We start from the raw sequence: 102,581 nt of genomic DNA on the forward strand, positions 1-102,581 counted from the left end.
AGCCATTACCTCACCAACTAGCTAATGCGCCGCGGGCCCATCCTATAGCGACAGCCGAAACCGTCTTTTAATAGTTCGCCATGAGGTGAACTAGATTATTCGGTATTAGCCCCGGTTTCCCGGAGTTATCCCAAACTATAGGGTAGGTTGCCCACGTGTTACTCACCCGTCCGCCGCTAACGTCAAAGGAGCAAGCTCCTTCTCTGTTCGCTCGACTTGCATGTATTAGGCACGCCGCCAGCGTTCGTCCTGAGCCAGGATCAAACTCTCCATAAAAGAAATTTGATTAGCTCAAATTGTTTTGCTGGCATCAATTTTGATGTCCAAAATTTTTGTTTTGTTCACCAGCAGAAGCTAGCTACTAAAAACTTGATTGATTACGTTTTGCTTGTTCAGTTTTCAAGGTTCATTTACTTCAATTTCAGTGTCACCTTTTGGCGACTCACTAATAATATCAATATTCTATAACTATGTCAACACTTTCTCAAAAAAATATATAGTTTTTTATAATTAACTATTTCATTCCTATATCTACTTAGTAATTAAAAGATACTTACATACTATACTATATTATTTATTGATTATATAATTTTACACAGATACATCCTTCCATTGAACAGACTTAATCCTGCCAATGTTAAAAACTTAGAAAGACTTTATCAGTAGTCAATTTTAGTGCTTAGTGTCTTAATATTGTTTAACCATATATATATTAAGAAGAACTATAGTTAAGGTAATATGCATCCATTCAAAAATAAGTTATGTATATACTAAAAAAGGAAGATAACTAGATTGTCCCAAAAGCATAATTGTTTACATCCAGTAAAAACACATTGAAATATTTACATTTTTACTTACATATCTATTTTGATTTCGAACTTTACACGCTACTAGCCCCTTATCTAAGAGTTATTTGTAGATATTGAATATGAAAATATCTTAATCAATGAAAGAGCGTTTTCTGCAACTAATGGACCACACACATTGTTCTTGCATTTGCGCTTTTTTATGGATGTCTCAATCTTAACATCACTTTGCAAAGAACATATTTATAGATTTCAAGGTACAATCTCTTTCTTTCTAGGTTTAAAGAAAGCGCATTTCCTTTAATGAATATTTACATTCATCTACATCAGCCTTATGATTCCCCTCTTGTTCTCCTCTTATATAATATTTTATAAGCTTACATATTGTAATCAGATTCTCCCCTTTTCGCTCATAGAAAATCCCCTCCAAGCAATTGTTTCGACTATTACTATAGCCATTTTTCAACACTTACTTAGAAGGGATAATTTATCATCGATTGTCATTCATTTAATATTAATTCGTTATAATACGTGAAATATAAAATGTCCGATTTTTTCCTAAATCAAAAATCTCACCTGAAAGGCATAATTTAATAAGTGGCCGTGTTGGTGCAAATTTATTTACAAACATTACTTCCCCACGTTCCAAATTAGACAGTTCTACGATTGTACCTATTGGTAAGTCAGCAACAATATCAATAAGTGCTCGAACTACTTTAATATCAAATTTTCCAAATTCGGATTCATTAATCATTTCAATTACTTTAAAGGACGATTGCTTAGCTCTATATACACGTTCACACGTCATTGCATGAAAAACATCTGCAACTGCTATAATTTGAGCAAACATAGAAATGTTAGCTATTTTCTCAGCCTTTGGATAACCGCTCCCATTTAAACGCTCATGGTGTTGAAAAATTGCTTCCTTCATTGTTTCTTTTAAGATTGTTAAATCCTTGACCATATTATAGCTATACGTCGGATGCTTATAAATTTCATCAAATTCCTTTTCTGTTAAGGTTGTTTTCTTATCGCGAATCCGAGGATGAATTTTTGCCATTCCACAATCCGCTAACAGTCCTCCAATGGCAACTTGAATCGTCGTTCCTCTATCATGACCTAATTTTTGTGCTATCACCGATGAAATCAATGCAGTTGCGACACAATGATGATATAAATAATCTTTAGGGTTTGAATACTCATTTAAATCAAAGATGATTGTACGATCTTCTAACACCATTTCCACTAATGGCAAAATAATTGAACGTGCTTTGGCAATATCAACTTTTGCACCAGCTTCCCAATTTTTAAATTCTTTTTTAAATTGCTCGACAGAATTATCATAGACTCTCTTAAAAGTTGGAACAGCCTCAGGTGGTACGACTAAATCCGTTTCACTTACTTCAGATTGTTGGTCCGTACCATCCTTGTAAACAGAAACTCTTGAAATATTAAAAGCAAAAAAGACTTGTAAATGCTCATGAGAAATGATTGTGTTTTTAAATATTATAGGATATTGTGTATTTGCAAAAATATCCTCAGAAATTACTTTACCTACACGCAACTCCGATATTGGGACATGTATAGTTTCCATGCAATTAACACCTCTTCACTATTTCGCTTTCTTTACAGTTAATTTCATTTTATCATGGAATTCAAAATAATTACTTATTTTTCATGATTTATGCTAAAAAACCGACGACTGCAATTTTCACTGCCGTCATCGGTCCCTTTATTATTCTTCTATTTCATCATTTTCTTCATTAGTTTCATCTTCTTTTTCAACCTTTGCTACAGTTGCCACAAGCTCGTCATCCCCTAAACGAATTAAACGAACTCCCTGCGTACTACGACCAATTAATGAAATATCATTGATATCCATACGAATTAACATACCATTAATTGTAATAAGCATTAGATCCTCAGATCCATCAACAGTTTTTACAGCTACCATTGGACCGTTTTTATCAGTGATTTGCATTGTTTTTAACCCTACACCACCACGGCTCTGTAGACGATATTCTTCTTCAGAAGTACGTTTACCGTATCCTTTTTCCGTAACAACTAAGATTTCCTGACCTGGTTCTATGATTTCCATACCAACTACTTCGTCACCATCACGTAATTTGATACCACGCACACCGCCAGCAGTACGTCCCATTGAGCGAATATCATCTTCTTGGAAACGAACGAGCATCCCATCACGAGTACCTATTATGACTTGCTTATCGCCATCAGTTAAACGAACTGAAATGAGATCATCATCTTCCCGTAAACTAATAGCTATTAAACCATTGGTGCGGATATTAGCAAACTGAGATACTGGTGTACGCTTTGTAATACCTGTCTTAGTAGTAAAGATGAAGTATGCATCTTCATCATCAAATGAACCTACACGGATCATCGCTGTTACCTTTTCACCTTTTTCAATATTAAGTAAGTTAACAATCGGTAATCCTTTCGCTGTACGACCAAATTCCGGAATTTCATAACCTTTTGCTCTAAATACTTTTCCTTTTGAAGTGAAAAATAAAATTGTATCGTGCGTGGATGTATTCATAAGGTGCTCTACAAAATCATCTTCATTTGTACCCATTCCTTGCACACCACGACCACCACGTTTTTGACTGCGATATGTATTTGCAGCTAAACGTTTAATATATCCATTGTGCGTTAAGGTTACGACCGAATTTTCGACTGGAATTAAATCCTCGTCCTCAATCATTTCTATACCGCCAGAAGTAATTTCAGTACGACGTTTATCGTTAAAGCGTTCTTTCAATTCTAAAATTTCTGTACGAATAATATCGACAATTTTCGCTCCATCTGCAAGAATCGCCTTTAACTCAGCAATCAGTACTTGAAGCTCTTGATATTCTGCTTCAATTTTTTCACGCTCTAATCCACTTAAACGGACTAAACGCATATCTAAGATTGCTTGTGCTTGACGTTCTGATAAATTAAAACGCTCCATCAATTGTGGCTTCGCTTCTTCACCGCTGCGGGAACCACGAATAATAGCAATAATTTCGTCAATATGATCAAGCGCAATGCGCAAGCCCTCTAAGATATGTGCACGATCTTCAGCTTTCCTTAAGTCAAATTCTGTACGACGGCGAATAATAACCTTTTGGTGTTCTAAATAATGATGTAGCATCTCTTTAAGGCCCATCACTTTTGGCTGACCATTTACTAATGACAGCATATTAATACCGAAACTCGACTGCATAGCTGTTTGTTTATATAAATTATTTAATACTACATTGGCATTCGAATCTTTACGTATTTCTATGACTACTCGCATACCACGACGATCAGATTCATCACGTAGATTTGTGATACCATCAATTTTTTTATCGCGAACAAGCTCTGCTATTTTTTCAATAAGCTTAGCTTTATTCACTTGGTACGGTAATTCATGTATAAGAATAGTTTCCCTACCATTCGATTTCTGTTCAATCTCTACTTTCGCACGAATAATAATTGAGCCACGACCTGTTTCGTATGCACGACGAATACCACTTCGACCTAAAATTAACCCACCTGTTGGAAAATCAGGACCAGGGATAATTTCCATTAATTCTTCAGTTGTAATAGCAGGATTTTCAGAAAGTGCTATTACTGCATCAATCGTTTCTCCAAGCTGATGCGGCGGAATATTCGTGGCCATACCAACCGCAATTCCTGCCGCACCGTTTACTAATAAGTTAGGATAACGACTTGGTAGTACAACAGGCTCTTTCTCTGATCCATCATAGTTATCTGTGTAGTCAATTGTGTCTTTATTAATATCGCGAAGCATCTCCATGGCAATACGTGACATACGTGATTCCGTATAACGCATTGCAGCAGCACCATCTCCATCCACAGATCCAAAGTTACCATGACCATCAACTAACATGTAACGATAACTGAAATCTTGCGCCATACGTACCATCGCATCGTAGATTGAAGAGTCACCATGTGGATGGTATTTACCCATTACATCCCCAACAATACGTGCTGATTTTTTGTACGGTTTATCTGCTGTATTCCCAAGCTCCTGCATACCATATAAAATACGGCGATGTACAGGCTTTAATCCATCACGTACATCAGGTAATGCACGTGAAACAATAACACTCATTGCATAATCAAGAAAGGATGTTTCAATTTCTTCTGTGATATTAACTCCTTTAACACCGGAGCGTTCTTGTTCTGACAAAGTGTAGACCTCCTCTCAAGAAAAATTAAATATCTAAATTAGCGTATACAGCATTTTCTTCGATAAATTGACGACGTGGTTCAACTTCATCGCCCATTAAACGCTCAAATGCTTGATTTGCTTTAATGGCATCATCTAATTCTACTTGTAATAATGTACGATGCTCAGGATCCATTGTCGTTTCCCAAAGCTGTACTGCATTCATTTCACCTAAACCTTTATAACGCTGTACATTCGGTTTTGGCATTTTCGGTAGTCGCTCAAGAATTTCTTTGAGTGTTTCATCATCATAGCAATACTCAACATGTTTGCCCTGCTTTACTTGATAAAGTGGTGGTTGGGCAATATAAATATAGCCTGCCTCTATTAAAGGGCGAAGGAAACGGAAGAAGAATGTTAGCAATAATGTACGAATATGTGCACCATCAACATCGGCATCTGTCATAATGACAATTTTATGGTAACGTGCCTTTTCTAAATTAAATTCTTCCCCAATACCTGTACCGAATGCCGTAATCATTGCACGTATTTCAGCATTCGATAAAATTTTATCTAATCTTGCTTTTTCAACGTTCAGGATTTTACCACGTAACGGTAGGATTGCTTGGAAATGACGATCACGTCCAGATTTTGCAGAACCACCAGCGGAATCACCCTCAACGATATAAATTTCACATTCTGCCGGATTTGTAGATGAACAATCAGCTAATTTACCAGGTAAGCTGGATACTTCAAGAGCATTTTTTCGGCGTGTAAATTCACGTGCCTTCTTTGCAGCTACACGAGCACGGGCAGCCATTAAACCTTTTTCAACAATTTTACGAGCAATTGTTGGGTTCTCTAACATAAAACGTTCAAAACCATCTGAGAATAGAGAATTGGTAATTTGGCTGACTTCAGAGTTACCAAGTTTAGTTTTAGTTTGCCCTTCAAATTGTGGATCAGGGTGCTTAATGGAAACAATAGCTGTTAGCCCTTCACGAACATCCTCACCAGTAAGATTAGCATCTGATTCTTTTAAAAGACTGCTTTTACGGGCGTAATCATTAATAACACGTGTAAGGGCTGTTTTAAAACCAGATTCATGGGTACCCCCTTCATACGTATTTATATTATTAGCAAATGAAAAAATATTAGAGGAGAAGCCAGCATTATATTGCATAGCAATTTCAACTGAAATACCATCCTTTTCTCCAAGAACATCAATTGGATCATGGATTGGCTCCTTCGATTGATTTAAATGCTCTACATAAGAACGAATACCACCTTCATAGTGATATGTAGTAGAACGTTCCTCATCTTCACGTTCATCAGCAATTATAATTTTTATACCACGATTTAAATAAGCTAATTCACGAATACGATGTGCTAAAATGTCATATTCATAAACAGTAGTTTCTTTAAATATTTCAGGGTCGGCTTTAAAACGTGTAGTTGTGCCATTATGATCTGTATCCCCAATAACTGTTAGCTGTTGAACAGTTTGACCGCGCTCAAATTTAATCTCATGAATATGACCTTCACGATGTACTTGAACAATTGTTTCAACTGATAATGCATTCACAACAGATGCCCCAACACCATGGAGACCACCAGATACTTTGTAGCCGCCGCCGCCGAACTTACCACCCGCATGTAGCACTGTCATAATAACCTCTACAGCAGGCTTACCCATTTTTTCTTGAATGCTTACTGGAATACCACGACCATTATCTTCTACTCGAATCCAATTGTCTTTTTCTATGGTTACTTTTATATCTGTACAGAATCCTGCTAGTGCTTCGTCAATACTATTATCAACAATTTCCCATACTAAATGGTGAAGCCCCTTAGAGCTTGTTGAGCCGATATACATACCAGGTCTTTTACGTACCGCTTCTAAACCCTCTAATACCTGTATCTGATCGGCATCATAAGCTTGATTTTGTAAACCTTCGTTCTCTATAGCCACGGCTTTCATCTACTCCTTCATAACATCATTTGTGTAAATGAATGAACAGTCAACCGAGCTGACTATTACCATTCTTTTGTAATCTAAAAAACTACCCGGACTAACTTTCTTCAATCGCTCCTTGTTTCACGTGGAACAGCTGTGCATGCTCCATTGTCTCATGATGAATTCCATCAACGCTTGTAGTCGTTACAAAGGTTTGAACCTCACCCTGAATGGTATTTAATAAATGCGATTGACGATAATCGTCGAGTTCCGACAATACATCATCTAAAAGTAGTATGGGTGTTTCATTTGTTTCTTGTTTAATTAATTCGATTTCAGCAAGTTTTAATGAAAGAGCGGTAGTACGTTGTTGTCCTTGCGAACCATAAGTCTGTACATCATAGCCGTTTACTAAAAACTGCAAATCATCTCGATGAGGGCCCACTAATGTTACTCCTCGATCAAACTCTCGCTCCTTAGCTTCAATCAGCTTTTTATGCAAGACATTTTCAATTTCACTGGAAGTATGATACTTTTCTATACCAGCTACTGTGCGATATTTGATAAGCAATATTTCCTTCCCTTGTGAAATACCTCCGTGAATTGGTTCTGCCCACTCTTGCAATAAATCCATAAATTGAAATCTTTTTCGAATAATTTGGGTAGCAGCGTGAATATATTGTTCATTATAGACCTCATACATCACGTCATCTGTCTTTGTTTTTCCTTGATTCATTTTTAAATAGTGGTTACGTTGTTTTAAAATTTTTTGAAAGGTTAATAAATCATGTAAATAAACAGGCGAAATTTGCCCAATCTCCATATCAATAAAACGTCGTCGAATTTGCGGACTCCCTTTTACAACATTCAAATCTTCGGGAGCAAACATCACGACATTCATTTGACCAATATAATGACTAAGGCGACTTTGCTCTATATGATTTATCTTACCCTTCTTGCCTTTTTTTGTAATCGTAAGCTCTATCGGTAAAATACCATGCCTTTTTTGAACGGCCCCTTCTATTTTACCATAGTCTGAATCCCAACGTATCAATTCTTTATCGTTCGTCGTTCGATGGGATTTAGCCATCGCCAATACGTAGATAGATTCCATTACATTTGTTTTTCCTTGCGCATTTTCACCAATGAAAACATTAATTTTTGGAGAGAATTTTAAAGCTAAGGCATCATAGTTACGGTAATTTGTAAGTTTTAACTGCTCTATATGCATATCTTACTGTCCAGTGGATCCAACGATACGAAATCGACCACATCCAGGAATATTAACGATGTCTCCGTCACGTAATTTACGACCACGGCGATCATCCACTTCTCCGTTAACATACACATCATTTTCATGTAAAAACCATTTCGCCATACCACCTGAGCTAATCGCATCGGTCATTTTTAAAAGTTGCCCTAATGTGACAAACTCCACATCAATTTTAATGTCCTTCATAGCTGTGTTCCCCTCCAAATTCAGACTGTCTATCTCTCTATCATACCTAAAAATCCATCATAAGTAAAAAAAGATAGCCGCAATTAGCGACTATCCTAATGTTTTCAAAGTCAATACAGTTGATCATTAAAGCATTTTGTTTTTCTATCGAAAGTACTTTGAATTTTTAATAAGTACGTACAGGTAAAATTAACTGTAGTATTGCATCATCATGAACAGAACGTAAAATAAATGGTCTCATTGCTCCTGTAAATTGGATGACTACATCTTGACCATCGATGGCTTTTAATGCCTCCATCATATATTTCGCACTAAAGGAAATTTTTAAGTTCTCCCCTTCAAGTAATTCTACTGGAATCTCCTCTTGTACTTTACCGATTTCTGGAGAATTAGAAGAAACTTCAACAGCTTGGTGGTCTAGAATTTCAAAACGCACAACATTATTACGATCACCTCGAGCAACGAGTGAAGCACGATCAATTGCTTGTAATAATGATTTCCCATTAATTGTTACATTTGTTTGATACTCCTCTGGAATTAAACGTGTTGTGTCCGGGTAGTTCCCTTCAAGCAGACGTGAGAAGAATAATACTTCTCCAGTTTTAAACAACACCTGTTGGCTCGTAATAACAATTTGAACAAGGTTCGTTGAATCTTCTAATACTTTATTTAACTCATTTAAGCTTTTTCCTGGAATAACGACACTATGTTCAACTTCAGGTAAATTTTCCAGCTGAACTTTCCGTCTTGCCAATCTGTGGCTATCTGTTGCAACACAGATTAATGCTTCATTTTTTATTTGCCAGTTTACACCTGTCAACACGGGTCTACTTTCTGAAGTAGCGACAGCGAATACTGTTTCACGGATAATAGACTTCAATAGGTCAGCAGGAATAGTAAATTTTTGATCTTCCGTTAATTCGGGTAATAATGGGTATTCTGCAGCATCTGATCCAATCAAATGAAATTCTGATTTCCCAGAACGGATATGCGTTTGAAAACCGGGTGTTACATGAATTTCAACCTCATTTGTTGGTAATTTACGTACGATTTCATTAAACATACGTGCTTGTACAACAATTGATCCTGTATCTGTAATATGAATGATTTGTTGTCCGTCCTCTTCAACTGGAATAAATGTTTGAATCGTAATATCAGCATCACTACCAGTTAGGCGAATTCCTTCCTCAGTAACGTCAATTTTTATCCCCGTTAAAATAGGTATCGTTGTTTTAGAACTTACAGCTTTCATGACATCATTTAAACCTTCTAATAAACGGTCACGTAAAATATCAAATTTCATTCGTTTTCCCTCACATATTTATATTATTTATTTATATAAAATAAAAAAGATATAGTAATAGGTCCTGTGGATTTGTGGATAAGTATATTTAAGTCAATAAAATCAGTCTATCCACATGTAGATAGACTGTGCATAAGTTTGTGTTTAAATAATTGAATTGTCCACAGATTATTTTCCTAACATGCTTCTTATTTGTTTAATATCTTGTTGTAGTTGAACATCATTTTTCAACATGGAAGATATTTTTTCGTGAGCATGTATAACAGTAGTATGATCACGTCCACCAAATTCTTCGCCAATTTTCGGCAGCGAGAAATCTGTTAATTCGCGGGATAAAAACATCGCAATTTGACGTGGGAAAGCAATTAATTTTGTACGTTTTTTGGCAGTAAAATCTTCTAAACGTATATTAAAATGCTCTCCTACTGCATTTTGAATGTCTAATATTGTGACAGTTCGTGGCTTCGAATTAGGAATGATATCCTTTAATGCTTCTGCAGCCAAAGTAGCATTAATATCCTTGTTTACTAGTGATGAATAGGCAACGACGCGAATAAGCGCACCTTCAAGCTCCCTAATATTGGAGTCGATCTGGTTCGCAATATAGAGCATTACCTCATTTGGCACTTCTAAACCGTCAGCCTTTGCTTTTTTTCGAAGGATAGCGATACGAGTTTCCAAATCCGGTGGTGCAATATCTGTGATTAATCCCCATTCAAAACGAGAACGTAAACGGTCTTCCAAAGTCGGAATTTCCTTTGGAGGACGGTCACTGGAAATAACAATTTGTTTTGATTCTTCATGCAATGTATTAAAAGTATGGAAAAATTCTTCCTGAGTTGATTCTTTTCCAGCTAAAAATTGAATATCATCAATTAGCAGTACATCTACATTGCGGTATTTGTTACGAAAATCGAGTGCCTTATTATCCCGAATTGAGTTAATAAATTCATTTGTAAATTTTTCAGATGATAAATAGACTACTTTGGCATTTGGGTTATGTTCTAAAACATAATGACCTATTGCATGCATTAAGTGTGTCTTGCCAAGCCCTACCCCCCCATAAATAAAAAATGGGTTATAAGCCTTCGCGGGCGCTTCAGCAACAGCAAGTGAGGCAGCATGTGCAAAGCGATTACCAGAGCCAATAACAAACGTATCAAAAGTATACTTCGGGTTTAACATACCTGGTGAAATATCATGGTGATCGTTATTTTTTGCTTGGATGATCGGCGCTGGTAAATCAAAATCGTCCGAATCCTGGTTTTTTTGAACAACAAATTTAATAAGCAAGTCTTCGCCTGTAAGCTCCGTTAATATACCTGTAATCAAATGAATATAATGATTCTCAAGCCAGTCTCGAGCAAACGAATTTGGCGCGGCTATTGTTACAGTAGAACCACTCCCATTATAAGTAAGTAGTTTTGTAGATTTTAGCCACGTTTCGAAGCTTGGTTTAGAAATTTTTTGTTCAACTTGAGCCAGGACATTATTCCATAGTTCTTCTAAATGTTCCAAGCTGCTAATCTCCTTTACAGTTCAATACAATTACAAAAAAATAATTCATTTATAAAATGGAAAATATGTTCATTTTACACTTCATCCACAAATTCACAATCTGTGGATAAAAGTTAACCAGAGGCTGTGATAAAAATTATCCACAGCATATCAACAGTTGTGGATAAAATAAAAGTCAATTTCAGTTTTCAACAAAGTGAAGCACAGTAATCGTATCAGAAAAACAAAGCTATTTCAATAGTTTACGAAACTTATCCACATACCATTCATTTATGCACTTCCTAGTTGTCCACAGCCTCTGTTTATGTTAAAAAGCTGTAGATAAATGTTGTGGATAAAAAAACATGCAAAAAATACTATACACAACTCTGTGTAAAAAAAACAAGTCCCCTGTGGATAATTTATTTTTATTTAAGAGACAGGAAGACTAAGAACTAGAAACTAAACTAACATTTATGTTTCAATAAAAGGAGCAATAAAACTGGTTGACGAAAGAAATTTATGAAATTCATTGACAAAACAACTAGATGCTTTATATAATATTCAGGTCTGTATGTTGAAAAATTCAACTTTCATTCAGGAGGTGTCTATATAAATGAAACGTACTTACCAACCAAAAAAACGTAAGCACAGTAAAGTTCACGGTTTCCGCGCACGTATGAGCACGAAAAACGGTCGTAAAGTTCTTGCTGCTCGTCGTCGTAAAGGAAGAAAAGTTTTATCAGCATAAAATAAGTCCACTGAGCCACATCAGTGGTCTTTTTTTTCTTTATTTTTAGTAAAGCTAGAAATGAGGATCAAAAGATATTATCTAGTAGCAGGTGAAAGTAATGAAAAAACGCCAACGAGTAAAAAAAGATGAGGATTTTCAAAAGGTGTTTAAAAAAGGTAAATCTTTCGCTAATCGTCAGTTTGTTGTTTATTTTCTGATGAAAGAGGAACAAACTGAATTTCGTATAGGTTTATCAGTTAGTAAGAAGCTTGGGAATGCAGTAACCCGTAACCAGATTAAACGCTATATTCGACAAAGTATCCATGAGTTAAAGGATGAGCTTAAGCCGAATATGGACTATGTTATTATCGCCAGAAAACCGGCGGCCACTATGGATTTTCATGATGTGAAACAAAGTTTGCAGCATGTACTACGAATCGCAAAGGTATTGAAGAAAACGTAATACAGATGGCAACCAAAGTGGGAAAAGCACCTTTATTTTTTGAAGTATTTCTTTCGTAAAATAAAGAAAGAAATACACATAGGGGTATCTGTTTATGAGGTTTCACAGCAATATATGAAAAATTAGTAACATTACTTAAGTAAATAAGCGTATATTGTTAGAATATTTAGTAGAGTGAAACGTTATAGACATGATAAAATAACTGATAACTTTATTCAGAAGAAAACAAAAAATGAATAGAGTGGCACGAATATAGATTTAGAAAAAGTGAATAGTATTTGTAGGGGGAAGAAGGTTGAAGAAACAACTTTGGGTAATTTTGTCGCTAGTAACAGTAGCATTGCTGCTTTCTGGTTGTACAGAATTCAATGAACCAATTTCCAAAGATAGCACTGGCTTCTGGAATGAATTCATTGTTTGGCCGTTGGTATCAGCAATAAAATACTTTGCTGATCTGCTCGGTACGTATGCATGGGGAATCATTGCTGTAACGATTATTATTCGTTTGGCGATTCTGCCATTGATGATTAAACAAACGAAGAGCTCTAAAAAGATGCAAGAAATTCAGCCAAAATTGAAGGAACTGCAAAAGAAGTATGCTTCTAAGGATGCACAAACACAGCAGCAATATCAGCAAGAGATGATGAAGCTAATGAGTGAGTCAGGTGTAAATCCAGTTGCTGGATGTTTACCAGCGATCATTCAAATGCCAATTTTAATTGGTTTCTATCATGCAATTAGCCGTATGAATGCTTCAAAGGAGTTTGATTTAGGGAATTTCTTTATCTTCCCATTAGCAGATCCTGCACCAGCTTTAGCAATTACTGCAGGTTTAATGCAATTTATTGTATTACGTACGGGTCCAGCTATGGACAACCCTCAAATGAAAATGATGATGTATATTATGCCATTTATGATTATTGCTTTCGGTATGGCATTGCCAGCAGCATTACCGCTATACTGGATAATCGGTAATATTATCTCGATTATTCAAAACCTGTTTATTTATAAACCTTGGAATAAAGATAAAACACAACCTGCTCAAAATGGAGGGGCTAAAAAGTGAAACAACTTACGCAAATAGGCGCAACAACACAAGAAGCGATCTCATTGGCGTTACAGAAACTTGGCAAAACCCGTGAACAAGTAGATGTTGAAGTTTTACAAGAAGGTAAAAAAGGATTTTTAGGTTTTGGGGCACGTTCTGCAGAGATACGTGTGACAGTAAAGGAAGTACAGATTCCGATAGTTGAAACAGAGAAGGCTGAACAGCTAAATCTGAATCAATTGGAGGAACCAGCAGTAATAGATGATGTTGATACAAAAAGTTCACAAGTTTCTGAACAACCAAGTGAAATCGAAGCAGTTCAACAAGTCAAAGAAGAACCAGAAGAGGAAGAAGCCTCAGTTAATCCTATTGATGAGGCAAAAGCTTACTTAGTAAATATTGCTAAGCAATTAGATATCCATGATCTGGACATTGAAACGACACGTGAAGGAAAATATGTATTATTTCAGCTGAAATGTGAGAAAGCTGCACTACTTATAGGGAAACGTGGTCAAACATTAAATTCTCTACAGCAATTGACACAACTTGTATTAAATAAAAGTGCTAAGCAATTCTTGATGGTGAAATTAGATGTTGAAAACTATCGTGAACGTCGTCAAGAGGCTCTAGAGTTACTAGCAGATCGTATGGCAGATAAAGCACTTCGCTTAAATCAACGTGTAGAATTTGAGCCGATGCAATCATACGAAAGAAAAATTATTCATAATCAATTGGCAAATCGCCTTGATATTGAAACATACTCAGAGGGAACGGAGCCAAATCGTTATTTAGTAATTGAACCTGTAAAGAATGGTTAAGCTTCGAAAAAACATACAGACAACACACGAGTCATTTTATCGTTAAGATAAAATGGCTTTTTTTATCTTCATTTAGCAAATGTTTTTTGTATCGCATAGCTGCAGCTACACAGTAAAGTTCACTAGTTATTTATCCACAATTGGAAAATATCCTTACTTTAGATTTTGTTGAAAATATGTTAGTCTAAGGTGTTAGTAAGTTTTGGTCGGTTTTTAATTATCCACATGTGGATAACGTTGAGGAGGTCATTAAATGGAGTTTGATACAATTGCTGCGATATCCACACCAATGGGTGAGGGAGCCATAGCCATCGTCCGTTTAAGTGGAGATGAAGCAGTGGCAATTGCAGATAAAATATTCAGATCGCCTGGTGGAAAAAGCTTAACAACGAAGGCTACGCATACGATTCATTATGGGCATTTAGTCGATCCTAAAACAAATGAGGTTGTAGAGGAAGTAATGCTGTCATTAATGCGTGGACCAAAAACATTCACGCGTGAGGATGTAGTAGAAATAAATTGTCATGGCGGGCTAGTTTCTGTAAACAGAGTATTGAAATTAGTATTAACGAATGGAGCAAGATTAGCAGAGCCAGGTGAATTTACAAAACGAGCATTTTTAAATGGGCGTATTGATTTATCGCAAGCTGAAGCGGTAATGGATTTAATAAGAGCTAAGACAGACCGAGCGATGAATGTGGCTTTAGGTCAAATGGATGGGAAATTGTCGCGTTTAATAGGTGATTTACGTCAAGCATTACTAGAGACATTAGCACAAGTAGAGGTTAATATAGATTATCCTGAGTATGATGATGTAGAAGAGATGACAGTACCTGTATTAGTAGAAAAATGTACGTGGGTACGTAATGAAATTATGAAACTTCTGCAAACATCCTCTCAAGGAAAAATACTACGTGAAGGTTTATCTACTGTTATCTTAGGTCGCCCAAATGTCGGTAAATCTTCTCTTTTAAATAGTTTAGTCCAAGAGAATAAGGCCATTGTGACAGATATTGCAGGGACAACTCGTGATATTATAGAGGAGTACGTCAATGTACGTGGTGTACCACTACGTTTAGTGGATACAGCTGGAATTCGAGAAACAGAGGATATCGTTGAACGAATTGGTGTAGAACGTTCTCGTGAAGCTTTACGTGGAGCAGATTTAATTTTGTTTGTATTAAACTATGCTGATGAATTGACTACCGAGGATGAACGTTTATTCGAAACAATTGAGGCAATGGATTACATCGTTATTGTCAATAAAACAGATTTACCACAGAAAATTGATATAGCTCGAGTAAAAGAGTTAGCGGGTAGTCATCGTATTGTGACAACGTCTCTTTTACAAGAGGAAGGTATCACGGAATTAGAGGAAGCAATTGCGGCGCTATTCTTTGAAGGACAAATCGAAGCGGGCGATTTAACATATGTATCAAATGCAAGACACATTGCATTATTGCATCAAGCACAAGCGACGGTTGAGGATGCATTGGCTGCAGCACAAGCAGGCGTACCTGTAGATATGGTGCAAATAGATGTAACAAGAACTTGGGAAATACTTGGCGAAATTATTGGTGACACTGTGCAGGAAAGCCTAATTAATCAGCTATTTTCACAGTTCTGCTTAGGAAAATAAATTTACGAAAGAAAGGAAGATACGAGCTATGCCAACAAAATATGAGGCAGGCACGTTTGATGTTATCGTCATTGGCGCAGGCCATGCAGGTTCAGAAGCTGCTTATGCTGCTGCCAAAATGGGTGCTAACACACTGATGTTGACGATCAATTTAGATATGATTGCGTTTATGCCATGTAATCCATCAATTGGTGGTCCTGCAAAAGGTATTGTAGTAAGAGAAATTGACGCTTTAGGCGGAGCTATGGGGAAAGTTATTGATAAAACCCATATTCAAATGCGTATGTTAAATACAGGGAAAGGTCCTGCGGTACGAGCCTTACGAGCACAAGCAGACAAAGTTTTATACCAACAAGAAATGAAACGTGTGTTGGAGGAAACTGCGAATTTAACTATCCATCAAGGAATGGTGGAAGAGCTAATTATTGAGGATGGGGAAGTGAAAGGTGTCATTACACAAATTGGCGCTGCTTATCGTGCTAAAACAGTAATTGTCACAACAGGAACATTCCTTCGTGGTGAGATCATTATTGGAGATGTTAAATATTCAAGTGGTCCTAATAACCAACAGCCCTCTATTCGATTAGCTGATAATTTAAAAGAGCTTGGTTTTGATCTTGTTCGCTTCAAGACGGGAACTCCACCACGTGTGAACAGCCGTACAATTGATTACGACAAAACTGAAATCCAACCAGGAGATGATGTTCCACGTGCATTCAGCTTTGAAACGACTGAATTTATCATGGATCAACTTCCTTGCTGGTTAACCTATACAAGCCCTGAAACACACGAAATTATTGAGGCTAACTTACATCTATCTCCGATGTACTCAGGGATGATTAAAGGAACGGGACCGCGTTACTGTCCATCTATTGAAGACAAAGTTGTGCGTTTTAATGACAAACCGCGACACCAGATTTTCTTAGAGCCAGAAGGTCGCAATACACGCGAAGTCTATGTACAAGGTTTATCAACAAGTTTACCAGAGCATGTACAAACACGTTTACTAAAATCGATTCCTGGTTTAGAAAAGGCAGAAATGATGCGTGCTGGCTATGCTATCGAATATGATGCGATTGTGCCTACACAACTATGGCCAACGTTAGAAACAAAGCGCATTAAAGGGCTATATACAGCAGGTCAAATTAACGGAACATCTGGTTACGAGGAGGCAGCTGCTCAAGGCTTAATGGCAGGGATGAATGCTGCAGCAAACTCCCTTGGAAAAGAAGAGCTAATTTTAAGTCGCTCAAATGCTTATATTGGTGTATTAATCGATGACCTTGTAACAAAAGGTACAAATGAACCGTATCGCTTATTAACATCTCGTGCTGAATACCGTTTACTTCTTCGCCATGATAATGCTGATTTACGTTTAGTGGAGCTAGGGTATAAAATGGGTATGATTGCAGAAGAAAGATATGCTCAATTCAATGAGAAAAAAGAGCTGATTGAAAGTGAAATTGCACGTCTTCGTGAAATTATTATTAAACCAAATGAAGCGACACAGGCTGTTATTCGTTCTGTAGGCGGTAGTGAATTGAAAGATGGTATTCGTGGAGCGGATTTATTAAAACGTCCAGAGATGCATTATGAATTAATTTCTTCACTTATTCCTGCAGATGTTGAATTTTCGGAAGAAGAGAAGGAACAAATTGAGATTCAGCTTAAATATGAAGGTTATATTGAAAAAGCATTGCAACAAGTGGAAAAGCTTCATAAAATGGAAAATAAAAAAATCCCAGAAAATATTGATTATGATGCTATTTCAGGTTTAGCAACAGAAGCGCGTCAAAAATTAAAACAAGTTACACCACTTTCAATTGCGCAGGCCTCTCGTATTTCTGGTGTTAATCCAGCTGATATTTCCATTCTGCTTGTTTATATTGAACAAGGTAAGATAGCGAAAGTAAGCAGCTAATCATTAAGAACAGTAAAGTGAATAAGGGGCGGGCATACCTTTGTGCCCGCTTCCTATTTTTCAGGCTATGCTAGGCAAATCTCAGATAAGCTTACTGGCCATATAGCTAAAGGAGACTTTACATGAACGAACAACAATTTATTGAGGCATTAAAGGAAAAGGGGATAGAGCTTTCTAATCATCAAATCACTCAATTTAAAAAATACTTTGAACTCCTTGTTGAGTGGAATGAAAAAATGAACTTAACGGCTATTACTGATTTAGAGGGTGTTTATTTAAAGCATTTTTACGATTCCATTAGTGCATCCTTCTATTTTGATTTTTCAACCGTGACAACAGTTTGTGATGTTGGAGCAGGTGCTGGTTTCCCAAGTATTCCGATTAAAATCTGTTACCCGCATTTACACATCACTATTGTAGATTCTTTAAATAAAAGAATTACATTTTTAAATCATTTAAGTGATGAGTTGCAATTAGAGAATATGCATTTTGTACACGCTAGGGCAGAGGAATTTGGTCAAAATCCAAAATACCGTGAGCAATTTGATGTTGTAACAGCTCGTGCAGTAGCCCGTTTATCAGTCTTATCAGAACTATGTGTACCACTAGCAAAACAAGGTGGATATTTTGTTGCCTTAAAAGCAGCAGCAGGTGCAGAAGAATTAAAAGATGCTAAAAAAGCATTGACTACATTAGGCGTTTCATTAAAAGAAGAATTTTCTTTCCATTTACCTGTTGAAGAAAGTGACCGTATTTTATATATCTTTGATAAAATAAAAGGAACACCAAAAAAATATCCGCGTAAACCAGGTGTACCAAATAAAACACCTATTCAATAATTAGTGTTTCATGTGAAACTTCTCAAAGTAGAAAATAATTTTTCTATTTTGAGCATACATACTAGTTATGGATGGTTCACGCAATTGACATCTATGAACTATATACATTTTAAGAAATATAATAAATAATAATAGAATGACACTTAGCAAGATAGTTACTTAAAGGTGGTGCCACTTGGATGAAAAGTCCTTTTTCACGTTTTTTTGGAGGCGGAAGTAAAACAGAGCCTATTGTGAAAAATGAAGTAGAACAAGCAGAGGCGGTTCATGCAGCAGAAGAAGTCATAAAATTGCCTATTGATCAAATTGTACCTAACCGTTTTCAGCCACGTACTATTTTTGATGATGAAAAAATTGAAGAGTTATCAAGAACCATTCATACACATGGTGTGATTCAGCCAATTGTTGTACGTAAAACATCAGAAAATCAATATGAAATCATTGCTGGAGAGCGTCGTTATCGAGCGATGAAAAAGCTACAATGGACAGAAGTCCCTGCTATTGTACGTAATTTAACTGATAAGGAAACAGCATCTATTGCTTTAATAGAGAACTTACAGCGTGAGGAGTTAACTGCGATTGAAGAAGCTGTAGCCTATCAAAAATTATTAGAGCTTCATGAGCTGACACAAGAAGCTTTGGCCCAGCGACTTGGAAAAGGACAATCCACGGTAGCTAATAAACTACGTTTATTAAAGCTGCCGGATGAAGTGCAGCAAGCAATTTTGAAGCGTAAAATATCTGAACGACATGCACGTGCATTAATTGCGATTAAAGATCAGCCATTACAACTAGAGATTTTACAACAGACAATGGAAAATGATTGGAATGTTCGCCAGCTAGAAGAGCATATTCATCTATTATTGCATCCAGAGGCAGCAGATCAAGAGGAAGATGCACCAAAGAAGGCTAGACCGAAACGTAAGGCAATTAGTAAAGATGTCCGTATTGCTTTGAATACGATTAAACAATCGCTATCAATGGTAACCAAAAGTGGTATAACGGTTAAGACGGAGGAAGAAGACACAGAGGAGTATTATCAAATTACAGTAAAAATACCTAAAAAGAAAAAATCCTAAAGTTAATATTATTTTAGAAAAATAATAAATTAACCTTTTTCCCTCTGTTTAGAGGAGGCATTTCAGAAATAAATCTGAGATGCCTCCTTTTTTGTATATATTCTTAATATTTTATACAACTCTTTTCTGTTTTTTTGATAGAATGAGAATTAGATAGCGGTATTGAGTAGTGATTTTACAAATGATTTGTCAAAGTGAGCTTTGATAGATGAAAGCAGGTGCTTTTAAATGGGTAGAATTATAGCAATCGCCAATCAAAAGGGTGGCGTAGGTAAAACAACGACATCGGTCAATTTGAGCGCTTGTCTAGCATATTTAGGAAAGAAAGTGCTATTAATTGATGCTGATCCACAGGGCAATACAACAAGTGGACTTGGTGTTAATAAAGGAGAACTTCAAGGCTGTATTTATGATGTCTTAATTGATGATGAAAACGTTGTAAATGTCATTCAAGAAACAAATGTAGAAAACCTATCCATTGTTCCAGCAACGATTTCACTGGCTGGAGCGGAGATCGAATTAGTTTCAACCATATCAAGAGAGGTACGTTTAAAGCATGCACTTCAAAATGTGAAAGAAGACTATGATTATATCATTATTGATTGTCCGCCTTCTTTAGGGCTTTTAACTATTAACGCTTTAACTGCATCCGATGCATTAATTATCCCAGTTCAATGTGAATATTATGCATTAGAAGGGCTTAGTCAGCTATTATCTACTGTTCGTTTAGTGCAGAAGCATTTAAATCAACAACTTTACATTGATGGTGTGCTATTAACGATGCTTGATGCACGAACAAACTTAGGCTTACAAGTAATTGATGAAGTAAAAAAATATTTCCAAGATAAAGTATATAAAACAATTATTCCACGTAATGTGCGATTAAGTGAGGCTCCAAGTCACGGGCAGCCAATTATCATTTATGACGCAAAATCAAGAGGTGCAGAAGTTTATTTAGAGATGGCGAGGGAAGTGATTAAAAATGGCTAAAGGTTTAGGAAAAGGCATTGGTGCATTATTTCCTGGAGAGTCATTAGAACAAAGCGGGCAAGTAGAAGAAATTCAATTAGAGTTAATCGTTGCAAATCCATTTCAGCCTCGTAAAATTTTTGATGAAGAAACGTTACGAGAATTAGCAGACTCTATACAGGAGCATGGTATTCTACAGCCTATTGCAGTACGTAAGAAAGGGCGTAAATATGAAATTGTTGCTGGGGAACGCCGTTATCGTGCCGCTCAATTAGCAGGTTTAGAGATTATTCCTGCCATTGTAAAAGAATTTTCAGATGCACAAATGATGGAGCTAGCTATTTTAGAAAATCTACAGCGTGAGGATTTAACAGTTATTGAAGAGGCTGAAGCTTACCAAAGTTTAATGGAAAACTTACATTTAACACAGGAGGAGTTATCCAAGCGATTAGGGAAGAGTAGACCACATATCGCCAACCATGTTCGTTTACTAGCATTACCTGATGATGTTCGTGCGTTGATGAACAATGGCACTCTATCAATGGGACAGGGACGAGCATTATTAGGGTTGAAAAATAAAAGAAGAATTCCTGAGGTCGCAAATAAGGTTATTAAACAAGGCTTAAATGTACGACAGGTTGAAATGCTAGTACAAACGATAAATGAAGAAGTTTCACGTGAAACAATTCAGCCAAAGAAAAAGGATATATTTGTTGTAGCTAAGGAATCACAACTACGAGATTATTTTGGAACAAATGTCCAAATAAAGAAGGTTAATAATAAAGGGAAAATAGAAATTGAATTTTACTCTGAGGATGATTTAGAACGTATTTTAGAAATATTAAATTTACAAGATGAGTAATGCTAAATTTCTATAGTCAGAGCGCCGGGTTTTAAGGCGCTCTCTATTTTTCTAGAGAGAAGGAAGGCTGAAACGTGGTTTTATTTGGAGCTTTAATAAACGCATTATTAATAATAGCAGGCTCAATCGTGGGAAGAATTTTTAAAAATATCCCTGAATCAATGAAGTCTACCGTATTATCAATCATTGGCTTAGCAGTTGCAGTTTTAGGGATTAAAATGGGCTTTGAAAGTGATAACTTTATTATAATGGTGGTAAGTTTAGTAGTAGGTACTGTTATTGGCGAATGGTTAGATTTAGATAAGCAAATGAATCGACTGGGACAATGGGTTGAATCTTTATTTAGCAAAAAACGCACTGATAATAATCAAATTAGTATTGCAGAGGGCTTTGTAACGGCTTCATTGATTTTTGTAGTCGGTTCTATGGCTGTCATAGGTGCACTTGATAGTGGCTTGCGTAATGATCATAATGTACTCATAACGAAAGGCTTAATCGATGGTTTTACTTCGATTATCTTAGCATCTACATTAGGCATAGGTGTACTATTATCTGCAGTGCCTGTCTTTCTATATCAAGGAGTGATTGCACTTTTCGCAGGTGTCATCAGCTCCTTTATACCAGATGAAGCGTTACAAATGTTTATTACAGAGATGACTGCTGTAGGTGGTGTCATGATTTTGGCCATCGGTTTAAATATTGCAGGCTTAACCAAGATCAAGGCTGCTAACTTGTTGCCAGGTATCGTCGTTGTCGGCATTATGGTCGCTATTTTCTATACTTTTCAGTGAGAAACGATGTGCAGCAAGTAATAGCGCTCTTGAAAGTTTTTCCGCCATCGCATAAGAAATATGAAGTCTTGTATTTTGTAAAACCAGCATCTCCATAAAGCCTCCAATATTGACGATTCCTTTAACCGAAATGTCACCGATTGGAGGTAATTGTTTTTTAACAGCCTTACCAGGGAAAATGGGTCCACTTTGTACAGAAATATGCCCAACATTTTGTTCACTACCAAGACAAGCATCAATCGCAATAATAAAAGGTTTTGTAGTATGATTGTGTAGCTGTTGTAATGTAGAGTCTAAATTAAGAGCATGTAAAGGATCTTCTAAAGAACCTACAACTTCATATGGAAAACTAACAGATTTATTAAGAAAACTACCTGTTAATGGCCCCAGGGTATCACCTGTACAACGGTCACTTCCAATACAGCAGAAAATAAGTCGTTCATGATGAAATGGTATATGTTCTAAAAATAATGTACTTAATTGCCAAACAGCATTTTTACTTTCATGATGAAGAGAATAAGGAAGTAATAAATTTGGTATAGTATTCATAAAAAAACTCACTTTCTTTTTAATTTGGAGGAAGTGTTCAATTTTTATGCAGTATACACAAATTTTTAGTAAGTTATACAAGAGGTGGTAATATTGGGATTCAACAAGAGGTTGATAGAAAATTATTGGAATAAACTAACATCAGAAGAATTTTGGGAAACGATTGTAGATGCAACCCTTGAAATTACGCTTATTCTAATTGTTTCATGGATCGCAGTACGATTAGGGAAAAAATTTATTAAAAAAGTGTTTTTAATACGTATGCGTTCACCATTAAACCATTCAGAGCGTCGACAGCGAACAATTTCGAGATTATTACAAAGCATCATCTCCTATGCTGTTTATTTTTCTGCGATCGTTGCAATTTTATCTAGCTTAGAGATTAAAATAGCAGGGCTATTGGCTGGTGCAGGGATTGTTGGTTTAGCCATTGGTTTTGGTGCACAGAGTTTAGTGAAAGATGTTATTACTGGATTTTTTATCATTTTTGAAGATCAATTCGGTGTTGGTGATTATATAAAAATTAATGGGGCAGAAGGAACTGTTGTAGAAATAGGCTTACGAACAACAAAGATTAATGGAGGTACTGGAGAGCAATTTATTATTCCTAATGGTTCGATTGGGGAGGTTGTGAACTATTCTGTCAATAACTCTAAAATTTTTATAGATTTACAGATGACGAGTGATGCAGACTTTGAAAAGGCAGAATCTATCATAAAGAAATACTTAGAATCGTTACCAGATGTTCATAAAGAGCTCGTAACAGTACCGACCTTTTTAGGGGTACAAAATGTCAAGGGCACTGAAGTAACGATTCGTATAGTGGCTGAGACATTACCTCAGCAACAATATGGAGTGGCACGTACTATTCGTAGAGACGTAACAAGGCTTTTTGAAGAAAATAATATACCAATGTCTCATCCGAAAATGATGTTATATGGTGTTAAAGATGAAGGGAGAAATGAATAATGGAACCGAAGAAATTTGGTCTAAACGATATTGTTGAAATGAAGAAGCAGCATCCATGTGGCACAAACAAATGGAAGATCATTCGTATGGGTGCAGATGTACGGATTAAATGTGAAGGCTGTCAGCACAGTGTCATGATTCCACGCCGTGAATTTGAAAAAAAAATGAAGAAGGTTTTAATTTCGGCTAATGAGGCATAGCTTCAGGCGTATTAGACTTTTTATGAGTGAATTAATATAATAGATAAGGTTATATGAGAGAAAAATGAACAGATCATAGAAAGGTTGTGTCCATTCATGGCATTAACAGCTGGAATCGTTGGTTTACCTAACGTTGGGAAATCAACATTATTTAACGCAATTACAAAAGCGGGCGCATTGGCTGCAAACTATCCATTCGCAACAATCGATCCAAACGTGGGTATTGTTGAAGTACCAGATGCACGTTTAGATAAATTAACTGAATTAGTAATACCGAAAAAAACTGTACCAACAGCATTTGAGTTTACTGATATCGCAGGAATTGTAAAAGGTGCTTCAAAAGGTGAAGGGTTAGGAAATAAATTCCTAGCACATATTCGTGAAGTAGATGCCATTTGCCAAGTTGTGCGTTGCTTTGTAGACGAAAACATTACGCACGTATCAGGAGCTGTTGATCCAATTGATGATATTGAGGTCATTAATCTAGAGCTTGCGCTTGCTGATTTAGAATCTGTAGATAAGCGTTTACAGCGTGTTAGCAAAATGGCTAAGCAAAAAGACAAGGAAGCCATGATTGAAGAACCTGTACTACTAAAAATTAAAGAACAATTAGAAAACGGTCGACCTGCACGTGCAGCTGAGCTTTCTGAGGATGAACTAAAGGTAATCAAGGGGCTTCATTTATTAACAATTAAACCAATGCTTTATGTGGCAAACGTTTCAGAAGATGAAGTGGCAGATGCTGATAACAACGAGTATGTGAAAAAAGTGCGTGAGTATGCGTCTGCTGAAGGTGCTCAAGTTATTACAATTTGTGCAAAAATCGAGGAAGAAATTTCTGAGCTTGATGATGAAGAAAAGGCAATGTTCCTAGAAGAACTAGGTATTAAGGAATCAGGTTTAGATCAATTAATCCGTACTTCTTATGATTTACTTGGACTAGCAACTTACTTTACTGCAGGGGTACAAGAGGTGCGTGCGTGGACTTTCCGTAAAGGGATGAAGGCACCACAATGTGCGGGAATCATTCATACGGACTTTGAACGTGGTTTTATTCGTGCAGAAACAGTTGCTTTCGATGATTTAGTAGAGGCTGGTTCTCAAGCTGCTGCTAAAGAAGCTGGTAAAGTACGTCTTGAAGGTAAAGAGTATATTGTACAAGACGGAGATATTATGTTATTCCGTTTCAATGTATAAAACATAAACCGGGGCAATCTTTAAATGGATTGCCTTTTTTGTTTAGGTGTTGATCTGTTTATTTTGAAAGGCAGGTATAGTGATGAATTCATTACACATAAAAGAGCGAGGATTGGAAATTGAGCAGCTAGGGCAATTACCGATAGATATCTTAGAAGCTATTTACGAACAAAAATTGTTTAAGCTATTTACATCTAAGGAATTAGGCGGTAAAGAATTAAACTTATTGGAGGGCATGAAAGTATTTCAACAGATGTCTGCTCTTGATGGGAATCTAGGTTGGTTGGTCACAATCGGTACAGGTGGTAATGCATTTATTCCAACGTTCAATCAAGAAATCTGTAAAAAAATCTTTTCGCCAAGAAATGCTGTTATTGCAGGTAGTGGCTATCCAACAGGCACAGCAGTGCAAATGAAAGGTGGCTATCGTGTATCAGGGCAATGGAAGTATTGTAGTGGCGCGGATTATGCTACTACTTTTACAATGAATTGCTTTGTCGAGCATGAAGGTATAAGAACCGATCAAATTATTAGTTGCTCAGTTGAGCGTGAGCATGTTGAGATTTTTCATGATTGGCGTGCAATGGGGTTAAAAGCAACTGCCAGTCATACAATCAGTATTAAAAATGCATGGGTGCCACAAGAAGCAACGTTTCAGTTAGGTACCATTCATAATAACTATGGAAGCTTTGTTCATAGCTTTCCGTTTGGCACATTTGCAGAGGCTTCCTTCCTGAGTGTTTGCCTCGGCATAACAGAAAATTTCTTAGAGCAGACGTCTATTATGATCAAGCAAAAAAGTAATGATCCAAGTCGTTCAGAACGTATAGGTATATTACAATCTTTATTAATACAGCAGCAAAAAAACTTTAATCAGCTTGAAGAAAACTTTTATGCAATATTGACTCAATACTGGGAAAGACATAAAGCTGGTCACGATTTAACAGATGTAGAACTACAACAGTTTTCACAAATGAGTAAAGATAGTGCGGCATCCTGCGTCGATATTGCCAACAGCTTCATTCGTAATCTTGGAATGGAGGCAATTACCGAGACATCTTCGATTAATCGTATTTGGAGAAATTTGTATACAGCTGCACAGCATGGTTTTTTAACTCCTTAAAGTAGTAGAGAATCTTTTGGAGAGTTAAATAGAAAATGCCAAAGCACTGGTTTAACAGCGGTTTGGCATTTTGAAATTTTTGTTAAATAGAATTTGTGGGATAGGTCCTATATGTAGAGTGTCCCAAGCATGTCTATTCCTTTTCAGAAGTAGTGAATACATATAGCTTAGGTAACTGAGGATCATCTTTAATGAGTGCATTTTTGGGATATTTACGTAACTCTTTATACATTGCAAAATCACCCACTGCTCCAGCTATTAAAAATGCCCCCACTAGTACTACAACAGTGCTATTTAGGTAGAAACCTACAATAGTAGGTAAAACACCAGTCGTCCAAAAAGGGAGTAACAAAGCCTTTTTCATTGCATGATTAGGCAGGGGCTGGTCTGTTGTAGCATAAGCTATGCCAAGCTCTAAATTAAGACCATATTTTAATGACTTAAAAGGCACACCTCCAAATAACATAAATCCAAGTAAATGAGAAATCTCATGTAATACAATAAATATAATATACAGGACAACAAAGAGAATGAACCCAATGATCATATTCCAAAATGAGAAATGGATATCTTTAAAGCAAATATATTGGATAGCCACAAATAATATAACAAGTCCACTTGTGACAACAATATTGTCCATCATTAGCTTTTTTATATCGAGTTCGATTACAATCGGTTCTTTTTCTGGTAGCATGAAAGCTCTCCTTTCATGAATTAATTATATTCATTATATAGGATGAAATATTAGTTTGCGACTTGAAAGACATGTATCTGTATGTTACAATTCATTGATGTGAGTAATAATTATTACTTACTCCTTGCTCCCTTATATAGGAGAGCCTAAGTCCATAAGGAGGTGTAAACAGATGAGAAAATACGAATTAATGTACATCGTACGTCCAAACATTGAAGACGAAGCGAAGAAAGCTTTAGTTGAACGTTTCAACGAAATCTTAACTTCTAACGGTGCAGAAGTCATCGAATCAAAAGAGTGGGGCAAACGTCGCCTAGCTTATGAAATTCAAGACTTCCGCGAAGGTTACTACCAAATCGTGAAAGTAAACGCTACTTCAGAAGCAATCAACGAATATACACGTCTTGCTAACATCAGCGAAGATATCATTCGTCACATTGCAGTTCGCGAAGAAGCAAAATAATTTTTAACAAAATGCTGAAAAGGAGGTTGTATTCTGATGATAAACCGTGTCGTTTTAGTTGGAAGACTAACAAAAGATCCTGAGCTACGCTATACACCGAATGGTATTGCGTCTACACGATTTACAATTGCTGTGAATCGAACATTCTCAAACCAACAAGGTGAACGCGAAGCTGATTTCATTAGTTGCGTTGCGTGGCGAAAACAGGCTGAAAACCTAGCGAACTTCATGCGAAAAGGAAGTTTAATTGGAGTGGAAGGCCGTATCCAAACAGGTAGCTATGAAGGACAAGATGGTAAGCGAGTATACACAACAGATGTAGTGGCAGATAGCGTACAGTTTTTAGAGTCTCGTAATGCTAGTGCTACCGGTGCTCCTGCTCCACAATATGGTGGACAGACTTACGGTAATAACCAACCGTCATATGGTGGTGGTCAACCACAGCAATCATTTGGTGGCTCGATGCCTGGGCAGGGTTCATTTGGCAACGATGCTGCTTATCAGCAAAATCAACCACCTATGAATCAGCCGAACTATACACGTGTTGATGAGGATCCATTTGCGAATAGCAAAGGGCCAATTGAAGTATCTGAAGATGATCTTCCATTCTAAAATACTTCTAACATAAAAAATAATAAGGAGGAGACATACTATGGCACCACGTCGCGGAGGCCGCAAACGCCGTAAAGTTTGCTACTTCACTGCTAATAACATTACGCACATCGACTACAAAGATGTAGATCTTTTAAAGAAATTCATCTCTGAGCGCGGTAAAATCTTACCACGTCGCGTAACTGGCACTAGCGCTAAGTACCAACGTAAATTAACTTCAGCTATCAAGGTATCTCGTATCATGGGATTACTTCCATTCGTAGCAGAAGACAAATAAGATTGATGTCGCCAAGGCACTGACCTTGCATCAATTTTTAAGACCAGCATATTTCGATATTCGTATCGGTATATGCTGGTTTTTTATTGCAAAATGTTTTTTAATGAAAGAATTTGTTTGGACCATTCGGTAAAATATCCTCTATATAGACATGTATTCAGTTCTAATAGTCAAGAGTTCTACAAAATTTATGATTCTTAGCGTTTTTTGTTCAATAACGTGAAAAAATGGTACAATAAAGTTTAGTAAGTTTTGACTGAAAAAAGGAAGGTTTTCAATGCCGAATAATCAAACAAAGGCGCTTGTACAGGGTGCAGCAATGGTGGCAATTTTTACGTTGATGATGATAATATCTGCGTATATTCCTCTTGCTTTCATGCTAGTGTTTTTATTTGCACCATTACCCTTTGCATGGTATAGCGCAAATTATAAGCGCTCCACATCAATATTGGTAGCAATTGTCGGATGTATTCTAACATTTATAACGAGCGGTTTAGCCATACTGCCATTCGCATTTATTTTTGCGTTAGTAGGAATAATGATGGGTGCTGCCATTCACCAACAAAAAAGTAAATTGTATTTATTTATGTCGTCAGGGATTGCTGTTCTTTTATCAACTGCAATTGTATTTCTAGCATATGTACGTCTCGCAGGTATCAATATGGTTGAGATTGGTGTAGAAATGGCGAAAAAAAATTATGAGCAAACAGCGGCAATGTCACAAAATTTAACTGGACAATCAACTATTACTCCTGACCAGGTAGAAGCTGTATCAAAGATGATGGAATTAACTATTCCATCAACAGTAACCCTTGGGGCATTTTTTGTAGCATTTGTACTGATGTCAATTAATTTACCTGTTTTGAAGCGCCTAGGATTAGATGTACCTAAATTTTCACCATTTCAACATATGCGTTTACCACGTTCAATATTATGGTATTACATGATTGTTTTGTGTATCAATTTATTTATACGTCCAGAGTTTGGTTCTACATTAGATGTTATTGTCATAAATGTTTCATACATTTTATGGGTTTTATTAATATTACAGGGAATTTCCTTTATCCATTATTTTATTTCCAAAAAGGGAATGCCGGTAGGTGTAAAATGGATTGCGACATTACTCGCTATACCGTTATCATCCTTTATGATTTTACTTGGTATCATAGATCTAGGCTTTGATGTTCGTTCACTTGTGAAAGGGAAAACTAAAGAATAAGGGGCTGATGTAATGGGGACTTTTAGAAAACGACCAATTCGCTATCCGCTTTTTGTTCTTTCCATTTTTGGCATTGTGACGTTCGTGCTTCTATGTATTTGGAATATCGGAATAGGTATTGGTTATGGAGTAGGATTTGCACTGTTAATGGCCTATACGTGGAAGGTAGAACAGGTGGCCTTTGATGAAACAGAAAAGCATATTGAATCGATTTCTTTTCGTATGAAAAAGGTTGGAGAAGAGGCATTGCTCGAAATGCCGATTGGAATTTTACTTGTCAATGATCAATATGAAATAGAATGGTCCAATCCATATATGCAGGGAGTTTTAAATAGAGACACATTAGTAGGTGAAGGAATAGTCAATATTTCCGATGACATCTATGTACTCATGAAGACCGAAGAATCAAATGAAGCCACGATTACACTACGTGAGCGTAAATATCGTGTTTTTTATAAAAAAGAAGAACATCTGCTATATTTCTTTGATATCACAGAGCAGATTGCGATTGAAAAGCAATACTTTGCAGATCGTACTGTCATTGCTATTTTATTTGTTGATAATTATGATGAAATTACGCAGGCGATGGATGACCAGCCACGTAGTTTAACTAATACGATGGTTACATCCATTGTTAATGAATGGGCTGCAGAGCATGGGATATTTGTAAAAAGAATTTCATCTGACCGTTTTTTAGCGGTATTAAATGAATCTATCTTAACAGAGCTCGAAAAGAAAAAATTTGCTATTTTAGATACCATTCGAGAAAAAACAGCGCAAAAAAATCTCTCATTAACATTGAGCATTGGTGTTGGTGCAGGATCATCTTCATTAGTGGAGCTTGGTGAGCTAGCACAATCAAGTCTAGATCTTGTTTTAGGACGTGGTGGTGATCAGGTAGCTATTAAGCAGCCGACAGGAAAGCTAAAGTTCTATGGCGGAAAAACTAATCCAGTGGAAAAACGTACACGTGTAAGAGCAAGGGTTATTTCCCATGCTTTACGTGATTTAATTCAGGATAGTGATCAAGTATTTGTGATGGGACATAAAAACCCTGATATGGATTCGATTGGTGCGTCAGTCGGTGTACGAAAAATGGCACAAATGAATGATGTAAAGGGCTATGTCATCATAAATTTTGATGAATTAAACGGAAGTGTCACACGTTTAATGAATGAAATTGAGAGTAAATCGGATTTCTATGAAAATTTCCTAACACCAGAGGAAGCTGCGTCAAAAATGACTGAAAAGTCGTTGCTCGTTATTGTTGATACACATAAACCTGATTTGGTCATCGATTCACATCTATTAAAATTGGCTGAAAAAGTTGTTGTTATTGATCACCATCGTCGAAGTGAGGACTTTATAGAGAATCCAACACTTGTTTATATGGAACCGTATGCATCGTCGACTGCTGAACTTGTTACAGAGTTATTAGAATATCAGCCGAAGCGGGCGAAAATAAATATGCTAGAGGCAACAGCCTTACTGGCAGGAATTATCGTTGATACGAAGAGTTTTACTTTACGTACTGGCGCTCGCACGTTTGAAGCAGCTTCTTATTTACGGACAAATGGTGCTGATACGATTCTTGTACAGCGTCTTTTAAAAGAAGATGTCGATACGTATATAGAACGTTCTAAAATTGTACAAACCGTAAAGTTTGTAAAACCTGGTATTGCCATCGCTGTTGGCGAGGATTCGAAAGTTTATGACTCTGTATTAATTGCGCAAACAGCAGATATTTTATTAACAATGAAGGATGTTGGTGCTTCCTTTGTTATAGCACATCGAGCAGATGGCAAAATAGGTATAAGTGCAAGATCGCTCGGCGAAGTAAATGTCCAGCTTATTATGGAAAAGCTCGGTGGCGGTGGTCATTTAACGAATGCTGCCTGCCAGATGGAAGGGAATTCTATAGAGGGCGTGAAAAAATATTTAGAAGAGGCCATAAATGAGGTACTTGAAGGGAGTTTTGAATCATGAAAGTAGTTTTTTTAAAAGATGTTAAAGGAAAAGGTAAAAAAGGTGAAATTAAAAACGTAGCTGATGGCTATGCACAAAATTTCTTAATTAAAAATGGCTATGCAGCTGAAGCTAATACACAAGCATTAAGCCAATTAGAAGGACAAAAGAAATTAGAAGCAAAAAATGCAGCGGCAGAATTAGCTGAAGCAAAAGCGTTAAAAGAAAAATTAGAAGCTTTAACAGTAGAACTAAAAGCAAAATCAGGTGAAGGTGGTCGCTTATTCGGTTCTATTTCTACGAAACAAATTGCTGATGCACTGCAAAAAGTACATGGCATTAAAATTGATAAACGTAAAATGACTTTAAATGAGGGCATTCGTGCACTAGGCTTTACAAATGTACCTGTAAAACTACACCATGAAGTATCTGCAACATTAAAAGTACATGTAACGGAAGAATAAGGGGCGACAATCCATGAGCGAACCGATGATGGACCGCGTTCCACCGCATAACCGGGAAGCGGAGCAATCGGTTATCGGTGCCATTTTCCTCGATCCACAAGCATTAATTACGGCATCAGAAATTTTATTAGCGGATGATTTTTATCATAATGCACATAAGAAAATTTTTGAAACGATGCTGCGCTTAAGTGACCAAGGAAAAGCGATAGATGTTGTTACAGTTACAGAAGAATTATCAGCAAAAAAAGAGATTGAAGACGTTGGCGGGCTATCGTATTTACTAGAGCTCGCCAATGCTGTACCTACGGCTGCTAATGTCGCACACTATGCAAAAATTGTTGAAGAAAAGGCACTTTTAAGACGTTTGATTCGCGTCGCTACTAAAATTGTAGAAGATGGCTATACGCGTGAAGATGAAGTAGAAGCATTACTAGGCGAAGCAGAGAAGAAAATGATGGAGGTAGCCAATCGAAAAAATGCTGGTGATTTTAAGCATGTTAAAGACGTTTTGGTGGAAACCTTTGATAACATTGAACAGCTTCAATCACGTAAGGGAGATGTTACAGGTATTCCGACAGGCTTCCGTGATTTAGATAATATTACTGCCGGCTTCCAGCGCAACGATTTAATTATTGTAGCGGCTCGTCCATCTGTGGGGAAAACAGCCTTTGCCTTAAATGTTGCGCAAAGTGTTGCTGTTCAAGCGCGTGAGAATGTTGCAATCTTCTCACTGGAAATGGGTGCAGAGCAGCTAGTTATGCGTATGCTTTGTGCAGAGGGAAATATAGATGCACAAGTTTTACGTACAGGTGCTTTAAATACAGAAGATTGGGGTAAACTAACTATGGCAATGGGGAGTTTATCGAATTCTGGTATCTTTATTGATGATACGCCAGGTGTACGTATTAATGAAATTCGAGCGAAGTGTCGACGCTTAGCACAGGAGCATGGGCTTGGAATGATTTTAATTGATTATTTACAGCTTATTCAAGGTAGTGGTAAACCGGGAGAGAATCGTCAGCAAGAGGTATCTGAAATTTCACGTTCATTAAAAGGATTAGCACGTGAATTAAAGGTTCCAGTAATTGCCCTATCACAGCTATCCCGTGGTGTTGAGCAGCGTCAAGATAAACGGCCAATGATGAGTGACCTGCGTGAATCAGGAAGTATTGAGCAAGATGCTGATATTGTTGCCTTCTTATATCGTGACGATTATTACGATAAAGAATCGGAAAGTAAAAATATGATTGAAATTATTATTGCAAAACAACGTAATGGTCCAACAGGAACGGTTACACTTGCATTTAAGAAAGAATTCAATAAATTTATTAACGTGGATTGGTCACAAATGCCACCACCACCTCCACGTGATTAATAATTTCTAACAATATATATATCTATAGAAGGTGTCTTGAAGTATTTAATCTAAATATTAGATAATATTCATACCATTCTGTCATTAAACACGAACGTTGAATCAGATTTTTTGATTTTATGTTCGTGTTTTTAACTATTTTTTATTGACGTATTGTTTCTATCATTGTTACAATAATTAACGGCTTAAAAATTGAGATACCAAGCGTATCTAACGGAGGTGCTGATTATGACATCAGTTGTAGTTGTAGGAACACAGTGGGGAGACGAAGGGAAAGGCAAAATTACAGATTTCCTGTCGCAAAAGGCCGATGCAATTGCTCGTTTTGCAGGTGGTGATAATGCAGGACATACCATTAAATTTGGTGGTGAAACATATAAGCTACATTTAATTCCATCAGGTATTTTCTATAAAGAAAAGACGTCAGTAATCGGCAATGGATTGGTTGTTAATCCAAAGTCATTAGTAACTGAGCTTAGAGGTTTGCAGGAGCGTGGCATTAATACAAATAACCTACGTATTTCTAATCGTGCCCATGTTATTTTGCCATATCATATTAAACAAGATATTGCTGATGAGGAAAGCCGTGGCGACAATAAAATTGGCACGACTTGCAAAGGTATTGGACCTTGCTATCAAGATAAAGTAGCTCGCATTGGTATTCGTATGGCTGATTTACTGGACAAAGAAATATTTGAAGAAAAACTACGTCATAATTTAGCAATTAAGAATAAATTATTCGAGAAGTTCTACGAAGTTGAAGGTGTAACGTTTGAGGAGATTTTTGAAGAGTACTATGCATATGGACAAGAAATTGCAAACTATGTAACAGATACATCAAAAATTTTAAATGACGTCTTGGATGAAGGCGGCAAAGTGTTATTTGAAGGTGCTCAAGGTATCTTACTTGATGTTGATCAAGGTACGTATCCATTTGTAACCTCTTCAAATCCTGTTGCTGGTGGAGTTGCCATTGGTGCTGGTATCGGTCCATCACGAGTTTCTAATGTTATTGGTGTATGTAAAGCCTATACATCACGCGTTGGTGATGGTCCATTCCCAACTGAATTATTCGACGAAGTGGGTCAACAAATTCGTGAAGTTGGTCGTGAATATGGTACAACAACAGGTCGACCACGTCGTGTAGGCTGGTTTGATACGGTAGTTGTCCGTCATTCACGTAGAGTAAGTGGAATTACACATCTTGCACTAAATTCAATCGATGTTCTTTCTGGCTTAGACACTGTAAAAATTTGTACGGCGTATAATTATCAAGGTGAAACCATTACAGAATATCCAGCAAATCTTCATATTATTGAACAATGTGAACCAATTTATGAAGAGCTACCAGGCTGGTCAGAGGATGTTACAAGCTGCAGAACTTTAGAAGAGCTACCTGAAAATGCACGCCGCTATGTAGAACGTGTGAGTGAGTTGACAGGTATTCAAATTGCAACATTCTCGGTTGGTCCTGCACGTGAACAAACAAATGTTTTAGTGGATATTTGGGAAGCGTAATAAGATGAAATATACTAAAAGGACGTGCCATTTTGCGGTACGCCCTTTTATATTTAGTGAATATCCTTTTTCTTGAATCGTCCACCTTTAACCTCTGCTATATTACCAATCGCAAGGAATGCATTATCATCAATTTCAGCGACAATGGATTTTAGCTTCGATTCCTCTAATCGTGTAATAACAGTAAAAATAACCTTTTTATCGTTACCGGTATAAGCCCCCTCACCATGTAGGAAGGTTACACCTCGACCAAGTCGGTCCATTATGGTTTGACCGATTTCATCTATTTCATCACTAATAATGTAGACGGATTTTGATTCCTCCATCCCTTGGATAACAATGTCAATCATTTTATAGGCAATATAATAAGCTAGGATCGAGTACATAGCTTGTTCCCAGGTGAAGATAAAGCCTGCTACCGTAAAGATCAGGATATTGAAGAACATAATAATTTCTCCCACAGAAAAGGGAGTTTTTCGATTAAATAAAATGGCTAAAATTTCGGTTCCATCTAACGATCCACCGTATCTTATGACAATGCCGACACCGATTCCTAAAATCATGCCACCAAAAACGGTTGCTAATAAAGTATCCTGGGTAAATGGTTTTAGATTATGTAGTAAAATCGTTGTTACTGATAGTACAGTAATGCCTAGGCCTGTAGAAAGTGCAAAGGTTTTACCAATTTGCTTATAGCCTAAAAAGATAAAGGGTAAGTTTAGAATGAAGATAAATATACCGAGAGGTAACTTTAATAAATGTGAAGTGATGATAGAAACACCTACGATTCCACCATCCATAATGTGGTTTGGTACTAAAAATAACTCTAATCCTACTGCCATTATTATTGCACCTAGTGCCACCATAATGCTCCTTAGGACAATTCTACGAGTCCTATTTTTCTGTGGCTTGACCAATCTAGGTGTTATTATTTCAGAGGTCTGTGAATCACTCAATGTAATCGCTCCAATCAACTAGTGTATCCTTCTTCTCTATTTTATCGGAATATTAAAAAAGTAAAAAGTAATAAGTTTTAATTCTCATAAAAAATATAAGAATAATATTGTAATAATAAACTAATAAATATATTAAATTACAATTATAAGAGCGTATAATAGATAAGAGTTATGTAACAATTAGTCGAAAAATAATACATTTACATTACAAAAGTATGAAAATATCCATTCCCTTTTTTCTTTATGGTACAGTATAGTGGTGCAAAATTATTTTGTGGGTAATTAATCCTATAGTAGCATAAAGTTGGAAGGGGCTTTATTGATGAGTTCGTCTTGGTATAAAAAAGAAGAAAACAATAGATTGACTTACAATCTATCTTCATTCAAAAAAATGTCTATTATTGCAATTTTAATGACAAGTTTAACCGTTAATACTGGGTTTGCAAAAGAAAATCATAAAGAAGATTTAAATAAGATTTTTCATATTTATGTAGGTGATCAATATATTGGAGCAGTATCTAACGAAAAGGCTGTCCAGGAAATTATTGCATCGAAGGAAAAAGAAGTTGGTCAACAGTATAAAGAATTGTCTATTAATGCTAGTACGTCTGTTAAAATCATCCCGGAGCAAGTGTTTAGTAATGGAACTAAAGATGTGGAAATTTTAGCGAAATTAGAGCAGTCTTTAGTTGCTAAGTCTCAAGCCTTCACCTTATTTGTAGATAATAAGCCTCTCGTATCTTTAAAAGATGCAAAAGCTTATGAAGATACTATACGTTTATTAAAATTACAATATGTTTCACAGCAAGAGATGAATAGTTTACATACTGATCAGCAATCAACGAATCAAGTATCACCACTACAATCTGGTGAGACTCGTTTGTTAAATGTCTCCTTTAAACAAGGAGTTTCAGGTGTTACTCAGAATGTTTCTCCAAGTACTATTGTTACTCCTGAAAAGGCTGTGCAATACTTAATGACAGGCTCTTTAGAGCAGGAAACCTATAAGATTCAATCAGGCGATGTTCTAGGCTCAGTTGCTCAAAAACATAAACTGACTACAGCTGAATTACTAGCATTAAACCCTAGTATTACTGTAGATACTGTTCTACAAATTGGGCAAGCATTGAACGTAACAGTTGCAAAACCATTTGTTACTCTCGAAGTCAAACAAGAGAAGAAAGTTATAGATACAATACCTTTTAAGAAAATAATTGAAGAAGATCCAAACATGTATAAAGGTGAAAAAGTAGTGAAGCAGCAGGGTGTTGATGGAAAAAAAGAAACATCTTATCTATTAACCTCTGAAAATGGAACACGTACATCCAAAGTGGCATTAGAAGAACAAATTATACAGCAACCAGTAGATGAGATTGAGATTGTCGGTACGAAGGTCATTTCTTCTCGTGGTACAGGTGAATTTACTTGGCCTACTGTAGGAGGCTATATTTCAAGTCAGATGGGTCAACGCTGGGGAACTGTCCATCGTGGTATTGATATAGCCCGACCAAGTAATTATAATATCTTAGCTTCTGATAATGGAGTTGTAGTAGCAGCTGGTAGCTCAGGCAGTTATGGTAATCGAATCGTTATTAATCATAATAATGGCTATACTACACTTTATGGACATTTATCTTCAATCAATGTTGAAGTTGGGCAAGTAGTGGAAAAAGGTTCTGTGATTGGCATTATGGGATCTACTGGAAATTCCACAGGTACACATCTGCATTTTGAAGTTGAAAAAGATGGTTCATTAGTCAATCCTTTATCATATGTAGGACGTTAATTTTTTTGAATAGCAGACAGTCCAAATATATGGACTGTCTTTTTCTATACTTCTTATACTATTATTTCCCGAGAAATATTTGTCGAAATATCATTTATTTATTTTAATAGTCAATAATTGTCTTTGAATTTAGAATAATGCATTGAAGCTAAAAGCATGATAGAGTTAAGAGTAGTGATTTTAACTTCTTTCAGCTGTTTTTGCAGCAAATGCTAAGTATTAGCTACAGAAGTTTCTCATCATAATAGATGATAAGATGTAAGCAGGTTTAAGTTATGTTTCAGGGGTATCCAAATATCTACTGAAAGAGGAACTCAAACTAAGAACTTCATATCCTGTAAAAATGTTAGAAGTGACCAACTACAGCTTCCGATGGAGTCACAAATTCGGTTGCAATAATTATAAATACACACTTGTTTTAAGAATAGATAAATAGCGAAAGGGAGAAAATGTATGGATAAAACAATTTTAGTTGTTGATGATGAAAAACCAATCGCAGATATTTTACAGTTTAATTTAATAAAAGAAGGCTATAAGGTAATTTGTGCTTATGATGGAGATGAAGCACTAGCAAAGGTTGAGGAAGAGCAGCCAGATTTGATGCTTTTAGATATAATGCTGCCAAAGCGTGATGGTATGGAGGTCTGTAGGGAAATTCGAAAAAAATATGATTTTCCGATTATTATGCTAACAGCAAAGGGCTCTGAGATTGATAAAGTATTGGGCTTAGAAATGGGTGCAGACGATTATGTAACAAAGCCTTTTAGTACACGTGAACTGATTGCACGTGTCAAGGCAAACATGCGTCGTTTACAGGTGGTTGCTCCTGCTGCTGAGGAGGCTGCAGAAGAGTCGAATGAGATTGTTGTAGGCTCGCTTGTCATTCAACCTGATGCTTATTTAGTATTAAAACGAGATGAAACCATTGAGCTTACACATCGTGAATTTGAGCTATTACATTATTTAGGGAAACATATTGGTCAAGTCATGACACGTGAGCATTTATTGCAAACTGTGTGGGGCTATGATTATTTTGGTGATGTACGAACAGTAGATGTAACGATCCGTCGTTTACGTGAAAAAATAGAGGACAATCCTAGTCACCCAGCTTGGATAGTAACACGTCGTGGAGTAGGTTATTATTTACGAAATCCTGAGCAGGAGTAAATGGAATGCAAAAAGTTAGCTTCTTTAAATCGATTCATGTCAAGCTAGTTCTTATTTATATTTTGTTAATATTGCTTGCTTTGCAAATAATAGGTATTTATTTTGCGCGTGAATTGGAGGAAAATTTAAAAACCAATTTCCGAGATTCCATTTTCCAACGTGTTGATTTAATGCAATACAGCATTCGTGAGGAAATTTTAAAGGAACGCGATGAAAGTATGCCAACACTTGAAGAAAGCCTTAAAACGATTGTCATGGAGTTTTCTACAGGGCTGAAGGATGTTTCTTATGGAGATATATTAGAGATTCGTGTTATTGACAATCGACAGCGGATACGTGCAACATCTGAGTTAGAAAATCAAAATCTGATTGGACAGCGCTCAAATACCGATCTTGTCCGACGTGCATTGTCAGCAGAGACATTATTTGAAAATATCAAACTTGATAATAAAACAAGAAATCGAATTTGGGTGTTAGCGACGCCCATTCGAAATGGTGCAGGTACGGATGATGAAGTTATAGGGGTTCTTTATATTGAAGCTAATATTGAATCTGTTTTTGGACAAGTGAATGACATTAACCGTATTTTCCTTGGTGGAACTGCTGTGTCCTTGGTGGTCACTATCTTTTTAGGAATTTTAGTAGCGAGAACAATCACACAGCCGATTGCAGATATGCGTAAACAGGCACAGGCGATGGCAAAAGGAAATTATTCACGAAAAGTACGTGTATATGGAACAGATGAAATAGGGCAGCTTGCTATAACCTTTAATCATTTGACGAATCGCTTGCAGGAGGCCCAATCTACTACAGATGCAGAGAGACGAAAGCTTGATTCTGTCCTTAGTAATATGACGGATGGTGTTATTGCGACAGATCGTAAGGGACGCATCATCCTTATTAATGATCCCGCACTAGAGCTATTACATATTTCTAGGGATATTACATTAGGCCGCCCAATTGCGTCTGTTTTAGGGATTGATCAAGAGTATAGCTTTGAGGATTTAATACACATGAATGATGCGGTGAATTTAAATTTTAGTACAACAGAAGCACCCTATATTTTACGTGCGAATTTCTCGGTCATTCAAAAAGAAACAGGCTTTATCAATGGTTTAATTACTGTGCTGCACGATATTACGGAGCAGGAAAAAATTGAAATGGATCGTCGAGAATTTGTATCTAATGTATCACATGAATTACGCACGCCATTAACAACAATGCGCAGCTATTTAGAGGCACTGGCGGATGGCGCCTGGAAAGATGAAAATATTGCTCCAACATTTTTGAATGTTACACAAACAGAAACAGAGCGAATGATTCGCTTAGTTAATGACTTATTGCAGTTATCACGCATGGATAGTGCGGATTATGAATTGAATAAGGATATTGTTCTTTTCAATTCATTCTTTAATCGTATTATTGATCGCTTTGAAATGTCAAAGTCTGATAAAGTAACGTTCCAACGTTTATTCCCAGAAGCATCTTTTTATGTGGAAATTGATACAGATAAAGCGACACAGGTAATCGATAATATCATTTCTAATGCAATAAAGTATTCTCCAGATGGTGGAAATGTTCGATTTGGTTTTACTGTGCAAGGTGAGATGTTGAAGGTTATGATTTCTGATGATGGTATGGGCATTCCTAAGGAAAATGTAGGACGTATTTTCGATCGTTTTTATCGTGTGGATCGTGCACGTGCTCGTTCTATGGGCGGGACAGGTCTAGGACTAGCTATTGCCAGGGAAATGATTGAAGCACATGGTGGTAAAATTTGGGCTGAAAGTGAGGAAGGTCACGGTACAACCATATTCTTTACATTACCATATGATTTAGATGATTTTGACGAGGCAGGTGAGTGGGCATGAAATATATAGAGCCAGTTAAATCAGTTGTATTATTTCTACTCGTCATGTTGAGTGTCGTTTTAACCTTTATTATTTGGACGTATACACCAGATTATAAAATTATTGAACAAACTGAGGGAAAAGAAATCCTAATTGGGTCTCAGAAAAGGATGGAGGATATCATTCGTCCCTATAAGGCGATTTATCGTTTTGATGAGGAGTTCACAGGAACAGCATCCAATGGTGCAATGAAGGATATTATGAAAGCTTTTCAGGGCTGGAATGTTCTTGATATAGTGCCAATCAATAATAATCTTACAGCGAATTATGTAAATGAGATGATTCGTACAAATAACCGTATGACCGTCTTTTTTACTGGTGAAATACCTTACTCTGCCTTTAGCTCTATTTTCCAGTTTGCTGATAAAGAAATACCTGAAACAACCTTTAATCGTATGATTATAGATTGGACGAATTATGGCAGCAAAGACTTACAGGTCTTTTTCATTAGTAGTAATAATAAAACTTTAATGCGCTCACATGTAAGCCTGCAAAATACCAATCCATTTATAAGGGATGTTATTGAGCCAGCGAAAACATATAGCACTTTTAAAGAAATTGAGCGTGATGGCTTTACCTCACTTTATATGCCTAATGATAAAATTGAATCTACCAAATATATGTATACGTTTATAGAGGAGCCACTTGAATCTTTTAAAAATGTGTTATTTCCAAATCCAAATATCGTTCAGCGTAGTATTGAAAGTGCAATGACTGAAAAATATCAGGATGGCAAGTCACGAATGACTGTTGATTCAAACTTAAAATCTTTAACTTATGTATATCCAGCTGCAGAAAGTAGTGCCATCATAGAGCCATCTAAGCTTTTGAAGGATAGCTTTGAATTTATCAACGAGCATGGAGGATTTACAGCTGATTATCGCTATGTATCAAAAAATACTAGTAAAAATCAGTTAGAGTATCAGCAATATTTACAGGGGTTACCGGTTTATAGCGATCAAGTTATAAGCAAGATTACAACTGTGTGGGGGGATAATCTTATATTCCGCTACAAGCGCCCTTATTATTCCTTAGTTTTCGACATTCCAACCGAGAAGGAGATAAAGGAACTGCCTTCAGGTTTGGAGATTGTGGAAAAGATTCAGCAACTTAATAATTTTGTGTTATCAGATATAGATGATATTGTGGTGGGGTATTATTTAAAGCAAGATTCAAGTAGCATAATGACATTAGAGCCATGCTGGTTTGTAGTTCATAATGGTGTAGCAACAAAACTGACGCCTGAATTATTAGGAGGTGTCATAAATGGATTGGAATAGAACAAAATCCATTTTTATCATCGTTTTTTTAATACTGAATATCTTCTTGTATTCGTTTTATTTAAAACGTTATAATGAAGCGCAAAGCGTAGAAATACCTGGTGAAAGAACAATAGAAACTCGTTTAAAGGATGATAATATTACGTATGGTGCATTGCCTATTAATGAATCTGCAACTTATATTACGGGCAAAGTGCATAAGTTTACAAGTAGCGATTTCCCCGATAAAAATCAGCAAGCTAATATTATTAAAGAGACACTAGCTCATATTGTCTTTATAAATCCTGTGAAGTTACGAAATATTAATGATAATACAAGCTTTACTGAGTTTCTCCATACAAATGTTAAAGCGGGAGATTCCTATGCATTATGGAAGGTAGATCGTGAGGAGCGAGTCGCGATTTTCTTTCAGAAAAAAAATAATCAAATGTTCTATTACAATGATAGTGCCTCATTAAAAGTACAGTGGAATATGGACCACGAAGTTATCATGTATGAGCAGACAATGATTGATAGTATTGAAGAAATAGAACAACAAGAAACAGTTATCCCACCACTTCAAATTATCCAAACATTGTATGCAAAAGGACTATTAAAGGCAGAATCACGTATTACTCATATAAAGCTAGGCTATTCAACATTTAGTAATTTAACACAAACACAAACACAAGTGTTGATACCAACATGGGAAGTACAAGTAAAATTAGCAGACGGTGAGACAGAAGAGTACTTTGTTGACGCGATGGAAGGAAAAATTATTGATATTCAAGAGGACAAGCAAGAAGGAGAAGAGGAAGACTGGGGAGTTGAATGATGCGATTTAGTGTTTTAGCAAGTGGTAGTACAGGCAATTCTATATATGTAGAGAGTGATGAACATGCATTTATTGTGGATGCAGGTCTGAGTGGCAAAAGGATGGAGCAGCTATTTACAAAAATTGACCGTAATATGAAGCAGCTGAGTGGCATCTTCGTGACACATGAACATAGTGATCATATTAAAGGAATTGGTGTATTGGCTAGAAAATATAATGTACCTGTTTATGCAAACGCCAAGACGTGGCAGGCAATGGACGGGCTTGTTGGTGATATTCCCCTAGCGCAACGTTTTGAATTTGAAATGGATACAGTAAAGCATTTTGGCTCAATAGCTATTGAATCCTTTGCGGTATCACATGATGCAGCAGATCCAATGTTCTATACTTTCCATGAAAATGGGCGAAAGCTTGTTGTTATTACGGATACAGGCTATGTTAGCGACCGTATGAAGGGTATTATTCGAGGTGCAGATTCCTTTGTCTTTGAAAGTAACCATGATGTGAACATGCTACAAATGGGGCGTTACCCATGGTCAATAAAACGCCGTATTTTAAGTGATGTTGGGCATGTTTCAAACGAAGATGCGGCAGTAGCTATGAGTGAGGTTGTATTTGAAAAGCCAACAAATATTTATTTATCGCATTTAAGTAAGGACAATAATATGAAAGAGCTTGCACGCATGAGCGTCACGCAAACATTGCAATCCTGCGGTATTATCGTAGGAGAGTATGTAAAGTTATTTGATACGGATGCAGAGGAACCAACACAATTAGTAACGGTTTAATAATATCGAAGCTGTTTGAATGGCTGTTTCATTGTAATTTTAAAAAATACGATGAAACAGCCATTTTTATGTCTATTTTATTTATTTTTCATCTGATTTTAATGTTTGAATCGTACTATTAGGGTAACAACTAACAAATAGTAATAAATGAAAGGATGAGGAAGATGAGCTATTTTCAAGATGATGATAAAAATCGTGATTTCCTAAATAATGATGAAATACAGAAATCACCTCTTCAAGAGCGACTTGAAAAAGAGGAGCGAGAAAGACAAGAGAAGCGTCTAAAAAAGAAAGGTGGTGGCGGAGGTAAGGGCGGTTACTTCTTCAGTGGTCTTATCGGGGTCATCATAGGTGCTTTGATCGTGTGGCTCATGCTACCTGGACTTGTTAATCAGATGCCTGGTACAACGACAAGCAGTACAGGTAAAAATGAAACGACCATCAATCAAGTAGCAACAGAAGTGACAACGGATGTTACAAAAGCAGTGGATATGGCTTCGGGTGCAGTTGTAGGTATAACTAACATACAAGAAGTGACAAACGGTGGATTCTGGAACCCACCAACTACATCAACCCAGCCTGCTGGAAGCGGTTCAGGTGTTATTTATAAGGTTCAGGGTGATAAAGCCTTTATCGTGACAAATAACCACGTAATTCAAGGTGCTAAACAGTTAGAGGTAACAATGCCAGATGGAACAAAGGAAGAAGCGCAGTTAGTTGGTAAGGACGAATGGACAGATTTAGCTGTTATTTCAATCAGCTCTAAGGATGTTAAAACAGTTGCGAAATTTGGGAGCTCTGATGTCCTAAAACAAGGTGAAACAGTAATCGCAATCGGTAACCCACTTGGCTTAGAATTCTACGGTTCAGTGACAACAGGTGTTGTATCTGGAAAGGATCGTTCTGTACCAGTTGATTTAAATGGTGATGGAACAATCGATTGGCAGCAAGAGGTATTACAAACAGACGCAGCTATCAACCCTGGTAATAGTGGAGGTGCACTTGTAAACCTTGCAGGTGAACTAGTCGGCATTAACTCCATGAAAATTGCTGAATCCTCTGTAGAAGGATTAGGCTTCTCAATTCCAATTAACTCAGCCATTCCAATTATTGAGGAATTAGAGAAAAACGGTGAAATGAAGCGCCCTACAATGGGTATTCAATTAGTTGACTTAACAGATGTACCATCATTCTATCAACAACAAACATTAAAATTACCGAAAGATATTACGACAGGTGTTGTAATTACAGACGTTGTGAATAATTCACCAGCATCAAAAGCTGGCGTTCAACAATATGATCTCATTGTAGAAATGGATGGTAAAAAAATAGAAACGGCAATTGATTTACGAAAACATTTATATAATGATAAAAAGATTGGTGATAAATTAACAATGAAAGTATACCGCCAAGGTAAATTAGTGGAGCTATCACTAACATTAACAAATAGTAATTCATTGTAAATATAAATCAGTGAGGGGCTAATAATCCTCACTGATTTTTTTGTGGATAGAAGAAAAATTGACCAGTTTATACAGTAATATAGAGCAAATATTGTGGATAACTAGAAAATTGTGAATAATATTTCTACACATCAAAATAGCAAGAGAAAGCCTTTTCTTTCATACTTGCCAGTCCTTTGTTACAATAGATTGTGGATAACATAGACTGAAATGTGAATAAGTTTGTGGAAATTTCGGAAAACAAGGAGACATAAAAAAATGGAAAAATACAGCTGCAAAAACCATATAGATCACGCTTTAGACATGTTTGTAGCGGAACAAAAAGCATTCCCAATTATGGATAAAGTCGAAGATGAAAAAAAGTTATCCACAAAATGTAGCTACTGTGAACAACCAGCAGAATATATTGTATCAAGTAAATAACTTTACACAATATATAGGATCGACATGTGGATATGTTGATAACTTCTGTGGATAATTTGTTTGTAAATGAATTGTAAAGGTGGATAACGTGTGAATATAACGATTGTATCAGTCGGCAAACTAAAAGAAAAGTACTTAAAAATGGGCATAGATGAATATGCGAAACGTCTCGGTAGTTATGCAAAGATGGATATTATTGAGGTACCAGATGAAAAAGCCCCCGAGCAGCTAAGTGAGGCCGAAATGGAAATCGTCAAAAAAAAGGAAGGCGAGCGTATTCTCTCCAAAATTAGCCCAGATACATACGTTATCGCCCTAGCGATTAACGGCAAAATGAAAACCTCTGAACAAATGGCAGCAGATCTTGAATCCCTCATGACCTATGGCAAAAGCAAAATCGCCTTCGTCATCGGTGGCTCCCTCGGCCTACACAATGAAGTATTGAAGCGAGCCGACGAGCAGCAATCCTTCGGCCAAATGACATTACCCCACCAGCTAATGAAGCTAGTCCTGGTGGAGCAGATTTATCGGAGTTTTAGGATTATGAAGGGTGAACCGTATCATAAGTAAGTGCGGTTAAAAAAAGCAGAAATAGACCATATCTATTTCTGCTTTTTAGATTATTTGATTTTATCATTAAGTCGTTCATTTAATTCTTTTATAATTTGTGTTTGCTCTTCCATTTTCTTTTGGAGTTCACTATTAATAGAATCTAATTTATCTATATAATTATTAACTTGCTTTAAATCAGTTCTTTCTTCAATTAGTTGTCTAATACCGATAATTAGAATTACAATAGATAAACCAATTATTGTTAGTCGATTATTTTGCGAACCCATTAATTCGTAAACAAAATCTAAGTATGGTAAGACTATGATTGAGAATACAGCACATAATAAAAATAGATAACTAAAAAGTATATTGAATTTAAGTACTTTCGAAAGGTCTAAGAATGTAAAAGAAAGAGCAGCAAGAGTTAGAGAGAAAAGTAATCTATCATTGGAAACGAAATCAGTAAAAAAGCTTCCTATTATAAAAGAGCCTGCAATAAAAATTACAAACATTTGTGAAATTTGTTCTTTCAATCCATTCCCTCCTTTATAAAAGTACGTTTATAATATAATTATATTATATATATGTAAGTGGGGGTAGAAAAAATGTTTGCACAGGGTGATGAGTTATTAGATTTATTCAATATTGATATAGAAAACATTAATGAAAATCGCCAATACTGGCTAGTACGAACTGAAAGTGGGAAATTTTACTCGAATTTTATCAGAGATAGTTATATAGCCATAGGGTGGAATGAGTTTACTGATAAATCTGAATTTGTTAACAAAAAAATGAACGAAAGCATGAAAGAAAAAATTTTAGAATTCTATCCTGACAATCAACCTGGAAGAATATATAGCCAAATTCGTAAATTTATTATGATATAAACATTGGTGATGTTGTAATGATTCCAAGCGAAGGTTCAAAAAAAATTAGTTTTGGGATTGTAGAAGAAGATTTATTTAATAGAACTTTAGGCGAAGCAGAGGAAGGTTTTATTAAATCTAGAAAAATAAATTGGATTAAAACAGTTGATAGAGACAATTTAGATCCTTATTTATTTAGAATGATGCAAGCACAACAAGCAGTTAATAGTGCTAACGAATATTCACATTTCATTGATAGAACTATGTATTCTTTTTTTAAAAAAGGTGAGGAAAGTTTTTTAATTTTACCTGTAAAAAAAGAAGATGATATACCGGCTTATGATTTATCAAAATTTATAGCATCTATCGTTGAAACAATTAATGTAATAAACGATTTAGAAAATGAAGTAAGTAAATATAATCTTCGAGACTTGGATATTAAGTTAAATATTCAATCACCAGGTTTTGTAGAACTCGTATCAAATGCTAAAGACTTAGTTGTAAAACTATTAGGAGTACTGTATGAAGCATTAACTGGTAATCAAAAATTATCTGAAGAAGTACTGAAAAAAACTACTCCAGAAAAATTAAGGCTACTTGAAGAGCAAGAAAGAAAGATTAAAAGTAGTTTTGATGAGGTCAAAGCTTCTTTACCTGAGGATTTAAAAGACCGCACTTAGGTACATTACGGAGAACCGTATCATAAGTAAGTGCGGTTTTTTATGATCAAAAGGAGAACGGTCTTTGGTTTCTTTATTTGTAGGCTAGATTGAATTTCTATTTCAAATTTTTTCCTCGTCCTTGATAGATTATAAATTTATACATAACGAAGGACTAGGGGACTTTTCAGAAAAGTATTTAATTAAAGAATTATCTAAACTCCCAACTCAAATGTTGTCTACTATATTTTATTTTATAAAAATAAGTTGATTCTTTATTTGGTATAATATTCTTATTAGTAATAATGTAAGTTATAGCTCTAGAGATACGGCACGGCATTTTTGGAAATCCTATAAGGAACTATTTGATTTCCATTAATGCAAGTTGTATATAAGCCTTCGGGAGAAGTGGGTGAATTAAAATGTCTTCGTATTTTAAAAGTATAAAAACTTTAAATCAACTAGTATACATTCAACTTAATGAAATACTAAAAACATTGGATAAAAAACTGGACTTAAAGCTTTATTCTATAGTATTAGATAATAATGATAGTTGTAAAGAAATACTAAGAGTGAAAAAAACGCTATCAATAAATAATAATGAGACAGAGATTAGCCAGGATAATCTCAATGAATTGACGTATTTATATAATGAATTGGGCTTAGATGTTACTTTTAAAGGAAAAGAAATTAAAACTGAATTTTTTAACTATTGCAATCAACAAAAATTTTTGAGCCCAAAAGATAATTCAAAAATTATATTAAATGAATCCCAGGATAATGAAGATTTAAATAATGATGAAGACGTTAATAAAAGATTAGTGTATATTCATGAAGATAATTCAAGAATTTTGTATATGAATAGTTTTAGTATTAAGAGAGACAAAGTAATTGACACTGTAAATTATCTAATTGAAATAAGAAATGTAGATTTTGAAACAATAGATTTATTTTACAATAGACCAATTTTAAGTTTTTTAAGAATGGTTTTAGATTATTATTTTATTGATTACTTTGTTGAGAATCAAAATCACACGTTAAAAATAGGTAAAAATTATACAATCAATAAAAAATATAACGAAGACAGTATTCAATATAATAGAAGGATGATTCGTCTTTATTTTGGAAAATTACAAGAAATTTTGCAAGAAAAGAGTAAGCTTAAAGAAATACAACATATCTTTGATAATAAATTGAACAATCAATATTATATTAATAATTTATTAGAAAAAATAGATGATATTTCAAATCAGACATACGAGGGCTATAGTCCCTTTGGGTCCATTTTATTTCTTAATCGTAGTGTTTTAAAAAACGATGTAAACCCTATTGATTTTACTATAAAGTTTCAATATGATGATTTAATTGCATTAAATGATGCTAAGCTGATTAGAAAATTACTTGAATTGACCAATAATGAAAAGGATCTTTATTTAATTTCTGATCATGAAATGATTTATGGTTTAGGCAAAATAAATTGGAGTAAATTAAATGACTCTATTTTGTTTAAGATTGATTTTAGAGGGTTATCTAAATATAATCTTTACCTTATAACAACAAAAGAAACTGAATCTACTTTAGGAAGTTTAGTGAGTGAAAGCGGGAAAAAAATATACAAGACAAATAAAAATTTAGAAATTCTGGATAAGAGTCTTATTAAATTATCTTTTAAAAGCCCTATTATTGAAGGAGAAGGCTATACAAGTGAAAAGTTTAAAAGACTTCTCAAATCCGAGTATTTCGACGAGGAATTAAATATAAGTGAGGATGTAATTGATTACCTTGAACAAGTAGTGGTGCACGCTAGAGAACAGAAACACGGGACTATGGTAGTAATTACTGATTATGATACTGCTGTTTCTGAACTGAAAACACTTAAAAAACAGTCCATTTTGATAGAATCTGCAGAAATTATCCCAGAATATATTAAATTTCTTACGTCTATCGATGGAGCAATATATTTTGATATTTACGGTAAGTGTCATGCAATCGGTGTGATATTAGATGGAATAGCCAAAGAAAATATAGGAGATGCTAGTAGAGGGGCAAGATACAATTCTGCATATCGATATTTAGAAAAACTCAAAGAATTAGATAAAAAATGTGTTATTGTTATCATTTCAGAAGATGGTATGGTAAACCTAATACCTGAGACGGTAAATGAAGAAAAAATATATTTATTATTCCAACAGTTAGTTGATTTAATAAATGAAAATGATGGAAACGGAACTTCTGAAATCAATGATATTGAGGAAACATTAATGAATCATGATAATATCGATTATAATTTGTTTTTTAAAATATCAGAAATATATCGAAGTAAGGATAGTTACGAAAAGGCTATAGAATACTATGAAAAGGGGATGGCTGTAGCAGGTAGAAATATTATTTTTGTGAAAAATTATAGATACTTGGCTAATTTATATTTTGATTATGCTAGAGAAGCAAAGATAAAGGAAATCGAAAAAATAGATTATTATAAAAAAGCTAGAGAAAATTTCGAAAAATATATAGTTAAAGCAAATGAGAATGAGCTAAATTTACATGATTATAACAACAGTGCGATTGTTTATAATTTACTTGGTGATATTGAAAAATCGGAAAATTTAAAGCAGAACTTTTATCAGAAAGCATTCCACAATTTTTCTAAAGCTATTGAAGTTTCTAAATCAAGTGCAATTCTTTTTTCAAATCGATCGAGACTTCTGAAATCGATGAAAATGTTCAAAGAATCACTGGAAGATTTAATTGAAGCGGAGTTCACTTTTTCAAGGGAAGAATATATTAATCAAATTATGGATTTAATTAAAAATAATCGTGAATTAATAGAATATTGTGTACAGATAATACTTGAGAAAGGTGAACATAAATTAAAAGGTGATAATTTAATTAACAAACTTAAAGAATATGGAGATAGTATAAGAGAAAAAAATCCTGAAGTTGCTGCAACTTTTGAAAAGTTATATTAAGAAAGTACTCACTACATTTTAACAATACGCCTGGCTTGTAACATTTTGTTTTTAGAACAAGGGAAGCATCTGTGGTTACGTAAAGAACATATTGCACAAAATCAATTATGAGTATCTTCGTAATGATTTTATTTTATATAAATATAAAGGGGTCCACTATTTTCAAAAGTAAAAATAAGAGGGCTTGTAAAAGTTAAATCTATATATTCGACTATGTTGAATTTATAGGGCAATTTATTTGAACCGCACTTAGAACGTTTACGGTGAACCGTATCATAAGTAAGTGCGGTTTTGTCCTAGAAATTTTAAAAAAATGTGTAATTAATACTTAGGCATATTCAGATAAAATGAATATGTCTATTTTTTTTTTGAAAATCTTGTAACGTTTTATTATTTCGTTAGTTATTTAAGTGAAGGAGGGGAGAAATTGAATTTTGGGGAAATTTACAAAGCATATTTTCAGGATGTTTACTTATATACAAAATCTTTAGTATCTGACAAGGATATAGCAGAAGAAATTACACAAGAGACCTTTTTTAAGGCACTGAAATCATTTCATCAATTTGATGGTAAAAAAGATGTAAGGGCATGGCTTTTTACAATCGCTAAGAATACATATTTTACTCAGTATAAAAAGCAACAACGTGAGATAAATATGGAAGAAAATTCACCGCAGAAGGATGTTCAACTTGTAGATTATTTGATGAATGAAGAACGAGCGTTGATGATTCATAGATTTTTACACGCAATGGAAGAACCATATAAAGAAGTTTTCTCCCTTCGAACATTTGGTGAACTTTCTTTTGAGACAATTGGGCATCTTTTTGGAAAAAGTGATGGCTGGGCTAGAGTAACGTATTATCGTGCGAAAAAGAAAATAATGGCGTATATGGAGGCGAAACAAGATGAAGGAAATTAAATGTTCAATTATTCAAGATCTGTTGCCACTTTTTGTAGATGAGGTAGTAAGTGATGATACAAAATCGTTAGTTAATGAGCATTTACTAACGTGTGAGAGTTGTAAAAATGAATATGAGCAAATGAAGGGAACACTTTATGTACCAATTGAAAATAAAGCAACTTTATTCAGCCAGCTTAATAAACGGTGGAATAGAAAAAAATGGATTCTTATTTTTAGTTCTGTTTTATCGACCATCATATTAGGGTTTGCAATATTTTCATTTATATTTTATTACGAAAAGCCAATTCCATATGCAACAGATTTATTTGAAATTGAAGAAACGGCAGAAGGAACGCTTGTTTTAAATTATTTTGGAGAAAGTCATGCAGGATCGCATATGACACACCCTTTAGAAGTTGAAATAGATGGAGAAAAGAAAAGAATTAGCTTAATTTATTATGTTGAAACAATTGCCCATTCCCCAAATAGCAACTTTTTACGAGAGGAAAAAAGAGTTGGACCGGAACGATTAAAGTTAGTAGACGGTAGTAAAACGGTTGATGCAGTATATTATGGGGAATTTGATCTTGATAAAATAACGAAAGAAAAGGAGCAGACATGGGAAGAAATTTTACAACAGATGACATTAATTTGGGAGAGGTAGAGTGTAACTTAATAAAAACGAGGGGATTCATTTAGATTCCTTCGTTTTCTAGTTTTTCAAGAAGCTTTTGGAGTTGTTCATTTGCTTCACGTAAATTCATATGAAAAGAATCGTCTAAAGCGGAAATTGGTCCATTCAGTTCAATTTCATTTGTTCTAAAATCGCTTCTAATATATCAAGTTGAAGTGCTTGGTAGTATGTTGTGCGATGTTGCGGAAACCAACCATATTCATTAATGTTTTCGCTTCCTGTAACAGCTTAAACCCTTCACGACTTGCTTTCGGGACGCCTAATTTTCGTTCACTTACTATGTGCATGCCAAATCAATACTCGCCTCACAAGCGCATTGAATATTTAAAATGATATTATCTTGCTTTGTATAATCCTTTAAATTATTAGGATTTCCCGCATAAACTTCATGAATCCGATTTATACAGCGTTCGATAGTCGTTGTTTTACTTAATAGCACATCATTCATCGCCGAAAACACTTCCTCTTTCTTTAATCGCTTCAATTATCGGGGCACGCTGCTCGCTTAATGTAGCATACATACTATAGGCACGCATTTTTTGACGAGTATATTCATTTTCATCATGTATATAAATTGGTATGCCTTGCTTGTAAATTTGCATCGTAAAAACGGTATCAATTTGTTTTAAATCAATTAAATCTACTTCCTGATTTGCGACCAATGCCAAATCGCCAGACAGTAAAAAACGTTCATAAGATGATAAAGGTTGTTTACTAAAATACGCAAGATCAATATCACTTTCGTCACGCACAGTACCTTTTGAGAAGGAACCAAACAAAATAATAAAATCTGGATTAATCTGCTGCTTAATTGTTTCAATCAATTGTTGCTGTATATCTTTCGTTAACATCCTTATCACCGTCCTTTTCTTTATTATAAAACGTTGGCGAAAAAAACCGCACTTATACTTATTGCAGAGAACCGTACCATAAGTAAGTGCGGTTTTTGAATAAATCACTAATCATATTGATAATGATATGATTAGTGATTTATTTGCTTCATAATTAATAGAGAAAGGTAAATTGTTTGCAGCTGTATTGTGAGCTAATAATCCAAAATTAAGTTCATTTAAATAGAAAGTCCAGTTTTGCGGAGAATATAAGTTATTACAATTAATAAATAACAATAAAAGCGAGCATCAACCTGTTCAGTTGATGTCTACATCCAAGTAGGCGGTCAATGGCTCTTTTCACTTTGACGGGCTACGTGGGATGTGGAATAATCCATTCGGGATGTTGCCCAAGAAGAAAACTTAAGCGAGATGTGTCCAAAAACTTGATGTAGATCCACTTTTCCTTTAAGCGATCAAACACAAGCTTTCCCGTATGATGCTGCTTTTTTGGCATTTCTAAGTCCGCTATCAGCCAATCCATGATTTCATCTTTATATACATCTATCTTTTTTTGACACGGTTTTACGCTTCTCTAGTTTCAGATTAAAATCCTGTTGCTCCACGTATTTTTGTACGGTTTTAAAATCATGTCCCGTTTCATTTGCTATTTTCCGTAAGGAATAACCCTTCTCCTCATACAAAAATTTGATATGATGAACTTGTATCATTGTAAGCATCCTTTCCATTCCTCCTAATCGACTTTTTTGCCAATTAGAAGGTTAGTAGATTTGAAGGGTGCGGACAATGATATTTTTTTACGTTTTAACGGACCCATAACTGCTAGAACTTCCAGTTCCATTCTGCTCCTTTTTTATTTTGCACTAAACATTTTATATTAAAGTGAAATTTCACGTAATTAACCATATATAAATTGACCCGTAGTCATAAATAATGATTGTAAAATAAATATTCTAAAATTTAATCAATAAAATAATAAGATAAATATTGACCGTGAGTCTAAAAAACATTATAAATAGTTTAGTGGTTATTTCCAAAAAAAAGGGGAAATGTAAGTTGTCTAATACACGTATTCATTTTATGGATTTTTTAAAAGTGTTTCTTTCTTGCACTGTAATCGTCCACCATGCAGGTCAACCTTATGGCGGGTCAAATGGTTTTTGGTATGTACGAGATTTGGGTGTCGATTCTGACTTGAGCGTTTTTTTTGGGATAAACTCTGCCTTTAATATGAGTCTTTATTTTTTTCTTTCTGCTTATTTTATTCCTCTTGCGTATAAACACAAAGGGAATATAGGTTTTTTGAAAGATCGGTTGAAGAGAATTGGTATACCTTTATTGTTTGGATTTATAGTAATGATTCCTTTAATAATGTACTTTTATTATAATGAATTTCGTGGTTACCCTAACCTATCGTTATATGAATACTATAAAAATATTTATCTAGGATTTGGTGAAAAACCATTAAATTGGGCAGGACCATCTTGGCCAGACCTAAATTTTGGCCATCTTTGGTTTATTGAACATCTTCTTATTTATTCACTGATATATCTATTATTAATGAATCTTTTTAAAAATATTAATTTACCAAAAATTTCAATTTCTCCAACACATAAACATATTTTTATATTTGTTATTATCGTATCGTTAATCACTTTTTTAGTTCGAACAAGTTATTCGATTGATGAATGGATTGGTGTACTAGGTTTTATCCAAATGGAGTATGCACACTTTCCTCAATATTTAGCATTTGTAGTTTTGGGAATAACAGCTGCTAATAGTAACTGGATTTATAATATCCCTAAAGGCGTTGGTAATTTATGGTTATTTATAGGAGTTTTATTAATTGCTTTAAATGTCATTGGGTTTGTACCATATTCAAGGGGTGGATGGGATAGTAGTTCACTTATTTATGCAATCTATGATACCTTTTTATGTACAGGACTTTCAATTGGTTTAATTGAATTATTTCAACGTAAATTAAATAGAAAATCAAAATGGATTGAGACGCTAGCTAAAAATTCCTTTTGTGTTTACATTATTCATATTCCGGTTTTAATTGGAATTCAATATATTTTAATTAGTGTACCTGTTTCAGGCTATATAAAATTCGTATTAGCATCACTATTGGGGATTGTCTTTAGCCATTTAATATCGTATTTTATTATTCGAAAATTACCGGTTATTAGTCTACTATTCTCTGGTACAAATCATAGACGTTCTCAAAGTTTAGTCGATAAATTTAATAAGAAGAGTATATATTAGTTCTCTACTTGTCTCCAATTCTCTCTTTGACAACATTCCTGCGAGTTTTTATAACCCAGGCTATTCTCGCAGGAGTACTTTAGAAATGAACAGGATCTTTATGAAGATATTCCTTTAAAGAAAACATCAAAACTCATCATAAGTTGTGTAATAAGATCATCTTCGCCTCCACCAAGACACCAGTGGGTTAATACACCAATAAACATTTGAATAGTTAAGTCTGCCAGTGTTTCAGGGGATAATTTTTGTGTAAATTCCCCCGTTTCTTGTCCATGCTTAAAAATTGGAATCAATAAAGCACGAAGATTATTCATATTATCTATGTGATTATTTAAATTATTAGCACTTGAGAGAGTTGCCATTAAAGTTGCTCTTCTTAATGACCTTGTATAGTTTAAATTATGTACGATATTAATTAACGAAGAGAGTAGTTTAGGTACTACTGGACTTGTAATATTCATTAATTTTTCAGCTTCTGAATAGATTGAAATTTTTTCGAAATCCTCTATGACTGCCTCTTTTGTCGGAAAATAATTAAAAAAAGTACCCTTAGAAACTCCCGCTAATTTCACAATATCTTCAACCTTTGTCGACTCATATCCGTTTTCCGAAAATAATTTGAAAGCAGCGTTTGTTATAGCTAATTTAGTTTGTCTTTTCTTTTCTTCCCTTCCCAACTTTATTCACTCCATTTCTTACAATAACGTTATTATTAATTCTACTATAAATAACTGTTTAAAAAGTAATTATTGTTTTAATAATACGTATTAAGAAAAACAGACAGCTATTATTGATATGCTCCCAATTAGGTAGACAGATGAAATAAAAAAAATCATCTTATCTAATTAAGGGCACTGAAAAACTAAAAAAATTCACTTTTGTATATTAGAAATTTGTCTTTTGTTAGATTTGAAAACTTAAAAAAGTCGATTTGCCACAAAAATTGTGATGCAAATCGACTTTTTCAGTGCCCTTTCCACAAGTAGGGGAGTGTTTTGACTCATATTTCACATAGTAATAGCTTGTGCCTTTCTTTTAAGTTGTTCCGTTAATAAAATAATTTTTTAGAATGAAAACACAAAGCGAAAACTCCTAACGTAATTTGTCTCGACAATAATTACGATACGTGAGTTTTCGCTTTGTGTCATTTTTTGAAACAACCTGTTTTAGGATTTATTCCTTATAAGTGGAAAGCTTCCGAAATTGTATCTAGTGTATATAATGTTTCGTCCAAAGCACGCTGGAATTGGCAAAAAACATGTTGCATTTTAGGGGTACTTACGCTTTTCTTACATAGATAAATGTACGTTATCTTCGGACTTCTGGTTATTCATCATTTGCTTGTCTAGGAATAGCGTAGGCTCTTTCACTTTTTTGCTTAGCATTATAGTTTGATCCTAAAACACCTAGGAGAATAATGATGGTACCGAAAATATGATAGGATTGAATCGTTTCGTTTAAGAAAAGGACGCCAGCAATAATTGTAATTAATGTTGCTAAATTATTAAAGACACTCATTTTTGACGCTTCAATTTGCGAAAGTGCATAATTGGAGAAAAATGAAGTTCCTAAAGATGAAAGTGCTCCAAGATAAACAATAGCGATGATAAACGTTCCGCTTGAAAATGGTTCGATGAATTGATGCATCGTTTTCATTATCATATGATTTCCAATAGCCACAATGTTAAAAAAGATGAAGCCAAAGAATGTCATAACGTAAGTTATCGTGAAAAATGAGTAATGTTGCACAAGTTTACGTGCTAAAACGGTATTGTAAGCACCAGTAAGGGCTGACAGTAACATAAGGACAATTCCTTTTATACTTTGTGAACCTGTATCAGCTCCATTCATAACAAAAATGAAAATGACACCTGAGACTGATAATAACACCGAGACCTTTTGTAATGGTACTGTATGTTCTTTCAAATATATTGCTGCTAAAATCAGTGTGAAAATTGGTACAGTAGCTAGAATAATACCAGCTTCTGAAGAAGAGGCGTATACTAGGCCGAACGTTTGGAATGTGAAAAACAAAGTAGGATAAACCAAAGCTAACGGAAGAATCCGCCATGCGTCCTTCTTTGTCACGTTTAAGCTAATCTTTTTCAAGACAATAATAGCAGTAGCGATAATAAAAGCTATAGAAAAGCGGTATGCAAGTGTATCAAGCGGTGAAGCGGCAACAAGGCTCAGTTTTACGAACATAAATGAAAAGCCAATGATGAGTGCATACATGGTTGCAGCGAAATAAGCTTTTGTTTTTTTAGACATTTTACGAAGACTCCAATCCTTTTATCCCGCATGATCGGGCAGTAATACCCCCACCTCAAAAATTAGCTATAGGCAACGAAGTTAGGTGGGGGATAAAGAAAACTACCACGGATTAAAGTTTTAAGGTATATTAGCGAAACACTTTAAAGCGCTCTTCATTTGCCAAAAATTCTTTGTCACTTGGCATTGCTTCAATACTTCCAAATGGCATTTGTGCAGTTAATTTCCAATGATCCGGAATTCCCCATTCATCTTTCACATTTTGATCGATAAGTGGATTGTAGTGTTGAAGGGAGGCACCTATTTTTTCTTGTGCTAATGCCATCCATACAGAATGCTGCGCAATTCCGGTTGCTTGTTCAGACCAGATAGGGAACTGTTCTGCGTATAGAGAGAATTGATTTTGATACTGTTGTATGACGTCTTGGTCTTCAAAAAATAAAATGGACGCGAAGCCTGCACGGAAAGATTCTATTTTTTCTTCTGTTCTGGCAAAGTTTTCTGCTGGAACAATTGAGCGTAACTTTTCTTCGACTAGGTCCCATAATTTATCATGATGTTTGTTAAATAAAATCACTGCTCGTGAGGTTTGTGAGTTAAAAGCAGTTGGACTATGCTTTATTGCCTCCATAATAGTTTCTTGAAGTATTTCTTCAGTCTGTTCTACATTTTTTCCTAGGGCGTAAATTGAACGTCTCTTTTCCATCAATTCAATATATCTGTTCTTCATATTTGTAAACTCCTTTTCTAATAATTTTTCACCACAGTATCCTACCTAAGTTCCTTTCCTTTTTAATACGTTCATTGTAAAATTCGAAATATAATAGTTCAATACTATTTTTTCTATACAAACAATAGGTTTTGGCTATAGAAAAGGAGAATTTGATATGGAAATTAGACAATTAAATTACTTCCTTATGCTGTGTAAGGAGTTACATTTTTCTGAAGCTGCTTTTAAATTGGGGATTTCTCAACCGACGTTAAGTCAGCAGATACGTGTCCTAGAGGGGGAAATAGGGGCACCATTATTCGATCGAATTGGCAAAAAAACAGTGAAAACGGAAGCTGGTGAGTTACTTGAGCACTATGCTCTAAAAGTTCATCAGGATTTAGAAAATGCCAAGAAAGCTATCTCTGATTTGATAGATTTAAACAAGGGACATTTGCGCATAGCAATACTGCCTTCGGATCTTGATTATCGCTTAACCGAGATTTTAATTGATTTTCGAAAGGAATTCCCCAACACGAAAGTGCAAGTATTTCCGACAATAGAAAGTTTAACAAAAGTGCTAGGTAATGTAGTGGATATTGGCATTGGTTTAAAGGTAGAAGCAAATTCTTATTTAGAGCGTATTCCATTCTATACGGAGAGGTACAGTCTATTTGTGAATGAAAATCATGACTTATCTCAGAGGAAGAGCGTCAAACCAGAAGAGTTGGTAGATATACCACTTGTTATGTATCCTCAAGGGAAATGTGGTCGTGACCTAATCGATAAATGGTGTGATAGACAAGGAATAACGATTAATAGTGTTATGGAAACTGGCTCGGCTACATCATTATTTCAACTCGTTCAAAAAGACATTGGTGCTACTATTCAACCTAGCCAACTTATCGAAAACTTCCAATCGCTAGGTATTCGATCAATACCCATTGAAAATGCACCAACGAGGGAACTTGATATCTTCTATCGTAACGACAAATATTTGAGTAAAGCAGCTGAAGGTTTCATGAAAAGAGTTATAGAACGATTTTAGAAGTAGAGCTCTGATTTACTTCTAAAATAGTCTAAACGATTCATCGGTATGTCATTTAGGTCAGTGGATATAAGAACTTCTATAAAATAAGATATTCTTTAGAAGTGAATCCTCAAGTTGAACTGAATTTATTAAGAGCACTTTTATTTAAAAATAAATATAAAGAAGAATACAAGCTTAATTTTTCAGGTAAACTTTAATAGATAATCTTTATAATTTACAATGCACATATTACAAGAAAGATTATTTATCAGAGACCTTATCATAAGTAAAGGCTATTTTTAGTAACAAGGAAAGAGAATCAATAAAAGTATATTCTAAAATTTAAAATCTGATTAAATGTAATATGTATTAAAAATAATTTAAGAGGTTAATTACATTGAAAAAAAAAGGAAAGAAATCAAATTATTTAGCGAAAATTTCTTTAGGAGTTATGAGTGCTGGTTTTCTTATAACAATTCCTTTTCAAGAAACCTTTACTGGGCGATTATTGCAAGGTGGATTTGAGGCAGGGCTTGTTGGAGGACTGGCAGATTGGTTTGCTGTTACTGCTCTTTTTCGCCATCCAATGGGCATCCCTATTCCACATACCGCATTGCTTCCAAAAAACCGAGATAGAATGATTATAGGTCTTATCTCCATGCTTGAAAAAGATTGGTTGACTAAAGACAGTATTAAAGAGAAAATCAAACAAATTAATTTTGCAGATAAACTCATACAAATTGCTGAGAAAGAATTGTCATCAGTAACTTTGAAAAGAAGAATCAGTTCGATCCTTAATGAGATAATCAACTCTGTAAATTTAGAAAAATTAGCTCTATTTATTGAAAAGGAGTTAAAGGAATATCTTCATACTTTAAAAGTAGAAAAATTTCTTCAATCTATAATTACTCAAGCACTAAACAGAAAATTAGATGAAAAAGCTTTGAATTATATCTTGATTGAAATCGAAAAGTGGATGTCTAAAGAAGAGACAAAGCGAAAAATAGGAATAATGGCCAAACAATTACTTGATAATATCGAGGCAGATGGCTTTTTAAAGGTGGCAATTAGTTCTTTTAGAAATTTTATAAATGAGGAAAAGCTAGGAAATATGCTTCAACCATTCATTCTTAAAAAAATTATTCTTTTACAAAAAGATGATAATCCATATAGACATTTGATCCTTTCTCGAATTCGTGAAGAGTTAGAGAGTATACAAGATAAGGAAGAATTAATGGTTGAAATAAATAATTGGAAGAATACACTAGTAAACAATTGGAGCCCGGTAGATCAAATTACTGAGATTTTAAAGCAACTACAGAAAAAGTTGATCCTTCTAGTCGAAGATGAAGAATTTATTGACAGGTATGTGATTTCATTTATTCAAAACTTTATAAATAGCATACAAGAGACACCTGAAAAAATGGAAAGTATTGAAAATTGGATTCAAAAGCAAATTTTATATTACCTTGATAAGAACCATTCAAAAATAGGAGTTCTTGTTAAAGAAAATCTGGAAAAATTGGATAATGAGACTCTTATCAATATGATGGAAAATAACATTGGTAAGGATTTGCAATGGATACGAGTGAATGGAGCTATATGCGGGTTCTCCATAGGAATTATCTTAACAATTCTCAAAGCCTATTTTATAGGATAAATCAGTAAGAACCTTATTTAGATTCAGATTGGAGAACCGTATCATAAGTAATCACATGGTTGGAATTCCAAATGACTCATTATTATCAATAAAGAGTATTAAAAGATAGCACCTATGTAAGATATTTGCGTGTATCTTCAAGCCCTAACACACCCTATTCTTCATAGGTTGCTTGCCAACGTGTTAAAACTGATTTTGCTCGGTGAATCCCTACCAGTTCGATATAGAAGCCTGCATCTTCAAAGATTTCACGTGAACATTTTCCTTTTTCATATTCCGCAATCGCTATTACCTTAAATTCATCTGTGTAAGTTGTCCCTTTTTCACTAACAGCTTTTACATAAGGATGTATCAGGAGTAATATTTGTTCTTGATCAGTAAATAGTTTTCTTTGACATAAGTTCTGCTCCATTTAGTTGTAATGTTCATTATAAATAAAAGTACCCAGTAGGAGAGACTTTTTTAACTGTCTATCTTATAGGGTACATTTTAGAAATGGTGCTGTTTTTTTAATTATTACCTAATAACTTCAGAACCTCTTGGCTCATTTGATTGATCTGAGCCATCATGGCTTGGGAAGATTGTAATAAAATGCGATCTTTATTTAATTTAGTAATCTCATTAGCCATATCGGCATCACGTAAATCATTAGCCGCAAAAGGCATTGTACTAGGGGATAATGGTTACTTCTATCCGAATGAACCATTAACACGTGCACAGTTCGCTATACTATTGTATCGCATATTACAATTAACAGAGAATTAAACGAAAAGACGATGACGGGCATAATTTGTCATCGTCTTTTTTTAGAATAAATTCAGGAAATTGCAATAAATGTGATGAGATTTCGTAAGCTACTAATGCCTGATCTCCATACTTGATAAGAAAAAGGTTAAAGATGAGCGAAATTGCTCCAAGAAAATACTCATAATATTAATGGAAACACCGATTTTGAAAACATTGTTCAAAATGCTCTTAGCTTTGAACCATTTTATGATACTCGTAGTTCTGATCTGTCTACATTGACAATGATAATCATTATCGATAATGTGAAAATAGGCGAGTGTTCTTTTGCCACCTTTCCGCATTCCAGCGGTAGATTTTTGATGGATTCACTATTATTGAGATGAGGTATGCAATATGGAAATCGACGTTAATCAGTTAGCAGTGCATTTAGCACACACTCCTTTTCAAGTAGAAGGAGTATATCGATATTCTAGAGATTCAGGTGTGCCCTACGCCGACTTTACAGATTCCTTTCCTGGATTTGTATTTCCGCTTACAGGGAAGATACAATTTCAATTTAATGGTACTCCTTATATCTTTTCGCCAGGAAAAGTTGTGCATGGGGGTGCAAATATGAAACTAGATCAAGAAAATTTCAGTAATATCAATTGGGAATATATTCTTGTTCAATATAGGATATGCAATTCTGAACTAGAAGAGTCAAGCTTTTCCCATCAGCATTTTGAATTATCAACAGGACAATCTCCCCGTCTTATCGAATTAATTATGCGTCTTTGGCATGTGTATAATCAGCGTGGTGGCATTTCGATGTTTCAGACCGAAATGCTTTTTCGTGATGTATTGAATGAAGCCTTATTATGTGTTGCTAATAGGCAAAATAACTATGAATCGCATGCTTTATTCGAACGGGTATCTAATTATATTCATGAATACTATTATCAAAGCCTTACAATAGCATCGCTTGCAGAACAAAATAACGTTAATCGAAATCGACTTTCTTATGTATTTAGAAGACATGCAGGTATGGGACCCGCAGAATACTTATTAAAATATCGTATAAACAAGGCACAAGAAATGCTATTCACAAGTGATGCGCCTGTACAAGAAATTGCGCAAACTGTTGGGATTGCTGACCCCTTTTATTTTAGTAGAGTGTTCAAGAAACAATTCGGTATTTCTCCTACTGAATATCGAGAGAAGTTCATCAATAATCCATGCTAATTTCAACAGGCATCCATTCAATTCTAAAATTACCTTTACTATACTAATGTCATACCAAAGAAAATACTATGGTGGAGGAATATTGAATGCTAAAGATTAAAGGTCTGCTAATCTCAATGCTATTATTAGCAGGCATACTAGCAGGTTGTAATGAAACACCTGCTGATAATAAAGAATCAACTACATCGGCAGTTAATGTAGATGCAACTGATTGGCCAAGAACATTTAAGGATGCCTTAGGTAAAGAAATTGTTATCGAAGAAAAGCCAAAAAAAGTGGTCTCGTTATGGTACTTTTATCCTGAAATATTAGTTGCATTAGGTGAGCCACCTGCTGCTACTACTGATAAAGAGTATCTATCTTCTTTATCTTATTTAAATGGAAAAATGGATTCAGCAGAAGAATTAGGTGATAAATTGTCTCCTAATATTGAAAAAGTTCTATCTACTGAGCCTGATATTATTTTAGCAACAGAGCATCAGGAAAAATTGTATGATTCACTTGAAAAAGTTGCACCGATCATTACATTAAATTCCAAGGACATCTATGAAAATTGGCAATATGGACTTCGAACTGTAGCCGAGATTATTGGGAAGGAAGACGAAGCAGAAAATGTAATTGAAAAAATGATGAAAGAAATTACAAATGGGCGTAAAGCATTAAAGTCCATTCAAGGGGAGTCAGTAGCACTTATTTTGTCTTGGGATGGAAAAACTTTTAATGTTCTAGGTGAAGAAAATCCAGTTTATACACTTGCGTTTGATAAAGAAAAGGGGCTGGGGCTTACACCAGATGATACATTTAAAGGCACTAATAATGAATTTACTTCGTTTGAAGGAATTTCAACTGTTCAAGCAGATCATATTTTCCTTATAGGTGACATTACGAAGAAGGAAAAATTAATGAATGGCTTAAAACAAAGTAATGTATGGAATAATCTAAATGCTGTAAAGAAAGGTAATATCCATTTAATGGACACATCTGCGATTACTGGTGGTCCATTAGCTATCGAATACGCTTTGCAAAATATAACGAATGTCTTAAATAAGTAAGAGGAAAAAATCACCGAAAACAAATGGCATCATAAAGATCAAAAAATAAGGAGAGATGAGTATGCATTATCAAGCTATTAATCTGAATGAGGAGCTATCTCAAATCAACGAGCTCTGGTCACCGAAAGTCGTTGGTGAAATAAATGATTTTCTATTTAAGTTGATTAAGATTGATGGGGATTTTATCTGGCACAATCATGAAGGCGCAGATAAGGTATTCATTGTAATCGAAGGAGAAATGTTCATTGATTTTCGTGATGGTCAGGTGAAAATCTCCAAGGGAGAGATGTTTATTGTTCCGGGAGGGGCCGATCAAAAGCCTTTCGCCAAAAAGGAATGCCATATCATGTTGGTTGAGCCTAAAGGCGTAGTAAACAATAACAGTACTGAGTCCGAATAAAGCCGATGCTTGTCGTTAATATTTGCTACTAGTATGAAGTCAATTTATATGAAAAAAATTCATGTGAATCTAGTTAATTATATCAAAAGTCGCCTTTCAATACTAAATAGGGGCGACTTTTTCGTTACCTCTGTTTATGTTTAAGTGTTTGATATCTAAATCTACTAAATTAAAACGAAAAATTTTTATAGTATTTTTACTTAAAAATCAAGAAATAGCTTTCTGTATTTGGTTGTATTTACTAATTTTATGATACTATAAAAATACATAATATTTCAAAAAATGTAGAGTGTAATTTTATGAAATTCTTAGATTATCAATAGATAGGCGTAAGGAGAGGTTTAAATGAATCAATTTCTTCAAATGGGAGCAAATACAGTTTTAAGTTCTCCAAAAGGTACTGTTACAGTTAGCTACGAAATGTCTAATTCGATCGATATTTCCTTAACAGCTTTCCTTTTAACTGACTCAGGTAAGGTAGAAGGAGATAGTGGAATTATTTTTTATAATCAGCCAAAGAGTTCTTCTGGTGTAGCTACGCTTATACCATCTGAGAATGTAGGCAATACAAAAGTACATAAAATTAATTTTGACATGAGTAAAGTTCCTGAAAGTATTACTAAAATAGCTATAACTCTTACAGAGGATAATAGTACAGGATTTTCAAATGTGAAAAATTTGAAGGCAGAGATATGTTCCGATAATACTATTATTCAGTTAACCCCATTTAGTTTCGCAAATGAAAATGGAATTGTAGTATTAGAATTATATCTAAGGAATGGTCAGACAAAAGCAAGATCAATCTGGCGTGGATTTGATTCTGGGCTTAAAGGGTTATGTGATAATTACGGGGTTGAGGTTGAACCTGATGAGCAAAACAAGCCTTCTGATACTAAAACTATAAAAAAACATACACCGCAAGAACCTGATAAACCCCTAACTGTTCCTGAGAATAAGAAAAGACAAAACATATTGTCATCGATAAACCTTGAAAAGGTAAAGGGTAAGATAAGTCTGAATAAAGGTCAAAGGCCAGTTATCATTGATAAAACACCAGAAATTACAGCTACAGTATCTTGGAAGACGGGTACAGATTATGATATATATGCTTTAGTCTATACAAAGGATGGTAAGCAGATAGATGTAGCTATGTTTGGGGCGAAAGGAACACCTCCACTGAGGAATTTTGGCAATGGAGCTGTCGAACATATGGGGGATGTTGGGAGAGATAGTCGATCCACCAAGACAGAAGTAATCAAATTAAGGTTAAATAATAATATTCTTGCAGTTGTTCCTGTGGTTTACTCTGCTCAGTCAAATGGCACAGGCTCATTCTACAGATACAAGGTTTCCATAAGTATAGACAATCATAATGGAACCTCCGTTACAATATTCGCCAAGAATGCAAATAATAATGATAGAATTTATTCCTGTGTTCCCGGAATACTTCATAATACGCAAGATGGAGTTATTATCAGCCCATTAGAGCTTTATAGTACACCAAATTCAGAGCGTAGACCGAAACTTAGGATGGGGTCTTCAAATATGGTAGAAGTTATAATGGATAAAGGACCAATAAATGATTATAAGTAGGCTAGAACTATATAAAATTTGAAAATATACATAGATTTAGGGATGGGATAATAACAGTATAAAGGGGTTTTGATATGGCTAACATTGTTTCTCTACAAAAAGGTGGTAATACGATTCTTTCAGAGAGTGGTAGTATCACCGTGGAAGTGCGATGGGACTCTACGTCTGTATTAGATGTTAGTTCTTTTTTGGTAGCTGCTAATGGTAAAGTTCCATCAGATGATTATATGATATTTTATAACCAAGAAACAGATCCAGAACGAAGTGTTTTGTTGAAAGAAAATGACATGAATAAAGTGGTTTTTACTATTCAGTTAGAGAAGCTTTCACCCACTATACAGCATTGTTTTTTTACAGCAACATTAGAAGGAAATTCAGCATTTGATACAGTTCAAGGGCTAAGTATCACTGTAAAGGGAACGCACGGAGAAGTTTGTTATCAAATCGATGATGCTACTGAAGAAAGGGCATTGGTTCTTGCAGAAGTATATCGACACCAAACAAAATTTAAATTCCGAGCGATTGGTAGAGGATTTAATGGTGGGTTAAAGCCTTTAGCTGAATCGTATGGAGTGGAGATTGAAGAGCCTGAAGTGCATGAAGCTCCATCTGTTCCTCACAGTGAACCTGTTCAAGAAGTTAATTTAACAAAAATTGATTTACTGAAAAGAAAAGTTTCAATTTCGTTGGAAAAGAAGAAAATTGCATATGAGAAATCACGTGTAGCAGTTGTTTTTGATGCATCAGGCTCTATGACACAGCTATATCGAAATGGTACCATTCAACGTGCTTTTGAGCGTGTGCTAGCCGTCGCTGCCTGTATGGACGATAATGGCGAATTAGATGTTTGGTTCTTTGGGTCTAAATTTATGAAAGCGAAAAGTGTAACAGAGAGAGATTTTGAGGATTATATTAAACAAACATATCCTGGACCCAAAATATTAGGTGGTCTAGGTATGGATAATAATGAGCCTCCTGTTATGAAGGATATTATCCATCATTATGTAAAAAATGAACCAAGAAAAGATATGCCAGCATATATAATATTTTTCAGCGATGGTGGAATATATAAAGATAAAGAGATTTCAAAAATATTAGTGGATGCTTCTAAACAAAATCTATTCTGGCAATTTGTTGGGCTAGGAAATGCGAATTATGGAGTTCTTCGAAAGTTGGATAATTTGCCGGGACGAAAAGTTGATAATGCTAATTTTTTTGCCTTAGATGATTTAGATAAAATATCAGATGAAGAGCTATATAATCGTCTTCTAAATGAGTTCCCAATTTGGCTGAAGGAAGCAAGGAAAAAGGGAATTTTACATTGAAGAGATGGAAATTAGGTAGTTAGCAAGGATAAACTATATTTTGACCAAAACGGCTCTACTTCCATTCCATTTATTATTTGTGGAATGATATTGTTCATTCCAATTAACAGAAAACAAAATGAAGAGACGACGACATATACCTTGTCATCGTCTCTCTTACATTTATTACGTAAACCAGGGGGATTTTAGGGATAAAGGAAATATTGACATTTTTATTTTAGACAACTAAGCTTATTGAAAAATAAATATATTTGGGTTGGGAACATTTTATTGGCTAGACAAAAATGGTTGACTAGGAGGGCGCCAATGGGACTTATTAAATTAAATTGTCCAAATTGTAATGGGAAAATCGAATATAAAGAGAGGCAGTCATTTAGATGTCCTTTTTGTGAAACTGAATTAATGTTGAAGGAGAATAATGTCTATTATGTTGATCAGACGATTAATAATTATTATGGAACAACTCCTCCTAAAACAAAAACACATCCAAATACGAATCTAAAGGCGCTTTTAATTGTGCCAATCGTAATTATTTGTGCATTCTTTGGGTATTTTCTTTTGAGCAATAATCAAACTGAATATGGTAACCATGAAAAAATACCTGTTCGAACTATGCCGGAAAGCGAAGCTCTTTTGGTCTTTTTAAAAGATATTTTTAATAAAGGTGAAGCGATGCCGACTAAAGAAGAAATAGCAAGCATCCGCTATTTAACTACCTACTATACTGATAATCAGTGGCATTTTGATTACAGCTTTGATGACCCTTTTACGAATAAGCAGGCTGAAATTTCAAACTATATTGTTATGGATAAGATATTAAATACTCAAAAAATCGAACAAAAGGACTTTGAAGCCTTTACTGGACTGACTGTATTGAAGTTCATGAATGAATATGAAATATCTCAGAGTGAAAAAGTAAGCTTTCGACATCTGAAAAACTTAAAAAGCTATACAGGCAGCTTTAATGAATCATTTAGTAGAATTGCCGAATATTTTAGTGATAAGTCTAACGTTGTAGAGCTCTCTGTCCAAATTCGAAGTAATGATGAATTTGCATTATTATTAGAGTTTCCCAATCTTCGATCACTTGAGATTTCTTATTTGACCGAGACGGTTACAGACTTCCATCTGCTGAATCAACTGTCATTAAAATCATTGTCTTTAAGTTATACCAATGATTTAAAGTGGTTGTCTTCATTAACAGGTTTAGAATCGTTAGCAATAGATATGAGTGAGGCGACAGATTTTAGCGCGTTTTACTCATTGAATCAACTACAAGAATTGAAGCTTACATCGGTAAAAAATTTAAAAACGCTTGATTTTATACAAAACATGCCCAACCTGCAATCGCTTGATCTTGAAAATATGGATATTACGAATTTAGAGCGCCTTAGAGATAAGTCGTCATTAACTAAGCTGCGTTTAACTTCTCTTTATAAATTAGATTTACTTGATATTGTGAATAGCCTGACTTCATTGACCGATTTATCAATAATTGGTTATAGTGGCGAAATATCATCAATTGTAGCACCTCATTTAAAAAAAGCGGAATTAACAAGTTCTATCATTTCTAAGTTAGAGGCACCTGCTTTAAAAAACTTGACTGTATATATTAGAGGGTCGGAGTCGTATTTTAATGGAGCACAGTTACTAAAATATCCACAGCTAGAACAGCTTACCGCGATGGAGTATAGCGATTTTACAGGTATTAGTGCCTTAAATCGTCTACCAAATCTACAAACATTAAATTTTAATGAGACATCTTTTTACGATGAAACGAGTGAGTTATTTAATTTACAGCATGTAAAAACGATAAATTGTTATGAGTGTAAGTTTCGATTTAATAGTAAAAACTCTTTTAACAACAACATACTGGAACATTTGACATTGAATGATAGTTCCTTCCAAATAGGTAACGGTGAATGGTTGCATGAAGTTGATAAGGTCATGCCTTACTTTGCTGGCATTTCTGCTCTACGTTCATTTACAATGCAGGATAGCTCACTACAATCATTAAGTTTTATGGAGAATTGGCAACAAATTGAGATGCTTCATTTGGAAAATAACGCAATTACAAATGTAGAATCTTTAGTGAATTTGCCCAATTTGAAAAAGTTATATATCTTAGGAAATCAAGTGCAAAACAAGTCTGTTCTTGACAAAAGAATAATAATTTATTGAAGTAACGTGCTTTTTTAAGACGTGATCTATTGTGGAACCTAATGGCTGTTAAAGCGATTTGTCAGATAAGCTTATGAAAAGAACTTAATCTATGGGATAATCCCTTCAGGCTGTTAATTGATTTGCATAAGGAAGTTTTAGGGGAAATGTAAGTTTCGAAAAAGAGCCATTCCTAATAAAAGGAGTGGCTTTAGGTAAGCAAAAGGGAGTACATATCGTACCCCTTTTTTACAGCATAGTTGATTACATAATTTTGATAAAATTCAACTTTTCTACCGATTTAATAGGTGCGAATTTGATGAATTCATTTCCTGCTACTGATTCTTTAGTGACTGATTTTAGTTACTTTACTCCGGTGGATTATTGAGTGTATCCTTTAGTTGCCCCCCTTTGACTGCATCGTTGTAACGACCTATAAATGCCACGATGTGTGCTCTTGCAAGTTTTGTGTCTGCTCCAAAGTTTTCTAGTGTTTGCCCCCTAGATGGATTGCCTCCTGTTGTAAGACCATTTGCATACATGAAATCTACTGCTTGCTGAAGTGTTACTGATTTTCCATAATGCATTGAAACCAATGCTTGAGCCATTTGACCACGTGTCACTTGCTGTTTAGCAAAGTTGGCATTGGATGTAGAACCTTTTGTCATGATACCGTGGATGTTAGCTAAATGATACTCTACATACGCGAAGTTTGTAGCTGTCTTGTCCTTCATTGCGATTTTGGCAGATTCAAATTGAGTTCCATCACGGTAACGTAGCATAACATTCAGCATTTGGTATTCCGTTAGGCTTCCATATGGATCAATCCAATTTCCTACCCCTTTTGATGGCTGTGAAGGATGCTTTTGATTCTGATACCCCGTAATAAGACCTTGGTCAATTGCCCACTTCATATCCTTTGCCCAATACGTATTTGAATCATAGTCTTTGTACTTTTCTACAGATAATTTCTGTGTTTGTTGGACTACTGTTTGCTTGGGTTCCTGATTTTCTTTTAATGCTTTTAACTCTGGATCAGAGTAGTTCCTTGGCGAATTGTCACCTGTCACCCAATTTGGACTTGAAAAGATTTCATATCCTCTTTCTAAAACACCCTCAGTAATATAAATTACTCCATTATCTTCAGGTTCTGTTGTTCCCGCAATGCTTAAAGGTTTATTTGAAGCAGCCTTTGCTTCTTTTTCATCAATTTGTAAAAATAAACTTACTACTATTGAGCTCAGCATTATACCTTTTAGACTAAAGTTAATATATCTATTATAAGACATTATTATCCCTCCGATAATTTCATTTTATAAAGTTTGAAGGATAAAGTAAATGTATATTTAAAGTGTTATAGGGTAGAAAATCCTCTATCTATATAGGTGTAAAGTTGTGTATTCTTGTGTTTTAAAATTATGAGGATGTGACTTTTGGATAAACGGAAAATACTGAAATGTCATAATTAGATAAAATAATTAAAGAATGGTTATTAACAAGAAAGGTATTATGATCTAATTATAGAAATTTTGGGATAAACCGTTTATTTTTAGATAATAGTTATAAAGACTTAATGAAGAAATTAGATAGTGGAGATTTGACTGGCACCGCTAATGGGTACGTTTATGCCAATATGACAATGGCACATAAAAATATTAAAGAAGTAATAAAGTATTTAGATAAAAAAATAGGTAAATTATAAATATCAAAATATAAGTTTGAATATTATTCGGGATATTAAAAAGAGTAATATAAAATTATTACCTAATAGAGTAGTATTTGTTTTAGAGGTGATTAAATGAAGAAGTTATATTTAAGTACAATAGCTCTATCAATAAGTGTTGCAGGCTTTGTCCAACCAATAGAAACAGAAGCTGCACAAAAGTTTAAAGATGTAAGTTCGTCTCACTTTGCTTATGAAGCAATTAATTGGGCAAACAATGAAGGAATTATTAGCGGATATACAGATGGCACATTTAAACCCAATAATATGGTTACCGAGGCGCAATTTGCAAAAATGTTAGCTCTCTATTTTAATCTAAGTACTGCAAAGGGATCAATCGTCAAAAAAGCTGATCCTAAACATTGGGCAGATGATTATTATAATCAGTTAGCAAGCTATAGTGTACCGTTAAATGGTTATCTTTCGAATACGCTGCGTGATGAAAATGTTAAACGTGGTGTTGTAGCAGAGGCAATTGCTTATCTGGCACAGGATGAGCTGACTTTAGAAAAGAGTATTCAATATTTATACGATCACCAAATTTCAACAGGCCAAAATCCGAACGAGGCACTAATAGAACGTCATTTCGGAGCGAATAATTATTTAAATCGTGCACAGGCTGTCTCCTTCATACATAGATTGCATCTTGCTGGAATTGATTCTCTACAAGGGAAGCAAGCATTAATGCACTATAATTCCAATGAGAATATTACTAGTTTAGCCAAACTTGGAACAGGTTATTTATCATTCCATTTTGCAAAGGCAGATGCATATCAGGATCAGGATGTTTACCAGGCTTTTCAACGTGAACGAAGCGATTATTACAAGAGATTAAAGGATTCACTCGATACAGCTCCTTTTAAAATAGCTGATAGTCTTAAAACGAGCGATCATAATTTACAAATTTTTAATATCGAGGCATTAGATCTATTAAAGAGTTTACTAAAACCAGAAACTATCGATTATCTTAATAGACATTTCTCTGTCTTTAATGCATCTGCAGATAATACTTACTTTAACGTTATGTTTTCTGATAAAAATAATAAAGGTCTCCATATATCCTATTCACCAAATGATTTTTATCCAAAGTTGTATGGAAATCGTTCGTATAGTACGGTGGCGGCAGGTGACACCCTAGAAATCAATACTGCTATGGCAATGGCAATTAGTGATATTTCAGGAACAGCACGTACAGTAGCTGAAATTAATTCATACCAAAGTTGGATAGCTCAAAAGAAAAATGTAACTAATGAACATGGCTATCCCTATGGACGCACGATTCGTTTCGGAGTGAAAACATATTTGTCAGAAACATATATGAATTCACCTGGTTATATGTTTAGGTACTACCCTGATAAAACAAGAAATGAGGATTTAAAAGACTAGATAAAGTCTATTTAATATTGGGATTTTTTTAAACTATTTATTTGAATTATAAAACAGAGCTAATTTCAATCGAAATTGGCTCTGTTTCTATTGATTGGGCGATAAGTGCTTTTTTTGTATGATGTAAATAAGCCGATTTAATAACTAAAATCGGCTTTTCCTACTAAGATGTTTAATTTTTTTGAAGTTCGATTTGGATACGACCGCTTCCTTTTAAATATTGCTCATAGCGTGCAATCTCCAGTTTAATTGGATTAATTGGAAGTCTTTCAACATTCTCCATATCAAATTGCTGCCCAATTAGCATATAGTTTTCGTACTCTGAAATCCAAGTGCTATTTGAATAAAAAATATTCCCATCTGCGTCCACTAAATGGCTAAACACCCCTTTGTGTTCATTCTTTTTATATGGGGAAATTTTATATTGAATTTCAAAATTATCTTTTATTTCAAGCTCTATATTTATATTCTCAGGCTGACTAATAATTTTTCTCTTGTCAAAATCAACTATGATAAAATCATCAGCTTTATCAATTGCTTCAATTTCTCGCAGTTCAATTGTTATGCTTTTGGGCATTCGGAAATAATTACTTTCAAGCATAATACTAAATTGCTCATCTTCATAGTTACCAAATCCGACGACACCATTTTTAATTTTTCCCCATTCTTCTTGATGTTCATCATAGATGCGAATATCCTCAAAGCTTAGTATTCTCTTGGTATTTGTTGGATCAATCGACATTTTTAGCTCAGAACGAATCGGAGAAATAATAAGTTCATGGATTGTCATGCGTTGCCCATCGATAATAACATGTTTGTTGACAGTATAATGTTTGGATGCTTTCACATCATTTTTTAGTGTAAAAGGAATTTCAAATACTGTCTCAGGGTGGTCATTTAGCGATAATGTCAGCTTAAAATCCTTAGATGAATAGTCCAGACCTTGGCTGGTGGCAACATTAATTGTATTTTCTACTTCATATGTTCCTTTAGGCTGTGCTGCCCAGCTACTACCAACTGTTGCCTTTACTTGTTCACCTTTCTGTTTAACTTCCGTTACTATGCCTTTGAAAGTCGCTAAATCCTCATCCGAATTTAGTTTATAGGAAATAATCATTCCAGATTCATCTGCTACAACGCCTGTAATCATAAGTGTTTTACCATTAATGGTTTGGCTCGCATTTATATGCTCATAATATTCGTTGCTGACAATATCCTCAATTCCTTTATCGAAGGCAATCATTTCAACCAGTGGCTTTAAACCTGGGATTTGTGCAACAGCTTGTGCAAGAGCAGGAGATATTCGAATTGATCCAATAAAGGCAATCAATATAAAGGCAACAGTGATTGCTAAATGTAAAAATCGTTTATGGCGAGCCCTTTGTTTTAATCGCTTGAAAGCATAAAATTGTGATTCGGGCTGTAATGTGTCCACTGGCACTGATTCAAGTAATTCCTCATATCTTTGTTGCTGCTCTTTGTCAAAGCTATTCATGAAAAGCCCCCCTCTCCTAATAGTTGACGAAGCCTCTTTAAAGTTTTATGTAATCTAGACTTAACAGTACCCTCAGGAATATTTTTAAGGGTTGCAATCTCACTGTTTTTTAAATCCCTAAAGTACTTCAAATGAATAAGCTCCTGCTGTTCAATAGGTAGCTGTAAAATGACATCATTTAGTTCAAATAGCTCTGACATATACTGAGGCTGCTCCACTAAATTATTAGCTATGATTGTTTGTTTTTGCTGTCGCTTCATCATTAGACATGTATTGATAACAACTCGAACGAGCCATGTTTTAAAATATTGAGGCGTTTGAACTTTATGAATATTTTTTAGGCATTGAAATGTCATCTCTTGTAGAGCATCATTGGCATCATGCTCATTTCGCATATAGCTATAGGCAACTCGATACATAGACTCTTTATATAAACTTAAAAGCTGAAGTTGAGCAGCTTCATTTCCATCAATTGCATGTTTGGCAAGTTCGATTTCGTTCATCTCCATGCCTCCTTTACTGATTAGATGCACCAATTAAATAAATCGTTCATTTTATTTTTGAAAAATTAAAAATGATAGGTTAATATTTTATAAGACCCAATAAATGAGTTATCGAAAAATTTTTTATAAATGTAGCATTTAGCTTAGTTTAGTGAGTGCCCAGCTTTGACTAAGAAAGCTTTCCTATCTTTTTTATGCTGTAAAATTAAAATGTTGCTAAAGAAGAGGTACACAACCGTGAATTCACCATTGACTACTTTTATCACACTTGTTTGTACGTCAGGCGTATTAAATTTGTATCTTAGTGGGTACGTATTTTTTAAACGCCATAATTTTACGAAGATTGCTCAATTATTTATTTGTAATACGCTTTTGATAGCCATATACTGTTTTGCATCTGCTTTTGGTTTAATGTCTACTGCACTAAATGAAATAAAGTTTTGGACAGTTATTCAATATGTAGGAATGGCATTTTCACCTGCAATTGGATTATTGTTTATCATGCAGTACGTGGGCATAAATTTAAATAGGAAAATGTTTATTTCATTACTGATTATTCCTTTTATTAGTTTGCTATCAGTTGCAACGAATGATTTTCATCATTTTCATTATAGAGTGTTTGAAATAGACCCTAATTTGGGAGCACCTTACGTTTATCAGGAGATAGGTATTTGGTATATAATTCACGGTATATTTACGTTTGCTAGTATGTTTGTAGCATTTTTATTAGTGCTCTCTCATTGGAAGGAAACAACAAAGGTGTATCGTCCACAATTAATTTCGCTAATGTTTAGCCAGTTTGTTCCAATAATAACGGCATTTGTTTATTTAATTGGATTAACGCCTCCAGGATTTGATCCGGTCCCAATGGTTTTATGGATTTCCTCACTTTTATATCTATGGTCAATTAGCTCATCACGTTTGTTTAGAATTATGCCTATTACGAAAAATGCGATATTTAATAATATAAATGATGGGGTTATGGTGCTAGATGAATCCCAGCGATTAATTGAATTTAACGAAGCCTGTCAGAGGATGTTTCCGAAGCTGAACCGCACTATGTATGGTATGGATTTTGTGAAAGTCTGGTTTGAACTATCCGAGAAAAATATCCCCTTTAATATTGACATAACGGAGGGGTCAAAAGAATTTCAGCTAGATCTCACTATTTCAGAATGCCTTTCACGGACCTATCAGCTTCGCCTCTCATCAATACAACAGAAGAACAGTAGAAATGGAATGTTATTGATTTTTACTGATATTACGGAGCTTAAAAATCTACAAAAAAAATTAGAGCATCAGGCATATTATGATGAACTAACCCAAGTTTTTAATCGTCGGGCTTTTTTTCAGTATTGTACGGAGGGTTTTTTAGAGGCCAAGAAAGATCAAACAGCCTTTACTGTCGTTTTAATGGATATTGACTATTTTAAAAAAGTAAATGATACGTATGGCCATGCTGTTGGTGATCAAGTGCTTATTCATGTAGCACAGACTATTCAAAATCAATTGAAAGAGCGGGGACTTTTTGCTCGATATGGAGGCGAGGAGTTCGTTCTTGCATTCAATGGATTAACATCACTGGAGGGAGAAGCGATAGCTAATGAGCTCCGTTCCTATGTGGCATCACAGCCTCTAGAAACGCTGAAGGAAACAATCACAATTACGTTAAGCTGTGGTGTTGCAGAAGTAATAACCGAAGAAGAGGAAACGCTTTATCAGCTCCTTCATAAAGCTGATATGGCTTTATATTGTGCCAAGCAAGAAGGACGTAATCGTGTACATGTTTATAGAGAACCTGTAAAGCCTGAAATGTAGTAGCATTTCAGGCTTTAATATATCAATGACTAAATCTTTGTTGTTTATAAATAAAACTGCATGTGCTAGTGCAAACTTTAGATGAAAAGTCGACAAACTTTTGATTATGACTTTTCAAAAAATCAATGAAGGATGGTAGTCAAATATGAAAACAAATCATACCAACGCAACGCGATATGCGAAGAATTTACAAGCAAACCCAAATCGTCAGCAACAGGAGGAATTTGGTTCTGAGTTTGAAATCGATGCAGCTTCAGCACAAGTTAACAACTTTGCCGAAGCACAAGGAAAAACAGATATCAAACAGCCAGTAAGTGAGCGAACGGCATGGCACTAATTTATATTTGACAACTATTCAAAGCATTGAGATGGAGAACTAAGGTTTAGGCCTTAGTTCTAATTTTATGAGGAAAAAAATATTATTGCTTTGTGAGGTCATTGCTAGGCTTAAAGGATTTTAATAAATCCTTTGTCTCTTGAAGAGAGATGTCTTGGCTAACAACCTCATATTTATAATCATCTTTCATGCCTATAAAATGAGCACCTATAGAATCTGTTAGTTCATAACCTGACCACTCAATGCCGTTTAAAGTAAACTTTTCACGTTGTTCGCCCTTTTCTTTATTAAAATCACTTAAAGTACGAACTATGGAATCTTTATGATAGGCACGTACATACATTACCTGAGTTTCATTTTCGAAAATATAAGTAAGATAAGCTTGTTTATAATCTTTATATTTTTCATAGCCAGCTGAGAATAATGTAAGCTTGGAATGAGTGAATTCATATAGGAATGGTATATCCTTCCGAAGTAAATCTAATACATCTTCGGTATCTTCCTTAATGGCGTCTGCATAGTCTACAACTTCGATATCCACTTCCCTTGGGTCAATATTTACTCTTTTCCGAGTATTTAAAGGTGGGTGATAGCCATCTAAGTTTGGCACAAATGTCTGCGGGTCAATCGGTATATTTACATCCAAACGTTCAGGATGAAGATAACTAGTAAGTTTACCATCCTTATCATACGTTTCATATTTCATTAGGATGCCAGTATCTTTGTCTACCCAAAAGCGAAAAGTATCAGTCGTTCCTTTCATCTTCATTCTCGCTACTACTTGCTCATCTATTTTTCCGTATAAAACAATAGTATTATGGTCTAACAATTCTTCATTTTGTTTTTCAATCTCCCATTGCTCCATATTTCTTAAATAACTAGAGGTTTGTTCATAGGGGAACAAAGATAAGCCTGAAGCGGCAATTTGAGGTCGTTCCCTAAATATGGAGTTTTCTTTATATATATCTTTCAACTTAATACTAAATGCTTCTTCTGGGGTAACCACTTTACGCCTTGGTTCTGGTTGATAATCTTGTTCTTGAAATGTTTTATTTAAACTCTCTTTAGACCAGAGCTTTTCATTATTATAAATATATTCTTGAATACTTTCCTCAAACCCCATAACCTTCTCATCAAATAGAGATGTAACTTTCTCGTACCCACCAATTTCATTTTTTATACTTAATTTATACTCAGTAATAGAAGTACTATCAGAGTCATCGTAGAATAGTGAGTACTCTTTAAACTTTCCAGCTGCAGTGTGAAAATAATCCACCGTATTTAAAAGCCTTGCAACAACATCTTCCTTTGTCATCTCTTCATAAGATTCTTTTTGTTCAGGTGGTGTATAGAGGTGCGGATTGATTTTAGGTTCTTGAGAAAAAGTCTCGATGTTTTTGTCTAAACCTGTGATTTTTTCTCCACTTGATAGAATATCCAACTCGTTTATAATGAAATAGCTTGTTCCTAAGAAAAACAGTAAGGTTATTACGGTAGGTAACAAATATTTTAGCTTGTGTTTTACATGAAACGACTTCTTGTTTCTTTTGTGTATAGTCTGACGAACATTTTCCTTATTCTTCTCATTAAAGTTGATGTCTTTTAATACAGTTTCATTCATAGTCTGTATAATTTTTTTTAATACATCATCCATTAATTTTGCCCCCTTCAAGTGACTTTTTTAACAAAAGGCGAGCTCTATGTAGCCTGGATTTAATCGTTTGTAACCTTAAATTTAACAAAGTTGATATTTGGTTATATGACATTTCTTCATAATAATATAAAATAATAACCTCTCTATATTTCACTGGTAAAGAAAGAATTTTTTCAGCAATTAGTTGTTTATGCTCTAGTCCAACTAATTCCATTTCAGGTGATTTATTAGTGCTTTTTATTTTTGAAAAAAATTCTGTAAGTATTATATGTCTAAAAGACTAACTTCTTAATTTGTCTTTACATAAGTTCACTGTAATACGATATAACCATGTTTTATAGGAAGATTCATTTCGAAAGCTGTCTAGGTTCTCGTAACACTTTATAAAAACCTCTTGGGCAATATCCTCTGATAATTGCTTTTGCTTCAAGTAGGTAAAAGCTAAACGAGCAACTTGATCTCCGTATTCCTTCATTAACCATTCAAGCCTCTCCTCTCTACTTAAATTGCTTTCAATTTCTACTGACTTTCTTTCTTGTTCAAGCATTCTCCACACCCTTTCAAATATTAGACGGAGTAGGTACATTTTGGTTGTAAAAATATGTTCTATTAATTACATGTTCAAGGGACAAGATTCTCAAAACAGGCTTTTTCTGTTATAGAGTATGGAATTTATTTGTATAAAGATTTTTGTAACATTATTAAATATCGGAAGTTATTTAAGTGAGGAGGTGAAAAGACATGGACTTTGATGAAATCTATCACAAATATTTTCAGGATGTTTATTTATATCTGAAATCATTGAGTCATAACGATGTTATAGCTGAAGAAATTACCCAGGAAACTTTTTTTAAAGCGTTAAAGAACATTGAAAGTTTTGATGGTTCTAAGGATATTCGAGCATGGCTCTTTATAATTGCTAAAAATACATACTTCTCTTATTACAAAAAGAGGAAAAAGCAAATTGATTCTAATTTAAATGAGACAACAGAAACAGGCGTCCATATTGTGAAGCATTTAATGAATGAAGAGGATGCATTTGCAGTTCATCAGTTTCTACATTCAATGAAGGAACCATACAAGGAAGTCTTTTCACTACGAACCTTTGGGGAGCTCTCTTTTGAGAAAATAGGGAGGCTTTTTGGAAAAAGCGCAGGATGGGCTAGGGTAACCTTTTACAGGGCTAGAAAGCAAATATTAGAGTATATGGAGGCGATCAATCATGACGGAGATTAAGTGCACAATTATTCAAGATATTTTACCTCTTTATGTTGATGAGGTAGTTAGTCAGGATACCAAAGAAATGGTTGAGAAGCATATCAAGCATTGTAAAAAATGTCAGCTCGAGTACCAGCAAATGAAGCATGAAATGTATATTCCTGAAGAGAATAAAGTGAATCTCTTTAAAAGGATTAATAAGAAATGGCGAAAGAAAAAAATAATCGTTTCAGGTATCTCTGCTTTCATCACAGCTTTAATTTTATTAGGTGTATTTGAATATGTCTTTCATTATGAAACGGTAATTCCATATTCAGAGGATACGATGAAAATTGAAAATAACGAAGATAAAACACTATTTGCCCATTACTATGGTAAAAGCTATGCAAGTGTTAGCGTCACACATCCTATGCTTCTTGAAATAGATGGCGAGAAAAAGAATATAAGCTTTATTTATTATAATAAAACAATTGCAGATTCGCCTACTCGGCAGCTTATTAATAATGGAAAAGCACGCAATGAGCAGGATTTTATTTTTGAATTTCCTGAAGCTGAAGAAATTGACGCTGTATACTATGCGGAATATGACTTTGAAAAAATAGCAGCTAATAAGGAAACTTGGAAAAATATTTTAAAAGATGCTGTTCTAATTTGGGAAAAAAAGCAATAATGCTCTTACAAATCATTTTCCTGCATATTTTCTGTCCATTTTAAAAATACTAGGTCTAGGTAACTTATTGAATGGTCAAGAAAGGGAGAGGTAAAATTGGCAAAGCACTCTGATATAAGCTGGAAACAGGATCATCCTAGCACTTTATTTAGTAATTCTGTCCAAAAGGCAGAACGTTTGTTAAAGCATGCAAAATCACACCCTGAGGAAATAGCGATCGAACATGCATTTGATCAAATAGACCATGCAGAAAATGCGTATATGAATGCACATCAATATGGTGAGCATTTGGATACTGTCCAGCAAAATAAAGAGTACCTAGAGCAAATCAAACAGCAACTACATGACATGAAAGATAATGTAAAAAAGCAGTAGAGCATTTGAACCTTCATCGTCGGGCAGATTAAAAATGGCTTAAGCTCTAGACTTAAGCCATTTTCTGTTCGAAATCAGCACCAAATAATTATCTCATGGGGTGTGGTTTGAGCCGGAATACTTCTTGTTGTAGCACCATAGAGGACAATTAGGTTTCGATTAGCGGGATTTCTAGAAAAAGGCTGCCCGTTTTTAAGCAAGATAACCGTAGATGGAGAGAGATTTAATTGTAGTTGACCATCACTGCTCATCAGATGGTTATCAAAAAAGTCAACCTTTACATTTTGGTAATTACTTTCCTTTACAACAATAAGAGCTCGATATTGTGGCGGGTATATCATAGGTACAGGAGCGTCCCCATCATAGTAGCCCGTAACCCAATCACCTGGTCTAACTATTTCCTGATTAACAAAGTAAGTAGAGGGAGAAACGACAAAATTTACAACGCCCCCAGCACCATCTTCTACAGTTAAAAGTTTATAGCAGCCCTCAACATCCCTATTTTGCCCTACAGGAAAATCATTTATTTGTGTTACAATTCCACGGAAAGATTTAAAATTTACCATAACCATTCCTTTCGAATTAACAATTGTATTAGCTTATGTAAAAATCTCTATATAGATGACAAGGAATAAAATTGCTCTTCCATTAGTAAAAATCTATTTATCTATATAAGCTTGTCCTTTATTATAGGAAAAGAATGTTTTTATCGAGGGGGGAGCTTATGAAGTGGATTTCTAAAAATAAAAAAAAACCAATTTTATTATTTAGCATTATTATAATTGTCATCGCTGGTTTACTCGATCTCAAATACGAGGGATTATTTTTCCGTATACTACCTGAATCAATACAACAAAAATTATCTACTTTCTTTAACAAGTAAAAATAGACATAAAATAAAAATAATGCTAGTAAATTTTGAGAAAATTCGGTATATTTAGATGTGGAGTGGGGCTAGTACAAAAACAAGACTGGTTCCATATTTTTATGTTATTATATAGATATAATAATCAACTTCACTTATTTATATGAAAGCGCTAACCATTTTTAGGCCAAGTAATCCAAAATGCATGAATTTCTAAGGATACTTTTAATTATGTATTTGTTCGTTTTTTTCTTGAATTATGAATGAAATGGCTCGAAATATGCCGTTAAATCTCATATAAATAGTTGATATTTTAATCTTCAAGTAATTGTGATAAACTGCAATAAGGTAATAATTGATACAGAAAAGGTGTGCTCCTAGGTCGCTCCATGGCTTGCTTTGACATCTAAGCGGAGTGCTTACATCCTTTCTGCAAATCTTAATATATAAGGAAGGTAAAAATGAGTAACAGACAAATTAAATCAGATGTTATCTTAATTGGTGCCGGAATCATGAGTGCGACTTTGGGAACACTGCTCAAAGAATTAGCACCAGATTGGAAAATTACAGTGTTTGAGAAGCTCGATAAAGCCGGTGAAGAAAGTTCTCAAGAATTGAACAATGCGGGAACTGGGCATGCTGCACTATGTGAGCTTAACTACACTTCCGAGAAAAAAGACGGATCAATCGATATCAGCAAAGCGATTAACGTTAATGAGCAGTTCCAAGTTTCAAGACAGTTTTGGTCTTATCTAGTAAACAATAAATTGATCAATAACCCACAAGACTTCATTATGCCTTTACCACATATGAGCTTAGTACAAGGGAAAGACAATGTTGAGTTCCTAAAAAAACGTCATGAAACAATGACGAAAAATCCTTTATTCCAAGGCATGGAATTTTCTGATGACCCAGAAAAACTAAAGGAATGGATTCCTCTTATTATGCAAGACCGTTCTGCAGATGAAGCTATTGCTGCAACAAAAATTGACACTGGTACAGACGTTAACTTTGGTGCTTTAACACGCATGTTATTTGATCACTTAAAAACAAAAGATGTAGATATTAACTACAACCACAGTGTTGAAAGTCTAAAACAAGCAAGCGATGGAACTTGGGAAGTGCGTGTACATGATTTAGATGGATGCAAAATGGAATATCATTCAGCAAAATTTGTCTTCCTTGGAGCTGGTGGAGGAAGCCTTGAATTACTACAAAAATCAGGTATTCCTGAAGGGAAGCATATTGGTGGATTCCCTATCAGTGGACTATTCTTAGCATGTAAAAATCAAGAAGTTGCTGACCAGCACCATGCAAAAGTGTACGGAAAAGCAAAAGTTGGCGCTCCGCCAATGTCAGTTCCTCATCTTGATACACGTTATATTGATAACAAAAAATCATTATTATTTGGACCATTCGCAGGGTTCTCACCTAAGTTCTTAAAAACAGGTTCAAATATGGATTTATTTGCTTCTGTAAAACCGCATAATATCACAACTTTATTAGCGGCAGGCGTTAAAGAGATGGGATTAACAAAGTATTTAATCCAACAGCTTATGCTTTCAAAAGAGCAGCGCATGGATGAGTTACGTGATTTCATCCCAAATGCGAAGAGCGATGATTGGGATATCATTGTTGCTGGACAACGTGTACAAGTAATTAAGGACACAGAAGCTGGTGGAAAAGGTACGCTTCAATTTGGTACGGAAGTTGTAAGCGCTTCTGATGGATCAATTGCAGCTTTACTTGGAGCTTCACCAGGTGCTTCTACGGCTGTTCACGTTATGCTTGAGGTAATCAATAAATGTTTCCCTCAACAAATCAAAGAATGGGAGCCAAAAATTAAAGAAATGATCCCATCTTATGGCTTATCATTAGCACAAAATCCAGAGCTTCTTAAAGAGATTAATGAAACAACTGATAAAGCACTTGCTTTAAAATAAATACTTGGAGACAGCAGATGTAAAGCAACATTTGGACAACCGTTTCCACAGCATAGAATCTTCAATCTAATTAGGGATTGGGGATTCTATTTTTTATAGAAAAAAGCTGTAGTATAATCGATTATTTCTATTATATTAGAATGTACTGTAAATAATGACAAATTTACAAATATTTAATACAAAAGTTGAATGAGCAACATTATTTCGGAGAATTATTCAACATTTAGGGTGCTAATTAAAGATGGAAAATACCTTAATACTTATATAATCTTTCATTAACTTGCCAGCTGATGCTATAAATCTTATGTACCGTTGTTTTCGCTAAAGTTGTTATCTATACTTTTCATAAAGAAAGGAATGGGGTAAATGATTAATCTAAAAAATATCGGTAAATTTCACGATCTTCCAGAAATAGCAATGCATATTTACAACGGAAATGTTCCCGCTTTACTGCTTACTATTGAAGAGGGCTGGAATATTGAAGAGGACATGATATTGAGTCAGAATATCTCGTTAAGTCCATTAGATTTGTCGCTAAGATTACAGAGACTGGATGTTATAAAGTTGCTAGTAGAGCATGGTGTAAATTTGAACGTTAAAAATAATCCAGCCTTTTTGGTAGCTGTTCGTTATTGTAAAGAAGATGTAGTACGTTATATTGTAAAGCATGGAGCGAAGCTGGACATGCTGAATCAGGTCAATTCTGGTGCCTATTCACAGGCCTACTATGGTAATAAAAATAATATTTCACTCATTCATGAGCTAGGTCTGGATATAAGACAGTACGGTGGTCCAGTATTGCGTCAGGCTGTGTCGAATCATGATATGAGGACAATTACATATTTACTCGATCAAGGGGTGGACATTAATTATAATAAACCGGATATGGTTTATCCTTATCAAGCAACTCCATTAACAGTGGCAACAAGTATGGGGAATCTAACAATGGTGAAATACTTGGTTGAACGAGGCGCAAACGTTACTTTAGCTGAAAAGGATGGCGAGCGTCCATATACGATTGCGATTGGCAATAAAAATACTATTTTAGCTGACTATTTGAAAGCATTGGAGCCAGCTCAGCTTCATGATTTGGAGAACAAAAAATATGAGTTAAAAAAATATAAATTGAGTAATGAACTGATTAGCTTCCTTACAGGAGAAAAGCTACAACTTGAGCTAGATAGCAATGACTATGACATCGGATATATCGACTTTTTCACACTGACAGACACCATTGAAATGAAGATTGACCGTCAAAAGCTACTGCGTATATCAGCACATGTAGATAATTATTCTGATTTACAAATAGTATGGAATCCAAAGAAAAAAGGACAAATTGGCTGCTATGATGTGGAGCATCAGAAGTATGCTAATTTATGCAGCTTTAAAGAATTTCTTGCAAAGCCTGAAACATATCTCATCAATTTCCTTGAAGGAGAGCTGTAGATTTGTCACTCTGTTTGTGAGAAGCCCATCTTTTATTATCAAATAAAAGATGGGCTTCTTTATTTTAAAATTTAAGCTTCGATAAACAGAATTGGATAGAGCGTTTGACATACATTGAACAAAAGAAAAGCAGTAGAGCTACGAGAAGGGCTAGAGGAATACTAAAAGCGACTGGAAGGTCAACGCCACTCCATAGGCTCATCTTAATTTGTTCAAGACCAAATGTTCGTAAAATGCCAGCTAATATTGACAATAATGCACTTAAAATCAAGCCTGCATAGAGGATTACTAATACAAAGAGGGCTAATGAGCAAAAAAAGCTTTGAATGATTTTTATAAATGTCACTCTTTTTCCCTCCGTATAATTTGTTGTACTTTTGAATTCGGAGCAATTGAATAACTTTCCGTATAATAAAGTGTTTTTATTCTGCAATTATTCCCTACGTTTACAACTTCCCCATCCACTATTTCTGCGTGCGTATACGACAAACGTACATTTTTCCCTTTTACATAATTACAATTTAATTTTTTCTTTAATAATGGAAGAATGGAAATCCTATCCTTATCTACCCAAATATCATCAGCACTCAGATCTTTAATCTCACTTTCACCAGACAATTTTAAAGCGAAACTTTTAGCATTTATTTTTGCTGCTTTCACAATACCAATTACATCTACAGATTCGGCCTCTAAACTTTGTTCAATGGTTAACTTTCCAGTGCTATTTAATTTTATTACTTTTCCATTGTTCAGCTTAAAGCTACCAGCACTCGTAATTTCATTAATTTCACAATAATCTTTTAATCTGCATGATCCTGTACTGTTGAAAATTTGCGCTACTACACGGGAATGAAAAGAACTATGACCATGTGCAGAGATCTTTTTTAGCCGTATTTCTTGATGTAAAGCAACAGCTCCTCGAATATTTAATTGCTCACAGTCTGTAGCTAAATCTTTAATATTGCCATTTGTAAGGGTTACAGTGCGTAGTTTTTGAATCAAAAATATTCACCTCATTTTATTTTAATTATTTTATATTTTAATAATTGAAATATATATTAATTAAAATATATATAGCTTCATTTTGTCAAGAACTAATAATTTGCCTAAATATGCGCTAAATGAGTCCTCATATATTTTCTAGGAAATAAAAGTTAGGAAGCCTTAAAATGAAATGATGTTAAAAATCATCAAGTGATGATTTTTTGCAAATATTTTTATGGGTCATCTGGTGTTATTAATCTAAATGTGCTAGCTATTCATCACGGTTTAAAATTGGCACGGTTTTTGCATGATATAAAAGTGAAGCAGAAAGGGGGGATAAATGTGAAGGGGAAAGTCACAGGTTTTATCCATAGTGGAATAACGGTAAAGGATTTAGAGATTTCTTTAGATTTTTATGTAAATAAGTTAGGTTTGGAATTAATCTCGAGACAAATTTCAAGTAATGAATATATTTCAGACATAGTTGAACTTGTCAATTTACAAGAGGTCAAAATTGCATTTATTAGAATTCCAGGAGGGAATGAAATAGAGTTACTTGAGTATGTTGGCATGGAAAGATATCCAGGAAATGTTCGTCCATGTGATTATGGATCAGGACATATTTGTCTAAAGGTTGAAGGAATAGAAGAAATGTACGAGCGTCTAAAATTGTCTGGAGTTCAATTTAGATCTAAAAAAATTGTAGAAATTACATTAGGTGCAAATAAGGGATCAAAAGCTATTTATATGTATGATCCAGATGGATATATTATTGAGCTGATGGAAAAGAGTACTAATTAATGAAAGCGAATTCAGTAAAGGGTGGAGTCTATGCAAAGTTTACAAGGTAAAAAAGCAATACTTACAGGTGGCGTTCAAGGTCTTGGGTTAGCAATGGTAAAAGGGCTTTGTGAATATGGTGTAGAGGTTTGCATTATTGATTACTCCAATGATGTAGAGAAAATTGCTAAAGATATGCAGAATGAAGGATTTTCTGTATACGGGGTACGAGCAGATTTGTCGAATTTAGAGAAAATTCCAGAAGTATTCCATGTAGCAGTCCAACTATTAGGCGGGGAATTAGATATTCTTGTAAATAATGCAGGAATCCATAAACCAATGCCTGCAATTGATTTACAAATTGAGGACTTCCAAAAAATCATTGATGTTAATGTCACTGCAATATTCGAATTAAGTAGACTGGCATATCATGAAATGTTGAAAAAGGGCGCTGGGAAAATAGTCAATATTGCATCTGTATTAGCTGTACAGGGCGGTTATAATGCATCTGCCTATTCTGCAAGTAAAGGAGCGGTTGCCCAACTGACAAAATCTTTATCCAATGAATGGGCTAAAAAGGGTATTAATGTAAATGCAATTGCTCCTGGGTATTATAATACAGCATTAAATCAATTTATTCTTGAAGATGAATCAAGATATCAATCACTAATTAGCCGTATACCTGCTGAACGGTTTGGCGAGCCGAATGAATTAGCAGGTGCTTTACAATTTTTATGCTCAGATAAATCAAACTATATCAATGGCATCCTCTTACCGGTAGACGGTGGATTTTTAGGAAGATAAAAATTGGGTGTTTAAACAATAATCCCAAGAAAGTGAGCAATTATATGGAGTTGAATCTAGCTAGAAAAAATGTATTGATTATTGGTGGTTCAAAGGGCATTGGACTGGAAATAGCTAAGAGGTTTATAGAAGAAAATGCGTGTGTTTCAATTGTTGGCCGTTCTATAGAGCATTTGAATGAAGCCAAACTGCAGTTAAAAAATGTTACAACCTATCAATCCGATATTACGAATAATTATGAGCGTGAAGGTCTAATCGAAAAATACATATTAGATCATGATCATATCGATATATTGATAAATAATGCAGGGGGAAGTAATGGCTCTAGTATATTAGAAACTCCCATGGAGAATTTCTATGAAGCATTTGAATTAAATTATTTTTCGATCGTACATCTTAGCAAGTTGGTTCTGAAACATATGAAAAAACAAGGAAGAGGCAATATTATTAACATTTCTTCTATTTATGGTAGGGAAAGTGGAGGCAAGGCAACCTACAATAATTCAAAGGCAGCATTAATTAGTTTCACGAAAGCATTAGCAAGCGAAGTCGTTAAATACGGTATAAGAGTTAATAGCATTGCACCTGGTAGTGTTTATCATGAAAGTGGCGTTTGGGGAAGGCTAACAAGAGAAAATCCTTATAAAATTGAAGAGTTTGTAAAAAATGATATTCCAGCAGGCCGTTTTGGTAAACCAGAAGAAATTGCAGATGTAGTCGTTTATTTGTCGTCTGAAAAAGCTTCTTGGATTGTTGGTGCAACCATTAATGTAGACGGTGGACAATCTAAAATGAATTTTTAATTCTGTAAAAATAAACAATTATTATCAAAATAATTGAATTGATTTTGTAAAAAAATAGGAGGATTATACTATGAAAAATAAAAATGTACTAAAAAAATTAATGTTATCAATAATGGCGTTGTCGTTAATATTTTTAGCAGCGTGTTCAAGCAACAGTGGAAAAGAATCAGCATCAAATGGTAAAGCAACTACGATAAAAATGGCCAACCAAGTTGATGCAAATAACTTTTTAAATTTAGGATATGAGAATTTTAAGGATACCATTGAAGAGAAAAGCAACGGTGATGTAAACGTTGAAATTTATAATGGCGGTACATTAACAACTTCTGATGAAACAACAGCGGAATTATTGCAAAACGGTACAATTCAACTGTCAACAACATCGGCATACGGTATTGCGAATTCAATTGGTGCAAATGCTTTTAATATTTTCGATGTACCATTTTTATTTGATAGCCGTGAACAATTTTACACTTTCCTAGAGGGAGAATATGGTGACCTATTAAAGAAAGAAGTTGCCGATAAATCAAATATGTATCTGCTTGGATTCATTGATTTAGGTTACTATAGCATTTTAAATGGTAAAACATCTGTTAAGGAACCCGAAGATCTAAAAGGTTTGAAGATTAGAAGCTCATCTGCAAATTTACATTTAAGTACCTTGAAGTCAATGAAAGCAAACCCAACACCAATGGCTTATAGTGAAGTGTTTACAGGGTTACAGCAAGGTACAATCGATGGTGTATCTACAACAACACCTTTAATTTACGGAGATCGCTTTTATGAAGTAAATAACCATTTTACAGCGACAAATCACATTTTATTATTACATGGTGTGCTAGTAAATAAGGATTTCTATGATGGTTTAAGTGAAGATATGAAAAAAACGTTAGATGAATCTGTAGCTTCCTATACAAAATACGCAATAGACCTTGTAACGAAAGCTGAAAAAGATGCCATCGAAGGCTTAAAAGATAAAGGTGTGGATGTAGTCGAATTATCTGAGGAAGAGAGAGAGAAATTTAAAGAAGCAACATCAAATGTTGCCAAAGACAACATGGATGCAATTGGTCAAGAAAATTATGAATTAGCTATTAAATTACTAGAGGAATTGAAATAATTTCCTGAGAAATAAAATTCAACATATCGCCCTTGTAATGAAACATATTGAAATTACAAGGGCACAAAAGGAGGGGACAAGCAATGGAGAAGCCTATGAAGAAATCAATTGAAGCTTATGCTAGCTTTGCAATTCTATTAATTATGACACTAGTCATGTTTGCCGCTGTGGTTTCAAGATATGTTTTTAACTCCTCAATTGTTTGGGCAGAAGAACTATCAAGATATTTGTTTGTTTGGTTTGTTTTTATTAGTGCAAGCTATGCTGTCATTACGAAAGCACATATTAGAGTAGAAGCATTGAATATGATTATCCCCAAAAAAATTCGACCATATGTCAACTTGATAGGTAGTTTTATATGGATGCTGTTCAGTTTATATATTTCGTATCTAGGCTTTCATTATGCAATTAATTTATACAAACAAAACGCAACTTCAGCAGCACTTAATTTGCCAATGGGGGTAGTCTATTTAGGGATTCCAATTGGGTATTTTTTAATGGCTATAAGAATTTTTGTAGTGGAGATATTAGATATTCTTGTAAAGAGAAAAGAGGGTGAGAAATAATGTTAGGAGCCATTGGAATTCTCACAATTGTATTTATTCTATGTCTATTAATAAATATCCCAATTGCAATTGCTTTAGCTATTTCTGCGTTAACTGTTGTTCTAATTGAAGGAACAATACCTATTTCATTTCTTATTCAAGCGACATTTACATCGAATGATTCGTTCTCATTATTAGCTGTACCATTTTTCATCTTAGCGGGTGAATTAATGAGTACAGGGGGGATTTCTAGAAGACTTATTGATTTCTTCAAATCAATGGTGGGTTCATGGACAGGAAGCTTAGGTTTAATTACAATACTTGCAAGTTTGATTTTTGCAGCAATCTCTGGATCAGGTGCAGCAACGGTTGCTAGTATCGGCGGAATTATGATACCACACATGATTAACAGTGGTTATAAGAAACCATACGCCGCAGCATTAACAGCAAGTGCAGGTGCCCTCGGTCCTATCATACCACCAAGTATTGTCTTTATTTTCTACGGGATCATGGCAGGGGTATCAATAAGTGACTTATTTATCGCTGGTATTGTTCCGGGTTTATTAATTGCAGTGATATTAATTATCATTAACTATATTGTATGTAAAAAAGAAGGCTATGTGGACCAACAACCAGAGGAAGAAAAAATAGGTTTTTGGCGATCATTAAATGAAGCAAAGTTCGGATTATTAGCCCCTATTATTATTTTAGGTGGGATCTATGGTGGTATTGTAACGCCTACCGAAGCAGCGGTAGTAGCTGTTGTTTATAGCTTAATCGTAAGTATATTCATTTATAAAGAATTACGATTCAGTGATTTAATGGATGTATTTTTAAAGGCTGCCGTTACATCTGGTTCTGTCATGATTTTCGTTGGTACCGCAACGTTCTTCGGTAAAATTTTAACATTAGAGCAAGTACCACAATATATAGCTAATGGCATTTCAGATTTTACAACAAATCCGATTATCGTTCTAGTGTTAATTAACCTTTTCTTATTAGTTGTAGGAATGTTTATTGAAACTGTTGCAGCATTATTAATATTTGTACCATTACTATTACCAATCGTTATACCTTTAGGAGTAGATCCATTACATTTTGGAATGATCGTATGCTTTAACCTGACGTTAGGCTTATTAACACCACCATTAGGATTAAATCTGTTTATTGGGGCAAAAGTGGCAAATATACGTTTTGAAGAAACCTTTAAACATTTAACGCCTATTTTAGTCGCGTTGCTAATATTACTGGGGGTCATTACATTTGTGCCTCAATTAACGTTATTTTTACCACAGTTATTATCTAGTAAATAAAATATTAAAGTTAAATATAAATGACCTCCACTGTTTAAAAGCAGGAGGTCATTTTTTTTATGAATGGTTCTCTACTTTATATTTTTGTAGTTTTCTTACAAGTGTGGATTGATCTATTTTTAATGCAAGTGCTGCTTTTCTTATACTAGGATAAATTTTAATTGCTTCTCGAATAATACTTTCCTCAAAAGATTCAACCTGATCCTTTAACGGTAAATGATGGGTAATTAATGTATTACTATTTGATACTTGAATGTTATCGCTATTTAAGTTTAATTCCCGTTGTAAATCATCCATCGTAATTTCTGAATGTTGACTCATTAAAACAACTCGTTCTACGATGTTCTGTAACTCTCTGACATTCCCTGGCCATTTATAATTGACAAATGTTTCAAGCACTTCAGATGAAAAAGAACGGTTTAATCCATATTTAATATTTAAATTATTCGTAAAATGATAAATAAGAGGAATGATATCCTCTACTCTTTGCTCAAGTGGTGGAATTTTTATTGGGATAATATTAAGTCGATAGTATAAATCCTCTCTAAATTTCGTCTCTTCAATCATATCCGATAAATTCCTGTTTGTTGCAGCAATTACGCGGACATCTACCTGAATGGGCGTTGTACCGCCAATGCGCACAACTTCCCGTTCTTGAAGTATTCGTAATAGTTTTACTTGAAGTTGTAGTGGCATTTCTCCAATTTCATCTAAAAAAATTGTCCCATTATTAGCGGCCTCAAATAATCCAGCCTTACCTTTTTTTGTGGCACCAGTAAAAGAACCTGATTCATATCCGAATAATTCCGATTCAAGAAGAGATTCGGGGATTGCACCACAATTAATTTTAATCAATGGTCCGTCCTTGCGAATACTATTTCGATGTATTAAATCTACTATTTTTTCTTTACCTACACCAGATGGTCCTTGAATTAATACGCCTGAATCAATTTGTGCAACTCTTAGAGCCCGGTCAATAACATCTTTCATTTGTGTAGAATGTGCAATAATTGAATATTTCGGGTCACTAATCCCTTTTAATTGTTGTAATTCTTCATGGATTCTTTGATTTTTAATTTCTAATTGTTGAATTTCTGTCTCTAAATTATTTAGCTGGGTTAAGTCACGAACATTATTCACAATTTTGATGATTTCGCCTTGCTTGTTTCTGATTGGAACGGCTGAAACTAAAACGCTTTTCCCTGTTTTAATCTTCTGACTTATTGTAATAGCACGATTCCCCTTGATAGCCTTCAATGATGCAGAAACATCAATAATTCCTTTGTCAACTAATGATTGTAGGTTTTTTCCTATACAAAATTCAGTTGAAAGCTCTGTAATTCTTTCATAAGCAGGATTCTGATACATAATCTTTCCTTTGGCATCAGAAATAACAATACCGTCGAATGATGAATTAATAACTTCATCAAGTTCTTTTTTTAAATTATCCAATTTATCAATTTCCTGATTTAAGCTAACGGATTCTGTTAGAGGTAATAAAAAAATTGTAAGCTTAGAAAAATCCTCAACATTGTTTAAAACATTTATCTCCAAGTTAGAATTCAACATACAAAAATACTTATAACCATTAGAAACTTGTTTTTTTATATCATCAAAAAACTTTTCATAAGTCTTGGCAGATTCATTACATACTAGAACATCTCTATTTTGATCCCACTCTATAACCCCAAGTATTTTTAATTGATTGTAAAACATTCATACTCCCCCTTAAGTAGACATGATGTAATAATTCATCACTTGGGCACAATTATACATCATTTTTTCTCTAGTTCGATGAGAAAATACTGGATTTTTGCATCGATAAAAGTTGGCATGCTTTTTGCATTAATAATTAGTGTAAATATTTTTAGGAGGTTCTAAATATGTCAAATGAATTATTATTTCAGGAATTAGGCTTAGACAAACAGGATTTAAAGAAAATGTTGTATGACATGATTCTCATCAGAAAGTTCGAAGAGACACTGAAACAACTATATCAACAAGGAAAAATTCATGGAACTATGCATCTATGTATTGGTCAAGAAGCCACAGCAGTAGGTGCTTGTTTCCCACTGAATAATGAAGATAAGATTACGAGCACACATCGCGGTCATGGACACAGTATTGCTAAAGGAACAGATGTTAAAAAGATGGTTGCAGAGCTACTTGGAAAGGTAACAGGCCATTGTAAGGGTAAAGGTGGTTCAATGCACATCGCTGATATGACAGTTGGGAATCTTGGTGCGAATGGTATTGTTGCAGCTGGTCTCCCGCTAGGTGTCGGCGCTGCTTTAACATCTAAAATGAAGGAATTAGGCTATGTAGTACTGTGCTTCTTCGGAGATGGTGCAACAAATGAAGGGGCGTTCCACGAATCTCTGAATCTTGCTTCAATTTGGAAGCTTCCTATAATTTTCTTCTGTGAAAATAATTTATATGGAATGTCAGGTTCTATTAAGGAAATGACAAATATAGAGTCCATTGCTGTCAGAGGATCGAGCTACGGAATTCCAAGCGAAACTATTAACGGTAATAACATTTTAGAGGTCATTAAAGCGACACAAGATGCAGTTGAACGTGCGAAACAGGGTAATGGTCCTACTTTAATTGAGGCAGAAACTTATCGATGGGAAGGGCATTCAAGAAGTGATGCTCGAAAATATAGAACGCGCGAAGAGGAGAAAGAGTGGAAGAAAGCAAAGGATCCAATCGAAGCCTTTAAGGAAGTTTTAATTTCAAATAATGTCATAAATGAAAACGAATTCATAGAGTTAAACGAAAAAGCTCAAAACCAAATGAAAGAAGCAGTTGAATACGCTGAAAATAGTGATGATCCAAGTTTAGATACTTTAATGACAGATATTTACGCCTAGGGAAAAGGAGAAATCAAGATGAGAGAAATTAGTTATTCAGAAGCTGTTAAAGAAGCAATGACTCAAGTGATGCGTGAAGATAATGATGTATTTATTATGGGTGAGGATATCGGGGTGTATGGCGGAGCTTTTGGTGTCACAAGTGGAATGATTGATGAATTTGGTCCTGAACGAATTCGTATTACTCCTATTTCAGAAGCAGCAATTAGCGGATGTGCTGTCGGCTCAGCAATGACAGGAATGCGCCCGATTTTAGAAATTCAATTTTCGGATTTTGTTGTAATTGCTATGGATAATATTGTAAACCAAGCGGCGAAAATGCGTTATATGTTTGGAGGAAAAGCAAAAGTTCCAATGGTAGTTAGATTACCAGCTGGCTCCGGTGCAGGATTTGCAGCACAACATTCACAGAGCTTAGAAGCTTGGATGACACATATACCAGGCTTAAAAGTTGTACAGCCTTCTAATGCATACGATGCTAAGGGCTTACTAAAAGCTGCAATAAAAGATGACAATCCGGTTTTATTCTATGAGCATAAGATGCTTTATAACGTAAAAGGAAATGTTCCTGAAGAGTCTTATGAAATTCCTCTTGGCGTGGCAGATATTAAACGAGAGGGGAAGGACATTACTATTATTGCCACAGGTATGATGGTAAATCATGCGGTAGAGGCTGCACAACAGCTAGAACAAGAGGGAATTGATGTGGAGGTAATTGACCCACGGACACTTGTTCCGTTAGATGAAAAAGCGATTTTGGAATCTGTAAAGAAAACTGGAAGAGTACTAGTCGTTTATGAGGCAGTGAAAAGAGGCGGATTTGGTACAGAAATTGTTAGTTTAATCGCAGAGAGTGATGCTTTTGATTACTTAGATGCACCGATTTTACGATTAGGTGGAGTAGAGGCACCAATACCGTACAACCCAAAACTTGAAAAAGCGGCAATTCCTCAAGTATCAGATATTTATCAAAAATGTTTAGAATTAATGAATAAATAGAGGTGAACTAAAATGGCAAGAGAAGTGGTAATGCCCAAATTAGGAGCAACGATGGAAGAGGGCATCATTGTTAGTTGGCTAGTAAATGATGGTGAATTTATCGAGGAAGGCGATCCCATTGCTGAAATTCAAACAGATAAAATTGTTCTAGAAGTAGAAGCTGAATCTTCAGGACATCTATTAAAAAAATTATATGATGCAGGTAGCACAGTAAAAGTACATGAAGTTATTGCCTATATGGGTGAAGAAAATGAGGCTATAGAACAAACTAAAAACTTCTCAGAATCTAAAGATAATAAATTGGAAGAAGTCAATGAGCAAGAAAAAGTGCGAAAAACACCTGCTGCCAACAAGATTGCAAAAGACAATGGGGTTGACCTTTCTCTTGTATCTGGAACAGGTCCGAATAGTCGCGTACAAAAACAGGATGTCGAAAATTACTTACAACAAGATATATCTAAAATCACGCCATTGGCACAAAAGATGGTTCAGGATCTAAAGATAGATGATAAAGATTTAATTGGCTCAGGACAGCACGGTAAAATAACGAAAAAGGATGTCTTGTCTGCTGTTACTAAGACAACATCAGCACAAGAGAGAGAATCTACACTGCTGACAAAAGTACCGTTAAAAGGCATGAGAAAAGTAATTGCAGAGCGAATGAGCGAAAGCTATTACACTGCACCGCATGTAACATTGACAACAGAAATCAATATGACGGAATGTGTAATTCTGCGTAAACAATTACTACCTGTCATTGAGAAAGAAACAGGATATCGATTATCCTTTAACGATTTAATTGTTAAAGCAGTTGCACATACATTATCTAAAAACAAAGCATTAAATATTTCATTACAGAATAACGAAATTCATTTTTATGAAGAGGTCAATATTGGATTTGCTGTTTCCCTAGATGAAGGTTTAGTAGTACCGGTAATTGAAAATACAGATCAAATAGGCTTAGCGGAGATTGTAAAAAGAAGTAAGGAAATAGTTTCAAACATAAAGAATGGAAAATTAAGTCCAGAGTATTTTGAAAATGGTACTTTTACGATTAGTAATCTAGGTATGTATGCTGTTGATTCATTTACACCAATTATTAATCAGCCACAGTCAGCAATTTTAGGTGTAGGAAGAATTGTAGAAAAGCCAATTGTAAAAAATGATGAGGTAGTTATAAATTCAATGATGCAATTATCACTATCGTTTGATCATCGGGTAATTGACGGAGCGCCGGCTGCTCAGTTTATGACGGACTTGAAAGAAAATCTAGAACATCCATTTAGAATGCTTGTATAAATCGAGGTGAGAATAATGACAACATTTGATGTAATCATAATTGGTGGAGGTCCCGGGGGATATGTTGCTGCATTGAGGGGGGCTAGTGAGGGACTAAGGGTTGCGCTTATAGAGGTTGGGCAGCTTGGTGGAACTTGCCTGAATCAAGGCTGTATCCCATCAAAAACCTATCTAAAAAATGCAGAAATACTAGAAGAAATTGAGCAAGGAAAGCAACGTGGGATTTTAGTAAAAGGCGTAGAATTTTCGATGGAGGGTATGGTTTCCTACAAAAATTCTGTCCTTAATAATTTAAGAATGGGTATCCAATCTTTATTAAAGGCTAGAAAAATAGAAGTATTTAATGGATTAGGATTAATAAAAAACTCTCAAGAGGTTGAAGTCATTTCAAATAATGAAAAGACTACTCTTTCAACAAAAAATATTATTATTGCAACAGGAAGCCGTCCACTTATTCCGAAAGTAGAAGGCTTAGAGAATGTGCAATATCATACAACAGATACAATTTTTGATCTTAAAACATTACCGAAATCTATGACGATTGTTGGTGGTGGGGTAATAGGCGTAGAGCTAGCAGATGTATTTAGCAGTTTAGGATCGAAAGTGACTATTATTGAATATAGCAACAGAATTATTGCTATGGAGGATGAGGAAGCCTCAAAAGCTTTACACAAAAAGCTTCACGATAAAGGAATTACTATTTTAACAGAACATCTCTTAACAAGTGTAAGTGAAGAAAATGGATTAAAGATGCTAGTGGTTGAGAAGAAATCAGGAGAGAAAGATGTCATTTCTTCAGAAGAGCTACTTATCGCAGTAGGGCGAACACCTAACGATTCTGCGACCAAGCAATTAGATCTAGCATATAATGGAGCATTTATTAAAGTTAACGACTATTTACAAACAAATATTTCAAATATTTATGCGGTCGGAGATGTAATAGGCGGATACCAGCTTGCTCACGTTGCAAGTGCAGAAGGGTTAACGGTCATTGAGAATATTTTAGGCAATCAAAAGAAAATGGATTATTCTATCGTGCCACGATGCATTTATACAAATTTACAAATTGCAAGTATTGGTCAATCAGAAAATGACTTAAAAAGTAAAGGTATTGATTACACAGTTACTAAATATAATCTTTTTGGAAATGGAAAAGCTCAGACGCTAGGAAAAAAAGATGGCTTTGTCAAAGTATTCACAGATTCTAAATATGGTGAAATTTTTGGTATGTGTATGGTAGGTCCATATGTAACAGAATTAATTGGACAGGGATCAGCATATATGAGTCTTGAAGGTACCGTGTATGAAATGGCTGAGATGATTCAACCACACCCATCACTGTCTGAAATATTTATGGAAGTAGCTAATTTAAGTATTGGTAAAGGGGTTCATTAACATGACAGACATCACTGAACTTTTTAATCTAAAAGGAAAAAAAATAATTGTAACCGGTGGGGCTCAAGGAATTGGCCACGAATTTGTTAAGGCCTTTAAGCAGGCTGGAGCTGAAATTGTCGTTCTAGATATTTCTGATAAAGTAGCGTCACTTAACTCTTTAAATGTTGGCTATATTAAGTGTGACTTAATGGAAGTCGAGAAAATAAAACTATATTTTAAACAAGCTTTAGAGCTATTAGATGGAAAAGTAGATGTTCTTATCAACTGCGCAGGCATTATTAAACGTAGTCCAGCGGTGGATGTACCATTAGATACATGGCAAAAAATATTTAACTTAAATGTCCTATCTTTATTTGAATTAAGTCGATTAGCTGCAGTCGAAATGAAGAAATTTGGACAAGGTAAAATTATTAATCTAAGCTCAATTGTATCCATTGTTGGGGCGTACAATTCTTCACCTTATTCAGCAAGTAAGGGAGCAGTACTACAATTAACAAAATCATTATCTAATGAATGGGCTCAATATGGGATTCAAGTAAATGCCATTGCCCCAGGGTATATTTTGACAGATATGAATTCCGATATTTTACAGGATTCAGTACGTAAAAAAGAATTTGAGGATCGGATTCCATCTAAAAAATGGGGTGATCCTCAAGATATTGTAGGAACAGCTATGTTTTTGGCTACCAAAGCATCTGATTATGTTACAGGTATTTTAATCCCAGTCGATGGAGGTGTTTTATCACGATGAGAAAAAATTTATATATTGATGGACAATGGAGAGAAAGTGAAATATATAGCGAATTAAAGTCACCTTATTCACAACAAACGATTGCACATATCGCCCAGGCTTCAACTGAGCAGGTGGAAGAGGCAATCGATGCAGCGCAGGAAGCATTTAAAGTAATGAGAAATCTAACAGCGTATGAGCGCTCAAATATATTAGAACAGTTAGTAAATCTATTAATTGCTAATAAAGATAAAGCCGCTGAGATTATTTCATTAGAATCTGCGAAGCCTTTGAAATTTGCCATAGGCGAAGTAGAACGAACAATAGAAACTTATAAATTCGCGGCAGAAGAGGCAAAACGAATTTACGGTGAAGTTCTACCAATCAATGCTGCCAAAAATGGCGTGAATAAAATCGGATTAACAATTCGTGAACCATTAGGAGTGGTGGCAGCTATTACGCCTTTTAATTTCCCGATGAATTTAGTCGCACATAAATTAGGTCCAGCAATTGCAGCAGGTAATACAGTTGTTCTAAAACCAGCTTCCCAAACACCGTTATCATCCATATTTTTAGCGGAATTATTAAGTCAAACAGATTTACCTAAAGGCGCATTTAATTTGATAACTGGGAGTGGAAGAACAGTTGGAGATGTATTGGTAGAAAGTGAAAAAGTAAAGATGGTTACGTTTACGGGAAGTCCAGGTGTTGGATTAGGTATAAAACAACGTGCTGGACTGAAGAAAGTCTCCCTAGAACTAGGATCGAATGCAGGATTAATCATCGATCAACATACGGATATTGATGTAATAACTGATAAATGTGTGGTTGGGGCATTTTCAAATCAAGGACAAATTTGCATTTCATTACAACGCATTTATGTGCATGAAAGTGTAGCAGAAGAATTTTTGCAAAAGTTTAAAGAAAAGGCTGAGAAATTGATATTGGGCGATCCGCTGAATATAACAACAGATATTTCGACGCTGATTAGTTTAGAGGACAATAATCGAGCACTAAGCTGGATTGATGAGGCAATAGCAGACGGAGCAAAATTAATTAGTGGGGGCCAAGTAGAAGCAAATATTTTAAAACCTACTATTTTAGCTGAAGTACCTTCGACATCAAAAGTATCATGCCAAGAAGTCTTTGCGCCAATCGTGACAGTAAATAAAATTAGTGCCGTTCAACAAGCTATTGATGCAATAAATGATTCCAGGTTTGGATTACAAGCTGGTATTTTTACAAATGATATTCAAAACGCTTCAAAAGCCATGCATCTATTAGAAGTAGGTGGAGTAGTTATCAATGACATTCCAACATTTAGGGTAGACCATATGCCGTATGGAGGTGTGAAAGAAAGTGGTAACTGTCGCGAGGGTGTAAAATATGCTATAGAAGAAATGACAGAGTTAAAGCTAGTTATTTGGAATCAATAACAATAGAGAGGGTGATACTTATTCAAGTCTATGGTATTTTGGGAAACCCCTTAGAGCACTCGCTTTCGCCTTTATTGCAAAATGAAACCTATAAAGAGAATAATATTCAAGCCTCGTTTCAAAAATTTGAAGTGGAGGATGATGGATTAAACAATATAATGATGCAATTAAGATCCAGTCGTGAAGGGGGATTAATTATCACAATTCCCTATAAGGAGAAAGTGCTGTCATATATTGATGAATTAGATATTACTGCTAAAAATACAGGTGTTGTGAACATTATCCAAGCAGTGAACGGTAAGCTTATTGGATATAATTTTGATGGTCAAGCGTGGTTAGCAGGACTTTTACAAGAGTTTAACCTATCAAATTTGAATGGAATGAAAATTCTTTTGATAGGATTTGGAGGAGTAGCTAAATCTATCTACTTTGAGCTCCTGCAATTTGAAGATGTTGAAATTGATATAACAAACCGAACTGTAGATAAGGTGAAGAATATGATAGATAGGCCGAATGTTAGGGTCTTATCCTATGAAGAAGCTGAACAGCAAACACTTAAATATGATGTTATCATTCAAACTACCCCTATAGGTATGTGGCCACATACAGATGCGATGCCTTTAAATATTGTACAGCTAAAAGAAAATGCAATTGTTTCGGATGTCATTTATAATCCCCAATATACAGCATTTCTTAAGCAAGCTAATAATTTAGGGGCCCGTATACAAAATGGTATGACTATGCTAGTTATGCAAAATCACAAGGCAATAAAAATGTGGTTCCAGAAAGATATAGATTACAAGAAGATGGAAAATTTAACGAAAAAATAATGATCATCATTAAAAAAATTCCCCTTTAAATATATCAAAAGGTGAAGAAGAGCTTAACGGTTCTCTTCACCTTTTATTGCGTCTACAATTCTTTTCGTTTAGAGGATGAGGGGATATTTAATTCATCTCGGTATTTAGCGATAGTTCTTCTAGATAACTCAACTTCTTCTTGGCTGCAAATGAGCTCTAGTATTTTGTTGTCGGATAAAGGTTTTTTCTTATTTTCATTTTTTACAAGTTCAAGAATTTGTGTTTTTATTTTTTCCTTAGAAATATCTTCCCCAGAATGAGTCGTGACCTTAGATGAAAATAAATTCTTCATTAAGAAAGTTCCCCAAGGTGCCTGAATATATTTGTTCATCGTTGCTCTACTAACAGTAGATTCATGACGATCAATAGCTACTGAAATATCTTTAAGAGTCATTGGTTTTATAAAATGAAGTCCATTTTTTAGGGCTTCCAATTGTTCTCGTATTAAGTACTCCATTATAGCGATCATTGTCTCTCTTCGTTGTTCAAGAGATTGAGATAACCAGTTGAAATCCTTTTCCCATTTATTCATTTGTTTTTGTTCTTCTGCGGATAAGTACATCGACTCTATTTTTGTCATAGAAATAGAAGGCGAGAACCAGTTACTTAAAGCGTAAGTAATGAAATCATCTTTAATGTCAATTATTATATCAGGACGAATAACTTCAGAAATACTAGAATAATCGGGTTTAAAAGGCTTTGGGTTTAATGATTTTATAATATTTATAGTATATTTCAGTTCTTCTTCATCTATCTGTAAACATTTTTTTATATCATTCCATTTACGATCCGCTAATTTTTCTAAGTGATGTTGGATAATTTCTTTAGCAAATAATTCATCAGGATAGAAAGCTTCTAGTTGTAACAGTAAACAATGCTTTAAATTTGTAGCTCCCACGCCTACATAATCTAAATTTTTCAGAAGCTGTAGAGCGTGATTATATTGTGACTGCGAAAATAACTGAGTCGCATTTGGTAAATAACCAAATTCATTTAAATTCAGAATAAGTTGTTGAAGAAGCTGATAGTCTTCAGATGAATGATAAGTTAAACGAATTTCACTTAAAAGGTGATCTACATTTGATATCCTGTACTCCGCATTGTTTTCGGGTAGATTCGTATATTTGCTTGTATGATAACCTTCCTTAAAGTGATAGCTATCTTTCACTTCAATTAAGGGATTTGAAAGTGATTGTTCTATAAGAAATGTTTCGAGCTCATCTGAAGGCATTTGTAATAGCTCTATTGCTTGTCTCAATTGTTTTGTCATAGCTAGTTTTAAATCTAATTTTTGATTCACTTCTAAACGCATTGAACTCACCTCTTACATACCATTATAATATTTATCTTAAATTAAATCAGAATATTTCTAATGGTATTTATATTAAGAAAGGTATAAATAATAATAATTTTTAGTAGTTTATATGATATAAATACGTTGTGCAAGTGAATAATGAACCAATGAGATAATGTGAAATTCATGAATTACCTTAGATATATTCTGGGAAATAAAAAAAGGACTTCATTTTTATGAAATCCTCATGTTGTTGAAATACTATTATGTCAATGAAATCAAGGTGACAAATAAAAAAATATAGCCCTTTTTCAAAACGAGGGGTTGATCTTCGTTCCGACTGAGTGCTTTCCTGGGGGCGTCCGATGAGCCGCTTCACTCGCGTTCGCTCCAGGGTCTCATCTGT

General features: G+C 34.8%; 96 protein-coding genes, 1 rRNA gene and 3 pseudogenes. 69 read left to right on the forward strand and 31 right to left on the reverse strand.

Going from position 1 to position 102,581, the window contains the following annotated elements:
* The 8 genes from AC3WOM_RS05585 to dnaA all read right to left on the reverse strand — a co-directional run.
* Nucleotides 1–276, reverse strand: a 16S ribosomal RNA gene (locus AC3WOM_RS05585); the annotation flags it as partial.
* Between the two features lie 1,044 nt (nt 277–1,320).
* Nucleotides 1,321–2,400 carry an HD-GYP domain-containing protein gene (locus AC3WOM_RS05590; RefSeq protein ID WP_492445511.1) on the reverse strand — a complete coding sequence of 360 codons (1,080 nt, stop codon included), beginning with the start codon at nt 2,398–2,400 and terminating at the stop codon, nt 1,321–1,323.
* A gap of 141 nt (nt 2,401–2,541) precedes the next feature.
* Complete coding sequence (gene gyrA, locus AC3WOM_RS05595; protein WP_492445512.1) at nt 2,542–5,010, reverse strand: DNA gyrase subunit A; 2,469 nt, start codon at nt 5,008–5,010, stop codon at nt 2,542–2,544.
* Nucleotides 5,011–5,035: 25 nt separating this feature from the next.
* Complete coding sequence (gyrB, locus tag AC3WOM_RS05600; protein ID WP_492445514.1) at nt 5,036–6,970, reverse strand: DNA topoisomerase (ATP-hydrolyzing) subunit B; 1,935 nt, start codon at nt 6,968–6,970, stop codon at nt 5,036–5,038.
* Nucleotides 6,971–7,061: 91 nt separating this feature from the next.
* Complete coding sequence (gene recF / locus AC3WOM_RS05605; protein ID WP_492445516.1) at nt 7,062–8,177, reverse strand: DNA replication/repair protein RecF; 1,116 nt, start codon at nt 8,175–8,177, stop codon at nt 7,062–7,064.
* 3 nt (nt 8,178–8,180) lie between these two features.
* Complete coding sequence (gene yaaA, locus AC3WOM_RS05610; RefSeq protein ID WP_427543795.1) at nt 8,181–8,405, reverse strand: S4 domain-containing protein YaaA; 225 nt, start codon at nt 8,403–8,405, stop codon at nt 8,181–8,183.
* Nucleotides 8,406–8,571: 166 nt separating this feature from the next.
* The gene (dnaN, locus tag AC3WOM_RS05615) at nt 8,572–9,708 is read right to left on the reverse strand and encodes a DNA polymerase III subunit beta (protein WP_427543798.1); all 1,137 of its coding nucleotides are present in this window, start codon (nt 9,706–9,708) and stop codon (nt 8,572–8,574) included.
* 168 nt (nt 9,709–9,876) lie between these two features.
* On the reverse strand, nt 9,877–11,226 hold the full coding sequence (gene dnaA, locus AC3WOM_RS05620; RefSeq protein ID WP_427543801.1) for a chromosomal replication initiator protein DnaA: 1,350 nt from the start codon (nt 11,224–11,226) through the stop codon (nt 9,877–9,879).
* A gap of 595 nt (nt 11,227–11,821) precedes the next feature.
* On the opposite strand from dnaA, the gene rpmH reads away from it, so the two are divergent.
* From rpmH to AC3WOM_RS05675, 11 genes are all read left to right on the forward strand, one after another.
* On the forward strand, nt 11,822–11,956 hold the full coding sequence (rpmH, locus tag AC3WOM_RS05625; protein ID WP_004233310.1) for a 50S ribosomal protein L34: 135 nt from the start codon (nt 11,822–11,824) through the stop codon (nt 11,954–11,956).
* Between the two features lie 100 nt (nt 11,957–12,056).
* Entirely contained in the window at nt 12,057–12,401 is a 345-nt protein-coding gene (rnpA, locus tag AC3WOM_RS05630; RefSeq protein WP_427543804.1) for a ribonuclease P protein component, read from the forward strand.
* 295 nt (nt 12,402–12,696) lie between these two features.
* Nucleotides 12,697–13,467: a membrane protein insertase YidC gene (gene yidC, locus AC3WOM_RS05635; RefSeq protein ID WP_492445517.1), complete on the forward strand. Its 771-nt coding sequence runs from the start codon at nt 12,697–12,699 to the stop codon at nt 13,465–13,467.
* Nucleotides 13,464–14,267: an RNA-binding cell elongation regulator Jag/EloR gene (gene jag, locus AC3WOM_RS05640; protein ID WP_492445519.1), complete on the forward strand. Its 804-nt coding sequence runs from the start codon at nt 13,464–13,466 to the stop codon at nt 14,265–14,267. The genes yidC and jag overlap by 4 nt, the downstream gene beginning before the upstream one ends.
* A 253-nt stretch (nt 14,268–14,520) precedes the next feature.
* Nucleotides 14,521–15,906, forward strand: a complete 1,386-nt coding sequence (gene mnmE / locus AC3WOM_RS05645) for a tRNA uridine-5-carboxymethylaminomethyl(34) synthesis GTPase MnmE (protein WP_427543813.1) — start codon at nt 14,521–14,523, stop codon at nt 15,904–15,906.
* Nucleotides 15,907–15,934: 28 nt separating this feature from the next.
* Complete coding sequence (gene mnmG / locus AC3WOM_RS05650; protein ID WP_427543816.1) at nt 15,935–17,827, forward strand: tRNA uridine-5-carboxymethylaminomethyl(34) synthesis enzyme MnmG; 1,893 nt, start codon at nt 15,935–15,937, stop codon at nt 17,825–17,827.
* A 122-nt stretch (nt 17,828–17,949) separates the two neighbouring features.
* A complete protein-coding gene (gene rsmG / locus AC3WOM_RS05655; protein WP_492445521.1) occupies nt 17,950–18,666 on the forward strand; it encodes a 16S rRNA (guanine(527)-N(7))-methyltransferase RsmG in 717 nt (238 codons plus the stop codon).
* Nucleotides 18,667–18,845: 179 nt separating this feature from the next.
* A complete protein-coding gene (noc, locus tag AC3WOM_RS05660; RefSeq protein WP_427543822.1) occupies nt 18,846–19,745 on the forward strand; it encodes a nucleoid occlusion protein in 900 nt (299 codons plus the stop codon).
* 228 nt (nt 19,746–19,973) lie between these two features.
* On the forward strand, nt 19,974–20,735 hold the full coding sequence (locus tag AC3WOM_RS05665) for a ParA family protein (RefSeq protein WP_427543825.1): 762 nt from the start codon (nt 19,974–19,976) through the stop codon (nt 20,733–20,735).
* The gene (locus AC3WOM_RS05670; protein ID WP_492445523.1) at nt 20,728–21,576 is read left to right on the forward strand and encodes a ParB/RepB/Spo0J family partition protein; all 849 of its coding nucleotides are present in this window, start codon (nt 20,728–20,730) and stop codon (nt 21,574–21,576) included. The genes AC3WOM_RS05665 and AC3WOM_RS05670 overlap by 8 nt, the downstream gene beginning before the upstream one ends.
* Before the next feature lie 74 nt (nt 21,577–21,650).
* A complete protein-coding gene (locus AC3WOM_RS05675) occupies nt 21,651–22,367 on the forward strand; it encodes a DUF554 domain-containing protein (RefSeq protein WP_492445525.1) in 717 nt (238 codons plus the stop codon).
* On the opposite strand, the gene yyaC is transcribed toward AC3WOM_RS05675, so the two are convergent.
* Complete coding sequence (yyaC, locus tag AC3WOM_RS05680) at nt 22,284–22,916, reverse strand: spore protease YyaC (RefSeq protein WP_492445527.1); 633 nt, start codon at nt 22,914–22,916, stop codon at nt 22,284–22,286. The genes AC3WOM_RS05675 and yyaC overlap by 84 nt on opposite strands.
* Nucleotides 22,917–23,009: 93 nt before the next feature.
* Between yyaC and AC3WOM_RS05685 the strand changes: the two genes are divergently transcribed.
* From AC3WOM_RS05685 to AC3WOM_RS05700, 4 genes are all read left to right on the forward strand, one after another.
* Complete coding sequence (locus tag AC3WOM_RS05685; RefSeq protein WP_427543837.1) at nt 23,010–23,885, forward strand: mechanosensitive ion channel family protein; 876 nt, start codon at nt 23,010–23,012, stop codon at nt 23,883–23,885.
* On the forward strand, nt 23,885–24,085 hold the full coding sequence (locus AC3WOM_RS05690) for a DUF951 domain-containing protein (RefSeq protein ID WP_427543840.1): 201 nt from the start codon (nt 23,885–23,887) through the stop codon (nt 24,083–24,085). Before AC3WOM_RS05685 ends, AC3WOM_RS05690 begins: the two co-directional genes overlap by 1 nt.
* 96 nt (nt 24,086–24,181) lie before the next feature.
* Entirely contained in the window at nt 24,182–25,282 is a 1,101-nt protein-coding gene (gene ychF / locus AC3WOM_RS05695; RefSeq protein ID WP_286923221.1) for a redox-regulated ATPase YchF, read from the forward strand.
* An 82-nt stretch (nt 25,283–25,364) separates the two neighbouring features.
* Nucleotides 25,365–26,405, forward strand: a complete 1,041-nt coding sequence (locus AC3WOM_RS05700) for an acyl-CoA dehydrogenase family protein (protein ID WP_492445530.1) — start codon at nt 25,365–25,367, stop codon at nt 26,403–26,405.
* 133 nt (nt 26,406–26,538) lie between these two features.
* On the opposite strand, the gene AC3WOM_RS05705 is transcribed toward AC3WOM_RS05700, so the two are convergent.
* The gene (locus AC3WOM_RS05705; protein WP_492445532.1) at nt 26,539–27,099 is read right to left on the reverse strand and encodes a DUF3267 domain-containing protein; all 561 of its coding nucleotides are present in this window, start codon (nt 27,097–27,099) and stop codon (nt 26,539–26,541) included.
* A gap of 172 nt (nt 27,100–27,271) precedes the next feature.
* Here AC3WOM_RS05705 and rpsF point away from each other — a divergent pair, with 172 nt between their 5' ends.
* The 8 genes from rpsF to AC3WOM_RS05745 all read left to right on the forward strand — a co-directional run bounded on the left by rpsF (nt 27,272) and on the right by AC3WOM_RS05745 (nt 34,992).
* Entirely contained in the window at nt 27,272–27,562 is a 291-nt protein-coding gene (gene rpsF, locus AC3WOM_RS05710; RefSeq protein WP_427543852.1) for a 30S ribosomal protein S6, read from the forward strand.
* A gap of 36 nt (nt 27,563–27,598) precedes the next feature.
* Complete coding sequence (gene ssb, locus AC3WOM_RS05715; RefSeq protein WP_492445534.1) at nt 27,599–28,174, forward strand: single-stranded DNA-binding protein; 576 nt, start codon at nt 27,599–27,601, stop codon at nt 28,172–28,174.
* 40 nt (nt 28,175–28,214) lie between these two features.
* Entirely contained in the window at nt 28,215–28,451 is a 237-nt protein-coding gene (gene rpsR / locus AC3WOM_RS05720) for a 30S ribosomal protein S18 (protein WP_012296211.1), read from the forward strand.
* Between the two features lie 277 nt (nt 28,452–28,728).
* Nucleotides 28,729–29,670 (forward strand): YybS family protein, encoded by a 942-nt coding sequence (locus AC3WOM_RS05725; protein ID WP_427543858.1) that lies wholly within the window; start codon nt 28,729–28,731, stop codon nt 29,668–29,670.
* A 12-nt stretch (nt 29,671–29,682) separates the two neighbouring features.
* On the forward strand, nt 29,683–31,656 hold the full coding sequence (locus tag AC3WOM_RS05730; RefSeq protein WP_492445536.1) for a DHH family phosphoesterase: 1,974 nt from the start codon (nt 29,683–29,685) through the stop codon (nt 31,654–31,656).
* Entirely contained in the window at nt 31,653–32,099 is a 447-nt protein-coding gene (rplI, locus tag AC3WOM_RS05735; RefSeq protein ID WP_427543864.1) for a 50S ribosomal protein L9, read from the forward strand. Before AC3WOM_RS05730 ends, rplI begins: the two co-directional genes overlap by 4 nt.
* 13 nt (nt 32,100–32,112) lie before the next feature.
* On the forward strand, nt 32,113–33,474 hold the full coding sequence (gene dnaB, locus AC3WOM_RS05740) for a replicative DNA helicase (protein ID WP_492445538.1): 1,362 nt from the start codon (nt 32,113–32,115) through the stop codon (nt 33,472–33,474).
* Between the two features lie 228 nt (nt 33,475–33,702).
* Nucleotides 33,703–34,992: an adenylosuccinate synthase gene (locus tag AC3WOM_RS05745; RefSeq protein WP_427543869.1), complete on the forward strand. Its 1,290-nt coding sequence runs from the start codon at nt 33,703–33,705 to the stop codon at nt 34,990–34,992.
* A gap of 53 nt (nt 34,993–35,045) precedes the next feature.
* Here the strand turns inward: AC3WOM_RS05745 and AC3WOM_RS05750 are convergent, their stop codons facing one another.
* Entirely contained in the window at nt 35,046–35,858 is an 813-nt protein-coding gene (locus tag AC3WOM_RS05750; protein ID WP_427543955.1) for a YitT family protein, read from the reverse strand.
* 412 nt (nt 35,859–36,270) lie between these two features.
* Between AC3WOM_RS05750 and AC3WOM_RS05755 the strand changes: the two genes are divergently transcribed.
* From AC3WOM_RS05755 to rlmH, 9 genes are all read left to right on the forward strand, one after another.
* Nucleotides 36,271–37,734: a LysM peptidoglycan-binding domain-containing M23 family metallopeptidase gene (locus AC3WOM_RS05755; RefSeq protein ID WP_492445540.1), complete on the forward strand. Its 1,464-nt coding sequence runs from the start codon at nt 36,271–36,273 to the stop codon at nt 37,732–37,734.
* Nucleotides 37,735–38,187: 453 nt separating this feature from the next.
* Nucleotides 38,188–38,901 carry a response regulator YycF gene (gene yycF, locus AC3WOM_RS05760; RefSeq protein WP_427543875.1) on the forward strand — a complete coding sequence of 238 codons (714 nt, stop codon included), beginning with the start codon at nt 38,188–38,190 and terminating at the stop codon, nt 38,899–38,901.
* Between the two features lie 5 nt (nt 38,902–38,906).
* Complete coding sequence (walK, locus tag AC3WOM_RS05765; RefSeq protein ID WP_492445543.1) at nt 38,907–40,772, forward strand: cell wall metabolism sensor histidine kinase WalK; 1,866 nt, start codon at nt 38,907–38,909, stop codon at nt 40,770–40,772.
* On the forward strand, nt 40,769–42,091 hold the full coding sequence (locus AC3WOM_RS05770) for a YycH family regulatory protein (protein WP_492445544.1): 1,323 nt from the start codon (nt 40,769–40,771) through the stop codon (nt 42,089–42,091). Before walK ends, AC3WOM_RS05770 begins: the two co-directional genes overlap by 4 nt.
* Complete coding sequence (locus tag AC3WOM_RS05775; RefSeq protein WP_427543884.1) at nt 42,078–42,905, forward strand: two-component system regulatory protein YycI; 828 nt, start codon at nt 42,078–42,080, stop codon at nt 42,903–42,905. The genes AC3WOM_RS05770 and AC3WOM_RS05775 overlap by 14 nt, the downstream gene beginning before the upstream one ends.
* Nucleotides 42,905–43,693, forward strand: a complete 789-nt coding sequence (locus AC3WOM_RS05780) for an MBL fold metallo-hydrolase (RefSeq protein ID WP_492445547.1) — start codon at nt 42,905–42,907, stop codon at nt 43,691–43,693. The genes AC3WOM_RS05775 and AC3WOM_RS05780 overlap by 1 nt, the downstream gene beginning before the upstream one ends.
* Before the next feature lie 164 nt (nt 43,694–43,857).
* Complete coding sequence (locus AC3WOM_RS05785; RefSeq protein ID WP_492445548.1) at nt 43,858–45,156, forward strand: S1C family serine protease; 1,299 nt, start codon at nt 43,858–43,860, stop codon at nt 45,154–45,156.
* A 258-nt stretch (nt 45,157–45,414) separates the two neighbouring features.
* Nucleotides 45,415–45,579, forward strand: coding sequence for a CxxH/CxxC protein (locus AC3WOM_RS05790; protein WP_427543893.1), 165 nt, complete (start codon nt 45,415–45,417; stop codon nt 45,577–45,579).
* 90 nt (nt 45,580–45,669) lie between these two features.
* The gene (rlmH, locus tag AC3WOM_RS05795; protein WP_492445549.1) at nt 45,670–46,149 is read left to right on the forward strand and encodes a 23S rRNA (pseudouridine(1915)-N(3))-methyltransferase RlmH; all 480 of its coding nucleotides are present in this window, start codon (nt 45,670–45,672) and stop codon (nt 46,147–46,149) included.
* Nucleotides 46,150–46,199: 50 nt separating this feature from the next.
* On the opposite strand, the gene AC3WOM_RS05800 is transcribed toward rlmH, so the two are convergent.
* Nucleotides 46,200–46,664 carry a hypothetical protein gene (locus AC3WOM_RS05800; RefSeq protein WP_492445551.1) on the reverse strand — a complete coding sequence of 155 codons (465 nt, stop codon included), beginning with the start codon at nt 46,662–46,664 and terminating at the stop codon, nt 46,200–46,202.
* Nucleotides 46,665–46,736: 72 nt separating this feature from the next.
* Here AC3WOM_RS05800 and AC3WOM_RS05805 point away from each other — a divergent pair, with 72 nt between their 5' ends.
* The 5 genes from AC3WOM_RS05805 to AC3WOM_RS05825 all read left to right on the forward strand — a co-directional run bounded on the left by AC3WOM_RS05805 (nt 46,737) and on the right by AC3WOM_RS05825 (nt 52,190).
* On the forward strand, nt 46,737–47,018 hold the full coding sequence (locus AC3WOM_RS05805; RefSeq protein ID WP_492445553.1) for a hypothetical protein: 282 nt from the start codon (nt 46,737–46,739) through the stop codon (nt 47,016–47,018).
* A gap of 17 nt (nt 47,019–47,035) precedes the next feature.
* Nucleotides 47,036–47,677 (forward strand): hypothetical protein, encoded by a 642-nt coding sequence (locus tag AC3WOM_RS05810; RefSeq protein ID WP_492445555.1) that lies wholly within the window; start codon nt 47,036–47,038, stop codon nt 47,675–47,677.
* Between the two features lie 401 nt (nt 47,678–48,078).
* A complete protein-coding gene (locus AC3WOM_RS05815; protein ID WP_492445557.1) occupies nt 48,079–50,625 on the forward strand; it encodes a tetratricopeptide repeat protein in 2,547 nt (848 codons plus the stop codon).
* Between the two features lie 427 nt (nt 50,626–51,052).
* Complete coding sequence (locus tag AC3WOM_RS05820) at nt 51,053–51,544, forward strand: RNA polymerase sigma factor (protein ID WP_492445559.1); 492 nt, start codon at nt 51,053–51,055, stop codon at nt 51,542–51,544.
* The gene (locus AC3WOM_RS05825; RefSeq protein WP_492445561.1) at nt 51,531–52,190 is read left to right on the forward strand and encodes a zf-HC2 domain-containing protein; all 660 of its coding nucleotides are present in this window, start codon (nt 51,531–51,533) and stop codon (nt 52,188–52,190) included. Before AC3WOM_RS05820 ends, AC3WOM_RS05825 begins: the two co-directional genes overlap by 14 nt.
* Before the next feature lie 135 nt (nt 52,191–52,325).
* On the opposite strand, the pseudogene hepT reads toward AC3WOM_RS05825, so the two are convergent.
* The 3 genes and pseudogenes from hepT to AC3WOM_RS05840 all read right to left on the reverse strand — a co-directional run bounded on the left by hepT (nt 52,326) and on the right by AC3WOM_RS05840 (nt 53,790).
* Nucleotides 52,326–52,668, reverse strand: a pseudogene (gene hepT, locus AC3WOM_RS05830) (type VII toxin-antitoxin system HepT family RNase toxin).
* Nucleotides 52,661–53,071 carry a type VII toxin-antitoxin system MntA family adenylyltransferase antitoxin gene (gene mntA, locus AC3WOM_RS05835; RefSeq protein WP_492445563.1) on the reverse strand — a complete coding sequence of 137 codons (411 nt, stop codon included), beginning with the start codon at nt 53,069–53,071 and terminating at the stop codon, nt 52,661–52,663. Before mntA ends, hepT begins: the two are co-directional and overlap by 8 nt.
* A 533-nt stretch (nt 53,072–53,604) precedes the next feature.
* A complete protein-coding gene (locus tag AC3WOM_RS05840) occupies nt 53,605–53,790 on the reverse strand; it encodes a hypothetical protein (protein ID WP_492445565.1) in 186 nt (61 codons plus the stop codon).
* A 337-nt stretch (nt 53,791–54,127) separates the two neighbouring features.
* Here AC3WOM_RS05840 and AC3WOM_RS05845 point away from each other — a divergent pair, with 337 nt between their 5' ends.
* Nucleotides 54,128–55,336: an acyltransferase family protein gene (locus AC3WOM_RS05845; RefSeq protein ID WP_492445566.1), complete on the forward strand. Its 1,209-nt coding sequence runs from the start codon at nt 54,128–54,130 to the stop codon at nt 55,334–55,336.
* Nucleotides 55,337–55,434: 98 nt separating this feature from the next.
* Here AC3WOM_RS05845 and AC3WOM_RS05850 read toward each other — a convergent pair whose 3' ends face one another.
* The 3 genes from AC3WOM_RS05850 to AC3WOM_RS05860 form a co-directional block, all read right to left on the reverse strand.
* Nucleotides 55,435–56,013 carry a TetR/AcrR family transcriptional regulator gene (locus AC3WOM_RS05850; RefSeq protein WP_492445567.1) on the reverse strand — a complete coding sequence of 193 codons (579 nt, stop codon included), beginning with the start codon at nt 56,011–56,013 and terminating at the stop codon, nt 55,435–55,437.
* A gap of 649 nt (nt 56,014–56,662) precedes the next feature.
* The gene (locus AC3WOM_RS05855) at nt 56,663–57,607 is read right to left on the reverse strand and encodes a DMT family transporter (protein ID WP_492445569.1); all 945 of its coding nucleotides are present in this window, start codon (nt 57,605–57,607) and stop codon (nt 56,663–56,665) included.
* Nucleotides 57,608–57,737: 130 nt separating this feature from the next.
* Nucleotides 57,738–58,337, reverse strand: coding sequence for a nitroreductase family protein (locus AC3WOM_RS05860; RefSeq protein WP_492445571.1), 600 nt, complete (start codon nt 58,335–58,337; stop codon nt 57,738–57,740).
* Between the two features lie 157 nt (nt 58,338–58,494).
* Between AC3WOM_RS05860 and AC3WOM_RS05865 the strand changes: the two genes are divergently transcribed.
* Both AC3WOM_RS05865 and AC3WOM_RS05870 read left to right on the forward strand, forming a co-directional pair.
* Nucleotides 58,495–59,364, forward strand: coding sequence for a LysR substrate-binding domain-containing protein (locus AC3WOM_RS05865; RefSeq protein WP_492445573.1), 870 nt, complete (start codon nt 58,495–58,497; stop codon nt 59,362–59,364).
* Nucleotides 59,365–59,797: 433 nt separating this feature from the next.
* Nucleotides 59,798–61,006: a DUF445 domain-containing protein gene (locus AC3WOM_RS05870; RefSeq protein WP_492445624.1), complete on the forward strand. Its 1,209-nt coding sequence runs from the start codon at nt 59,798–59,800 to the stop codon at nt 61,004–61,006.
* Between the two features lie 216 nt (nt 61,007–61,222).
* On the opposite strand, the pseudogene AC3WOM_RS05875 reads toward AC3WOM_RS05870, so the two are convergent.
* Together AC3WOM_RS05875 and AC3WOM_RS05880 are read right to left on the reverse strand one after the other, a co-directional pair.
* Nucleotides 61,223–61,370: pseudogene (locus AC3WOM_RS05875) on the reverse strand (IS3 family transposase); the annotation flags it as partial.
* A gap of 145 nt (nt 61,371–61,515) precedes the next feature.
* Nucleotides 61,516–61,671 (reverse strand): flagellin, encoded by a 156-nt coding sequence (locus tag AC3WOM_RS05880; protein ID WP_492445575.1) that lies wholly within the window; start codon nt 61,669–61,671, stop codon nt 61,516–61,518.
* Between AC3WOM_RS05880 and AC3WOM_RS05885 the strand changes: the two genes are divergently transcribed.
* From AC3WOM_RS05885 to AC3WOM_RS05915, 7 genes are all read left to right on the forward strand, one after another.
* Nucleotides 61,598–61,771 carry an S-layer homology domain-containing protein gene (locus AC3WOM_RS05885; RefSeq protein WP_492445577.1) on the forward strand — a complete coding sequence of 58 codons (174 nt, stop codon included), beginning with the start codon at nt 61,598–61,600 and terminating at the stop codon, nt 61,769–61,771. The two genes, AC3WOM_RS05880 and AC3WOM_RS05885, sit on opposite strands and share 74 nt — an antisense overlap.
* Nucleotides 61,772–62,146: 375 nt before the next feature.
* Nucleotides 62,147–62,974: a helix-turn-helix transcriptional regulator gene (locus AC3WOM_RS05890; protein ID WP_492445579.1), complete on the forward strand. Its 828-nt coding sequence runs from the start codon at nt 62,147–62,149 to the stop codon at nt 62,972–62,974.
* Between the two features lie 86 nt (nt 62,975–63,060).
* Complete coding sequence (locus tag AC3WOM_RS05895; RefSeq protein WP_492445580.1) at nt 63,061–64,026, forward strand: ABC transporter substrate-binding protein; 966 nt, start codon at nt 63,061–63,063, stop codon at nt 64,024–64,026.
* 61 nt (nt 64,027–64,087) lie between these two features.
* On the forward strand, nt 64,088–64,426 hold the full coding sequence (locus AC3WOM_RS05900; protein WP_492445581.1) for a cupin domain-containing protein: 339 nt from the start codon (nt 64,088–64,090) through the stop codon (nt 64,424–64,426).
* Nucleotides 64,427–64,771: 345 nt separating this feature from the next.
* Nucleotides 64,772–66,019 (forward strand): TerD family protein, encoded by a 1,248-nt coding sequence (locus tag AC3WOM_RS05905; RefSeq protein WP_492445583.1) that lies wholly within the window; start codon nt 64,772–64,774, stop codon nt 66,017–66,019.
* A gap of 74 nt (nt 66,020–66,093) precedes the next feature.
* Nucleotides 66,094–67,344 (forward strand): vWA domain-containing protein, encoded by a 1,251-nt coding sequence (locus tag AC3WOM_RS05910; RefSeq protein ID WP_492445585.1) that lies wholly within the window; start codon nt 66,094–66,096, stop codon nt 67,342–67,344.
* Nucleotides 67,345–67,650: 306 nt separating this feature from the next.
* Nucleotides 67,651–69,525, forward strand: coding sequence for a leucine-rich repeat domain-containing protein (locus tag AC3WOM_RS05915; RefSeq protein WP_492445586.1), 1,875 nt, complete (start codon nt 67,651–67,653; stop codon nt 69,523–69,525).
* Nucleotides 69,526–69,872: 347 nt separating this feature from the next.
* Here AC3WOM_RS05915 and AC3WOM_RS05920 read toward each other — a convergent pair whose 3' ends face one another.
* Nucleotides 69,873–70,793, reverse strand: coding sequence for a hypothetical protein (locus AC3WOM_RS05920; protein ID WP_492445588.1), 921 nt, complete (start codon nt 70,791–70,793; stop codon nt 69,873–69,875).
* Nucleotides 70,794–71,302: 509 nt separating this feature from the next.
* Between AC3WOM_RS05920 and AC3WOM_RS05925 the strand changes: the two genes are divergently transcribed.
* Nucleotides 71,303–72,613: an S-layer homology domain-containing protein gene (locus AC3WOM_RS05925; protein WP_492445590.1), complete on the forward strand. Its 1,311-nt coding sequence runs from the start codon at nt 71,303–71,305 to the stop codon at nt 72,611–72,613.
* 172 nt (nt 72,614–72,785) lie between these two features.
* On the opposite strand, the gene AC3WOM_RS05930 is transcribed toward AC3WOM_RS05925, so the two are convergent.
* Both AC3WOM_RS05930 and AC3WOM_RS05935 read right to left on the reverse strand, forming a co-directional pair.
* Entirely contained in the window at nt 72,786–74,108 is a 1,323-nt protein-coding gene (locus tag AC3WOM_RS05930) for a DUF4179 domain-containing protein (protein ID WP_492445592.1), read from the reverse strand.
* Nucleotides 74,105–74,611, reverse strand: a complete 507-nt coding sequence (locus tag AC3WOM_RS05935) for a sigma-70 family RNA polymerase sigma factor (protein WP_492445594.1) — start codon at nt 74,609–74,611, stop codon at nt 74,105–74,107. Before AC3WOM_RS05935 ends, AC3WOM_RS05930 begins: the two co-directional genes overlap by 4 nt.
* A gap of 237 nt (nt 74,612–74,848) precedes the next feature.
* Here AC3WOM_RS05935 and AC3WOM_RS05940 point away from each other — a divergent pair, with 237 nt between their 5' ends.
* Together AC3WOM_RS05940 and AC3WOM_RS05945 are read left to right on the forward strand one after the other, a co-directional pair.
* The gene (locus AC3WOM_RS05940) at nt 74,849–76,429 is read left to right on the forward strand and encodes a histidine kinase N-terminal 7TM domain-containing diguanylate cyclase (protein ID WP_492445595.1); all 1,581 of its coding nucleotides are present in this window, start codon (nt 74,849–74,851) and stop codon (nt 76,427–76,429) included.
* 145 nt (nt 76,430–76,574) lie between these two features.
* Nucleotides 76,575–76,766 carry a hypothetical protein gene (locus tag AC3WOM_RS05945; protein WP_427549777.1) on the forward strand — a complete coding sequence of 64 codons (192 nt, stop codon included), beginning with the start codon at nt 76,575–76,577 and terminating at the stop codon, nt 76,764–76,766.
* 82 nt (nt 76,767–76,848) lie between these two features.
* Here AC3WOM_RS05945 and AC3WOM_RS05950 read toward each other — a convergent pair whose 3' ends face one another.
* Together AC3WOM_RS05950 and AC3WOM_RS05955 are read right to left on the reverse strand one after the other, a co-directional pair.
* On the reverse strand, nt 76,849–78,420 hold the full coding sequence (locus AC3WOM_RS05950) for a hypothetical protein (RefSeq protein WP_492445597.1): 1,572 nt from the start codon (nt 78,418–78,420) through the stop codon (nt 76,849–76,851).
* Nucleotides 78,413–78,967 (reverse strand): annotated as a pseudogene (locus AC3WOM_RS05955) (sigma-70 family RNA polymerase sigma factor). The gene AC3WOM_RS05950 and the pseudogene AC3WOM_RS05955 overlap by 8 nt, the downstream one beginning before the upstream one ends.
* Nucleotides 78,968–79,161: 194 nt before the next feature.
* Between AC3WOM_RS05955 and AC3WOM_RS05960 the strand changes: the two are divergent.
* From AC3WOM_RS05960 to AC3WOM_RS05970, 3 genes are all read left to right on the forward strand, one after another.
* A complete protein-coding gene (locus AC3WOM_RS05960; protein WP_427549772.1) occupies nt 79,162–79,656 on the forward strand; it encodes an RNA polymerase sigma factor in 495 nt (164 codons plus the stop codon).
* Nucleotides 79,643–80,308, forward strand: coding sequence for a zf-HC2 domain-containing protein (locus AC3WOM_RS05965; protein WP_492445599.1), 666 nt, complete (start codon nt 79,643–79,645; stop codon nt 80,306–80,308). The genes AC3WOM_RS05960 and AC3WOM_RS05965 overlap by 14 nt, the downstream gene beginning before the upstream one ends.
* Nucleotides 80,309–80,404: 96 nt before the next feature.
* Nucleotides 80,405–80,683 carry a hypothetical protein gene (locus AC3WOM_RS05970; RefSeq protein WP_427549766.1) on the forward strand — a complete coding sequence of 93 codons (279 nt, stop codon included), beginning with the start codon at nt 80,405–80,407 and terminating at the stop codon, nt 80,681–80,683.
* Nucleotides 80,684–80,757: 74 nt separating this feature from the next.
* On the opposite strand, the gene AC3WOM_RS05975 is transcribed toward AC3WOM_RS05970, so the two are convergent.
* Entirely contained in the window at nt 80,758–81,249 is a 492-nt protein-coding gene (locus tag AC3WOM_RS05975; protein ID WP_427549764.1) for a hypothetical protein, read from the reverse strand.
* 158 nt (nt 81,250–81,407) lie between these two features.
* Here AC3WOM_RS05975 and AC3WOM_RS05980 point away from each other — a divergent pair, with 158 nt between their 5' ends.
* The 3 genes from AC3WOM_RS05980 (at nt 81,408) to AC3WOM_RS05990 (ending at nt 84,937) form a co-directional block, all read left to right on the forward strand.
* Nucleotides 81,408–81,566 (forward strand): hypothetical protein, encoded by a 159-nt coding sequence (locus AC3WOM_RS05980; protein ID WP_492445602.1) that lies wholly within the window; start codon nt 81,408–81,410, stop codon nt 81,564–81,566.
* Between the two features lie 443 nt (nt 81,567–82,009).
* On the forward strand, nt 82,010–83,491 hold the full coding sequence (locus AC3WOM_RS05985; protein WP_427549760.1) for a malate:quinone oxidoreductase: 1,482 nt from the start codon (nt 82,010–82,012) through the stop codon (nt 83,489–83,491).
* 366 nt (nt 83,492–83,857) lie between these two features.
* Entirely contained in the window at nt 83,858–84,937 is a 1,080-nt protein-coding gene (locus AC3WOM_RS05990; RefSeq protein ID WP_492445604.1) for an ankyrin repeat domain-containing protein, read from the forward strand.
* A 64-nt stretch (nt 84,938–85,001) separates the two neighbouring features.
* Here the strand turns inward: AC3WOM_RS05990 and AC3WOM_RS05995 are convergent, their stop codons facing one another.
* On the reverse strand, nt 85,002–85,283 hold the full coding sequence (locus AC3WOM_RS05995; protein WP_492445606.1) for a hypothetical protein: 282 nt from the start codon (nt 85,281–85,283) through the stop codon (nt 85,002–85,004).
* Nucleotides 85,280–85,939 carry a hypothetical protein gene (locus tag AC3WOM_RS06000; RefSeq protein WP_492445608.1) on the reverse strand — a complete coding sequence of 220 codons (660 nt, stop codon included), beginning with the start codon at nt 85,937–85,939 and terminating at the stop codon, nt 85,280–85,282. Before AC3WOM_RS06000 ends, AC3WOM_RS05995 begins: the two co-directional genes overlap by 4 nt.
* Nucleotides 85,940–86,263: 324 nt before the next feature.
* On the opposite strand from AC3WOM_RS06000, the gene AC3WOM_RS06005 reads away from it, so the two are divergent.
* The 6 genes from AC3WOM_RS06005 (at nt 86,264) to AC3WOM_RS06030 (ending at nt 91,286) form a co-directional block, all read left to right on the forward strand.
* Nucleotides 86,264–86,722, forward strand: coding sequence for a VOC family protein (locus AC3WOM_RS06005; protein ID WP_427548295.1), 459 nt, complete (start codon nt 86,264–86,266; stop codon nt 86,720–86,722).
* 30 nt (nt 86,723–86,752) lie between these two features.
* A complete protein-coding gene (locus AC3WOM_RS06010; protein WP_427548297.1) occupies nt 86,753–87,505 on the forward strand; it encodes an SDR family NAD(P)-dependent oxidoreductase in 753 nt (250 codons plus the stop codon).
* Nucleotides 87,506–87,549: 44 nt separating this feature from the next.
* Complete coding sequence (locus AC3WOM_RS06015) at nt 87,550–88,308, forward strand: SDR family NAD(P)-dependent oxidoreductase (protein WP_427548298.1); 759 nt, start codon at nt 87,550–87,552, stop codon at nt 88,306–88,308.
* Nucleotides 88,309–88,378: 70 nt separating this feature from the next.
* Nucleotides 88,379–89,428 (forward strand): TRAP transporter substrate-binding protein, encoded by a 1,050-nt coding sequence (locus tag AC3WOM_RS06020; protein WP_427548300.1) that lies wholly within the window; start codon nt 88,379–88,381, stop codon nt 89,426–89,428.
* A gap of 83 nt (nt 89,429–89,511) precedes the next feature.
* On the forward strand, nt 89,512–89,994 hold the full coding sequence (locus AC3WOM_RS06025; protein WP_492445610.1) for a TRAP transporter small permease: 483 nt from the start codon (nt 89,512–89,514) through the stop codon (nt 89,992–89,994).
* Nucleotides 89,994–91,286, forward strand: coding sequence for a TRAP transporter large permease (locus AC3WOM_RS06030; RefSeq protein WP_427548304.1), 1,293 nt, complete (start codon nt 89,994–89,996; stop codon nt 91,284–91,286). Before AC3WOM_RS06025 ends, AC3WOM_RS06030 begins: the two co-directional genes overlap by 1 nt.
* A gap of 57 nt (nt 91,287–91,343) precedes the next feature.
* Here the strand turns inward: AC3WOM_RS06030 and AC3WOM_RS06035 are convergent, their stop codons facing one another.
* Entirely contained in the window at nt 91,344–93,002 is a 1,659-nt protein-coding gene (locus tag AC3WOM_RS06035) for a sigma-54 interaction domain-containing protein (RefSeq protein WP_427548306.1), read from the reverse strand.
* 167 nt (nt 93,003–93,169) lie between these two features.
* Here AC3WOM_RS06035 and AC3WOM_RS06040 point away from each other — a divergent pair, with 167 nt between their 5' ends.
* Genes AC3WOM_RS06040 through aroE form a run of 7 tightly spaced genes read left to right on the forward strand, consistent with a single transcriptional unit; the run spans nt 93,170 to nt 100,851 of the window.
* A complete protein-coding gene (locus AC3WOM_RS06040) occupies nt 93,170–94,159 on the forward strand; it encodes a thiamine pyrophosphate-dependent dehydrogenase E1 component subunit alpha (protein ID WP_427548308.1) in 990 nt (329 codons plus the stop codon).
* An 18-nt stretch (nt 94,160–94,177) separates the two neighbouring features.
* The gene (locus tag AC3WOM_RS06045; RefSeq protein WP_492445613.1) at nt 94,178–95,158 is read left to right on the forward strand and encodes an alpha-ketoacid dehydrogenase subunit beta; all 981 of its coding nucleotides are present in this window, start codon (nt 94,178–94,180) and stop codon (nt 95,156–95,158) included.
* 12 nt (nt 95,159–95,170) lie between these two features.
* Nucleotides 95,171–96,457, forward strand: a complete 1,287-nt coding sequence (locus tag AC3WOM_RS06050) for a dihydrolipoamide acetyltransferase family protein (RefSeq protein ID WP_427548312.1) — start codon at nt 95,171–95,173, stop codon at nt 96,455–96,457.
* A 15-nt stretch (nt 96,458–96,472) separates the two neighbouring features.
* A complete protein-coding gene (gene lpdA / locus AC3WOM_RS06055; protein ID WP_492445616.1) occupies nt 96,473–97,852 on the forward strand; it encodes a dihydrolipoyl dehydrogenase in 1,380 nt (459 codons plus the stop codon).
* A 1-nt stretch (nt 97,853) separates the two neighbouring features.
* Nucleotides 97,854–98,606 carry an SDR family NAD(P)-dependent oxidoreductase gene (locus AC3WOM_RS06060; protein WP_427548316.1) on the forward strand — a complete coding sequence of 251 codons (753 nt, stop codon included), beginning with the start codon at nt 97,854–97,856 and terminating at the stop codon, nt 98,604–98,606.
* The gene (locus AC3WOM_RS06065) at nt 98,603–100,021 is read left to right on the forward strand and encodes an aldehyde dehydrogenase family protein (RefSeq protein ID WP_492445618.1); all 1,419 of its coding nucleotides are present in this window, start codon (nt 98,603–98,605) and stop codon (nt 100,019–100,021) included. The genes AC3WOM_RS06060 and AC3WOM_RS06065 overlap by 4 nt, the downstream gene beginning before the upstream one ends.
* Nucleotides 100,022–100,032: 11 nt before the next feature.
* Nucleotides 100,033–100,851, forward strand: coding sequence for a shikimate dehydrogenase (gene aroE / locus AC3WOM_RS06070; protein WP_492445620.1), 819 nt, complete (start codon nt 100,033–100,035; stop codon nt 100,849–100,851).
* An 82-nt stretch (nt 100,852–100,933) separates the two neighbouring features.
* On the opposite strand, the gene rpoN is transcribed toward aroE, so the two are convergent.
* The gene (gene rpoN, locus AC3WOM_RS06075; RefSeq protein WP_427548322.1) at nt 100,934–102,193 is read right to left on the reverse strand and encodes an RNA polymerase factor sigma-54; all 1,260 of its coding nucleotides are present in this window, start codon (nt 102,191–102,193) and stop codon (nt 100,934–100,936) included.
* A 178-nt stretch (nt 102,194–102,371) separates the two neighbouring features.
* The coding region (locus AC3WOM_RS06080; protein ID WP_492445622.1) for a hypothetical protein at nt 102,372–102,581 on the reverse strand (210 nt) is incomplete at its 5' end.

Source organism: Lysinibacillus sp. FW301-JW8, from assembly GCF_058788755.1.

Excerpts from the sequence above, each read along its gene's own strand:
- AC3WOM_RS05590 (WP_492445511.1), bottom strand. The coding sequence starts at position 2,400 with ATGGAAACTATACATGTCCCAATATCGGAGTTGCGTGTAGGTAAAGTA.
- gyrB (WP_492445514.1), bottom strand. The coding sequence starts at position 6,970 with ATGAAAGCCGTGGCTATAGAGAACGAAGGTTTACAAAATCAAGCTTAT.
- recF (WP_492445516.1), bottom strand. The coding sequence starts at position 8,177 with ATGCATATAGAGCAGTTAAAACTTACAAATTACCGTAACTATGATGCC.
- yaaA (WP_427543795.1), bottom strand. The coding sequence starts at position 8,405 with ATGAAGGACATTAAAATTGATGTGGAGTTTGTCACATTAGGGCAACTT.
- dnaN (WP_427543798.1), bottom strand. The coding sequence starts at position 9,708 with ATGAAATTTGATATTTTACGTGACCGTTTATTAGAAGGTTTAAATGAT.
- rpmH (WP_004233310.1), top strand. The coding sequence starts at position 11,822 with ATGAAACGTACTTACCAACCAAAAAAACGTAAGCACAGTAAAGTTCAC.
- rnpA (WP_427543804.1), top strand. The coding sequence starts at position 12,057 with ATGAAAAAACGCCAACGAGTAAAAAAAGATGAGGATTTTCAAAAGGTG.
- mnmE (WP_427543813.1), top strand. The coding sequence starts at position 14,521 with ATGGAGTTTGATACAATTGCTGCGATATCCACACCAATGGGTGAGGGA.
- mnmG (WP_427543816.1), top strand. The coding sequence starts at position 15,935 with ATGCCAACAAAATATGAGGCAGGCACGTTTGATGTTATCGTCATTGGC.
- rsmG (WP_492445521.1), top strand. The coding sequence starts at position 17,950 with ATGAACGAACAACAATTTATTGAGGCATTAAAGGAAAAGGGGATAGAG.
- noc (WP_427543822.1), top strand. The coding sequence starts at position 18,846 with ATGAAAAGTCCTTTTTCACGTTTTTTTGGAGGCGGAAGTAAAACAGAG.
- AC3WOM_RS05665 (WP_427543825.1), top strand. The coding sequence starts at position 19,974 with ATGGGTAGAATTATAGCAATCGCCAATCAAAAGGGTGGCGTAGGTAAA.
- AC3WOM_RS05670 (WP_492445523.1), top strand. The coding sequence starts at position 20,728 with ATGGCTAAAGGTTTAGGAAAAGGCATTGGTGCATTATTTCCTGGAGAG.
- yyaC (WP_492445527.1), bottom strand. The coding sequence starts at position 22,916 with ATGAATACTATACCAAATTTATTACTTCCTTATTCTCTTCATCATGAA.
- AC3WOM_RS05690 (WP_427543840.1), top strand. The coding sequence starts at position 23,885 with ATGGAACCGAAGAAATTTGGTCTAAACGATATTGTTGAAATGAAGAAG.
- ychF (WP_286923221.1), top strand. The coding sequence starts at position 24,182 with ATGGCATTAACAGCTGGAATCGTTGGTTTACCTAACGTTGGGAAATCA.
- AC3WOM_RS05700 (WP_492445530.1), top strand. The coding sequence starts at position 25,365 with ATGAATTCATTACACATAAAAGAGCGAGGATTGGAAATTGAGCAGCTA.
- AC3WOM_RS05705 (WP_492445532.1), bottom strand. The coding sequence starts at position 27,099 with ATGCTACCAGAAAAAGAACCGATTGTAATCGAACTCGATATAAAAAAG.
- rpsF (WP_427543852.1), top strand. The coding sequence starts at position 27,272 with ATGAGAAAATACGAATTAATGTACATCGTACGTCCAAACATTGAAGAC.
- ssb (WP_492445534.1), top strand. The coding sequence starts at position 27,599 with ATGATAAACCGTGTCGTTTTAGTTGGAAGACTAACAAAAGATCCTGAG.
- rpsR (WP_012296211.1), top strand. The coding sequence starts at position 28,215 with ATGGCACCACGTCGCGGAGGCCGCAAACGCCGTAAAGTTTGCTACTTC.
- AC3WOM_RS05725 (WP_427543858.1), top strand. The coding sequence starts at position 28,729 with ATGCCGAATAATCAAACAAAGGCGCTTGTACAGGGTGCAGCAATGGTG.
- AC3WOM_RS05730 (WP_492445536.1), top strand. The coding sequence starts at position 29,683 with ATGGGGACTTTTAGAAAACGACCAATTCGCTATCCGCTTTTTGTTCTT.
- rplI (WP_427543864.1), top strand. The coding sequence starts at position 31,653 with ATGAAAGTAGTTTTTTTAAAAGATGTTAAAGGAAAAGGTAAAAAAGGT.
- dnaB (WP_492445538.1), top strand. The coding sequence starts at position 32,113 with ATGAGCGAACCGATGATGGACCGCGTTCCACCGCATAACCGGGAAGCG.
- AC3WOM_RS05745 (WP_427543869.1), top strand. The coding sequence starts at position 33,703 with ATGACATCAGTTGTAGTTGTAGGAACACAGTGGGGAGACGAAGGGAAA.
- AC3WOM_RS05750 (WP_427543955.1), bottom strand. The coding sequence starts at position 35,858 with ATGGTGGCACTAGGTGCAATAATAATGGCAGTAGGATTAGAGTTATTT.
- AC3WOM_RS05755 (WP_492445540.1), top strand. The coding sequence starts at position 36,271 with ATGAGTTCGTCTTGGTATAAAAAAGAAGAAAACAATAGATTGACTTAC.
- yycF (WP_427543875.1), top strand. The coding sequence starts at position 38,188 with ATGGATAAAACAATTTTAGTTGTTGATGATGAAAAACCAATCGCAGAT.
- walK (WP_492445543.1), top strand. The coding sequence starts at position 38,907 with ATGCAAAAAGTTAGCTTCTTTAAATCGATTCATGTCAAGCTAGTTCTT.
- AC3WOM_RS05770 (WP_492445544.1), top strand. The coding sequence starts at position 40,769 with ATGAAATATATAGAGCCAGTTAAATCAGTTGTATTATTTCTACTCGTC.
- AC3WOM_RS05775 (WP_427543884.1), top strand. The coding sequence starts at position 42,078 with ATGGATTGGAATAGAACAAAATCCATTTTTATCATCGTTTTTTTAATA.
- AC3WOM_RS05780 (WP_492445547.1), top strand. The coding sequence starts at position 42,905 with ATGCGATTTAGTGTTTTAGCAAGTGGTAGTACAGGCAATTCTATATAT.
- AC3WOM_RS05785 (WP_492445548.1), top strand. The coding sequence starts at position 43,858 with ATGAGCTATTTTCAAGATGATGATAAAAATCGTGATTTCCTAAATAAT.
- AC3WOM_RS05790 (WP_427543893.1), top strand. The coding sequence starts at position 45,415 with ATGGAAAAATACAGCTGCAAAAACCATATAGATCACGCTTTAGACATG.
- AC3WOM_RS05805 (WP_492445553.1), top strand. The coding sequence starts at position 46,737 with ATGTTTGCACAGGGTGATGAGTTATTAGATTTATTCAATATTGATATA.
- AC3WOM_RS05810 (WP_492445555.1), top strand. The coding sequence starts at position 47,036 with ATGATTCCAAGCGAAGGTTCAAAAAAAATTAGTTTTGGGATTGTAGAA.
- AC3WOM_RS05815 (WP_492445557.1), top strand. The coding sequence starts at position 48,079 with ATGTCTTCGTATTTTAAAAGTATAAAAACTTTAAATCAACTAGTATAC.
- AC3WOM_RS05825 (WP_492445561.1), top strand. The coding sequence starts at position 51,531 with ATGAAGGAAATTAAATGTTCAATTATTCAAGATCTGTTGCCACTTTTT.
- mntA (WP_492445563.1), bottom strand. The coding sequence starts at position 53,071 with ATGTTAACGAAAGATATACAGCAACAATTGATTGAAACAATTAAGCAG.
- AC3WOM_RS05840 (WP_492445565.1), bottom strand. The coding sequence starts at position 53,790 with ATGCTTACAATGATACAAGTTCATCATATCAAATTTTTGTATGAGGAG.
- AC3WOM_RS05855 (WP_492445569.1), bottom strand. The coding sequence starts at position 57,607 with ATGTCTAAAAAAACAAAAGCTTATTTCGCTGCAACCATGTATGCACTC.
- AC3WOM_RS05860 (WP_492445571.1), bottom strand. The coding sequence starts at position 58,337 with ATGAAGAACAGATATATTGAATTGATGGAAAAGAGACGTTCAATTTAC.
- AC3WOM_RS05865 (WP_492445573.1), top strand. The coding sequence starts at position 58,495 with ATGGAAATTAGACAATTAAATTACTTCCTTATGCTGTGTAAGGAGTTA.
- AC3WOM_RS05870 (WP_492445624.1), top strand. The coding sequence starts at position 59,798 with ATGAGTGCTGGTTTTCTTATAACAATTCCTTTTCAAGAAACCTTTACT.
- AC3WOM_RS05885 (WP_492445577.1), top strand. The coding sequence starts at position 61,598 with ATGCGATCTTTATTTAATTTAGTAATCTCATTAGCCATATCGGCATCA.
- AC3WOM_RS05880 (WP_492445575.1), bottom strand. The coding sequence starts at position 61,671 with ATGCCTTTTGCGGCTAATGATTTACGTGATGCCGATATGGCTAATGAG.
- AC3WOM_RS05890 (WP_492445579.1), top strand. The coding sequence starts at position 62,147 with ATGGAAATCGACGTTAATCAGTTAGCAGTGCATTTAGCACACACTCCT.
- AC3WOM_RS05895 (WP_492445580.1), top strand. The coding sequence starts at position 63,061 with ATGCTAAAGATTAAAGGTCTGCTAATCTCAATGCTATTATTAGCAGGC.
- AC3WOM_RS05900 (WP_492445581.1), top strand. The coding sequence starts at position 64,088 with ATGCATTATCAAGCTATTAATCTGAATGAGGAGCTATCTCAAATCAAC.
- AC3WOM_RS05905 (WP_492445583.1), top strand. The coding sequence starts at position 64,772 with ATGAATCAATTTCTTCAAATGGGAGCAAATACAGTTTTAAGTTCTCCA.
- AC3WOM_RS05910 (WP_492445585.1), top strand. The coding sequence starts at position 66,094 with ATGGCTAACATTGTTTCTCTACAAAAAGGTGGTAATACGATTCTTTCA.
- AC3WOM_RS05915 (WP_492445586.1), top strand. The coding sequence starts at position 67,651 with ATGGGACTTATTAAATTAAATTGTCCAAATTGTAATGGGAAAATCGAA.
- AC3WOM_RS05920 (WP_492445588.1), bottom strand. The coding sequence starts at position 70,793 with ATGTCTTATAATAGATATATTAACTTTAGTCTAAAAGGTATAATGCTG.
- AC3WOM_RS05925 (WP_492445590.1), top strand. The coding sequence starts at position 71,303 with ATGAAGAAGTTATATTTAAGTACAATAGCTCTATCAATAAGTGTTGCA.
- AC3WOM_RS05930 (WP_492445592.1), bottom strand. The coding sequence starts at position 74,108 with ATGAATAGCTTTGACAAAGAGCAGCAACAAAGATATGAGGAATTACTT.
- AC3WOM_RS05935 (WP_492445594.1), bottom strand. The coding sequence starts at position 74,611 with ATGAACGAAATCGAACTTGCCAAACATGCAATTGATGGAAATGAAGCT.
- AC3WOM_RS05945 (WP_427549777.1), top strand. The coding sequence starts at position 76,575 with ATGAAAACAAATCATACCAACGCAACGCGATATGCGAAGAATTTACAA.
- AC3WOM_RS05950 (WP_492445597.1), bottom strand. The coding sequence starts at position 78,420 with ATGGATGATGTATTAAAAAAAATTATACAGACTATGAATGAAACTGTA.
- AC3WOM_RS05960 (WP_427549772.1), top strand. The coding sequence starts at position 79,162 with ATGGACTTTGATGAAATCTATCACAAATATTTTCAGGATGTTTATTTA.
- AC3WOM_RS05965 (WP_492445599.1), top strand. The coding sequence starts at position 79,643 with ATGACGGAGATTAAGTGCACAATTATTCAAGATATTTTACCTCTTTAT.
- AC3WOM_RS05975 (WP_427549764.1), bottom strand. The coding sequence starts at position 81,249 with ATGGTAAATTTTAAATCTTTCCGTGGAATTGTAACACAAATAAATGAT.
- AC3WOM_RS05980 (WP_492445602.1), top strand. The coding sequence starts at position 81,408 with ATGAAGTGGATTTCTAAAAATAAAAAAAAACCAATTTTATTATTTAGC.
- AC3WOM_RS05985 (WP_427549760.1), top strand. The coding sequence starts at position 82,010 with ATGAGTAACAGACAAATTAAATCAGATGTTATCTTAATTGGTGCCGGA.
- AC3WOM_RS05990 (WP_492445604.1), top strand. The coding sequence starts at position 83,858 with ATGATTAATCTAAAAAATATCGGTAAATTTCACGATCTTCCAGAAATA.
- AC3WOM_RS06010 (WP_427548297.1), top strand. The coding sequence starts at position 86,753 with ATGCAAAGTTTACAAGGTAAAAAAGCAATACTTACAGGTGGCGTTCAA.
- AC3WOM_RS06015 (WP_427548298.1), top strand. The coding sequence starts at position 87,550 with ATGGAGTTGAATCTAGCTAGAAAAAATGTATTGATTATTGGTGGTTCA.
- AC3WOM_RS06020 (WP_427548300.1), top strand. The coding sequence starts at position 88,379 with ATGAAAAATAAAAATGTACTAAAAAAATTAATGTTATCAATAATGGCG.
- AC3WOM_RS06025 (WP_492445610.1), top strand. The coding sequence starts at position 89,512 with ATGGAGAAGCCTATGAAGAAATCAATTGAAGCTTATGCTAGCTTTGCA.
- AC3WOM_RS06030 (WP_427548304.1), top strand. The coding sequence starts at position 89,994 with ATGTTAGGAGCCATTGGAATTCTCACAATTGTATTTATTCTATGTCTA.
- AC3WOM_RS06035 (WP_427548306.1), bottom strand. The coding sequence starts at position 93,002 with ATGTTTTACAATCAATTAAAAATACTTGGGGTTATAGAGTGGGATCAA.
- AC3WOM_RS06040 (WP_427548308.1), top strand. The coding sequence starts at position 93,170 with ATGTCAAATGAATTATTATTTCAGGAATTAGGCTTAGACAAACAGGAT.
- AC3WOM_RS06045 (WP_492445613.1), top strand. The coding sequence starts at position 94,178 with ATGAGAGAAATTAGTTATTCAGAAGCTGTTAAAGAAGCAATGACTCAA.
- AC3WOM_RS06050 (WP_427548312.1), top strand. The coding sequence starts at position 95,171 with ATGGCAAGAGAAGTGGTAATGCCCAAATTAGGAGCAACGATGGAAGAG.
- lpdA (WP_492445616.1), top strand. The coding sequence starts at position 96,473 with ATGACAACATTTGATGTAATCATAATTGGTGGAGGTCCCGGGGGATAT.
- AC3WOM_RS06060 (WP_427548316.1), top strand. The coding sequence starts at position 97,854 with ATGACAGACATCACTGAACTTTTTAATCTAAAAGGAAAAAAAATAATT.
- AC3WOM_RS06065 (WP_492445618.1), top strand. The coding sequence starts at position 98,603 with ATGAGAAAAAATTTATATATTGATGGACAATGGAGAGAAAGTGAAATA.
- rpoN (WP_427548322.1), bottom strand. The coding sequence starts at position 102,193 with ATGCGTTTAGAAGTGAATCAAAAATTAGATTTAAAACTAGCTATGACA.